Here is a 92609-nt window from a genome sequence, read left to right as displayed (position 1 = left end):
CCCCGCCGCGGGTTCAGGTGACTCGCACATCCATGTGCTCGGCCCTGCGGGCCAGCTTCGCTGTCAAACTTTGCTCCAGGCAAAGTTTTCCCGCTCCGGCCACCACTTCTCAGTTATTTGCGAACACGTTTTCAGCCTTGTAGATGGCTGGATCCGTGACTTGAACCCGCCGCGGGTTCAGGTGACTCGCACATCCATGTGCTCGGCCCTGCGGGCCAGCTTCGCTGTCAAACTTTGCTCCCGGCAAAGTTTTCCCGCTCCGGCCTCCATTTCTCAGTCTCTAGCGAACGAGCTAAATACCCTGTAGCGACGCTTTAAACCCGCTCTGGAATGCTTCGATCCAAAGCGCCAATATCTAGGAAGGGTGAGGCATCGATGTCTTTTGCATCCATCATTTCGGCAATGCGCTGGAGTGAGGCGATGATCATGCTCTGTTCCCACTCGTCCAAGCTGCGGAACTTACGCACGAAGTTGTCCTGAAGTGCCGTAGGCGCGCTGGAAAGAATCTTGCGGCCGTGGTGGGTGAGGCAGGGGTAGACTTTGCGCTTATCGGTTTCCGAGCGCACGCGCTCGATCAATTCCCGCTTCTGCAAGCGGTCCAAAATCGTAGTTACAGTGGCTTGGCTCAGGCTCATCTCTCGGGCTAGCTCGCTGATGGTCATATCGCCCTTATTGGCGACAATCTGCATCAATAGCAACTGTGGGCCCGTGACACTGGCGGTCTTAACCAGGCGTTTGGAGTGCAGGTCTGTGGCGCGAATAACACGGCGCAGGGCCACCAGGACTTCCTCGATCTTATCTGACGTACTCATAAGCTTAAATGTATTCCGATTGTGTGCAGCCTTCGATTCCAGGGTTGAGGCTTCTGCATACTCTGCCATTGCTCCTCCGGGCCAACTGGACGAATAGATATGCTTAGTGTACTATAGATAAAAGTTTAGTTCTCTATGTAATTTTTCCCGGCCGTTTTGGGGTGTTGGAGACTAAAGAGCGCGTTTTAAGCTGATTTAGACGGCATTGCGACCAAAATCAACATTTATGACGCATTATTAATGCTTAGAGATGTATAGAGAAGTGGGCAAAAACGTCATGGAAAATACTGCGCCAGATGATGGCCTGATTTTTAGAAAACCATCAGCTGAAGATGGTTACCCCCTGAACCAGCTGGTTGCCGCCAGTCCTCCCCTCGACCCGAACTCCATTTACTGCAACTTACTGCAGTGTTCGCACTTTGCGGATACAGCTGTGGCGGTAGTGGATGGCGATGAGCTGGTGGGCTTTGTCTCCGGCTACCTTTTGCCCAACAAGCCGGACACGCTGTTCGTATGGCAGGTGGTGATCTCCGAGCGGGCACGGGGTAAAGGGTTGGCCAAGCGGATGCTGAAGCATTTGTTGGCGCGCCCGGAGTGCCAGGACGTGCGCTACCTGGAGACTACCATTACGCCGGATAACGAGGCTTCCTGGGCGCTGTTTCGCAGCCTGGCCAGGGATCTTGATACCGAATTGAAAAGCCAAGTCCATTTTGAAAAGCAGGCCCATTTTGGGGGCGTGCACGATGATGAACACCTATTGATTTTAGGCAGTTTTAATCCGACTTCCCTGACTCCTACCGAGTCTTAACCTCGAACCCAAAATGCTAAGAGGCTCAAGATGAATACTATATTCAGTGAAATGGAATCCGTTGTGCAATCCTATGCGCGTTCATTCCCGGTGGTTTTCAACCGGGCGAGCGGCAGCTACCTGTACGATGAGGATGGCAATGCGTACCTGGACTTTCTCGCCGGCGCTGGATCCTTGAACTATGGCCACAATAACCCGCTGCTGAAGCGGGCCCTGCTCGATTACATTGAAAGCGACGGTATTACCCACGGTTTGGATATGCACTCCAGCGCCAAAGCGCGTTTTCTGGAAGTATTTCGCGAGCAGATTTTAAAGCCGCGTGATATGGACTACCGCATGCAGTTTACGGGCCCTACCGGGACCAATGCCGTGGAAGCCGCGATGAAGCTTGCCCGTAAAGTCACCGGCCGCACGAACATTATTTCCTTTACTAACGGTTTTCACGGTTGTTCTTTGGGTGCTGTGGCGGCGACCGGTAATCAGCACCACCGCGGCGGTGCTGGCGTTGAGCTGAACAACGTAACACGCATGCCTTTTTGCGGTTACCACGGGCGCGACACCGATACACTGAAAATGATGGACAAGCTGCTGAGCGATCCTTCCAGTGGCATTGATATGCCAGCGGCCGTGATTCTTGAAGCGGTGCAAGGGGAGGGCGGTCTGAACGTTGCCGCCAACGATTGGCTAAAAGGTTTGGAAAAACTCTGCCGCAAACACAAAATCCTGATGATTCTAGATGACATTCAGGCGGGCTGCGGACGCACCGGTACCTTCTTTAGTTTTGAAGCCAGCGGTATCAAGCCCGATATTATTACCCTTTCCAAATCCTTGGGTGGTTACGGCCTGCCGTTGGCAGTTGTGCTGATGAGCCCAGAACTGGACCAGTGGTTGCCCGGCGAGCACAACGGTACTTTCCGCGGAAACAATCACGCGTTTGTAACCGCCGCTGCGGCTGTGGAAAACTACTGGAGCGATGATGGCTTTTCCCGTGAAATCCAGCAAAAGGCTGAGCTGGTCACCAAGCGCTTCAAGAAAATTGCCGAGCAGGAGGGTATGACCGAGCTGCGTCTTAAAGGCCGCGGTTTGATGCAGGGCCTCGAATGCCGCAATGGCGATGTTGCCAGCGCCATCACCGCCGAAGCCTTTAAGCGTGGTTTGGTGATCGAAACTGCCGGTAACCATAGCCAGGTGGTCAAGTGCTTCTGCCCCCTGACCATCAGTGAGGAAGAGTTGAACAAGGGCCTCGACATCCTTGCGCAGAGTGTTGCGCAAGTATTTAAAGAGAACAAGATGAGCCGCGTGTCTTAAGACCGTGCGTGCTTCACCTGAAATGGCGGCTCATGCTTCATGGGCTGCCATTTTTATTCCCTACAACGTTAGTAATTTTGTCAGGAGTACATTATGAAAGTCAGACGCGTACAGGACGCCGATGCGGCCGGTCGAAGAATTAAATCCGAAGGTTGGGACAGCGTTCGTTTGTTGTTGAAAAACGACAATATGGGCTTTTCGTTTCACATCACTACCATTTACAGAGATGCTAATCTCCACCTTCATTATCAAAATCACCTGGAATCCGTGTACTGCATGAGCGGTCGCGGTGAAGTGGAAACCGTTGAAGATGGCAAGGTATATCCGATTGAGCCTGGCACCATTTACATTCTGGATAAGAACGACAAGCACATTTTGCGTGCCTTTGAAGAAATGAAAATGGCGTGTGTTTTCAATCCGCCGCTGCACGGCAAAGAAGTCCACAATGCCGAAGGCGCGTATCCGCTGGATGCGGAAGAAGTGAAAGACTGACGCCTATTATTCATTGAACCTGTACCAGCTTTAAGCGTCATACAATTTTTCGGGAAAAGAGGGGATTATGCCACACACCGTAGAGAAAATCGGCGGCACTTCGATGAGCGAGTACGAGGCCGTACGCGACAACGTAATACTCAGAAACGGCAGCGGTGAGGATACCTACAACCGCGTGTTCGTGGTCTCCGCCTATGGTGGCTTGACCGACCTTCTGCTGGAAAACAAGAAGAACGGGCAGCCTGGCGTCTATGGTCTTTTCTCTAGCACCAACAACGATGACCCATGGTTGGAAGCGTTCGATAAGCTGCGCGCAAAAATCAACGAAATCAACGGCGAGTTGTTTGGCAAAAGCAAGCTGCGCAAAGAAGCCGATGAGTTCATTAAAGAACGTCTGGATGATGCGGAACGCTGTTTGGCGGATCTTCAACGCCTGTGCCAACACGGGCACTTCGAGCTGGATGCGCACCTGTTTACCGTGCGCGAGATGCTCGCCAGCATTGGCGAATCCCACAGCGCCTGGAATATGAGCAAGCTGCTGCAGCGCGACGGCGTCAATGCCCGTTTTGTGGATCTTTCGGGTTGGCGGGCAGAAAGCGCTGAACCGCTGGATGATGTGATACGCAACAGCTTCGCTGGGTTGGATCTAACTAAAGAGCTCCCGATTGTGACTGGCTATGCTCACTGTAAAGAAGGGCTTATGGGCAGTTTTGATCGCGGCTACAGCGAGATGACTTTCAGCCGTATTGCTGTGATCACAGGTGCTGAAGAGGCCATTATTCATAAGGAATTCCATTTAAGCAGCGCAGACCCACGTTTGGTGGGCGCGGATAATGCGGTGCCCATTGGTCGCACCAACTACGATGTGGCCGACCAGCTGGCCAACCTCGGCATGGAGGCTATACACCCGCGCGCCGCTAAAGGGTTGCGCCAGGCTGATATTCCTCTGCGCATTAAAAACACCTTCGATCCGGATCACCAGGGTACGCTGATTACTGGCGACTATGTGAGTGACAAGCCCTGCGTCGAAATTATTGCCGGTCGTAAGCGACTGTACTCCATCGAACTGTTTGACCAGGACATGATGGGCGATATTGAGCGCTACGATTCCGGCATCTTGCATGCGATTTCACGCTTCAAGGCTCATGTGGTGAGTAAAGACATCAACGCCAACACCATCACTCACTATGTGGCGGGTAACCTGAAGACTATCAACCGGATTCGCAAAATACTGGAGGAGCAGTACCCGGACGCGGAAGTCAATGTGCGTAAAATCGCGGTGGTGTCTGCCATTGGTAGTGACATGAAAGTACCGGGCATGCTGACCAAAACTGTGTCCGCGCTTTCCTCGGCGAACATCAGTGTGCTTGCCGTGCATCAATCCATTCGTCAGGTGGATATGCAGTTCGTCATCGATGAAGACGATTACGACCTGGCTATCAAGAGCTTGCATCGGTGCCTGGTTGAGGTCCACGATCATGGGGAAGCCATATGCGCGGCGTAATCGCGCTGTTGCTATGGACCTTTACATGCTTGAGTTGGGCTCAGGCGGAGTCGGAAAACGGCTCCGCCGCTCCAGATCCCGAAACGCATCAGCGTGCAGAGCAGCGGGTGGAAGAGATTCAAGAACCGCTGTATAGCCCGTTCATTGAGCGCTATATTCTGGATGAGCTGAAACACCTGAGAGTTGATCTTGCCAATCAGCGCGCCGAGATTATCCAGCAGGTGGTAGACCGCGAGCTTTCTTCCGTGGATCGCGGTGTCGCCTACGCCACCAATACCGTCACCTATTTTTTCTACCTGATCGCGGCTGTGAGTTCAGTGCTGGTTCTCTTGGGCTGGAATTCGTTGCGCGATATCAAGGAAAAAATGGGCCTGGTGGCGGATGAAGAGGTGAACAAGCTCATCAACGCCTATGAAGTACGCCTGCGCAGCATCGAGAAACAGCTTACGCAAAAAACTCAGCGTATTGATGCCAATCGAGAAGAGATTGAGCGCACGCAAGAAATTCACGCGCTCTGGTTGCGCGCGGGCCTTGAGCATTCCGCGACCAACAAGATTGCCATTTACGATCAGATATTGACCATTAAACCGGAAGACTGCGAGGCGCTGACCTACAAAGCGGATGTGGTTCTGGAGCAGGGCGAACCTCAATGGTCCATTAACCTGTGTCAGCAGGCGTTATCCATTGATTCTGATAACGCGCATGCGTTCTATCAGTTGGCCTGTGCGCACACGGCTTTGCATCACTACGATGACGCGGTACACTTCCTCAAAGAGGCGATTGCGCGTGCGGAAAGCTACCGAGAGGAGCTTCTGTACGATCCCGCCCTGGAGCCCCTTCGGGATCTCCCCGCCGTGAAAGACTTGTTGGGAGGGCACGTGTCGCCCGACGAAAACGTTTAATGAACGGCCTGGACGAATAGCCGCATAGAATAATGGAGCGGAACCCGTGTCGACTTAACCGTCAGCCGGTCTCCCTACAATAACAACCAGGAAAGGAAATCCCGCGTTTTGAGACACGCTGTTATTAGATTCCTGACTGCTGCTCGTCGGCTTCCTGCCTCCGAGGGTCTCAAACCGCTGGGCATCCCTTCCTTCTGCCTCGACAGTAAGGAGTAACCGATGTTCGAGCGTCTTGCCCGCCTGGTCAAGCTCAGTGCCATCCCGCAAATATTCTTCATTGCCGTCGCCATAGTGGTGCTGTTTGTCGGCTTCGCGATCCCTTTCAATGATGAGTTCGCTCGTTTCTTCGACGTCTTGGGTTCGTTTACCTTCACCCGCTTGGGCTGGTTCTACATTCTTGCGGTCAGCGGCTTGTTGCTGTTTCTAATTTGGGTGGCGCTGAGTTCGTACGGAACCATTCGCTTGGGACCGGACGAAGAAGGACCCGAATACGACACTCTGACGTGGTTTTGCATGCTGTTTGCGGCTGGCATTGGTACCATTTTGATGTTCTGGGGCGTCGCTGAGCCCATGTCTCACTTTGCCAATCCGCCCTTGGCGGACGTCGAAGGCGGAACCGTTGAAGCGGCCCGGCTGGCCATGAACATTTCCCTGTATCACTACGGATTGCACACCTGGACCATCTTTACCTTGCCGGCCCTGGCTATTGGTTATTTTACTTATCGCCAGGGGCTGCCCATGCGCATCAGCAGCGTATTTTATTCCGTGCTGGGAGATCGCGTCTACGGCCCCTGGGGTTGGACCATCGATATCATCGCGCTGCTGGGCACCTTGTTTGGGGTTGCAGTGTCGGTGGGGTTGGGTACTTTGCAGATCAACAGCGGCTTGAACTATTTATTGGGCGTGCCCATTGGCAGCGTTTCACAGACTCTGATCATTGCTGTGATTATTCTGGTTGCTACCATTTCCGTGGCGCTGGGTCTTGATAAAGGCATCAAGCGTTTATCGGAATTCAATATCTCTCTGGCCTTGGTAATTTTGCTCTTTATTGCCGTGGCCGGGCCGACGTTGTTTATTATCTCCGGTGCCATTCAGAACCTTGGCATGTATATGCAGAATCTTCCCTGGATGATGTTCTGGACCGAAGCTTATTCCCAGGGTGAGTGGCAGCGCCACTGGACGGTGTTCTACTTTGCCTGGACCATTTCCTGGGCGCCCTATGTGGGTATTTTCATCGCGCGCATCTCTAAAGGTCGTACCATCCGACAATTCGTCGGTGGCGCCCTTGGAGCGCCACTGTTGTTTACCGTGGTTTGGTTTTCAGTGTTTGGTCTGGCGGCCATTGACCTGGAACTGAATCAAGGCGTGGATATTTCCGGGCAGGTGCAGGAAGACGTGGCGGTAGCGTTGTTTTCCTTCCTGGGCAACTTCCCCTTTGCCACCGTAGTGTCCGTGTTGGCGCTGGTCGTCATTGTGGTATTTCTGACAACCTCAGCGGACTCGGCGGCGTTGGTGGTGGATTTATTGTCCCGCAAGGACAGCCAGCCTTCTTTGACTCGCCAGCGAGTGTTCTGGACGCTGCTGTTGGGCTTGGTGGCGGGCACGCTGCTGTTGGGCGGTGGTTTGCCGGCGTTGCAAAATGTGATTACCTCGCTGGGTTTCCCGTTCTGTGTCCTGTTGGTGTTTATGGCAGTGTCGCTCACGCGCGCCCTTCATGCTGATAAACTGGGCTATTCCATGAAGGAGTTGGCGGCCGGTGAGGCGCCACCTCTGGATCCCATGGGGGCGTTGCCGCATGAGCGGAAGCAGGGCAGCGATCAGCCGCAGGAGAATGACGATGAGCCACCACAAAAGTTATAGGTTTCAAGAGCCCGGCGACGAGTCGGTTCTTAAGCTGGAAACTCGACCTATACCCGAGCCCCAGGCCGGAGAGGTTCGCGTACGGCATACGGCCATCGGCGTGAACTTTATTGATATCTATCACCGGACCGGTCTCTACCCATTGCCCCTGCCTAGCGGTTTGGGCTTAGAGGCGGCTGGGGTAGTGGATGCGGTAGGTGAGGGCGTGACAAGCTGTCTCCCGGGCGATCGTGTGGCGTATTGCGGTGGCCCACCCGGTGCCTACGGTGAAACCCATGTGGTCGCGGCTGATAAGCTACTGGCGCTCCCGGATGCTGTGAGCGACGAACAAGCTGCGGCAGCGCTACTGAAAGGGCTGACGGCGGCCTACCTGCTGTTTGAAACCTTCGCTGTGCGCGCTGGGCAAACCATTCTCTGGCATGCCGCGGCCGGTGGAGTTGGGTCTATTGCTTGTCAATGGGCCAAGGCTCTGGGTGTGCGGGTAATCGGCACTGCCGGCTCGGATGAGAAGCTGGAATTGGCTCGTCAAAACGGCTGTGCGGAAGTTATCGACTATCGCCAGGGGAATATAGCTGAGCGAGTCCGGGCACTGACGTCCGGGCAGGGTGTGCCCGTGGTGTACGATTCCGTGGGTCGCGCCACCTTTGAAGCTTCCCTGGATTGTCTCTCACCTCGGGGCTTGATGGTCAGTTTCGGGAACGCCTCCGGTGCCGTGCCCGATTTTAGCCCCTTGCTGCTTGCGCAAAAGGGCTCCTTGTTTCTTACCCGGCCGACCCTGGGACATTACACAAGTACCCGTGAGGAGCTCGAGTCTCTGGCGTCACGCTTGTTCGATGCCATTGGTGCCGGTGATATCCGGGTACCGGTGAATCAGCGTTACTCACTGGATCAGGCAGCTCAAGCGCATAGAGATCTGGCGCAGCGCAAGACCACCGGATCCAGCATACTCATTCCCTAGAGCGCTTTTTCGCGGCTTTTCTTCGGCTGACGGCACCCGGTTTATGGTGTATAACTGCGACTGTCGTGTGCCATTGCTTTCGGTATTTTATGTCAAGTTTAGGTAACAAGCTGGTCATCGCCATTTCCTCCCGAGCCCTCTTTAATCTGGATGAGAGTCACCAGGTTTACGTTAACGAGGGCCTGGAAGCTTACGCACGCTACCAGATCGAGCGTGAAGACGAGCCTCTTAAGCCTGGCGATGCGTTTCCAATGGTGAAGAAGCTCCTGCGCTTGAACGAACGCCTGCCGGAAGATTCCCACGTGGAAGTGATTTTGTTGTCCCGTAACAGCGCCGATACCGGCCTGCGCGTGTTCAACTCCATTGAGCATTACGGTTTGGATATTACCAGGGCAGCATTTTGCAGCGGCAGCAGCCCTTATCGCTACACCTCAGCCTTTGGTTGCCATTTGTTTTTGTCTACTGATGGTGAGGACGTTCGCCAGGCCCTGAATCAGGGAATCGCGGCGGCCACGCTGCTGGCGTCCAAGAACAAGACTGAGCACGAAGATGAATTGCGCTTTGCTTTTGATGGTGATGCGGTATTGTTTTCCGACGAAGCCGAGCAGGTATTCAAGAGTCAGGGCTTAAGTGCTTTTGCAGCCAGTGAGCGCGCAGCCGCAAAAAAACCGCTCAGCGGTGGTCCATTCAAAGCCTTCCTCGCCGCGCTGCAGCGCTTGCAGAGTCAGCTGTCGGAGACCGAATGCCCCATACGCACAGCCTTGGTCACGGCTCGCTCTGCGCCGGCTCACGAACGCGTAATTCGCACCTTGCGTGCCTGGAATGTGCGTATTGACGAATCCCTGTTCCTGGGCGGCCTTTCCAAGGGCGCCTTTCTCAAAGCTTATGGTGCCGACGTATTTTTCGACGATCAGCGGCAACACTGTGATTCCGCCAGCGAGCATGTGGCGACCGGGCACGTTCCCCATGGTGTCGCCAACAACCCGGCTTAAATGCCGTAGGATGGAAGATGCGACGCATGACCGGGATTCGGGTGGATCTGCTGGGACTTCACTCGCCTTTTTGAGATCCTGCTCTTGCACTAGCAAAACTGTCAATATAGTCTAAAGTTATAGAAACTCGTAGGGTACTGCTGTATTTGAGGCCGGACCGGAAACTGTCCCAACCGCATTTGACTCTTGACGCTGTGATCAATGATCGACTTGATCAGACGATCGACGTTATTTGAAGAATAATTGCATCCAGATTCGGGCCATCTTGGAGGGCTTATGAAGCTGCAACAACTTCGTTATATTTGGGAAGTGGCCCATCACGACTTAAACGTGTCCGCCACCGCCCAAAGTCTTTACACCTCTCAGCCGGGTATCAGCAAGCAAATCCGACTCCTGGAGGACGAGTTAGGCGTAGAGATATTCTCCCGCAGCGGTAAGCACCTCACCCGCATTACCCCCGCCGGCGAAGCAATTCTTAAAACCTCTGGCGAGATTCTGCGCAAGGTCGAAAGCATTAAACAGGTGGCGCAGGAGTTCAGTAACGAACGTAAGGGCAGTCTCTCTCTAGCCACTACCCACACCCAAGCACGCTACGCCTTGCCACCGGTTATAGAGCAGTTTATCCGGCAGTACCCGGACGTGTCCCTGCACATGCATCAGGGCACGCCTATGCAGATTTCAGAGATGGCCGCCGATGGCACTGTGGATTTTGCCATTGCCACCGAAGCCATGGAGCTGTTTAGCGACTTGATCATGCTCCCATGCTACCGCTGGAACCGCTGCATTGTGGTGCCCCAGGGGCATCCCTTAACGCAGCTTTCGGAGCTGACTTTGGAGGATGTCGCCCAGCACCCCATCGTAACCTATGTGTTCGGCTTTACCGGCCGCTCAAAGTTGGACGAAGCCTTTATTAACCGTGGCTTGGCGCCACGAGTGGTGTTTACCGCCGCGGATGCGGACGTCATTAAAACCTACGTGCGCCTCGGCCTGGGCATCGGCATCATTGCCAAAATGGCCCATGATGAAAAGCTGGATTCCGACCTGGTGGCACTGGATGCCAGCCATTTGTTTGAAAGTAGCGTGACCAAAATTGGCTTCCGCCGTGGCACCTTCCTGCGCGGTTTTATGTTCGAGTTTATAGAGCGCTTTGCCCCACACTTGACCCGCGACCTGGTGAATGAAGCCTTTAATCGCCATTCCCGCGCTGATCTGGACGAACTCTTCTCCGACATCGACCTGCCTTCCCATTAAACCCCGCACGCCAAACTCAGTAATCTACTAAAAACCGGGCTATGCCCGGTTTTTTATTGTCAAAGCAAGGCGTTAGAGTCGTTATCTCCTGTAACTTCGCAGATTTTATATTGTACAAAACCTCTTGCGCTGTATAACCTTTTGCGGTAAAACTTATACAGAACACTTACATTTGTACAAGGGTGATTCCGTGTCGACGACTTCCGCAAAAATACCCGTTGGTGTGAGCCAGTGCCTGCTGGGCGAACCGGTCCGTTACGATGGTGGACACAAGCACGACCGCTATCTGACGGAGGTGCTTAGCCAATATTTTCACTATCGGCCGGTTTGCCCAGAAGTGGCTGTTGGTCTGGGAATTCCTCGCAAACCCATTCGCCTGGTGGCGACCGACCGGGGTACACGGGTTAGAGGTATTGCTGAGGCCTCTCTGGATGTTACCGAAGCTCTGGAAGCCGAAGCGGAGCGCACGGTCAGTGCCATGCCGGAGCTCAGTGGCTACATCTTTATGCAAAACTCGCCCAGTTGCGGCGTATTTCGTATGAAGCGCTATTCCGAAGACGGCATGCCTGTGGACAGTGCGGGGCAGGGCGCCTACGCGCGGCGGTTAATAGAACGCATGCCATTGCTACCCATCGAAGAAGCCGGGCGACTTAATGACGCGGCTTTGCGGGAAAACTTTATCACGCGAGTCTTTGCGTATCACGACTGGCAACAGTGCCTGGAAAAGAACCCATCACCCGCCGCATTGGTTGATTTTTATTCCCGCTACAAATACCAGGTCATGGCCCATCACCCGGCCAGCTACCAAGCCATTGGCCGGTTGCTTGCCGACGTGGGTAAGCGTGATGCCGAGCAGGTGAACCGTGAATTCATTGCACTGTTTATGGCTGCGCTGCAGCACAAAGCGACTAGGCGTGGGAATACCAACGCCATTATGCATTTGCGAGGCTATTTGAAAGGGTTGCTGAATGCCGATGAGCAGCAGGAACTCTCCGGTTTAATAGAGCAGTACCGGGGTGGAAAGGTACCGCTGGTGGTACCCTTGACGCTGCTGAAACACTACTTGCGCAAAGTGGATAACCCCTATCTTCAAAAGCAAACCTTTTGGTGTCCGCATCCCGAAAATCTTGGGCTGCGTAACGTGTGTACGGACTGAAGAGTGGGCACACTATGAATGTAGAATTGGATCAAGGCGATCATAGTGCGGTACCGATTCGCGAGGTGGCGCGCCAAACCGGCATCAACCCTGTCACCCTGCGCGCTTGGGAGCGTCGCTATGGATTATTGAAGCCCTTGCGCACCGCCAAAGGCCACCGACTCTACCGGCCGGAAGATATCCAGCGGGTACAAGAGATTCAACGCTGGTTGAGCCGAGGGTTGGCGGTCAGCCAGGTGAAAGGATTGCTTGAAAACGGTGAAGAATCCGGTGGCGTCATTCAAGAAGGGCTCTGGAGCACGTTTATCAAGCCGCTTATGAAGGCTGTGGATACCCTCAACCAAGCGCGCTTTGATCAGCTGCTGGAGGAGGTTACGGCTCTGTATCCAGTGGGGTTGATTGTGGATCGCCTGTTAGCGCCATTGCAAGAGCATTTAGCGGCCAGTACGCGTTATGGTGCGGAAACCAGGGCGGCGTTTTTTGAAGCCGGTGTCCACGCGCATTTTTCTTCAGCCATTTATCGACAGAGAAAGAACACCCAGGGCCCCAAAATACTAGTGGTTCAGCTTCCTGGAAGTGGCAATTCCGTGCTACCTAGGGTGTTAACTTATGAGCTGATGACCAAGAGCTATCGCGCCAATTTTTTTGGGGCCTTGGCAGAAACCGAGTGGGTTTTTGCTTTAGAGCAAACAAAAAGCCGAGCTATGATAATTTATGCCGATGAAGCCCGAGACAGTGCAGGCCTGGCTCGGCTCCGTTCATTCTGGGAGCGACGAGCGAACATGCCGGTGTTCTTGGCTGGGCGAATGACAGCGCTTTTCAAAGCCGATGTTGGCCCAAGCAAAAATCGGCTGTTGGGTGAATCCCATAGTGAGATACAGGCAAACGTAAACCAGTTGGACCGGGCGCTTTCCAGCCAAGGAGGCGTAGTGTGAGTCCAAAGGAGCTACAAAGCGCGAACACGCTGGTTTGGTTTCGCAACAATTTGCGAGTAACTGATAACCCGGCACTTTATGCAGCAGCTCAGGAACCGGGACAGACACTGGCGGTTTACGTGTTGTGCGAGGAATACATCGGTCGCCACCAAACGGCACCCGCACGCGTAGATTTTATTCGCCGCAATCTGGAAGTGCTAGAAAAGGATTTGGCAAAGCTAAATATTTCTCTTGTACTCATGCGTGTTCTCAAGGCCGAGGAAATACCCCAAGCGTTGCGGGAACTCGCGAAACGGAATTCCTGCAGCCAGTTTTTCTTTAACGGCGAATACCCCGTTGATGAACTGGCTCGTGATCGGGCAGTTGTGGAGGCCATGCGCGCGGAGGATATTAGCTGTCGGCGCTACCATGATCGGGTGATACTGCCACCTGGGACCGTTTGCAATCAAAAAGGTGAAGCCTACAAAGTCTTCTCAGCTTTTCGCAGACGTTGGTGGGAGCGGGTGATCAGCTCGTCACTAGAGCCATTGGGTGCGCCATCCGCACAAGCGGCGTCAAAAATTTCCGGTACTTCAGAGACAAGCCTGAACAACTTATTCGAGGGTTTGGAGCAACGTGATTTAAGTAGTCACTGGCCCGCCGGCGAGGCGGAGGCCCATCGGCGCTTGAAAGTGTTTCTTACCGATCATGTGGAGCACTATCATCAGGAGCGGGATTTTCCAGCACATCCGGGGACTTCTCAGCTGTCTCCCTATCTGGCCGTGGGTGCCATTTCTGCGCGCCAATGTTTGCACGCGGTGCTAAAAACGCAAGGGGAAAGCGAGGGTGCCCGTACTTGGATGAGCGAGCTAATATGGCGCGACTTCTATCAACACGTTGTGGTGAGTTTTCCTCAAGTGTGTAAGCACCGAGCCATGCAAACTTATACGGAAGCGTTTCCCTGGCGTTACGATGAGGATAAACTGCAAGCCTGGCAGCGAGGAGAAACCGGAATCCCGATTATTGACGCCGCCATGCGTCAACTGTTGGAAACAGGGTGGATGCACAATCGCTTGCGCATGGTTGCCGCCATGTTCTTCAGCAAAAATTTGCAACTGGATTGGCGTGTGGGCGAAGCTTGGTTTATGTCTCAGCTGATTGATGGAGACTTTGCTGCAAACAACGGCGGTTGGCAGTGGTGTGCCTCTACCGGTACGGATGCGGTACCTTACTTTCGGGTCTTTAATCCTGTTGCACAGTCCAAACGTTATGATCCGACTGGTAAGTTTATTCGCACTTATGTCCCAGAGCTACGGCATCTGTCTGATCGGCAAATTCACGAACCCCCACCCACCAAAGGTTATCCCGCGCCAATCGTGGATCTTAAATCGAGCCGTGCCGAAACTATTGAAATATTCCGGACCCTACCGCGCTCAACGATTCCTACTCAGCAATAATTAGTTGCCAGAGAATTTCCTTCTGCGCTCTACTATCCGAAATAGAACAACGGATTCGTTGCTTCGTAAGAAAGCTCTAGGGTCGCGCAGGGTGAGTGTTCAGCAAACGTCGTAAACCTCAGTCCCTACGCGCTCCCGGCGCTTCGGGACACTCCTCACGTCCTTGGGAGTCGTCCATGGGGACTGCCTCACTGGAGCGCCGGCCGAAAGGTCTCTCTTTTGACGCTTGCTAAACACTCACCTCGCACGCACCCAGTAGCTCAAGCTATGACATTCTTAATTGGCGGTTGGGGTAGGGTTTGGCGATTTACCTCCGGGACACGCCGTAAATACGTCCCTGTAGGCTCGGCACCGACATCCATGTCGGTGACGGTCCCGGAGGTAACTCCCCAAACCCTTTGCGGACCGACTGGTGCCACTAAGCTTTTGTCGGATTTGCTAGAAGTTCACTCCGCATTGTTTAGATTGCGAACTCTCTTATCTCCTGGATTTACCAATCTTGGCACAGCGGAGAGTGGGGTAGGTGCTTCCGGACTGTCGCAGACAGGAAGTCTGCGTCAAGCCCCCAGGGATGGGTTCACGGCGTGTCCGGTAGTACCTACCCCGCTCGCAGCACTCGATCAAAGCACCGTTAATTTCCCGCCCTCGAAAAAATATCCGGGTTAAACGTCAAGAATCTGGAACCTTACCTCGCAACTGATAAGCGAAGGCAATGATATAGGCCACCGCGATGTACAATGTCTCGGGAATTTCATCGCCGAGCTCCAGCGTGACCAACAAGTCCACCAGGGCACTGTTGTCGCATAGCGGTACACCCTCGGCTTCGGCAATGGCGACGATTTCGCGCGCGATTTCACCGGTGCCTTTGGCGCTCACATAGGGTGTTTGGCTACCGTCGTAAAACAGTGCCACCGCTTTGTTGATCTCTTCCTCGGTAAAACTGTTGTCGGTCATGTTTTTACATCCACGAGCGAATAGTGAAGGTTGCGGAGTTTCGTGGGTGGTGCGCCGTGAACGCACTCCAGGTGCGTCACAGCTATGCCTTTGTCTTCCAGTTGTTGCGTTAAGTTACCGACCTTGGCTTTGACCTCCCGGAGGGTGTCCGCCTGCTCCGCCCAGAGCTTTGCGGTTACATCGTCGCCGGTCAGGGTCAGCTGAGCGTAAAAATTTCCCGCCTCGGGGAGCGGGAACGACAGCAGAACCTGCCAGCGTTTGGTTTTCTGCGCACTTTGCTCGCTATCATCTTCATCCTTGTGTCGCCACAGCCAATCTTCCTCGATGTGCAGCTGTACGGCGTGATGTTCCTGGCCATAGCGAACGGGAATCTCCAGGGTCCAGGTTTGAGGCGTCTGTGGGGCCTCTGCGCGCGCTTGCTGTTGGCTCACAGCCTGCAACTGCTGAAACTGCACGCGGGCCAGACTGTTGAGCGTCTGTTGATGCAGTAGTACCAACAATTGGGTGCGCAATGTTCGGCTGCTCAGCTCTGCCACCGGTCGTCGGGCCAATTGAGCTAAAAACTGAGGTAACTCCAGCGGGGTAGTTGGCAGCAGCGATAGCGCTGGGCCGGTTAATGGCTTGGCTGTGGTTGTTGTGCTGGTGGCGGTTGTTCCCGGCTGACCCAGTTCCGTATTGATTCGCTGTAGCGTGTGCAGCAGTGCGCCTTTCACGTCACCGGTACGCAGCCGTGAGCCTTCCTGAGCATCGAGTCGGCCAGTTTGACCCGTAGCTTTTGGCTGCAGTAGCGTCTGTGCCAGCTTCCGCTCGAAAAATACACCACTGTCTTTCATCGCAGTGTGTAGGGTGCTGGGCTGTGCCAATTGGGCTGGTGAGCGCAGTTGCTGGGCCACGGAGTGAAGGGCCTGCTGCAAACTTGGGGACAGCAGTGCTTGCCGGTGGGGAAGGGGCAGTGCCTGAATTTGCGGCAGAACCTCAAGTAGGGCGGGGCGCTCTTGGGCTGGCAGTACAGCGCGCAAAGCCTGGGCTAGCAAACTCTGAAGTTGCGAGTTGGAAGTCGTGTTTGGACGGTCCGCCAGTAAAACCAGCCGGTTCGCGTCCGTTAGGCGCACATTCACGGCCTGGCCCGGCTCTACCGGCCGATCTGTGTATGTGACGAGTGACCGTCCGTTGACCAGCAGTTTGACCAGTTTCAGCAAAGGTGAGTTAAGCAGCTGTTTTTGTTCCAGCAATTGCGCCAGTTGCTGATCCCGCTGGGTACTGGCCGGTACGCGCGCAAGCTTAACCAGTGCGTCCAGGGTGCTATTGAGCAGCGGCTGGCGCTGTTCCTGGCTGAGCGGCGCGACCTTTTGTACCAATGCACTCTCGGTTTTACCAACGCCAATAGATAGCAGTTGAACCAAGGTATTGATTCGCTCGGCGCGGGCCTCTTGTAGGCCTTGAAGCAGCGGATTGATTACGCTTGGTACTTTCATGGCGTGGCTTAGTGGTCCAGTCATAAAGTGAATTCATTCGCTATACCCCCATTGGGGGATGAAAATACCTACCCAAGCCCGCTATAATCCGCTCTGTTTGTCGAGCGGTTCCAGTCCGTCGCCCAGGATGGCAGTTGTTTTGGGTCATCGCACTTCAGTTTATCGGCCGCAGCCAGTGAAATCTGAGCCCCGGTCGATGTTCTCTACCACAGCGAGTATCAGGTATCTTGACTAAACCGCTACTGGAATTGCGTCAATTGAGCTGCGAGCGGGACGAGCGCCCCTTGTTCAGCGATTTGAATCTCAGTTGTGGGCCTGGAGAAGCGGTGCAAATTCTTGGCCCCAATGGCTCTGGCAAGACCACCTTGCTGCGTACCCTTGCCGGACTCTGCCGGGAGTACCGCGGCCAGATTCTGTGGTGCGGTGAGCCGGTAAGCCGCGTCGGCTGGGACTACCGCCACAATATTCTGTTTATCGGGCATAGGCCCGGTATCAAAACCGCATTGACGCCTCGCGAAAACCTAGCTTGGTACTCCGCCCTGACTGATCACGCCTCCCGAGATGCAATTGACACTGCGCTGGGCAGAGCGGGCTTACCCGGTTATGAGGATATTCCCTGCGCGCAACTTTCCGCCGGACAGCTCAGGCGTGTGGCTTTGGCCCGCTTGCACTTGTCCCGCGCGCGGGTGTGGATTCTGGATGAACCCTTCACCGCCATCGACAAAAGCGGCGTTGCCGAGTTGGAAGCTCTTATGGCGAGCCACACCAGCAATGGCGGACTGGTAATGCTCAGTTCGCATCAAGAATTAGCGCTGCCCGGGCTGCGACGTGTTGATCTGATGGACTATCCAGCTAAGTGGCTGGAGCCAGAGGAGCTTCACAATGCCTGATGCTCTGGCAGCACAGACGCCGCGCCCGGTGTTTGCGGCGTTTTTAGCGACGCTGCGTCGGGACTTGCTATTGGCGGTGCGCCTGCCCGGGGATATGGCCAATCCGCTGGTGTTTTACCTGATTGCCATCACGTTGATTCCATTGAGCCTTGGGCCAGAGCGGGAAGTGTTGGCGCCACTGGCACCGGGTGTGCTCTGGGTCATGGCGCTTTTGGCAACTTTGTTGTCTTTGGACGGTCTGTTTCGCAGCGACTTTGACGATGGCTCCCTGGAACAACTTCTGATCAGCCCCCAACTGCTGTATTTCAGCGTCTTGGCGAAAGTGCTGGCACACTGGCTGGTGACCGGCCTGCCGGTCACGCTGTTGGCGCCAGTGCTGGGGATGATGTTGGCGCTGCCGTCTGAAGGTTACTGGGCGCTGTGCCTGTCATTGCTGCTCGGGACCGCGTGTATGAGTTTAGTGGGTGCCATGGGCGCGGCGCTGACCGTGTCTTTGCGGCGTGGCGGGCTCTTGTTGTCATTGATTGTTATGCCCTTGTACATCCCAATACTGATTTTTGGTGCCGATGTGGTGCAAAATGCCGTTCTTGGCGACCCCATCAGGTTCCAGTTGGCGGTTCTGGGTGCCTTTGTGACTTTGGCGGTAGCGCTGGCACCGCTGGCCGTTGCTGGCGCGTTGCGAATATCCGTAGACGCCACCTGATTGAAGAGGAGAGTAAGTACACGTGAGTAACTGGCAATGGTTTCATCGCCTGGGTTCACCTCGCTGGTTTTACTACAAAACCGAGGGTTGGGTGCCGTGGTTGGCGGCTGTAAGTGGTATTTTGCTGGTGCTCGGCACCGTGTGGGGCCTGGCATTTGCGCCACCGGACTATCAGCAGGGCAATAGCTATCGGATTATATACCTGCATGTCCCGGCTGCCTTTCTGGCGCTGATTGGCTACTACGTGATGGCTGTAGCCGGCGCTGTAGGTATGATCTGGCGCATGAAGATGGCGTTCGTGGTGATGAAGTCAGCCGCGCCCATCGGCGCCGCGCTCACCTTTCTGTCGCTGGTCACGGGCGCCATTTGGGGCAAACCTACCTGGGGCACTTGGTGGGAGTGGGATGCCCGCATTACCTCCATGTTGATTCTGCTCTTTCTCTATTTAGGCATTATGGCGCTGCAAGCTGCCTTTCAAAGCCGTGATGCTGCTGACAAAGCCAGTGCCCTTCTGGCGCTGATCGGAACGGTGAACATTCCGATTATTTACAAGTCAGTAGACTGGTGGCACACCTTGCATCAACCGGCGACTTTGAAGCTCACGTCGGCTCCCACCATTCATTCGTCCATGCTTTATCCGCTGTTGACAATGATTCTGGCGTTTTACATTTTTTACGCCCTGGTGTTGATTTTGTACACCCGCGCCGAAATTTTACGACGTGAGGGGCGCACCCAGTGGGTCATTGACCTGGTAAAAGAGGAGGCGAAAAAGCCGTGAGCTTTCAGTTTGATTCCCTGCAGGATTTTATTCAGATGAGCGGCCATGGGCCTTTCGTCTGGGCGTGCTATGGCATCACCTTTGCGGTTTTGGTCTATCTGGTATTTAGCCCATTGGTGCGGCGGCGACGCCTAATTCGCCAGCATCAGGCTTGGCTTAAACAAATGGATAGGGTGCGCGAAGTCGCACGCCAAGCCTGATATACTGCGCCAGATCCGGGCGTGCGTTTATTTCAGCGTCCCGGTCGGTCTTTGTTGCCGTATCTGTTGCATCGTCCACCGATTTTTTTAGCTAGTTGGGTCGTTTTATGCATCCCGTCCGTCGTCAGCGTTTGTTCTTCATTCTCTTCATTGTTTTTTTCTCCAGTGTCGCCGTAGGGCTTATGGCCTTCGCATTGCGGGATAACATCAATCTCTTTTATCCACCGTCCATGATCGTGGCGGGGGAGGTACCCTTAGATCGACGCATTCGCGCCGGCGGCTGTGTGCGCCCGGGCAGTGTGTCTCGGGATCGGGAGACGCTCGAGACTACATTCCTGCTCACCGACGGCATTGTGGACTTTCGAGTGCACTATACGGGCATACTGCCGGATCTATTCGCCGAAGGCGAAGCGGCAGTGGTCAACGGCGAGCTGCGCGCTGATGGGGGCTTTTACGCCACTCAGGTACTCGCCAAGCACGATGAAAAATATATGCCTCCAGAGGTAGCCGAGACCATGGCGGCGGTAAGCGACGGTCACGACGAGAGCTGTGAGGTGGTTCAGTATGGTTCCTGAGATAGGTCATTTTGCGCTGGTAGTGGCGCTGGTTTTTAGTTTTGCACTCATGTGTCTGCCGTTACTCGGTGCGCAGGTCAACAACCAGATGTTGATGGCCACAGGGCGATCACTGAGCGCCGGTTTCTTTGTGTTTGTGACGGTGTCCTTCGCGTGTTTGGTTTACGCCTTTGTGGCGGACGACTTTTCAGTTTCTTACGTAGCCGGTCACTCGAACACGCTGTTGCCCGTTTACTACAAGGTCAGCGCGGTTTGGGGCGGTCACGAAGGTTCTTTGCTGCTCTGGGTCATGATGCTCGCGGGCTGGACCCTGGCCATCGCCTTGCTCAGCGGCGCCTTGCCGCGCGACCTCCAGGCCCGGGTTCTGGCGGTGATGGGGTTTATCTCGGTGGGCTTCCTGCTGTTTATCCTGCTCACGTCCAATCCCTTTGATCGCTTGCTACCCATGGCTCCGCAAGAGGGTGGAGATCTTAACCCGCTGTTGCAGGATATCGGCCTGATTTTGCACCCGCCCATTCTGTACATGGGGTATGTAGGCTTCAGTGCCACTTTTGCTTTTGCTATTGCCGCTTTGCTAACTGGCCGTTTGGATAGCGCCTGGGCGCGCTGGTGTCGCCCTTGGGCCAATCTGGCCTGGGGCTTTCTTACGGTTGGGATTGCGCTGGGCAGTTGGTGGGCCTATTACGAGCTCGGCTGGGGCGGCTGGTGGTTCTGGGATCCAGTAGAAAATGCCTCCTTCCTGCCGTGGTTGGTGGGTACCGCGCTGATTCACTCACTGGCGGTGACCGAAAAACGCGGCGCGTTTAAAAGTTGGACGCTGCTGCTGGCCATCTTCACCTTCTCCCTGTGTCTGCTGGGTACCTTCCTGGTGCGTTCCGGGGTGCTGACGTCCGTGCACGCGTTTGCCAATGATCCGGAGCGGGGCGTGTTTATTCTCATGTTCTTGCTGGTTGTGGTCGGCGGCTCACTGACCCTCTACGCTCTGCGCGCCCCGGTGGTCAAAAACCACCCAGGCTTCAGTTGGTTGTCCCGGGAAACTCTGCTGCTGGGCAACAACATTTTGCTGATGGTGATTATGGCTACCGTGTTGGTGGGTACCCTGTACCCACTGATTGCTGACGCCCTCGGCTGGGGTAAGGTGTCCGTGGGGCCACCGTACTTCAACATGTTCTTTATTCCTTTGATGGGTGTGCTGTGCCTGCTAATGGCATTGGGGCCCTCGTCCAACTGGAAGAAAACCAACCCCATGCAGCTGGTCAAGGTGTTGTGGCGGCCTTGGGTCATCAGCATGGTGATCGGTCTGCTGTTCCCGATTTTTTACGCGGAAGGGTACAGTTGGCTGGCCGCGTTGTCGGTCTTCGTGGGTAGCTGGATTTTCACCAGCCTGGCCGCGGACATGCTGCACCGCATGCGCAACGCCAAAAATTGGCGCGAGGGTCTACGCAAACTGAGTCTCAGTTATCACGGCATGATCGTGGCTCATGCCGGTATTGGTGTGACTCTGATCGGCGTGTGCCTGAACAGTATCTATGCGGATTTGCGAGATGTGGGTATGCACCCGGGGGTTGCCGTTCAAGCCGGCAACTACGAGTTCACCATGGACAGCGTGTACACGGTGCAGGGGCCCAATTATATTGCCGAGGAAGCCTTGGTGGTGGTCACTAAAGACGGCGAGTTCCTGCGCGAAATGCGTCCGCAGAAGCGTCGCTATTTGGCCGGCGGCAAGGTCATGACTCAGGTGGCGTTGGCGCCCGGCCTGCTGCGCGATCTTTATCTGGCCATGGGCGAACCTCTGGATGACGAAGGCGCCTGGGCTATGCGGGTGCATCTCAAGCCGTTTGTGCGCTGGATTTGGTTGGGCGCGCTAATGATGGCGATAGGTGCGGCTATGGCGGTAGCGGATAAGCGCTATCGCAAGCGAAAAACATCGAAGGCCCAGGGGCCGAGTTCGGGAACCAATCAAGCATGAATCGATTGAAGCTCTTTTTACCTCTGGCGGTATTTGGGGTGCTGGCCGTGCTGTTTTGGCGCGGCCTCAGTTTGGACCCGCATGCCATGCCTTCGGCCCGACTTGAGCAGCCGGTGCCGGCTTTTGAGCTGCGCACCATTCGGGACGAAGAGGGCAGAATCACCCCGGAAGTGTTCCTGGAGCACGACTATAGTCTGCTTAACATTTGGGCCACTTGGTGTGCTGCCTGTCGAGTAGAGCACCCGTTTTTTGTCGAACTGGTGGAGCGCGAAGGCGTACCTATTTACGGCATTAACTACAAAGATGACGTAGCAGCAGCGGCGCGTTGGCTGGAAGAGTTGCACGACCCTTATGTTCTGAGTGTGGTGGACCAGGACGGCCGCTTGGGGCTGGATCTGGGCGTGTTTGGCGCCCCGGAAACGTACCTAATCGATGGCCGGGGGATTATTCGGCATCGCCATGTGGGTGTGGTTAATTGGGAAATCTGGGAGCGGGATTTTCGGCCTTTGATTGAGAGGATCAAAGAGGGAGGCTAGGGGAGGGCGTTGTACTTCGTAAGGAGCCTTCGGGCCGTGCAGGGTAAGTGTTCAGCAAACGTCGTGAACCCAGTCCCTACGCGCTCCCGGCGCTTCGGGACACTCCTCGCTTCCTTGTGAGTGGTCGATCGAAAAGAATGCCGTAGTCTGACGCTACGTGGGTCGTGCAGGGTGAGTGTTCAGCAAGCCTCAAAAGAGGGACCTTTTGAGGCAGTCCCCAGGGAAGGGTTCACGACGTTTGCTGAACACTCACCCTGTGCGACCCTAGAATTTGCTTATGAAGCTATTAACTGGGATCTCCCGGAAAGCAAACCACGAAATCAGGGGTCTAGGCCGCTACGCTGAATGTGGCAGTTTGGATTCCCGCCTTCGCGGGAATGACGAGGATTTTACTTAGCTCGCTCTGAGCCGACACGCGGGTGGTTTTTCGAGAAAAAAAGCCCCAACTGTGTGGGGCTTTTTAGAATGTGGCGGACCGGACGGGAGTCACTCGGGCCATCCATGGCCCTCGCCCTGCGGGCAGCCTGACGGCTGTGCTAAATGGCTATCCTGCCATTTAGTCACTCGGGCCATCCGTGGCCCTCGCCCTGCGGGCAGCCTGACGGCTGTGCTAAATGGCTATCCTGCCATTTAGTCACTCGGGCCATCCGTGGCCCTCGCCCTGCGGGCAGCCTGGACGGCTGTGCAAATCGGCAATCCTGCCGATTTGTCGAACCCTAAGGTTCGAGCCCTGTCCGCTGGAAGCTTTGGGTGGTTTTTACCGGGCATAAAAAAAGCCCCAACCTTGTGGGGCTTTTTGAATAGTGGCGGACCGGACGGGACTCGAACCCGCGACCTCCGGCGTGACAGGCCGGCATTCTAACCAGCTGAACTACCGGTCCGCATTTTATCCTGGTGGGTGGTACAGGAGTCGAACCTGTGACCTACGCCTTGTAAGGGCGCCGCTCTACCAACTGAGCTAACCACCCCCATCAGGAAGGGCGTATTCTAACGGTAAGCGCGCTGAGGTCAATCAGTTTTGAGCAAATTCAGTGAATTTTCTGCCTTGAGCGGAATCTGGGTATAGGTCGCCATGCAAGCGAGGGGCTTGGTATACTGGCGCAGGAATTTTATTAGGGGACAACTTTGAGAATCGCGTTTTACAAACTCTGCACTGTTTTTTCGTTGTTACTGGCTTGTTCGGCCTGGGCGGCCATTGATGCCTATGAATTCGATAACGAAGTGGATCGCAAACGCTACCTAAGCTTTATCGAAGAAATGCGCTGCCCGAAATGCCAAAACCAGAACCTTTCCGGCTCCGACTCTCCCATCGCCTCCGATCTTCGTCGCGAGCTGTACCTCCTCATTCAGGACGGTCGATCCGACATGGAGATCGTCGATTTTATGGTCGATCGTTACGGCGAGTACATTCTGTACCGGCCGCGTTTGAGCAGCACCACAATACTGCTTTGGTTCGGACCGGTGGTCCTGCTGATCGGGGGTATCGTGAGCTTGATTCTGATAGTGCTCAAGCGTCGGAGCCGCAACGTCAAGGTGCAACCCGAGAGGGCTGACCTTACCCCCGCCGAGCGTGCTCGGTTGGACGCACTACTACATTCCGATTCACCTGCTGATAAGAAGTCCTAATGATGATGTATCTATGGCTCTCCATCGCGCTGCTCCTGGCGGTTGCAGCGGTATTCGTACTCTGGCCCCTTAGACACCGCGACACCGGCGGCCCTACGCGGGATGACCTAAAAGCCTACAGTGAAACCAATATCGGGTTGTACCGGGTGCACTTGGCCGAGTTGGAGGAGGCGAAAGAAGCAGGACGGCTTTCGGAGGAGGAGTTTCAGCAGCTGAAGCTGGAGCAGGAGCGTGCGCTTCTGGAAGATGAAGAGCAATTACGCAAGGCAGAGCAGAGCGTGGCTTTTGCTAACGTCGGCCCCAAGTTTTTGGGTGTCGTTTGTGTCGCCATTCTTTTAGCCAGTGTCGTGCTCTACCAGCAGCTGGGCAGCAGTCAGGATGTACGGCTTCTGAATATGCAGCACGAGAAGGCCCGGCTGGACTGGCAGGATATGCAAGCCCAGCAAGCCCCTGATCCTCAACGTGCCAAAGACCTGATCGAGGCCATGGAGGCGCGCCTGCAACAGCGTCCCAACAACCTCCAGTACCGTTTTCTGGTGGGCCGCTACTCCATGTCTTTGGGAGACTACGACCGGGCTATTGAAGCCTATGAAAAGGTCATATCGGTGGACCCGAACAGCCCGAGAGTATTAGCAGAATTGGCGCAAGCCTTATTTCTCCGGGATGATAATCAGATGACCCCACGCATCGCCGGTTTGGCTGAGTCAGCATTGGCCCAGGATCCTCAGGAAACCACCGCGCTTGGCTTGGCGGGTATCAATGCTTTTAACCAAGGGGATTACCAACAAGCCATTAACTTTTGGCGGCGCGCCATTGAGGTTATGGGCCCCCACGCGCCTAGCAGCCAATCCCTGAAAGTCGGCATTGAACGGGCTGAGCGGGAACTGGCCGGGGAGGGCGGTTCCGGTACCGGTTCTCCATTGGCTGGCGAGGAAGCAGCCGAGGCTGCTATTTCCATTCGGGTGGCACTTTCGGAGCGCGCTGAAGTGGGTCCCGATCAATGGATATTTGTCTACGCCCGGACCTGGGAAGGTTCTCCGATGCCTTTGGCGATAACGCGAATTCAGGCGTCAGATCTTCCAGCTACAATTGTTCTTGATGATACTATGGCCATGACAACATCAACCGCGCTGCGCGATACAGAGCAGGTAGAATTGGTTGCCCGGGCTTCACAAACTTCCACCGCTGCGCCGAAGCCCGGTGACTGGGAAGGCCGCTTTGGTCCCGTAAGGCCACTGGCCAATGATGGGACAATTGACCTGACAATTGATCGGGAAATTACCGATTGACCCCCTTTCGGGGCTCTCGCGCGCCAGTAGGCCAGCGAAGAGCCCCGGATGCCAAACCCTTCACGAGAGAAAGCGGAACGAGTCCCGGTTTTTGAGGGTTCTCTAGCGCTTTTTCGCGCTCTGGGCAGGTGTCAAAACGCCATGCTTCCGTGTAGAATTCCCGCCTTTATATCGCCTCATAACCCAAGCGCCCAAACCCGGGACGGAAAGGTAAAAACATAACGATCAATGGCCGCGGATCTGGCCAAAAACGAGTGACTCGCACCTATGCGCCTGAAGTGTATCAAGCTGGCTGGTTTTAAATCCTTTGTTGATCCCACCACGGTCAACTTCCCCAGCAACCTGTGCGCCGTTGTCGGCCCCAATGGCTGCGGCAAGTCCAATATTATTGACGCCGTCCGCTGGGTGATGGGCGAGTCCTCCGCCAAGAATCTGCGCGGCGAATCCATGACCGATGTCATTTTCAATGGCTCCGGCGGGCGCAAACCCGTAGGTCAGGCCTCCATTGAGCTGGTATTTGATAACAGCGATGGTTCGGTTACGGGCGAGTACGCCGCCTTCAACGAAATTTCCATCAAGCGGAAGGTCACCCGGGACAGCCAAAACAACTACTACCTCAACGGCACCAAGTGTCGCCGTCGGGACATTACCGACATCTTCCTGGGCACCGGCTTGGGTCCGCGCAGTTACTCCATTATCGAACAGGGCATGATCTCCCGCCTGATCGAAGCCAAACCTGAAGATTTGCGCGTCTACATCGAAGAAGCGGCCGGCATCTCCAAATACAAAGAGCGCCGTCGTGACACCGAAAACCGCATGCGCCGTACCCAGGAAAACCTGGAGCGCCTTACGGACATCCGCGATGAGTTGGAGCGCCAGCTTAGCCGATTGCACCGCCAGGCCCAGTCGGCGGAAAAGTACACCGAGTACAAAAAAGAAGAGCGTCTACTCAAGGCTCAGTTGCAGGGGCTTAAATACCGCCACCTGGACGATCAGTCCAAGACCAAGCAGGCGGCTATTCGGGATCTAGAGCTGCGCATGGAATCCTTTGTCACCGATCAGGTGAACAAGGATACCCAGATTGAAAAGTGTCGTACCCGCTACACGGAACTTCAGGACAAATTTAACGAAGTTCAGGGCCGATACTACGCCATTGGCGCAGACATCGCCCGCATTGAGCAGACCATTCAGCACGCCCAGGAGCGTGGCCGCCAATTGCAGGCGGACCTGGATCAAACCCAGCGGGACCGCAAAGACACCGCCGAACACCTGCAAATGGATCAGCACAAAGCCGAAGGCTGGCAAGCGGAGTTGCTGGAGCTGGAACCGGAGTTGGAGCTGATAAACGCCGCTGAAGACAGCTCCGGCGAAGCGCTGCAACAGGCCGAAGAGGCCATGCAGCGCTGGCAAAGTGAGTGGGACGCCTTTAACCAACGCGCCGCCGAACCCCGACAGCGGGCGGAAGTACAGCAGTCCCGCATCCAGCATTTGGAGCAAGTGCAACAGCGTCTGTTACAGCGCATTGAAAAATTGAAAGAAGAAAAGGCCAACCTGCAGCAGGGCGCCACCGACGATGAAATCGACGTGTTGAGCGAGCAGGTAGCTGAGCTGGACGCCGAGGTGGAAGAAAAGCGCGCCGCGGCGGAAGTTATTGGCGATCAACTGGAACAGCAGCGCAGTGACAACAATCGCCTGGCGGACGAATTGGATGCCGCACGCAGCAAGCTCCAAAGCATGCGCGGGCGTCACGCCTCTTTGGATGCGCTGCAACAGGCAGCCCTGGGTGAGAAGAACAAGGCCGTAACCCAGTGGTTGGAAGGCCGACAGCTGGCCGATCAACCCCGCGTAGCGGAAACCCTCACCGTTCAGGATGGCTGGGACAAGGCTCTGGAAACCGTCTTAGGTAATAGCCTTCAGGGTGTGTGCGTCAATGGTCTCGATGCCGTGGCCGCCAGCATAGAAGAGCTATCCCAGGGCGAACTGCTTCTCTTGGATACCCATGCGCGCGTTGATGCTCAAACGGGAAACAAAGCTGCCAGGTTGGCGGATAAGGTCAGCGCGGACTGGGATCTCAGCGGCTTGTTGCAAGGTATTTACGTCGCCGAGAACCTGACTGAAGCCTTGGCGCTGCGCTCTAGCCTGAGCGCGGACGAATCCGTGATCACCCCCGACGGCGTCTGGCTCGGTGCTCAGTGGCTCCGTGTAGCCCGCGACTCTGACGCTAGCGCCGGTGTTATTGCCCGCCGCCAGGAGCTGGAAGAACTGGGCGAGGAGATCAGCCGCACCGAAGCCCAAGTGGCCGAGTTGGACGGCCAGCGCGAAGAGGGCAGAGAGGCCCTGAAACGCCTGGAACAGGAGCGTGAACAAAAGCGCCGGGAATCCGACGAGCAAAATCGCCAAGCGGGCGAGCTGCGCTCACAACTGAGCGCGAAACGGGCACGCGTGGAACAGTTGACCATGCGCCGCGAGCGGGCCGACGCAGAACTGCGGGATGCCGACGCGCAAATGAAACAGGAATCCGAGCAGCTCTCCGAAGCACGCATGATTCTGAGTGAAGCCATCGAATTGATGGAGCAGGACACCGACAAGCGCGAAAACCTGCTCCAGCAGCGCGACACTATTCGGACTAACCTGGACCAGGTCCGTCAACGAGCGCGCCACGACAAAGACAAGGCTCACGAACTGGCCATGCGTCACCAATCTCTGAAAACCCAACTGGACGCCATCCGCTTAGGTATCGCCCGCCTGGAAGAGCAGGACCAACGCCTGCGCGAGCGGCACGAAATGCTCCTGGAATCGCTGGGTGAAAGTAGCGATCCCATGGAGGAGCACAAGTTGGAGCTGGAAGCCAATTTGGCAAAACGTCTGGCTGTGGAAGAGGATCTATCCCAGGCTCGTACCGCCCTGGAATCCGTTGAGCAGGAATTACGCGACGCCGAGCAGGCCCGCAACCGCGCTGAACAGGAAGTGCAGGCCGTGCGCTCGCACCTGGAGCAGGAGCGCCTGGCCGCGCAAACCTTCGAAGTTCAGCGGGCCGGGTTGGCCCAACAGTTGAAAGAAGACGATTTCGATCTGGATCAGCTGTTGGCCGAACTGCCTGAAGACGCCGAACTTGGCCCCATGGAAACCGAGTTGGCCAACGTTGGCGCTCGAATTTCACGTCTCGGCCCCATCAACCTGGCCGCGATCGACGAGTACAAAGTGGAGTCTGAGCGCAAGCAATACTTGGACGCCCAGGACGCAGATCTAAACGAAGCCCTGCAAACCCTGGAGAATGCCATCAAACGCATCGACCGGGAAACGCGCACGCGCTTCAAGGAAACTTTCGATACCGTCAACAAAAGCCTGCAAGAACTGTTTCCAAAGGTGTTCGGCGGCGGCCACGCCTATCTGGAGCTGACGGGCGAAGATTTACTGGATACTGGCATCACCATCATGGCGCGGCCTCCCGGTAAGCGAAACAGCACCATTCATCTGTTGTCGGGTGGTGAAAAAGCCCTTACTGCCATCGCTCTGGTGTTCTCCATCTTCCGTCTCAACCCAGCACCTTTCTGTATGCTCGATGAAGTGGACGCCCCGTTGGATGACGCCAACGTGGGCCGCTACGCGCGCTTGGTACAGGAGATGTCAGAACAGGTGCAATTCATTTATATTACGCACAATAAAATCGCCATGGAGATGGCGCATCAGCTAATGGGTGTTACCATGCACGAGCCTGGCGTCTCACGCCTGGTAACCGTGGATGTGGACGAAGCCGCGGAGCTGGCGGCGGTATAATCCGCCGGTTCGCACTGACAAGACTGAATCAGCAGACAAACGGATATTCCTATGGGTGTATGGTTAACAGGTATTATCATTTTGTTGATCGCAGGCATTCTGCTCGATGGTTGGCGGCGCATGCGTCAAGCGCGTCGAGACAGCCTCAAGATGCCACGCTCGGTCTATAAAGCCAAACCTGCCGCGCAGACGGACGAATACCCTAGCGAACTGCCTAATGGCGGCGCGCGCGTAGTGGGCTACAGACGCGCGGAAACCGAAGAGCGAACCGAGCCGAAGATTGGTGCCGAGGCGGATTTGGATTTGGACGACGAAGCGCCTGCCCCGCGTCGCGCACCGGCCCACTCGCGCCCCACCTACGAGCCCGAACCCGAGCCAGAATTTTCCTCCGCCGAGCTGGAAGCCCAGTACGAGGCCGAACAGGAAGACCAGTACGAGTCTTCTTACGAACCTGAGTACGAGTCTGCGCCAGAGCCGGAACAAGAATCCCCTCGAATTCCCCAACAGGTGACCCTCAACTTGGATGAATCCGTGCCCATGCTGATGGAATCAGTGGATGAGGACGAAACACCTGCTGAGCCAATCGTTGCACAACCCGCAGCGCCCAAAAAGCCGGCCCCGCGCACCGAAGCGCCGGCCAAGCCTGCCAATAAAGCGCCCAAAGCACCACGCATGAATGACCCAGACCCGGATGCCGACGTGATCGAGCCTGAAGAGGTGTTAATCATTAACGTCATGTCGCCTACCGGCACCTACTTTCAGGGCGAGGCACTGCAAGAAGCGATTTTCGACAACGGCTTGCGCTACGGCAGCATGAACATTTTCCATCGCTACCGGGATGCCCGTGGCGGCGGTCCCGTTCAGTTCAGTCTGGCTAACATGGTTAAGCCGGGCACGTTTGATTTGGACGCCATGGAGAGTTTTCAGACTCCCGGCGTGAGCCTGTTTATGACCCTGCCTCTGGAAGGTGACAGTGTTGCGGCTTTTGATCTGATGCTGGATACCGCCAAGACCTTGGCAGAAACATTGGGCGGCGAGCTGAAGGACGAAAACCGCAGTGTTATGACCCGGCAAACCATGGAGCACGATCGCCAGCGAGTACTGGAATTCGTGCGCCGGCAATTGTCCCGAGTGCCTGGTTGATCCGGCGTAAAACCACCGGCCCTCTGGGGCCGGCTGCATAACCGTTCGTAGGAAGTATTATGCCGACAGCCGCCGATCCTACCATTCCCGCTGACACAGTCGCCGAGGTGCAGGAACTGCGCGGCGAACTCCAGCGCCACAACTATCGTTACTACGTCCTCGACGACCCCGAAATTCCCGACGCCGAATACGATCGCTTGATGCAGCGCCTCAAAGAGCTCGAGGCAAAACATCCACAGCTGATCACCCCCGATTCTCCCACCCAGCGGGTGGGGGACACGCCCCTTAGCGCATTCGCCACCGTCGCCCATGAAATGCCCATGTTGTCGCTCGACAACGCCTTTAACGAAGACGATATGCGCGCTTTCGACCGCCGCATCCGCGAGCGCCTGCAGGACGACGCCGAGATCGAATACGCCTGCGAACCTAAGCTCGATGGCATTGCTGTGAGCCTGCTGTATCAGGACGGGCTTTTGGTACGCGCCGCGACCCGGGGGGACGGCACCCAGGGCGAAGACATTACACAGAACGTGCGCACCATTGATTCTGTGCCCCTGCGGCTGATGGGCAAGGGCTATCCAACGGTGCTGGAAGTACGCGGCGAAATTTACATGCCCCGGGCCGGTTTCGAAAAGCTTAATGAAGATGCCCGTGAAAAAGGTGAAAAGATTTTCGTTAATCCGCGCAACGCCGCCGCCGGTAGTCTTCGTCAGCTGGATGCGCGTATTACCGCGCGTCGTCCGTTGGACATCGGCGTCTATGGCGTCGGCCGGGTAGAGGGGGCACTCCCCGACGAACACATTGCCACGCTGAAAAAACTGAAAACCTGGGGCCTGCACATCAACGCTGAGATTGATGCCGTGCGCGGGCTAGAGGGCTGCCTGGAGTACTATCGCAACCTGGAAGAGCGGCGCGCGGCGCTCAGCTACGACATCGACGGCGTGGTGTTCAAAGTCAATCATCGCAACTTGCAAGAAGAGCTGGGTTTTGTGGCCCGCGCACCGCGCTGGGCCATCGCCTACAAATTTCCAGCTCAGGAAGAAATGACCCGCCTCAACGACGTGGAGTTTCAAGTGGGCCGCACCGGCGCCGTTACGCCCGTGGCGCGCCTGGAACCGGTGTTTGTGGGCGGCGCCACCGTATCCAACGCCACCTTGCACAACCGCGGCGAGATCGAACGTTTGGGCGTGAAAATTGGCGATACGGTCATTGTACGCCGGGCCGGAGATGTGATTCCCCAAGTGGTTTCAGTGGTGCAAAGCAAGCACCCGAAGGATGCGCGGGATATCCAATTTCCCGACCACTGCCCCGAGTGTGGCTCGCCAGTGGAAGTTGTTCCCGGCGAAGCGGTAGCACGCTGTGACGGTGGTCTGGTGTGTCCCGCCCAACGTAAGCAGGCGATCAAGCATTTTGCCTCTCGCAAAGCTCTGGATGTCGACGGGCTGGGTGACAAACTGGTGGATCAATTGGTCGATCGGGATCTGGTCACCGCCGTAGCGGATCTGTTTCATTTACGGCAAGAGCAGTTGCAGGGCATGGAGCGTATGGGTCCCAAGTCCGCCGAGAACTTGCTCAAGGCACTGGAGAATAGCAAGCAGACTACGCTGCCCAAATTTATCTACGCGCTGGGAATCCGGGAAGTAGGGGAGGCCACCGCCCGTAACCTGGCGCGGCATTTCGGAACCTTTGATGCCCTGGCCAATGCCGATGAAGAAGCCCTGCAGGAAGTGAGCGATGTAGGCCCTGTGGTTGCACATTTTGTGGCGGAATTTTTTCAACAGCAGGATAATCGGGATGCCGTGCAAGCGCTACGCGAGGCCGGTGTGCACTGGCAGGAGCAGCAGCCCGTGGACCGGGGCAGCCTGCCTTTGGCGGGGCTTACCTATGTGATTACCGGAAGCCTGGAAAACATGAGCCGCGACCAAGCCAAAGAAGCCCTGGAAGCGCTGGGGGCAAAAGTGGCGGGCAGCGTTTCCAAAAAAACGGATTACTTAGTGGCCGGCCCTGGCACAGGCTCCAAACTGCAAAAAGCCCAGGATCTAAACGTCGCCGTCATTGATGAAGACGCCCTGTTAGAACTGCTCGATAAACATAATTAGGAGAAGCAGTAGACGTCATGCAAACCTTTATTAGATGTTCAGCCTTGCTGGTGATATTCACCCTGGCAGGATGCACCTCGCTGCCACCGCAAAACAGTGAAAATCTGTGCGACCTGTTCGATGAGAAGCGCGGTTGGTATCAGGATGCCCGGCGCGCCGAGCGGCGCTGGGGCAGCAGCATTCCGGTGATGATGGCTATCATGTATCAGGAATCTACGTTCCGGCCTCGGGCCAAACCGCCTCGGCGTAAAATTTTGTGGGTGATTCCCGGTCCGCGTAAAAGCAGTGCTTATGGTTTTGCCCAGGTCAAAAATGAAACCTGGAGAGAGTACCAACGCGGTAGCGGCAACCACTGGAGCAGCCGTACCCACTTCGCGGACGCGGTAGATTTTGTGGGCTGGTACAATGTGCAAAGTCAGGAGCGCAGCGGGATCGCACCCAACGACGCTTACAACCTGTATTTGGCTTATCACGAAGGGCACGGTGGTTTTAATCGTAAGACCTTCAACGATAAGCCCTGGTTGCTCGATGTCGCCCGCCGAGTCGACAACCGCGCTAAACAGTTTGAAACCCAGCTCAAATCCTGTGAACGACGTTTCCGAAGCCCCTGGTGGTGGCCATTTGGATAAACCGGCGGGTTCTAACGAGCACTCATATAGTTTATAGGGTGAATTGAATTAGCTGGAAAGGATCCCCTGCGGTTTGAGACCCTCGGAGGCAGGAAGCCGACGCGGAGCGTACATGGACGACTCGCAGGGAAGCGAGGAGTGTCCCGAAGCGCCGGGAGCGCGTAGGGGCCGTAATTTACAGCGTGTCTCAAACCGCAGGGGATCCTTTCCTTACCCTTCGATAGCAAGAATCAGCGGCATTGACTGTTGGAGAGACTATGGATCAGGAATCAATTGTTTACGGATGTATCAAAGACTCGGCACCACTGCCTTCGGAGTCGCAGCGGTTGCTGGTCAACCGGGACGCTATGCTGACCTTGCCGCATGCGGACGACTGGCCGTTTTTATCGCAGGAGATGTTTTCCATTCCGCAAATTGAATATCGCCACGGTCACTACCAAACGGAAGTCATGCACTTTGGCGCTTCTTACAAAGCCGTGGAGTACGAGTGGGAATCCTGGCTGGCACAGTTTGAAGACTTATTGAGCCGCATGTTCTGGGTATCCGCCACCGTGCATTTGGAAACCGAATTGTGTGGCACCCACACCTTTACCTGGGAATCCAACGGCAGTTGCCATGTTCCTGGCTCCGGCGATATGCAAGTGCGCTGCGAATGGAGCCACGAAGGCGGCTTCCGCTATTGAGTCACCGACACAAGTGAGAGATACATGACTGACACGCGCCTGATTGGGCCAGAGTTCCGCTTCCGCCGTCTGCGCCGAACCCCCGCACTGCGCGAAATGGTTCGAGAAACCCGCCTGCACCCGAGTGATTTTATTCGGCCGATTTTTGTCGAGGAAAATATTCAGGAGCCGGTGGCTATTGCCAGTATGCCCGGCGTGGTGCGCTATCCGGAAAACCAGTTGGCCGAACAAGTACAGGCCAGCTGGAAAAAGGGCATACGCGCCGTACTGCTGTTCGGCGTTTCCAGTCACAAAGATGCCGTGGGCGCCGACACATGGAACGATGAGGGCTTAATGGCACGTATGATTCGTACGGCCAAAGCCGCGCAGCCCGACATGTGCGTTATTTGTGACAACTGCTTTTGCGAATATACGGATCATGGCCACTGCGGCGTTGTTTGTAACGATGATGTGGACAACGACCAAACCTTATTGAACTTGCAAAAACAAGTGGTGGTCGCGGCCCGCGCCGGGGCGGACATGATTGCACCCTCCGGTATGCAGGATGGTATGATCGGCTTAATCCGCGCCGCATTGGATGACGCGGGTTACGAGCAAATTCCAGTGATGTCGTACTCGACCAAATTTGCATCGGCCTTCTACGGCCCCTTTCGCGACGCCGTGGACAGCACGTTCAAAGGTAGCCGCAACACCTACCAAATGGACCCCGCCAACGCGCGCGAAGCGCTGGCTGAATCTCTGCAAGACGAGGCTGAAGGCGCTGACATACTGATGGTAAAACCGGGTATCGCGTATCTGGATGTACTCGCGCACATTCGCGCTCACTCTAGCCGCCCGCTGGCGGTCTACCAGGTCAGTGGCGAGTACGCCATGATCAAGGCCGGTGCTCAAGCCGGCGTGATTGATGAGCGGGCCGTAGCCCTTGAATCACTGCTCGCATTTAAGCGGGCGGGAGCGGATATGATTATCAGCTACTACGCCGATCAAGCTGCGGTGTGGTTAACGGAATAGGATCTTATTATGAAGTTTGTGTACGCGCTGATCGCCGTCAGTTTGGGTGTTATTGCTTTTGGTTTGTATCTGATTATGCAGGAGCAACAAAATAACCAAGTGCCGGTGACAGAACCTCCGCGCGACTTGGGACTATTGCCCGCACCGGTGCCCGATGAGGAGCGCGGCAGGCCCGCAGTCGAGCCTGAGATTGGTAGCGAAGCCTGGTGCGATATGATGATGTACAAATCCAGCGAAACCTGGACCGAGGACGAAACACGAACGTTTGCCGATCGTTGCATCTACCAGGATTAGCCATCTAGTGGGAATAGTCGAGGACATTAAGTGACCCAGTTTGACCCCGTGCTAAAACGATTGGAGCAATTACTCGATCGTGTCGAAGCCCTCGTTCCCCCTTTGCCTCCCGAAACGGATTGGCACGCCCAGGCGTTTCGCTGGCGTACAGCCGGTCGGGGCGGTTACCTGCAAGCCGTGCGTCACCCGCACCGGATAGAACTGGACGCGCTACAAAATATTGAGCCTCAAAAGGCTTCGATTGTTCGCAACACTGAACGGTTCCTGGCCGGACTGCCCGCCAACAATGTACTGTTAACCGGCGCCCGGGGCACCGGAAAATCCTCTCTGATCAAAGCCTGCTGGAATCACTTTTCCGCGACTGGACTCAAGCTGCTGGAAGTGGACAAGGCTGACCTTCTGCACCTGGGTGATATTGTTGAGCAACTGGAAGATCGCCCGGAAAAATTCCTGCTGTTTTGCGATGACCTATCTTTTGAAGAAGGGGAGGTGGGCTACAAGCTGCTTAAATCGGCTTTGGACGGTTCCATTGCAGCACCTTCCGATAACATCCTGTTTTACGCTACCTCCAACCGCCGCCATCTGCTTCCGCAGAACATGCGTGAGAACCTGGATGTCAGCTACGAAGATGGTGAGCTTCGGCCTACGGACAGCACCGAGGAGAAAGTCTCCCTGTCGGATCGTTTCGGGCTCTGGCTAAGCTTTTACCCCTTTTCTCAGGACGAGTATCTGGCCGCAGCTGAGCACTGGGTTGTGGCTTTAGGAGGCCACTGGGACTCAAAGGCGGAACGAGCGGCGCTGTTGTGGCACCGCACCCGAGGAGCCCGCAGCGGGCGGGTAGCCTGGCAGTTTTCCCGGGATTATGTGGAGAGCCAATAGCCTGCAAAAGACCGCTAAAACTCTACAAAAGATTACAGTTATCCACCCCTCGGTTTGCTACACTTTGACATTAACTGCACCAGCTTTCGTCGTTGGTGCAGATGACTACATCCATGAATAGAGCCAAAAAGCCATGAAGTCACCCTTAAAAGTATCCCGCTTGATTACCCTTTGCGCAGCCCTCTTGGGAGCCTCCTTTGCGAACGCCACCATTGTTCAGTTCCAAACTGTGAAAGGCGATTTTGAAGTGAACCTCTACGACCTGGAGACTCCGCAAACCGTCACTAATTTTCTCCGCTACGTGGAATCTGATGCTTACGAAAACACCTTCTTTCATCGTTCTGTTTCGGGTTTTATTGTTCAAGGCGGCGGTTATTTTTATGACTTGGAAGCCGATCAACCGAAGCCGATCTCTGCCAACGACCCCGTGACCAATGAGCCAAAGTTTTCTAATCGCCGCGGCACCATCGCTATGGCCAAAATTGGTAGTGATCCCAACAGTGCGACCGTACAATGGTTTATAAACCTTTCCAACAATCAGGCCAACCTGGATGTGCAGAATGGTGGCTTTACCGTGTTCGGTGAAGTTATGGGTGACGGCATGGAGGTGGTTGATGCGATTGCTAAAGTGAAGACTATGCGTTTCGGTGGTGCGTTCAGTGATTTACCTCTGCGCGGTTACTCCCAAAGTGATCTTGAAGACGAAGTACCGGTTACTGATGAGCATTTGGTGATGGTACACAATATCGTGGTTTTGGACGGGAGCCCGGACAGCGCGGCGGATCTCAATCCTGTGCCGAACACTCTAATCAGCGAGCAATCCGACAACAAAAAGTCCAGTAGCGGTAGTGCATCATGGTGGTTTATGGCTTTGCTTATGCTGGCCGGATTTGGTTTACGTAAACGCCGTTGAAATCAAGCGTTGAAAAGAACATAGTATAAAAAAAGGTGGGCCAAGTGGCCCACCTTTTTTGGTTCTGTATGTATAAAGATTCCAGTACTTACACGGCAATGGAATCGTAAACCACCACTTTGCTCCACAAGTGTGAACAGTCTGCGACGAATTTTTCGTGGATAGGGTGCACTTGATAGGCGTCCTGTCCTTCCACATCATTGAACAACAGCATCTCGGAAACCTGATAGCTGTTATCCACCACGTCGCGCTTTTCGGTGGAGGCGGGTACGCCCACATGAAGGCCGCGAACTGTTTCAATATTGGCCAGGGTTTTAATACCGGCAATCAGGGCATCTCGGTCTTCTTGGGACTCGGGGTTCTTCAACCAAAAGAAGACCTTGTGGACCAGTTTAGGGAGCGCCACTTGACCGTGATCATGGGCGTGGGCGCTGGAGGCAATCGCACTGGTTCCCAGTAGTGCGGCGCCGGACGCGGCGGCTCCGGCGAGAAATTGACGTCGGCTCGGTTTGTTCATCGTAAGATTCCATTTTCATCATTGGGTGCAAAGACCCGGGCAGCAATAGATTAAGGCTATGCCCCTTGTTGCTCAACCGATTTGAGCCCATTTTTGGAGCCTTTGCGTAACTTTACGGTAGCGCAACCATCTCGCTCGTAACCGGTGCCGAAATGGGCGATAACTGAACAGCTTTCTTGTGGGAACTTCGTGAAAAAGGCAGAATGACCCGTGATCGCCCTGGGAACTAAGCTCGCAAGCACTGTTCTCAGACAGGGTCCAAGTAGCTTTGGGTGCCGTGGGGAAACCAAAGGCCCCACCATCATTCGGCGCCGAGAGTGCTCACGAGAGGAGGGCCGGGAATGTCGGATTCCAAAAGTCAGGTCAATGCGGACAGCTTGCACGACGAGTTGACGTTACTGGTCAAACTTCATCGCGAATTGGTCGCCGATTACGAAGCCGGCGCCCGTCGACTTGAGCGCGCCGCTTACCAAAAAGTCTTCGGTGATTTTGTATCAGCTCATAACCGGAGCATTGAGACTCTGGGAGAAATACTCAAAAGATTTGATGGCGACGTCGAAACGGCCACTGCTTCGAGTGCAGAAGCTCAGAGCAATGACGCGGCCGTGTTGCGTGCCATCCAATCCAAAGAAATCCACTTGAAGCAAGAGTACGTTCGCAACCTGGGTTTGCTGTCCGGAACCGCTGGGCTAGAGACCGTATTAAAGGTTAATAAAGGCGAGGCCACTAAACGCCTGGGTTGGCTTGAGGGCGAGCTGAATATGCTCGACCATACCAAAGGATAAACTCAACGGCAGGAGGCAGCACGGATGACTGTATCGAGTCGGACCGGTAAGGAAACTTTTGAACACGAACCCCTGTGGGCGCCCATTTCTCATCAAGCCATGAACTGGCCAGGCGTGATGCTTTTGTGGTTACTGGCAGGTGTTTTGATGCTGGTGGGGTATGTGGCCGGTTTGGCGGTTCTTGTATTGGGTTGGTTGCTGTTTCCTTGGCTGCGATACCGTTATCTAAGGCAGCGTGCTCGCCATCCGGTTCAAGCCCAAACGCTGCAAGGGCAATATCAAGTCCATCAAGAAACTTCGGTTTGATTCCAGGAAGACCGTAGACTCCAATGGGGCGGAGCGAAAGTTGGCCGCCCTGCGGTGGGGAGGAGTCCCGCTTGAGCCGTAACGCAACACATGGTAGCGTACCTGTATATAAAACCAGTCGTCCTTGCCATGTCCAAATCTCCCGCATTCTCAGAGAACATCCGCCCAGCCAGCCTGGACGACCCGATGTACTACTTGCACAACTTCCAATGGGTACTGGATTGGGTCAGTGACCGGCACGGGGATCTGCTCAGCTCAGACGAACACCAGTCTGTAAGCCAATTTAAGGAATTGCCTCTGGCAAGCCGGGGCCTGATGGTGCGCATGGTCATGCGTAAAGGTGAGCTGTTCCGAGCCGACAAACTTCACTACCAAGAGCTGGGCTGTACCCGGCAGGCCGTGGAGCCCCTGCTAGCCCTGGAATGGGTTAGCAGAGAATCCAGCCTCGACTTGAAAGCCCTGTTCCGCCTCTTCACTTGGGTCGAGGTGCGCCAACTGGCCCCAGAAGCTACGGCCGGCCATCGCACCAAGGGGCAGGCCCTCGAAACGCTACTGGAAACCTCGCCCTCATTAGTAACGCCGTGCCCAAGCCCCGTTTACCGTCTGACAATCATGGCTTTGTGTGATCGCTTCCGACTGATGTTTTTTGGCAATGGTCACCAGGACTGGTCTGAGTTTGTGCTCAGCGAGTTGGGAACCTACCGCTACGAGCAAGTCCTTTTCACGCGCGAATCTCGTCCCTTTCATCGGCGCGAGGAAGTGGATACCTATTTACAGTTGCGTGCCTGCCGGGAACGCTTTTATGAGGAGCAGCCCTTAAATGAGGTCGTGGCGTCTCTGCCGACTATCGACAGCAGCAACCCCTGGTTGTGCGCCGCTCGGGATCGGCTGGTGTTTAAAATTGCCCGGGAATACGAGCGGGCAGGTGAGCTGGGCGATGCGCGAGCGCTGTATCAGAACTGCCATTATCCCGGTGCGCGGGCACGCCAGCTTCGGGTGCTGGAAAGACTCGGCGCCTGGCAAGAAGCCTTCACCCTGGCGCAAGTGGCCGCCCAGGGACCAGAAAGCGAAGCAGAACATCAACAGGTGCAGCGATTGTTGCCGCGGTTACGGAGAAACTTGGGGCTTGCCGCCACCCCTAAAATCTCGGCAATGGCTCCAGAGACTTTTGAGCTTCAACTGCCTTTCGCTCCGGTAGTGGAGCTGGCGGTAGCGAGTCACCTGGGCAGCGATGCCGCACCGGTCTACTATGTAGAGAACTCGCTTATTTCCGGCTTGTTTGGTTTGCTGTTTTGGGATGCGATTTTCGCCCCCATTCCCGGCGCATTCTTTCATCCGTTTCAGCGCTCCCCTGCGGATTTGCACTGGCCGGATTTTCGTGAGCGGCGCGCTGATCTTCTGGAGCAGGGCTTCGAGCATCTAAGGCGAGGCACTCATGGCCCGATTATACGGCGGCGATTTGCTGACAAGCATGGCCTTCAATGTGTCTTTGTCTGGTGGGAAGGGCTCAGTGAAGACCTATTGAACAACGCGCTAGACATAATCCCCGCCGAACACCTCACCTTGCACTTTCAGAGAATTCTGAGGGATATCAAATCCAACACTGCCGGGTTTCCGGATTTGATTCAATTTTGGCCGGATCAAAAGCGCTACCGAATGATTGAAGTCAAAGGGCCTGGCGACCGGCTCCAGGACAATCAAAAGCGCTGGCTGACTTACTTTGCTCAACACGACATACCCGCGTCCGTTTGCTATGTATCCTGGCAAAGCGTTAACGGCGCTAGCAATAGATCATGACCACGGCCACCACCTATACCATTGCCGTGCGTGCACTGTGCGAGTTCACCGCCAAAAGTGGGGATCTGGACTTGCGCTTTACACCTTCGCCAACGGCTCGTGAGGGCATAGCCGGGCACAGTACCGTTACCGCTAGACGCCACGACGATTACGAATCGGAAGTCAGTGTAAGTGGTGAATACCGGGAGCTCACCGTCCGGGGTAGGGCGGATGGCTATGACCCGATCAGTAATCAGCTCGAAGAGATTAAGACCTACCGCGGTGATTTGAATTTGATGCCCGACAATCACCGCACCCTGCATTGGGCGCAGGCGAAAATGTACGGCTGGCTGTTGTGCAAAGAGCGTGAACTCAAACAGATCAACATCGCCTTGGTGTACTTCGATGTCGGCAATCAACGTGAGACTGTGCTGGTTGAATCTATTAGCGCCGATGAGCTTGAACAATTTTTTAACTTGCAATGCCAGCGTTTTTTGCACTGGGCAAAGAAGGAGTTGGTTCACCGTCAAGCTCGTGATCAGGCTATGGAGGCTTTAACGTTTCCGTATACGGACTTTCGCAGTGGCCAGCGTAGCCTGGCGGAAGCCGTGTATCAAAGCGCCTTCACCGGTCGCTGCCTGCTGGTCGAAGCGCCCACGGGCATCGGAAAAACCCTGGGTACGCTCTTTCCGGTCATCAAAGCACTGCCTCGCAAGGCGCTGGATAAGGTTTTTTTCCTCAGTGCTAAAACCCCGGGTCGTGCCCTGGCGTTAAACGCGCTACAACACTTGGACATCGACAAGCTGCGTAGCCTGGAGCTGGTGGCACGAGAAAAAAGCTGTGAGTATCCGGACAGCGCCTGCCACGGAGAATCCTGCCCACTGGCGCAGGGGTTTTACGACCGCCTCCCCGCTGCGCGAGAAGAAGCCGCAAGCATACCTATGCTTGATCAGCCCAGGCTACGGGAAGTGGCCCTAAATCATCGCGTTTGCCCCTATTACCTGGGGCAGGAGATGGCCCGTTGGAGCGATGTCATTGTCGGCGATTACAATTATTACTTTGATCTTTACGCCATGCTCCACACCCTTACTCGAGCCAATCAGTGGAAGGTGAATCTGCTGGTTGACGAGGCCCATAACCTCGTGGATCGAGCCCGCAGCATGTATTCCGCGAGCCTAAACCAAATTCGGTTTCGGCGGGTTAAAAAGCACGCGCCTAAAAGGCTGAAGAGTGCCCTGGATAAGATCAATCGCGAGTGGAATCAGTTGAATCGCGCCCAAGAGGCGGAAGACTACGCGGTATTGAAATCGCTTCCCGTCGCCTTTTTAGGTTCGCTGCAAAGTGCCACAGGCGCCATCATGGATTATTTAACGGAACACCCAACGGCCACGGCACCTGATCTGATGCCGTTTTATTTCGACGCCTTGCACTTTTTGCGCATCGTCGACGTGTATCAAGACGCCAACTACATATGCGATTTCACCTGGGATACTCCACCAAGTGGTCGCAAAGGCAGCGAACTGTGCCTGCGCAATTTAATTCCCGCCGCGCAGCTCGCACCGCGTTTCGAAACAGCTCATTCGGCCACACTGTTCTCCGCCACCTTGCGTCCGGCGGATTATTACCGTGATTTGTTAGGGTTGCCAGACGATACCCAGACCATGGAAGTAGCCTCTCCGTTTGTTGCCGAACAATTACAGGTGACCATTGCCAGTAACATCTCCACCCGCTATCGGGATCGTGCGGCTTCCGTTATGCCCATAGCAGAATTGATCGCCCGCCAGTACCTGGCGCGCCCGGGCAACTACCTGGCGTTTTTCAGCAGCTATCAGTACCTGAATCAAGTGTTGGAGCAGTTGCGATCGGCTCAGCCGGAGCTACCCGTTTGGGCCCAGGCACGCAGCATGAACGAACCGGCGCGCGAAGAATTTTTGCATCGATTTCAAGAGGAAGGGCAGGGCATAGGGTTTGCCGTGCTGGGCGGGGCCTTCTCTGAAGGCATCGACTTGCCGGGGAACCGCTTGATTGGTGCCTTTGTAGCCACTCTGGGGTTGCCGCAAATGAATCCCATCAATGAACATCTTAAAGAACGCATGAACGAGCGGTTTGGTGATGGTTACAACTACGCCTATCTCTACCCCGGCTTAAGCAAAGTGGTGCAGGCGGCGGGCCGGGTAATTCGCACGGAACAGGACAAAGGCGTTATTTATTTGATCGACGACCGTTACCACCAACGCCGGGTGCGCAATCTGTTACCGCGCTGGTGGCGCTTGCAGTAAACTCCACATCTATTCCTACGCGGGCTGGAATGACGTTTTGCGCTAGGGAGGGAGCAGGCCCGTTCCAGTCTTCGCTTCAAGTTGTATGTTATTTCAGCGCATGCGTGAGCTGACCCAAAAACTGTGCGACTTCATCGGGGTTGCGTAGCCGAAAGTGGGCCAGCGAAACACGCTCGGCGTCCGCCACCACTACACCCACACCTTCGTCGATAATCGACCGAAACACATCCTCGTCGGTGACATCATCGCCGATATACAATACCCGCGCGCTCTTTCCATACAGTTGCAGATCATTCCGTTGCAGGCGCTGTAGCAGCCAGTGCACCGCCTTGCCTTTGTCCCAGTCAACTCCGGGGCGCAACTCGATGACCTTTTTGCCCGTGGTGCGTCGCAGTTCCCGATATTCCTGAGCCACTTGGTTAACGACCTGGTCAATGCGCTCCCGGTCTGGAGCGGCCACGTTACGGTAGTGAACAGCAAGGGAAAACCTTTTGCGCTCCAACTGCGCACCCTCAATGTTCCGCAGTCGTTCACGCAAGTCGGACTCCGCGGCATCAAGCGCGGGCAAAAACTCCTGCGCCGTCTGGTGTTGCAGCGGGTCTGTGTCGGAGCCGTTAATATCGAAACCATGACTGCCCACATAATAGAGCTGGGGAAGTTGCACGAGCTGGCGCACGTTATTCACGTCGCGGCCACTGACAATGGCCACCGGACAGCATCGCGCGAGCTGGACTAAACGTTCGCGCATGTCCTCAGACAGAATGGCATCCTCGGGGTCTGCGACGATTGGCGTCAAGGTGCCATCATAATCCAAAGCCACACAAACTCGCCGATTTAGTCTTTTCGCAAGGCGCGGAAATTCATCCAGCGCCAACGGCAAGTGGCGTCGAGGCAAACACTCGATGGGCAGTTGTGTCAGTTCCTCCACTACGACATCGGCACCTGCTTCACTCAAGGCCACAGGGTCGGTTTCACGGGCCACACCTACCACCAAGCCAAAACCACCCCGACGTGCGGCCTCAACCCCTGCGATAGCGTCCTCAAATACCACACATTGTTCGGGTTTTATCTGTAATCGCCGTGCTGCTTCGACAAAATAATCCGGTGCCGGCTTACCCGGTAACTTGAGTTGTTCACCCATCTCGCCATCAACGCGGGCGTCAAATAATGTCTCGATACCTGCGTTTTTAAGCACACTCTGCGCGTTTTTGCTGGAAGACACCGCCGCGGTGCGACCGCCTTTGTCCCGCACTGTGCGTAAAAACTTGATAGCCTCCGAGTAGGTGGCGACGCCATGATGCTGCATTTGCTCGTGGAATAGCTGGTTTTTACGATTGCCGAGCCCGCAAATGGTCTCCTGGTCTGGCCCGTCTTCGGATGTGCCAAGGTCCAGCACAATGCCACGGGCTGTTAAAAAATCCCGCACGCCATCAAGGCGCGGCTTGCCGTTCACGTATCGTTGGTAGTCCGCCTCCGAGAAGCCTGAATACGCCTTCTCTTTTCGCTGGCTGAGAAAATCATCGAACAGCGTTTTCCAGGCGCTGAAATGCAGATCCGCCGTTCGAGTCAGAACGCCATCCAGGTCAAAGATATAGGCTTCATAAGGCATGCAAGTGCGGTTCATTGATTTTTCCTTCGGGCTTTCCACACGGTTTGTCATCCATTGCCACGCGTTGTTGTGCCAGGCTGCGTTTATTACCATTGCTTCCGTGAAATTTGCGTCTACAAACGCCTTCACATTTAGATTCGTGTTGTTAAAGTGTTGATGATACCTTACTCAGGAGTATCCTCAGAAAAACTGCCACGCTGTGTCTGTGCCACAACAATTCTATTCCGTTCGGCCGAGCTGGCGGTCGCCGCTTAAAATGAATCGAAATGAGGTTTATTTATGACGGGTTGGTCACTGGTTTATTCGCGCTACAACCCGGAGTGCGAAGGGCTTCGCGAAGCGCTCTGTACCCTCGGTAATGGATACTTTGCCACGCGAGGCGCTGCGCCTGAAACCCGTGCCGACAAAGTGCATTATCCTGGCACATATCTGGCTGGTGGATATAACCGCCGGCGAGTAGAAGTCGATAACGAAATGGTCGAGAACGAGTCGTTGGTCAATCTGCCCAATTGGCTCAGGCTCAGTGCCCGCCCAATGGATGGGGATTGGTTGCATCCCGACCAGTTGAAACTGATCGACTTTCATCAAGTGTTGGATATTCACGCCGGCGTGTTAACCCGAGAACTACTCTATGAAGAGCCCAATGGCCGTCGCACCCGGCTTCGCGAGCGCCGGTTGGTACACATGCAACACCATCACTTGGCCGCCCTGGAATGGGAGCTAACTGCGGAAAACTGGTCCGGCGAGATTGAAATAGTGTCGGCACTGGATGGCGGGGTCATCAACGATAACGTGGCCCGCTATCAAGCGGTGGAGGGCTGCCATTTAGAGCACGGAGCGTCTGAAGCCCAGGGCAACATCCTGCGCTTGAAGGTGGAAACCACCCAATCGGAAATCCGCCTTGCGCAAACGGCGCGGCATGAATTTTACCGTCGGGGTGATCGCTTCGATCCGGAGTCCCAGACCGTATGCGACAAGGCCTATGCAGCAGCGCATTATACCTTGAATCTATCGAAGGCTGAGCCGCTACGTATTGAAAAAATTGTTTCCCTGTACAGTTCGCGGGATTTTTCCATTAGTGAAGCGGCGGGAGAAGCCGATCGAGCAATCGCTAATGCGGGTAACTTTGCATCCTTGCTAGACAGTCATACCGAGGCTTGGGCTCAACTCTGGCGCCGCTTCGATCTTCAGTTACAACACAATGATCCTCAGGAGGGTGAGCGCACCGAGATGATTCTGCGGCTGCATGTTTTCCATCTATTGCAAGTCGCGTCACCCCATGTACGAGATATGGATGTCGGTGTGCCATCCCGGGGATTACATGGCGAAGCTTATCGTGGCCATATACTTTGGGATGAGCTATTTATCTTTCCTCTGTTGAACTTACGTATTCCTGAAGTTACCCGGGCCCTATTGCACTATCGGTACCGCCGCCTGGATGAAGCTCGCTTGGCGGCGCGCGAAGCTGGCTATCGAGGAGCCATGTATCCCTGGCAAAGTGGCAGTAATGGCCGTGAAGAATCTCAGCAGCTGCACCTCAATCCCAAGTCTAATCGCTGGATTCCAGACCATTCGCATTTACAGCGGCACGTCAACAGCGCAATCGCCTATAACATTTGGCAATACTATCAAGTCACTCAAAATTGCGAGTTCATGGCCTATTATGGGGCGGAAATGCTGCTGGAAATTGCCCGCTTCTGGGCCGACAAAGCCAGCTACAATCCAGAGCACGGTCGTTACGAAATCTGTGGTGTCGTGGGGCCTGACGAATTTCACGAAAAGTATCCCAATAGCCCTGAGCCGGGGCTGAATAATAATGCCTATACCAATGTCATGGCAGTGTGGGTACTGGCTCGAGCGCTTGAATTGCCCCGCATTGTACCTGAGGAGCGTTGGCGCGAATTGTGTGAAACGCTGAACTTACACGAAAATGAATTCGCCCATTGGGACACCGTGAGCCGGGGGATGCGGATCGTCTTCCATGACGACGGCATCATTAGTCAATTTGAAGGTTACGGCCAGCTTAAAGAGTTAGATTGGGAAGGTTATCGGCAGAGTTATGGCGACATACATCGCCTCGATCGAATTCTGGAGGCGGAGGGCGATAAAGCCGATCGATATAAAGCATCCAAGCAAGCGGATGTGCTGATGTTATTCTATCTATTCAGCACTGAAGAGCTACAGGCATTGTTTGAACGACTGGACTACCCCTTTGATCCACAAATCATTCCGCGCAACATTGACTATTATCTACAACGCACTTCCCATGGCTCGACACTAAGCCGGGTTGTGCATTCACGCGTGCTGGCACGCTCCGATCGCCGCCATGCCTGGCACTTGTTCTCCGAAGCTTTGGCGAGTGATGTAGCGGATATTCAAGGGGGCACCACTCAGGAAGGAATTCATCTGGGAGCGATGGCCGGCACGGTGGATCTGGTTCAGAGGGCCTTTACCGGGTTAGAGGTGCGGGAGGACGCGCTGTGGCTCAACCCCTTGTTGCCGGAGACTTTGCAGCATCTGCGATTCGCTATCCGCTACCGAGGCCACTCGCTGCGTCTCGCCATTAATCACGAGCGAATGTCCATTACCAGCCTTACCGCCAACGTTGCGCCGATCTGCATCGGTTTTCAGAATGAGCGCCATTCCTTGCAGGGTCAAAGCGAGTTGACTTTTACCTACCACCGGTAGGGACCGACAAGATACCGACCGCTACCACCAACGCCGGGTGCGTAACCTGTTGCCGTGCTGGTGGCACTTGCAGTAATTTCTAGCTTATTGAGTCCAAAAAAAACAAAGGTATATGAGGCAAGCTTCATCTAGATTGGAGAATAAGCCAATCAATGTGTGCGCCAGTCCCTCGCCCCTTGGCGTCAAATCGCTTATGGTTTGATTCATTCTTCGACTCTCTGGTCAGGTTCCCCATGCTCAAAGCGAAGTACCCCCTCATTGTGATGCTCTTCGCTCTACCAATGAGTTCACAAGCTCTGACTCAGAGCGGCTGCTTCGCTATGGCAGGCACCTATTACGAGCAGGTGTATTGCGAGCTTCAGGCTCGCGGCGATAGCCATGGCCTGCCCCCCATGTACGAATTCCGGCGCAACGATACCACCACCCAGGCATTGCTGTTGCGCCGCCCGGCGCAACGGGCGGGCATTGATGTGCCCATGCCAGGCGCCAGGGAGCGGCACCCGAGCCAGCCCCGCCGCGAAGCGAATATTCCAGAACCGGCAGAACCCCAGCCGTCCCATGACAGTACCAAAACGGCCAGTTCCACCCACTCGCTGGCTGGTTGCCATATGGACGGTACCCGCATCGACTGTGACGGGCGGCAGTACCAACTGCTGGGCAACCAGAATAACAACCAACTTGAACCCGGAGCGCTGGAACCGGACAACGCCCTGAATTTGCCGGTATTTCAGGGCAACTTGAATGATAAGGCCGCCGTAAATGCGTATTTGCATCGGGCGTACCAGCGCTATGTGGAGCAAATGATCGCCATTGGCCTGGGTGGAGTAACCATGACGTACGGTCGTTTTGCATTTTTGTTTGAGGATGTACAAGAAAAAGGCTTGGATTTTGGCGACCGATTTGAAACCATGTACGGCTTTTTAAAGCAGGATAAACGCCGCTCGGCGGTCAGCGAACAGCTCAACCCCGACCCGCAACTGCGTATCGAGCACTGCGACCGCCTGAGCGACCAGCTGTTGGTGTGCAGCCGGGGAGGGCGGAACCGGGTGTTTCGCGCCCGGTGACGAGCGCCTTCGCTTAGCTCGACGCGCCTGCCAATAGCCGTACAGGGACCCAATGCTCTATCTTTTCACGATTTTTGTCAGTGCTTTTCTACTGTTTCAGGTTCAGCCACTGATCGCCAAACTGATACTGCCATTGTTTGGTGGCGGCGCAGCGGTGTGGACCTCCTGCCTGCTGTTCTTCCAGGGGCTGTTGCTGGCCGGTTACTTTTACGCTCACTGCCTAACGCAACTAAAAAACATTCGCGCTCAAGTAGCCGTGCACGGCGCTTTGCTGGCTGCCAGCGTTGCTTTTCTTCCTATTGGTATCCCAGAAACCGCCACCGCTCTGGCAGGCGGGTCGCCTTTGGCAGGCATACTAATGCTACTGATGGTCTCGGTGGGCCTGCCGTATTTGTTGTTGTCAGCCACCGGGCCCCTGGTGCAACGCTGGTTGAGTTACGAAAACGTCAACAAATTGCCCTACAAACTTTATTCGCTCTCCAACGTGGGTTCGCTACTGGCGCTGCTGAGTTACCCATTTTTGTTTGAACCTTTGTACAGTCTCGCCGCCCAAACGGCGTATTGGTCCCTAGCCTATGGTGTGTTTGTGCTGGCCATCGGCACGCTGTGCGTGCGCTTGTACAGGCATCACCCCAATCTAACCTCCGGCCCCAAATCCCTGGCTAGTCAAGTGGTGGTCAACAGCAAGAGCCAAACCGCGCTCTGGTTATTGCTCTCGGCCACCGGCGTAGTACTTTTGGTGGCCACCACCAATGCCATGACTCAGGATGTACCACCTGTGCCGTTTCTGTGGGTGCTGCCCCTGAGTCTTTACTTGCTCACATTCATCATCAGTTTTCACAGCCCACGCTGGTACGTGCGCTGGTATTGGTTCGCGCTATTTTTTATCAGTGCCCTGGCGGCGGTGTTGATGTTCTTTATTGGGACCTTGTTCGATATTTTTTCCCAGGTGGGGATCTACTCGGTGATTCTGTTCTCCGCGTGTATGATCTGTCACGGAGAGCTGGCGCGCCTGAAACCGGAGGTGGAACGACTCACGCTTTTCTACCTGATGATTTCCCTGGGCGGCTTTTTGGGTACGGCGTTGGTGGCTTTTGTGGCAACCAAACTATTTACTAGCTTTCTGGAATTCCCGCTGGCGGTATTTGCGGTGTTTGCGCTATTCAGCGCCAGCATATACTGGCACCGGCATTCCGCCCATGAACCTGTCGAGCCTCACAGTCAACGGCTGTCCCATTTCAGCGTGGGTTCATTGGTCGTGATTGCAGGTCTGTTCTTCTATATGAACTCCCTGTTTGTGGAGAGCGACGTGGCCGCCACCCGTAATTTTTACGGCATCCTGAGCGTAAAAGACGTGGAAGTACAAGGCCGACGCGAACGCCGACTGGTGGACGGACACACCTCCCACGGCGCACAGTCACTGGAGCATGATGACCAACACATTCCCATGAGCTACTACCGGGAAAACACCGGCGCAGCCCTGGCCCTGGAGTACAGCTTCCCCGACACCTCGATTAGCGTCGGGCTCGTCGGCCTCGGCGCGGGAACTCTAGCCGCTTACGGCGAGACCGGGGACTACTACCATTTTTACGAAATCAATCCGGCTGTCATACGCTACGCCCAACGCTACTTCACTTATCTGGAAAACAGCCGAGCTGAAGTCGACATTACCCTGGGGGACGCACGCGTATCCCTCGCGCGGGAACTGGAAGAGCAGGGCAGTCAGCAATACCACGTGCTGGTCGTGGACGCCTTTTCCGGTGATTCCATCCCCGCGCACCTGCTTACTCAGGAAGCCCTAGCTCTGTACCGCGACCACCTGGCTCCGGACGGGCTGATCGCCTTGCACATTTCCAACAGTCATTTGGATTTGACCCCGTTGGTGCGCGGGCTGGCCCAAACTCTCAACAAACAAGCTGTGTACTTCGAAACCTCAGCCACCGGTCATGCCATCGACGATGCCAAGTGGGCCATCATTACCAACAACCGGAAGTGGCTAAACCATCCTCAAGTTTTACACCACATAACTCCCTGGCCCGCCCGTGCGGACGATCCCATAGTTTGGACGGATGACTACAGCAATCTGCTTTCGGTCTTGAAATAGAATAGGTACGAGGGCACACCAATGGGCATGGAGTGCATATTGTTTGAGAGGGTTGGGGCGGTTACGCCCTTTTTATTCTGTCCTTACCTCGAGCCGGAGGCAGCTTATCCGGCTGAGACTCTTTGGCTAGAATATATTGGAGTTCAGTCCAACAATGATTAAATTATTAGATATTAATGATCTCAAAAAAGAAGATATCTATCAGATATGGGAGGCTGTATCTCGAGGGCCAAGCAACCGGTTTGTAGGTAATGTCGCTTGGTCTTTTGAGGGCAACGGGATACGCACTCGAACGACCTTTCTTCAAGCCTTTCAGCGGCTTGGACTGCCTTATGTGGAGCTGCCCAACTTCCTGAAGACGGGTGAGTCGGTGGAAGACCTGGCGGGTTACATGGACTCGTTTTACTCCCTGTACGTGATCAGGGAGGATAATCACGATAGGCTGGCGGAGTTTGCAGCAGCCAGTTCACGACCTGTGATCAATGCGATGTCCAGCGAGGCGCATCCATGCGAAGTGCTAACTGATTCATTTCACTTGTACTCGAAGTATGAGTCCTTGCAAAAGCTCCGAATACTGTTGTGGGGTCCACCCACTAATGTCTTCAAGTCATGGCATTCGCTTTCTCGGGTCCTAGGTCTTAACGTCACACAATACTGTCCCGCTCATTATCACAACTCTGAAGAGGGTGTTGTGTATTCTGATCGCCTCGAGGGACGGTTCGATATAGTGATCACGGATGCTTGGCCTACCCATTTCTCGGACAAATGCTACTCACTTTCCCAAGAGATACTTGAAAATCTCGGCGATCCAGAGCTCCTGCCAACGCCACCTGTCACCGTCGGTAAAGAGCTGCTTTTTGCTCCCATTAAATATGGAAATTTCTCCGGGTATAGTCAAAAGGCGTTACTTTTGCCGGTACAAGAGTCTATTATTGCACACGTAATTGAGGAAGATAGCTCGCAACGAGAAAAGTAAGAACAGCGCAAATTGCATCGATAGGCAGAAGGTAGTAAGCGTGGCAACTATAGGCGGCAAGATCGCCATTCTGACCCCGGTTAGCCTGGTAGTAAATCGGAATTAACATTTTCAATATGCTATGCAACGGAGAAAGACAATGAAAAAAATAATAGCGCTTGGTGCAATCGTGATTTTCATGACCGCATGTTCAATAAAGCAGACACTTGAGCCCGCTCAGTTAGCCTCTGATGCCGATGTCTGTGTAGTAAACAATCCTAAGGTTAGGGACGGGGTTCTGTCGGCAATGAGTGATGTTTTGGCCGAAAAAGGTGTGGCGTATCGTATCGTAGAAAGTGACGAGTCTGCCGCTTCCTGCGATTGGAGAATTAAATACACAGCCAACTGGCATTGGGATCTGGCAGTGTATATGACATATGTACGAATAGATGTCTATTACAAAGAATCCTTGGAGGGGTTTGCCGAATACGATTCTAGAAGAGGTGGCGGCCGCTTAGACAAATTCATTGATGCTGACGCTAAAATTCGAGAGCTGGTTGAGGAGCTTATTCAAAGGGAATATGCGTTTCTTCTTAATAGGTCCTATGGTTAAAACAGCCAAGCTCATTGGTGGGTGATCTCTTGGCTGAGGGTCCACCCGCCTATTTGTGACGTCCTCACCTATTAGCCTGGTGGAGTCTGTGCGTGGATTTAATCGACGAATATACAGCCCAACAACGCTGGCGAAATTGGGAGCGGTATCTTCAGTACCTTCCTGTTCGTGACGGAGGCCATGTGATTGATTTGGGTTGCTCGGTGGGTGGAGTCACCGATTTGCTTTCTTCCAGGGTAGGGTGGGTGACGGGTGTTGATCTCAATAATGAATTTATTAAGTTTTGCGAGAAGAAGCGTCGCCCGAACCAATCCTTCACCTGTGATTCTTTCGAGAGCGTGGATTATGAGGCAATTGGTCCCATATCCGGAGTGTGGGCAAGCTTTTCTCTTTCGTACCTCGAAAATCCTCAGAATTTTTTGACGCGCATACATGATGCGCTGGAGCCGGGTGGTTGGGTTGCACTGGTAGATGTGTCGTGCTTTTTGTCTGGCAATATGGCTCGGGATGCCCGGCATCATGACTCAGTAAGAGAGTTTGAATTGAACTCTTGGAAGTCCGGTCACTATGACTTTGATTTTGGCTCTAAGATGGAGTCTATGTTGAAGCTGGCGGGTTTCAACGTTATTCACTACGACGACAACGTCACCGATGCCGAGCTGAATGACTCCGGGCCAGCGAGTAGAGAGGTGATAAATAACTGGCGGGCTCGGCTGGAGCGTCTGGATGGATTGCGCAATGCTTTTCCAGTCGCCTATGAGGAAGTGTGCAGTGAAATTTTGTCTTTTATCAGTTCCCCACCGCGGACTAAAAGAAACAACGTAAAATTTGCAGTTGGTAGAATTACCTAACCAGAGCTCGCGCTTAGGGGGTATGTACAGCAAGTTGTTATATGTTGTTTTTATTTTCCGAGGAACACTAGTTGGGCGGCGCTCCTGGTGCGAAGCCTGGCGGGGTGGCCGGGGGTAAGCCCGGCCTAGTTGGTTCCCGCTCAGAGTTAATAGAGAAACAGGGCGCCATCTCGGTAACCGCTGCTGTCCTCCTGATCACCACCAATCCCCGAGGCGCTGCTGTTGTGATGACGTGCAGTAATGGCCAGGGTTTCTCCATCTGATGTTAGCGCAAGGCTCTCGCCAAAGTAGATGGAGGTTTGTGGGTTATAGGGCGGCTTAACAAACGAGTGGTACTGCCACTGTTCGCCATCGTGTTCGAACAGGTGCACGGCGCCGTTGTTGCCCACGCCCGATTCCTCGGGGTCACCGCCAATCCATTCGGCTGCGCTGCTGTCATTACGTGAGCCAATGGCCAAGTGGTTGCCGTCGCCCGATAGTGCTACCGCATAGCCGACTTGGACATGGGCTAAGATCGGGTCAGCCTTGACCTTTTGGGCGAATTGCCAAGCGCTACTTGAATCTCCGCGGTTATAGAGATAAACCGCACCGGAATTGGTCCCTTCTTCATCGTCACCTGTCGCACCCACAGCCAGCGTGAGACCGTCATGGGCGAGGGAAATGCTGGTACCGAAACGGTCACCTAGCTCCACATCAGACGGTTTCAACTGTTGCGCGAGCGACCAGCTGCCGTTGTGGGTGAACACATAAACGGCACCGCTGTTTTCGTCGGGATCCGGGCCCGGACTGCCGTAGGGCTGCATACTGGCACCTACCAGGAGCATGCTGCCGTCGACAGACATTGCCAGGTTTTCTCCAAAGTTGTCGTTCTCCCGGCCGTCATCAGCGGTCAGTCGCTGAACCTTGCTCCAGTTGTCGCCACTGCGGTTGTAGATGTACACACTTTCTTCGGTGAAACTGTGGTTGGCACTGACCGCTAGAGTGTCGCCATCACCGGCGATGGCGATACCCGTGGAGAACCAGTCGTTCTCCTGGTCGCCGTCCAGATCCGCATTGGTGGTAAAGCTGGCCTGCTCGACCCAGGTGTTGCCCATCCGCTCGAACACGTAAGCGCGTCCTTCGTGATTGCTGCCACCATTTGCGCCCACGGCGATGGTTGAGCCGTCGGCTGACAAGGCTAGGGCTCTACCAAAGCTGATGGACTCGGTCGGGTCATCGGGCCAGAAATGAGCTAGCTCCGCCCATTCGTCATTGGCATCGCGCTCAAAAACAATCACCGATCCCCGAACGTCGCCTTCTCCCTGGAGTGCGCTCACGGCCATCACTTGACCGTCTGCGGAGAAGGCCACGTCGGTGCCAAACTCCATTTCTTCAATATTGTTTGAGGGCTTTACAAAACCCACAGCCACAGCCAACTCGTCGCTGTCCACGGCCAATTCCTCGGATTCGACACACCCGCCACTGGTGCAGGCTTCTAACTTATAGCGGGCTGTCAAACGCTTGGGTAGGTACACCTCGTGATCGTAGGCGGTTTCACCACCGACAATGGTGGCCACTTGTTGATAGTCTACCTCCGGATCAGGTTGCTCCAAAAGGCTATACTCGGTAGCGCCGCTGCCGCCGTTCCAGGTGAAGGCGAGAGTTTTGATCGGCTCTGGCGTTAGAGTGAAACCCGTTACTGCATCGGGCTCATCATCAGCGGGCAGGTCACTGTGATAGGCAAGGCTAATGGCGGGGATCAATGGCTCACGGCAGTTATTGCCGGTTTCCAGGCAGAAGCTCTTCGCCAGCTCGCCTTGTTCCGGTTCTATAATATAGCTGGAGGTAATGACCACCTGTAAGTGCGTGCGACCCTGGGCGAGGGCGGTGGCGATCATTTCACTGGCATCGAAGGCCCACCAGGGCTGTTCCATGCCTCCGCCCATTATCTCGACAACCTCGTAGCCCTGTGTATCATTGCCCACAAAAGTGCTATCGGCTGGCTCACCTTCCCATTCCGTCATGACGGCCCGAACAATATTGTTCTGGTGGCCTTCGCCAGCAATTTGATGGCTGTGCCAACGCGCCGCCAATAAACCACCATTAACCACTTCCTGAGGCAGATCCGATAGATCGTAACTCAAGGCGATCTCATACTGGGTCCAATGGTCCCCGTCGCGGTTAGTCCCGAGCAGGGCGACGTCCACCGCCTCAGGCTCCAACAGCTGGCTGTCTGACGTTCCGCCCAGCTGGTGGCCGGACGTTCGCGCCCAATTCTCAACCGCCACACCAAAGTCCATGCCCAGGCTGGCATAGGCGGCAAATAGCCGCGGAGCGACCGGCTCGTCGTTGGCGGCGCGACTCATCACATGCTCGAAGGTAACCACATCACAGGCCACGTTGGCATAGTAAAATTGGGCGCTGGCGTCCTCTGCCGAGTTGCCACTTAAGAGCAGGGCTCCGTTAGATTCAAAGCCTCCGCCAACACATTCACTGGTCTCCAGGTAAGCACTTTCCCCAAGCTGCAATATAGCTCCCAGGTCCGGATGGAAGCTGATGGCATCGATTTGTGGCTGCTCCGTTGAGAGCGAGTAATTGTGCACCACCCAATAGCGATAAGTAGTTTCCGTCGCTTCGTGTGTTAGATCGACGGCGATATGCAGGTTGTCCATCGCGGCGTCCAGCCCGATAGCACCACTCAAGAGGAAGACTTCATCCCGCCAGAACAGGTCGACGCTAGTCAGCTCAATTACATAATCAAACGGCGTCCCGTCACTGGTATGCCAATCGATTTGCCCGCCAAAATCAATTACGCTGTTATCGGCATTGGACACTTGTACGCAGTCACTAACGGACTGGGAAGGTGCCTGTGCGCTGCGCCCTTCGCCTGTCGTACAGTCGCGCACATCGAGAAACGCCAACAAGTCATCCGGTGCATGACCTTGCGCTTGCAGGACATCGTTGGAGATGACATACGGCACAACCATCACCGCATTGCCCAACTGAGCGGAGTCCACTAGGCGTACATGCTGCGTGCCCGCTGCACTGGGAGCGGCCCAGTCTGTTTCGCCATCGTATCTTTCGGGGTACGCCAGATCTTCGGCGGCATTAAAAATACTGGCCGGGCCATCAGTTGGGGACGTGGGTTCCTCATCGCCATTGCCGTTAGCTGTATCACCGTTATCAATATCCGTTTGATCGCCAGTGGGCGGTGGTTCTCCGCCGTCTCCGCTACTAGATCCGCCGCAACCCACAAACAACAACGGAATAAAAATTAGGATTCGATATAACCAAGCGCGGCAATGATTAGGCAGCATGGAGTATTTCTCCTTGTTGACGTTATTTATTGACGTTCCCGCTGTAGTGTAACGCGCCAAAAAAAGGTTTTCAAAAATTCGGTATGTAGTGGTTGTAAATGAAGCGGGACGAACTGGAAGTGATGTCCTTTTATCATTGTCTGCGCTTTATGCTGACTTCTAGGTTGCGCCAAATATTCACTAAGTCGGCTATTCTGGCGGCGCAAATGCATGGCAAATTGGAATGTATGCGTTGCAAAACGCATGTTATCGTTCAGTGCACATCACGGAACCATGCCGTAGAGAGTGTATCCCAGAGCTGCATTCAATTTGAAAAAGACTGCTCGGGATGGCAGCGGGTGTTGATCTCACTATTTAACTTCGGGAAGTCAGGGAGTTATGACTTTGATCTAGGTTCTAAGATGGAGTCTATGTTAAAAACGACAGGCTTCATTATTCACTACGAAGACAACGTTGCCGAAGCAAAGCTGAACGACTCCGGGCCAGCGAGTAGGGAGGTGATGGAAAACTGGTGCGTTAGAATGACGCGGCTGCAGGGGTTGCGCGATGAATTTCCAGAGGTCTAATAAGAAATATGCGAGGAAGTTCTAGCCTATCTCAGGTCAACTTCTCGGACTAAAAAAAACAATGTTAAGTTCGCTATGGGTAGAAAAATCTAATTCAAGTTTGCCTCCATTATAGCCTTCCTGCTGGTCAACGTTCTGTCCCCGATGCGGGTATTGCATAAGCCCGAGTTGAGAAGCCTAAACCGGGACGCGATAGCGCGACCTCTGTGGACCGCGAACCGCTAGTGTTCCAGCCGCAGGGGGTTTATTCAACTGTCCGCCTTCCCTTGAGCCAGGACAGTAAAAGCGGCAGTTATACCCAATATTGAGTATGTCGTTTCACCGTGCTGGTGTTATATTCAGCGCCATATCCTTCCTGCACGAGTGCATTCCTATGATCAGTATTCTTTTCCGTACCCGCAGTGCGTGGGTGACTAGTGTATTGGTGTTATTGCTGTCCGCTTGCGGCGGGGGTGGCGGAGGAGGTAAGGACGGAGGTGGCAATCTGCCGCCAGGTGGGGGAACGGACACAAGCTACCAAGTAACTCTATCGGCTTCGCCTGTAGCGGGCGGGTTGACCTTCGGGGGCGGCTCCTACCTGTCAGGAGCCAGCGCCACGGCCATGGCCACGCCAGCCTCCGGTTACACCTTCTCCCATTGGAGTGAAGGGGGTAACCAGGTTTCCACCAGCGCGTCCTATGCTTTTTCAGTGACCAGCGCGCGCACCCTGGTTGCGCATTTTAACAATGGAACCGGTGGCGGCGGGGCGAGCGGCTACACCGTGGGTGGCAACGTGTCCGGCCTTACCGGGTCGGTGATGCTGCAGAACAATGGTGGAGATACGCTAACGGTCTCCGCCAACGGCAACTTTGCTTTTAGTACGCCCATTGCCGAAGGCGGCAGTTATGAGGTGAGCATCTTCAGTCAGCCCTCTGGGCAGAGCTGTACGCTGAGCCAAGGTAGCGGATCCGTGGGTACCTCTAATGTAACCAACGTGAGTTTGGTGTGCTCAACGGCCGTGGTTAAAAGCTGTGCGGACTATGATTCTTCCGGACAGTCTCCAGTGGTGCAAAGCGAAGCCTACGCCACCTTATACAACTTCACCTACGACTCGTCCGTATGGGTGAATAGCCCCACGGGCCGGCGGCCTGAAAATACCCTGGTTGAAGGTCCGGACGGCAACTTCTACGGCGTGACGTACTACGGTGGTGAAAACAGCACCGGTTACAACGCCAACGGGGTGATCTTCCGCATGACGCCAGCGGGTGATGTCTCCGTCATGCATACGTTCTACTTCATGCCGGAAGCTGGGCTGCATGGCATCAACCCCTACGCTGGTCTGACGCTGGGAAGCGATTGCCATCTTTACGGTACAACCCGTTCCGCCTATGGTGGCGACCCATCGCCCTCAGGTGCGGTGTTCCGCATGAGCCTGGAGGGGGATTTAACCTACTTGGCACCATTGAATATTGTCGAGACGGGCTCTGATCAGAGCTATCCGCTCACGCTTGGTAGCGACGGGAACTTCTATGGAGTCATGAGTCGCGGTGGAGCCTACAATAGTCAGCGTACGCACACCGGCACCGTTTTTAAAATGACGCACGCTGGTGAGATTACGCTGCTGCATTCTTTTGACCAGACCAATGGTGGAACACCCAACGGCCCGTTGGTCGAGGGCGAGGATGGCAATTTTTACGGAGTTACCCGAAGCGGTGGCGCGCACAGTAATGGCACCGTGTTCCGTATTACACCGCAGGGAGAGCACACAGTGCTCAAGGCTTTTGATCAAGCTTCCGGCTACTGGGCCGAGGGCGGGTTGGTTGTGGGGCCGGAAGGTCATTTGTACGGTACCGCCATGTACAGTGGTCCCAATAACGCGGGCACCGTGTTCAAAATCACGCCTGCGGGCGAGTTTAGTCTCGTGCATTCCTTTAAAGTGGTTGAAGATGGCATGGTTTGTAACTGCGGTTTGAGTACCCCTTCGGGGGCGCTCGTCTTGGCGGACGATGGTCATTTCTACGGTATAGCCTGGGGTGGCAGTAGTGGTCCTTACATGCATTTCGGGGGCGCGGTGTTTAAAATGTCTGTCGAGGGTGAAGTTTCGGTGGTGACTTACTTTCCCGCAGGCGGAGCTTCAAGTTCATATGGAATCATTCAGGGTAGTGATGGCCATTTTTACGGCACATCGTATAGTGGGGGAACGGATTCCGTAGGTACTTTGTTTAGAATATTGAAGCCTTAGGAAATTGGGCGAGGTGGAGCCACCTCGCCCAATTTTTACGCTCCCGTACAGGCGGGAATCCATGAGGAAAGATAATCGCGGACGGCAGATTTATCTTGGAGTTTGATACCGCTGTTTCCATTCCTCGTAGGGCATTTTGTAAATCTGCTCCCGGGCCGCTTCTTTGGAAATGTCGACGCCTCGCTGTTGAGCTTCTTCCATGTACCAGCGGCCCAAGCAGTTGCGGCAGAAGCCGGCCAGTTCCATTAAGTCGATGTTCTGAACGTCCTTGCGACTATCCAGGTGATCCACCAGGCGTCGGAAGGCGGCGGCTTCAATTTCGGTTTGCGTTTGTTCATTCATAGTGAATTGGTCCCTTTGCCTGAACTAGGAAGTAAGGCGTTCCAAAGCCCACTCTCGACTCGCGTCATACTCTTTTGGCAACGGTAGCGTACGCAACCATTGGGCAATGACTTTTGGGTCCGGGTGTTGCAGGTTAATATGGCCCATTTTACGGCCCGGCTGACACACTTTGTTGTACCAGTACAAACGAGCGCCCGGAACTGTGAGCCATTCTTTTTGATGCTCCATACCCAGCAAATTCACCATGGCGGTGGTGCCGCGCTCATGGGGTTTCGGCATGGGCCAGCCCAGCAGCGCCCGCAGGTGCAATTCAAACTGACAAATGGCCGCGCCATCCTGAGTCCAGTGGCCAGAGTTGTGCACACGTGGCGCCAGTTCGTTAATGAGCAGTTGATCGCCCACCAAAAAACATTCCATAGCCATAACACCCACGTAATCCAGGTGCGTCATAAGTTTGGTGAGCATGGCCTCGGCAGCCGGTTGCAGCGCGGCGAAACGTTCCGGCTGATTGAGGCTGACGGTGAGTACGCCTTGGCGATGGTAGTTTTCAGTCAAATGATAAAACACGCATTGACCATCGCGCCCACGTGCGCCCACCAGGGAAACTTCGGTATCGAAGGCAATAGCGGACTCAGCAATGGCCTCGTTTTTCCAACCGGGCAGGGCGGTATTCTCTGCCGCCTTAACACGCAGTTGGCCACGCCCATCGTAACCGCCGCGGTCAGTTTTGAGCAGAAAGTCTGGGCCGAGGGTGTTGTGCACATCCTCGGCGCTGTCGGAAACTTTAGGTCGGCACCAGGGCGCGGTGGGCAGTTGCAGTTCGTCCAGCAGCGTCTTTTGAAGTATTCGGCTCGGCAGCGTATCCAGGGTTTTGGCGTTCTGCCACCCGGGGTGCTGACGCAGGGCGCGAGTACCCTCGTTGTCCGGCCAATGTTCGCTCTCTACCGTAATCAGTGTGTCCGGGGCGGGTTGCTCCGGAGCCTGAGGGTCCAGCAATTGTACGTTGGCGCCAATACGGTCACCGGCGCGGCGCAGCATCCAGCCGAGCTGGCCACGGCCGAGGATGGCTATGGGTTGAGTCATATCGGAAGATCCAGGGAACTGTTGTCGAGCACGGCGTTGGTTTGGTTTTTGCGCCAGCTTTGAAAGCGCTCGCGCAGGTCGGCGTCGTGCAGGGCCAATACCTGCGCCGCCAGCAAACCGGCATTGGCGGCACCGGCTTCACCAATGGCCAAGGTGCCTACGGCGATGCCTTTGGGCATTTGCACAATAGACAGCAGACTGTCCATGCCATTTAACGCTTTGCTTTGTACCGGAACACCAAAGACCGGCAGGGTCGTGATGGCCGCAATCATGCCTGGCAGATGCGCTGCACCGCCGGCGCCAGCCACGATCACCTGATAGCCCTGCTCTTGAGCGGATTCGGCAAAGTCGTACAGCTTTTGGGGTGTGCGGTGCGCGGAGACGACTTCCGCGTGCCAGCTTACGCCCAACTCGGTCAAAAGCTCCGCGGCTTTGCTCATGACCGGCCAATCGGACCGCGAGCCCATCACAATGGCAACATCTGCCGTCATCTGTGTTCTCCTTATTGCGTTAGTAACACCACCCACTGCTGGTACAGGGGTATGCCGATCAATACGTTGATCGGGAAGGTAACGCCCAGTGCGGCCAACATGGCCAGGCCTATATCGGCCTCAGGCACGGCGGCGCGAATTGCGGCCGGGGCGGCTATGTAGGAAGCACTCGCCGTGAGCGCCGCCAGTACCAGCAGGCTTCCCGGGGGCAAGCCCAACCAGAGTCCCACGCCCAAACCGACCCAAGCCAGCGCAAAGGGCGCGAGGGAGGCGAATAATAACAGGCGCCAGTGCTGTAAGGGGAGGGGAAAGCAGGCTCTGGCCGTACAAATTCCCATTTCCAGCAGAAAAAGTGCCAAAAAGGTGGTAAATCCGCCCATTAGCGTCGGGGTAATAGGTGCCAAACCCTCGGGGCCGTAGATCCAACCAATGATTACGCCGCCGACCAAAAGCAACACGCTACGACTGGTAAGAGCCTCGTGCCAGACTTTGGCCGAAGTGCTTCCCGCGCCTTTCTGGCGCTGATACCACCAGAGCATAATCACCAGAGCGGGCACTTCCAACAATACCAAATAGAGGGTGGTCTCTGGAGCCAGCTCCATGCCCGCGCTTTGAGCCAGCGCCAGCGCCACCGCGAAGGTACCCGCGCTTACTGAACCGTAGTGAGCGGCGATACTTACGGCATTGGCGTTGTCCAGGCGTACCAAGCGAGTCAATAAAGGAAAGAGAACGACGGGGATGATCAACCCCAAAGAGCCGATCAGCAGCAGATCCCAGAGGGCTGAGCCCTGCGCCTGCCCGTGCAGTGCCAGGCCGCCTTTCAGACCAAGGGTAAGCATTAGCAGGATGGAAAGTGTTTCGTAAACGGCGTGGGGAACCTTGAGGTCCGATTTTAGCAACCCAGCCACCAGGCCCAGGGCGAAAAATGCGATCACGATATCCGGCATAGTATCCTCTTGGAAGTAGTGTCCTCTCGAAAGCTCCGTACCTCGGCCTAGACAGATTTGCGGCCAGGCTCCGGCGGGTGGCGATTATCCCGACAGAAGGCTATTATGGATAATAAAATTTATGCTTGTCTTAAATAGATTATTATCTATGGCCTGCTTGTGTGGCCAGTTGAAGGAAGTGATATGGATCTGCGGCACTTAAGTTTCCGCTTGTTACAGGTGTACTTACAGGTGGTGCGTACCGGCAGCATCTCTGAGGCGGCGCGCAGCTTGCACTTGACCCAGCCCACAGTTTCCCTGCAGATGAAAAAGCTTACCGAAACTGTAGGCGAACCTCTACTGGAGATGCAAGACGGCAAGCTGGCCATGACTGCGGTGGGCAGTGAGTTCTATCGCGCCACCTGCGATGTGATGGGCCGCTTTGAGGATTTTGGCCATACCCTTGAGGAAGCGCGGCAGGGGCAGTGGGGCCATGTAAAACTGGGTGTGGTGACAACCGCCAAGTATGTGATTCCTCGTATTTTGGGCGGTTTTTATCAGCACAGGCCAAAGGTGGATATCACGCTGAACATTGGCAACCGGGCGCGGATTTTAGAGCGGTTCTCCAATCAGGAGGACGATCTCTACCTGTTCAGCCATCCGCCCAGCGGCCAACACGTGCGCGCTACCGCCATCATTCGCAATCCCTTGCAGTTGATCGCGCCCAAAGGGCATTGGGCGGCAGAGCGGGAGGCAGTGGATTTCAGCGAGCTAAAGGGCGAGCGCTTTTTAATGCGCGAGCCCGGCTCCGCTACGCGTATGGCGTTCGACACCTGGCTGAGCGCCCGAGGGCTGGAGCTGAACAACACCCAGCAAATCGAGAGCAATGAAGTCATTCGGCTGTCGGTGGCGTCGGGTTTGGGACTGGCGGTACTGTCCGCTCACACGCTGGACGAGGGCCGGGAAAAGCTAGTGCAATTGCCCGTGCAAGGTTTCCCACTGGAGAGCAACTGGTACTTGGTGAGCCGGAGGGACCGCCGCTTGTCACAAGCCGCACAAGCATTGGTGGAGTATATGGCCACCGATCTTACCAGGTGCATTGAGCCAGCTTGGGTTTCAGAAGACTTGAGGAAGCTTTTAGGCCCGGGATAAGCTGATCGTTAAAGGAGGGTTGAGCCAATTATCATATTTAAACCCAGTGCTGTATGTGAAATATCCCGCTTCCTGCGCTATCCTCTCCTATTTTAATCAAGCGTTTCATCCACGGACCGAGAGAAAACTCCATGATAATAACTTTCGAGCATCACCTTCGGACGCGCCAATGGCTTGGGCGGCTACTGGCATGCCTTACCCTGGGCCTGCTGGCTGCCTGCCAATCCAATACCACACCGAAAGACGAGGTCGCCCTGGCTGACGCTCAACCGTTGGAGTTGTGGTACGCAGAGCCTGCTGACGACTGGCACGCCGCGCTACCGGTGGGCAACGGCCGTTTGGGTGCCATGGTGTACGGTGGAGTGGAGCGAGAAAGACTACAGCTGAACGATGATACCGTGTGGGCTGGTGGCCCTCAGAATAACGTCACGCCATCAATCAAACCGCACCTGGAACGCATTACCGAGCTGGTGTTTGCCAATCGCCACGAAGAGGCTCAAGCCCTGGCAAATGAGCACGTACAGTCCACTAACGATGGCATGCCCTATCAAACAGTGGGTGAGCTGATCATCGATAACAGGCACTCTGGCACCGCGGAAGACTACCGGCGCTCTTTGGATATCGGCCAAGCCATCTCCACCGTTCGTTATACAGTAGGGGATGTGACTTACAAGCGGGAGGTGTTTTCAGCCCTGTCCGCACCTGTGCTGGTCACGCGCCTCAGTGCCAGCGAAGGTGGCCAACTGGACCTGGATTTAGGGTTCACCAGCCCTATGGACCACCAAGTGAGCGTGGATCAAGATCGCCTGCGCCTGGACGGCCGCGGAACTGATCACGAAGGCGTTGAGGGCAAGATCCGCTACACGGCTTTGGTTAATCCGGTATTGGAAGGTGGCACCCTGGAATCCACAGACGATGGTTTGCGTATTCGTGGCGCTGATAGTGTGACTCTTTACACGGCCATTGCCACCAACCATGTGAGTTACAACGATGTATCCGCCGATCCAGGTGCGCGCGTAGAAGCGCATTTAAAAGAAGCGCTGGCTCAGCCCTACGAACAGATTCGAGCCGCGCACATCGCCGCTTACCGGGAGCAATTCGATCGCGTGCAACTGGATTTGGGCGCGCCGCTGGATCAACCTACCGACCGGCGCATCGATCAATTCAACCATCAAGATGACCCGCATCTGGCCGCGCTGTATTTTCAGTTTGGTCGTTACCTGTTGATCAGCAGCTCCCAGCCCGGTACGCAGCCTGCGAATTTGCAGGGCATTTGGAATCGGGATCTCACACCACCGTGGGACAGTAAATACACTCTAAACATTAACGCGGAAATGAATTACTGGCCCGCCGAGCCAACGAATTTGTCCGAGCTGCATGACCCGTTCTTCGCCATGCTGAAAGATTTGCGCATCACCGGGCAGGAAAGTGCGCGCGAACTGTACGACGCCGACGGTTGGATGGTGCACCACAATACCGACATCTGGCGCATCACCGGCCAAGTGGATGGTGCTTATTTGTGGGGCCAGTGGTTGGGCGCGCCCGCCTGGTTAACTCAACACATCGGTTACCGTTATCACCACACGGGTGATCGGGACTTTTTGGCGGAATACTATCCGGTACTGCGTGACGCCGCTCGCTTTTACGTTTCCATTCTGCGTGAGCATCCAGAGCATGGTTGGCTGGTTGTGGTGCCCAGTAATTCACCGGAGAACGACTACTTGCACCGGGACGATGGTGTTGAAGCTTCCATTGATGCCGGTACCACCATGGATAATCAACTGGTATTTGATTTGTTTTCCTTGGTCATGGAAGCGTCCGACGTGCTCAATAAAGATAAGGATTTCGCACTCGAGCTGGCGGCGTTGCGCGAGCAATTACCGCCCATGCAAATTGGTCAGTACGGGCAATTGCAGGAATGGTTGCAGGACTGGGACAGCCCGGACGACAAACACCGCCACGTGTCTCATCTGTACGGAATACATCCGAGTAACCAAATTTCCCCTTACCGGCACCCAGAGTTATTCAGCGCCGTGCGTACCAGTATGGAGCATCGTGGTGATGTCTCCACCGGCTGGGCCATGGGTTGGAAAATCAATATCTGGGCGCGTTTGCAGGATGGCAACCGTGCCTATCGCTTACTGGATAATCAAATCAAATTGATACACGGCGACGGTGGTTTCGAAGCCGGGGGTACTTACGTCAATATGTTTGCAGCACACCCCCCCTATCAAATTGATGGCAACTTTGGGGTAACCGCCGGCATTGCGGAAATGTTGTTGCAAAGCCATGACGGCGCCATTCATTTGCTACCGGCGTTGCCGGATGCGTGGCCGGAAGGGCGGGTGAGTGGCTTGGTCACACGCGGTGGGTTTGTGATTGATATGAGTTGGCAGGAGGGCAAAGTAAGCGAGCTAACCGTTCATTCCCGTCTAGGTGGGCCCGCGCGTTTGCGCTTGCACTCTGATTTGAAACCGCAAAGTCGAGTGCGCCTGAAGCCGGTTGCCGAAGGTACGGTGCCGGCCAACCCATTGATGCAAATCCCGGTCATTGCCGAACCGCTTATTCACAACCCCGACGCCGTCGAGCCCGTGGACATCAAGCCCAGCCAGTTGGTTGAGTTTGATACTCAGGCCGGGCGCAGTTACCGCTTCACTTTCTAAGGGACAACGGGCCGCAGGGACGCGACCAACTGACACATACAGGGTCAATCCGCGTGAGTCTGTGGCGCGTAGCGGTAATGCCCGTCGATAGGATAAGCAAACAGAATATTCTCCAACTCTGGTCCGCGCCCCATGTTGTGAACAATCAACGGGGCGCCCGTGGCCGGATCGAGCTCATCCACCACAATGCCAATGTGCGGCAAATTGCCGGGTAGCATCCACGTGACCAGGTCACCGGCTTGATAATTGTCGGGATTGTTGGACACAGGCAGGGAGGCGCCCTGGCGCTCGAAGTATCGCCGCAAATTCGGCACTCGGCGGTGATCAATATTGGTGTCCGGGCGCTGTAAGCCCCAAATGCGGCGGGAAGGATAGTCATCAAAATTAGCCGCCATATCCTCATGGACCCGCAGTTGTAGATCTTCCCCCAGGGCGCGGTAGGCCCGAATCACCACATCCGTACACACGCCGATATCGGCCGGCACATCACCATTGGGGTAATCGATCGAGAAATACGATGGGTCGTAGCGCACGTTTTGTTGGGTCTGCAGGTGGGCGGCTTGGACCAAGTCGTCCTGAAAGGCGGCGACATTCACCGCAAGTAGTAAAAGTGTGAGTAAAAGCGGGGCTTTCATGGCATCGCTTCCTTCGAGTCAGTTTGTTATTGGGCCAATGGTACACAAATGGGGCCGGTGGAGTCTGCACCGCCTTGACGCTTTACCGAATATACGAAATACCGTATATTCGTTTTATCGTATATCTATGGTAAACCAGTCATGTCTACGAGCATTAGCCCGGTCGAGCTTTTCAAGTGTCTTGCCGATGAAACCCGCACAAAAATGGCTCTGCTCATCGAGAGCGAAGGGGAATTGTGCGTGTGCGAGTTGACCTGCGCTTTGGATGAACCTCAGCCTAAAATCTCCCGCCATCTGGCATTGCTGCGCAATGCCGGCTTATTGGCGGACCGACGCCAGGGGCAATGGGTGTATTACCGGCTGCATCCGAGTTTAGACACGTGGGTGCTGGAGGTTTTAGCTGTTACAAGAAAGAGCAATGCCCAATGGCTAAAGGAACAAGTTAAACGGTTGCAGGATATGGACGGGCGACCGCAAAGGGCGGCGGTTTGTTGTTAACGCATTAACGCCTTCATCATTCCCGCTGTTTTTACCACGCAGTCTTCATTGTCGAGGCGAGTGCAATTTTTCCATCCAAATTTAGGAATCAATTATGGCCATAAAAGTAGGTATCAACGGTTTCGGCCGTATCGGGCGTTTAACCATGCGCGCGGCTTGGGATATGCCAGAGCTGGAGATCGTACATATCAACGATCCGGCGGCGGATGCAGCGACCTACGCCCATTTATTGAATTTTGATTCAGTACACGGGCGCTGGCAGCACGAAGCTCAGGCAGAAGGCGAAACGATTGTTATCGATGGCGCTCGCGTGTCCGTCACACAAAATAGAGCCATTGCCGATACCGACTGGTCCGGCTGTGATGTAGTGATTGAAGCCAGTGGCAAGATGCGCAAGACCGAGCTGCTCAATGCCTACCTGGATCAAGGCGTAAAACGTGTTGTAGTCAGCGCGCCGGTCAAAGAGCCGGAGGTACTGAACGTGGTGATGGGTGTGAACGACCAGCTGTTTGATCCCGCCAAGCACCGAATTGTTACGGCGGCATCCTGCACGACTAACTGTTTGGCGCCGGTGGTTAAAGTCATTCATGAGAAACTTGGCATTCGCCACGGCTCCATTACCACCATTCACGATTTGACCAACACCCAAAGTATTCTGGACCAGCCTCATGCTGATCTGCGTCGAGCCCGTGCCAGTGGCATGAGTCTGATACCGACCACCACCGGCTCGGCGACTGCCATTACAGAAATATTTCCCGAGCTCAAAGGCCGCCTGAATGGCCACGCGGTACGCGTGCCTTTGGCCAACGCCTCCTTGACCGATTGCGTGTTCGAAGTGGAGCGCGCGACCACCGCTGAAGAGGTCAATCAGTTCCTAAAGGAAGCCGCCGACAATGAGCTTAAAGACATTCTCGGCTATGAAGAGCGGCCACTGGTTTCCATCGACTACAAGACCGACCCACGTTCTTCCATTGTTGATGCCTTGTCCACCATGGTGATCAATGATACTCAGGTGAAAATCTATGCCTGGTACGACAATGAGTGGGGTTATTCCTGCCGCACCGCCGAACTGACGCGCAAGGTTGGGCTGGCGTAAGGAGCTTACTATGCTGTCGCTCGCAACACTGTCGCCACAGATTCGCCAGTACATGGTGGTTACGGGCAACTATTGGGCGTTCACGCTTACGGACGGCGCCTTGCGCATGTTGGTGGTGTTGCATTTTCATAGCCTAGGCTACACGCCGCTGCAGATCGCCTCGCTGTTTTTGTTTTACGAAATCTTCGGGGTAATCACCAATTTAGTGGGTGGCTACTTGGGCGCTCGACTGGGCTTGAATCGCACCATGAACATAGGCTTGGCTCTGCAGGTAATCGCCTTGCTTATGCTAACGGTGCCCACAGCGTGGCTGACGGTGGTGTGGGTCATGGCGGCGCAAGCAATGTCCGGAATCGCCAAAGACCTCAATAAGATGAGCGCCAAGAGCGCCATTAAATTGCTGGTGCCCAATGAACAACAAGGCACTTTGTACAAATGGGTGGCGATTTTAACCGGCTCAAAAAACGCTTTGAAAGGTGTTGGCTTTTTCCTGGGCGGTGCGCTGCTGGCTTTGTTGGCGTTTCGCGGCGCGGTGCTGGTCATGGCGATCGCTCTCGCGATGGTTTGGCTGGCGAGTCTGTTTCTGCTGAAACAGGACTTGGGAAAAGCCAAGGCCAAGCCAAAGTTTAAAGAGCTGCTATCCAAAAGCCGGGCAATTAACGTTCTTTCTGCAGCTCGGTTGTTCTTATTCGGAGCGCGCGACGTTTGGTTCGTGATTGCCTTGCCGGTCTATCTGAGCACAGTATTCGGTTGGGATCACTGGATGGTGGGTGGGTTTCTCGCCTTGTGGGTAATTGGTTACGGAGTGGTACAGGCCTTTGCACCCATGATTACCGGTAAGAGCTCCAGCGCACCGGGCCGCGGCGCGGCCTTCGGCTGGACCGCGGTGCTGGCACTGCTGCCCGCGATTATCGCTTTCGGTTTGGGGCTTGGTTTTTCGCCGCAACCGGTTCTAATCGGTGGCCTACTGCTGTTTGGCGCTGTGTTCGCGGTCAATTCCAGCTTGCACAGTTACCTGATCGTCTCCTACGCCAAAGAAGATGGCGTATCGCTGGACGTCGGTTTTTACTATATGTCCAACGCCATGGGGCGCTTGATTGGCACTTTGCTGTCAGGATGGGTTTTTCAGGCCTATGGCCTGGAAGCGTGTCTGTGGGTCTCCGCAGCGTTTGTGGCACTTGCCGCCGCTATTTCTCTTGCTCTGCCGTCACACCAAGAGGTTGAAACAGCTTCCCCAGAATAGCTGAGGTGAGCGTTACTACCCTGTTCGGCGAGCTTGCCCATTGGCCCCGGGCGTTCGCCCCCTCCAAACCCAAGGTATCCTTTTCACGTAGTTCAATAGTAACCTTAGCTTCTTTCGTCTGAATTCAGTGGGCCGTAGGTAAAGGAGTGGGATGAAACGAAAATCTAATACCAGCTCCTTGCTGCCTCCACAGCAATGGTTGCGCCAGTATGATCGCCGCCAGTTTTTAGAAGACTTGCTGGCCGGGTGCATCACGGCTGCACTATTGATTCCCCAAGGCTTAGCTTACGCCATACTGGCGGGCTTACCTCCACAGGTAGGGCTTTACGCGAGCATTCTTCCGCCCCTGATCTACGCGCTACTGGGTACCAGCCGCACTTTGTCTGTGGGGCCGGTGTCTGTGGCGGCGCTTTTGGTGGCTAACGCCATCGGTGGTGCCCCAGAACAACAATACCTAGCCGACGCCTTACTACTGGCTTTTTTGAGCGGTGCTGTACTGTTGTTTTTGGCATTGCTGCGTTTGGACGTCTTAGTCAATTTCATCAGCCATCCCGCTCTTTCCGGATTTATCAGTGCCGCCGCTGTACTGATCATCCTCAGCCAGCTAGGCAATCTTTTAGGCATTGCCGTTCCGGCGGGGGCGGGTTATGAAATGCTTATGGCGGTTGCAGGGCAGGTAGGTGACGTGCATGTTTTGACGGCTGCCCTAGGCCTGTTTGGGATCTTGGCCATCGCCTTGTTTAATGCGCCTGTGGTTCGGTTATTGGTTAGCGCTGGCGTTGATGAATCGCACGCAAAAGTGATTTCGCGCATCGGCCCCCTGGCCCTTGTTGTAGCGCTCACGGCAATTGCCGCTGGTCTGAATTTGGATCAGCGTGGGCTGGCGGTTATTGGCTCTGTGCCCTCCGGGCTGCCTCAAGTAGGCTGGGACTTCCTTCAATATGAGCGCGCTTTGCAGCTGCTGCCATCGGCAATTCTCATCAGCATTATCAGTTACGTGGAAAGCGTGTCCATTGCCAAAGCCTTTGCGCACCGAAGGCGTCAAAAAATCAACAACAATCAAGAGTTGGTCGCCCTTGGGGCATCCAACATTGCGGCCTCTTTTACAGGCGGTATGCCCGTAGCCGGAAGTTTTGGCCGCTCCAGCGTCAACTTTACTGCCGGGGCACAAACCCAGATTGCGGGTGTGATCGCCGCGCTATGGGTAGCGCTGGTGGCTCTATTTTTCACCCATTGGTTTTATTATCTTCCCAAGATGGCATTGGCCGCGGTAATCATCCTGGCGGTGGTGAGGCTCTTTGATTGGCGGGCGTTTGTTAATGCCTATCGTTTTGATAGGGCGGATGGTTTAACGTTATTGGCAACGTTCTTTGGCGTCCTGGGGCTTGGCATAGAGCTGGGGCTGTTACTCGGTGTGATTGTCGCTCTGGCGGCGTTTTTGTGGCGCAGCAGCCGGCCCCATGTTGTTATAGTAGGGCGGGTCCCCGGCACTAGTCATTTTCGCAATCAGGATCGTCACCGTGCTGAGACCTGGCCACACTTGCTGTTATTACGAGTTGACAGAAGCCTGTTCTTTGCCAATATGAACTACGTGGAGGATCTGGTGGCGGAACGCGCCGCTGAAGAACCGGAATTGGAACATCTAGTACTCATTTGCAGCGCCGTAAACAGTATCGACTACAGCGCGTTGGAAATCCTCGAGCAGCTTACGTCGAATCTCCGTGACGCGGGTATAACTGTTCACTTGGCGGAAGTTAAGGGCCCCATTCTTGATCGCTTGCAGCGACATGGTATGGAAGAGTGGTTCGCGCCTGGGAAGATCTTTTTTAGTACCGAGGAAGCGGTTGAGTACCTCACCGGCGCCTCTCGACCTGTGTAACAGGAGACTAAAATTATGACGGAATTTACACCCATCTCTGGATTAATCGGCGGCATTCTCATTGGTGTTGCCAGTGTGCTGATGTTGTGGGGCACCGGTCGCATTACTGGAATTAGCGGCATCTTTGGCGGGTTGCTCACGCCAGCGCGGGGCGACGTTTCCTGGCGCGCGGCGTTTATTGCGGGGCTGGTACTGGGCGGGTTGTTGTGGCCCCTGATCACGGGCACGTCGCTACCGGTTGATCTGCAGGTGTCCTGGCCCTGGATGTTAGTGGCCGGGTTGTTGGTCGGTTTTGGCACACGCTTGGGGGGTGGCTGCACCAGCGGCCACGGCGTATGCGGAATAGGGCGGCGCTCCATGCGTTCTGTGGTGGCTGTCGTCACCTTTATGATTTCGGCGGTCGTGACCACTTATGTGGTACGGCACCTGTTGGGGGCGTAAAAATGACGAAACAAACACCGGCATTGCTCATCGCCTTCGGCAGCGGGATTTTGTTCTCCATAGGGTTGATCGTGTCTCAAATGGTAAATCCCGCCAAAGTATTAAACTTCCTGGACGTCGCCGGCACCTGGGACCCAACACTGGCTTTTGTTATGGGCGGCGCGGTCGCCGTGACCTTGCCATTGTTCGCGTGGGTACTTAAGCGACCCCATCCTTTGTTTGCCAAACAATTTTACGTACCCACACGCAAAGATGTTGATGGTCGTTTGATTGGAGGCTCGATCATCTTCGGCATCGGATGGGGCATAGCCGGGCTATGCCCCGGCCCCGCGATTACCGCCGCGGCGACGGGCCTGCTGCCGGTACTTGGATTTTTGGCCGCCATGGCCGCGGGTGCGCTCCTGCAGAATTGGCTTTTTACGCGCTTGGGTAAGTAGCTCTATTAAACTCGTCATTTCCGCTTAGGCGGCAATAGATGGAACCGCTGGTCCATGGATCCCCGATCGAGTCGGGGATGACGGTATCGTGGGATTCGTTCTCGCAAGAACGGGCATCAGTCATTCGTTTATAAACGACCGAAGATGACAGTTTCACGCTCGTCATTCCCGCGCAAGCGGGAATCCAGCAATACGTGCGCTCAACACAAATACTTTTCACTTGAGGAGTCCGGCCATGATATTTCGTCAGCTGATCGAACCCATCTCCAACACTTACACCTACTTGCTGGGCTGTGAAGAAACCGGTCAGGCTGTCTTGGTAGACCCGGTGATCAACTCCATCGATCGTGACCTGGGTGAAATCGCACGCCTGGGCATGAAACTCGCTTACACCATTGATACGCACATTCACGCGGACCACATTACCTCCGCCCTGGAGTTGAAAAAGCGCGTGGGCAGCCGTATAGCCGCACCAGCCATAGACAATCTGGAATGTGCGGATGTCGGCATAGAAGAAGGCAAGCCTTTTCAGGTGGGGGGTATAAACATCGACCCGCTGCACACCCCGGGGCATACCGATGGCCACTTTGCTTACGTGTGGCAAGACCGGATTTTTTCAGGCGATGCATTACTGATCGAAGGTTGCGGCAGAACCGACTTCCAAAACGGTGATGCGGATACTTTGTATCGAAGCGTCACTGAAAAGCTGTTTACCTTGCCAGAAGATTACCTGGTTTACCCGGCACACGATTACAAACAACGCCGAGTCTCCACCATTGGCCAGGAAAAGGACCGCAATGAGCGCTTGGGTCAGCAGAAGACCCTGGAGGAGTTCAGGGAAATCATGGCGAACTTAAACCTTCCTTACCCGAAATTCATCGATTACGCCGTTCCTGGTAATCGAAAGTGCGGTGTCTGCCCACAGAACTTGCCCGACGCGCTCAAGGAATACTGCGAACAAATGACACAAAGTCTGCAAGGGTAGGGCAGAAATGGCCTTGGATCCCCGATCAAGTCGGGGATGACGATTTTGTGGCCGTCATTCCCGCGAAAGCGGGAATCCAGTCTTTGGGGGTACTAATCGGCTCGGGAATACCGGGTTCTGTAATCAATGCCTTAACCGAAGGAAAATGTCTCGCATGAAACTGACTCAGCAAGATCTTGATACCATTTCACAGGACGCCATCAAGAAGAAACATATTTTCGGTTTTGTCATGCACGTGAGGCGTGGAGAAGACGTTTTCACCACGGCCGCTGGCGATTTGGAGGCTTCCTCACGATTCTTCGCGGCCAGCGTCACCAAACTGTTTGTCACCGCCACCATCCTGCAGCTTGAAGCTGAAAAACGGCTAAGTCTCACCGACAAAATATCCAAATATCTACCTGCGGATGTGATTACTGGGCTGCACAACAAAAACGGCGTCGACCGCTCCGGCGAGATTGAAATGGTGCACTTGCTCTCGAATACCTCAGGTATTCCCGATTACTTTCAAGGCGATACCGTAAACCGACTGATTGCGGGGGAAGATGAGCCATGGGGGTTTTGGCCTGTTATCAAAGCAGCCAAACAACGGCAGCCTAAGTTTTTACCCGGCAAGGGCGCGCAATACTCTGACACCAACTTCCAGCTTCTGGGTGCGATCATTGAAGCTATCACTAAATTGACGTTAGACGCGGTGTTCGATGAGCGAATCATCGGGCCATTAAGCCTAAAAAATACCTATATATACCGCGGCGAACCGGACCCACAACTTGTGCCTATGTACTACAAGGGGCGAACACTGGAACTACCTCGCTATATGAGCTCCATTGGTCCAGAAGGCGGGCTTGTATCAACGGCGGAGGAACTAGGGTTATTCACTGAGGCGTTCTTCAATGGACAACTGTTTAACAAAGATCGGCTGAATGATCTGTACCGCTGGCGTCTGTTGTTTTCACCCGGCGTCTTTTTTTATGGAATCGGGGTATCCAGACAACCCACTTCTATACTCCACCTCAGTAAAGGCCTCTACGGCCACTGGGGCCACTCTGGCGCTTTTGCCTTCTTTGATCCAAAAACCGCAACCTGTTTATCCGGCACCGTAAATCAATTCTTCGGGCACAATGTGGCCGCCCGGGCCATGATCAAGGTGTTGCGTTCGGCATAGCATTGTTTCGCCACGAGATTTTTTGACGCTAAAACGCACTCGGCTTATGCCTTCCTAATGCATACGCGACGGCGGAGTCTTCGGAACTCTGCGGGCTTGCGTCTCACTAAGCTAATGATCAGTCATCACCACCGGCGGATGGCGCGCGAACACGGAATGAGGATTCGTAATTGAATGCCGAAGGAGGGCGAATGAATACCACGCAGTTTTTACGAGGCTTGGGGATGAAGCGTTTGCTAGCGGTTGGACTGTTTGTCGCTGTGGTTGTAACTGTGTATGCCCTCGGGTTGGACGACTATTTCACCTTGTCGAAACTGCGTGCTGAAAGGGGTGACTTTATACGATTCCATGATCTAAACCCTATCCTCGCGCCGTTCCTGTTCCTGGTTGCTTATATCCTTGTCACGTTCTTTTCGATTCCCGGCACTGTTACCATTATGGCGGTAGCCGCTGGTGTCCTTTTCGACCTTTGGTTCGGGATTGTCATGATCTCTTTAGGTGCCACGTTGGGCGCCATGCTGACCTTCGTTTTGGGGCGCCGCTTGTTTCGAAGCCAAGTGCAACAAAAGTTTCGCGACCAGCTCTATATGATCAATGAAGGAATCAAGCGCGAGGGCGCGTTCTTCCTGTTTAGCCTCAGGTTGATTCCACTATCGCCGTTTATTGTTGTCAACCTTTTGATGGCGCTCACACCCATGCGCGGATGGACGTTTTTCTGGGTCACCTTTATTGGCATGCTTCCTGGCACGGTGCTTTTTGTAAATGCCGGCACGCATTTGGCAACTGTGAGGCGCATCTCCGACATAATGTCGCCCGCACTCATTCTGTCTTTACTGGCGCTCGCCTTATTTCCCTGGTTCGCTAAAGGCGTATTAATGGTGTATAGGCGCTTGTGACGAGAGGGCTCGTCTCCTTCTCAGGCAATTAGGCGCCCGTGTTGCCCCACGTCAAGCATTCGTTCAATTGCCTCTGAAAAGCCTCCTCAACAGCCGTTATAAACTCCTTTCCGTCTTCGCTCAGGGGCAGGGGATCTCCGATGGCTACATCGCAATTGAACGGCACCAGGATTGGGTCACCTTTGGGTAGTGCTCGACCAAGGCCGTGCATAACGACCGGGATAACGGGCACGTCCGGTTCGGCGGATGCCAAATGGAACAAACCACGCTTTAAGGGTTGCATCTGTTCGGCTTTGCCGCGGCTGCCCTCCGGAAACAGAATCAGTATGTCGCCATTGGCAAGCGCGCTACGGCAGCCTTCGAACAAGGTTTCTCTATCCATTCGGCCCCGGCGGGCGAGGGGAATGATGCCAATCGCATTAAGAGAAAACCACGCCCGCCAGCGGTTTTTCAAAAAATAATCCGCTGCCGCCACCGGACGAACCTTGTGCAGTACCCGCAGCGGCATCAAGGACATCAATACCATTGTGTCCAAGTGGCTGTTGTGATTCGCGGCGATAATCGCCGGCCCTTGGGTGGGCAACTTATTCCGGTTGACAATATTCAAGCCCAGAACAATAAGCACCAGAGGACGAACCAGTAGTACAAAGAACAGGAGTTTAAGCGGGCGGGAAACACGGCTCATACATCAGCCTCAATACTTCAGATAGTACAAATAATGGAAGAAGAGCGGAGAGGCGTAAATCAGACTATCAAGCCGATCCAGGATGCCTCCATGCCCCGGAATTAACTGGCTGGTGTCTTTGATTTTCAAATCCCGTTTTACGGCAGACATGGTCAAATCCCCGATGAACCCGGCGGGCGCGATAATGGCGCCAGCAATGAGCCCTTCCAACCAATTGAGCGGAGTGAGGTGTTCGGCTAACAAAGCAGCGGCGACCATGGTAGTAAACAAGCCGCCCAGGAATCCACCCCAGGTTTTATTGGGGCTAATTAACGGCGCGATCTTCCGTTTGCCCAGGGTTTTACCCCAAATGTACTGCGCCACATCATTGAACTGCGTTAAGAAGAGCAGATAGAGAACCAAGCCGATGGCACCGCCAGCAGGATTAACCGACGCTGGCAGCACCAGAAGGTAAGCAATATGACTCAGACAAAAAACCGTCGTCATGGCCGCCCAGTGATAACTGGCGGCTGAGCGGATAAAGCCATCCGTCTCGCCCACCAACAGCATGCGCGTGGGGATAAAAAGAAACAGATACACGGGAATAAAAATAATGAACATGCCGTACCACTCGGCGTAGACCCAGTAGTAATGGATTGGTATCGCCAGGTACAGCCAGAGTAACACCCGCCGGTCCGTCAAACGCGTGGGCACAATAGATAGAAATTCCTTCAGCGCTAAAAAGCTCAAGAAAGCAAAGAACACCGTGGAGGCACCTTTACCCATCAGCAGCGCCGCGAAAACCAGCGCGATCATCAACCACCAGGACCGAACCCGCTGACGCAGTTCCAGGTAGTTTTTGTCTGGTCGCATTTGCTTTAGAGTAATACTCACAGCGGAAGCAATCACCAGCAGCGCAAAGACCCCGCCCAACGCGCTAATTGCACTGGTGGGCAAATCGTTCCAAATCATCGGCTTATCCTTCCGTGGCCCGGGCGTTCAAAAACCGGTAAAGCGTTCGGGTGCGCCGCCACACTGTGAGCGCCGCCCCAAACACCACGAGAACCAGCGCGGCAGTCAGAACCGACCCAGCCGGCAACACCCAGAATTCCGCCAGGGACAACACGCAAGCCACCGTGATCAACGCCATGCGATGCTGTTTCGCCATGGGCCCACCAAAATCCGCCGGCGCGTCGAGGGACACACCCAGTACTCGAATATAAGCCGTCAATACCGCGAGCAAGGCCGCCAACCACCCAAGCAGCGGTGCATAGCCCATTGCGGCCGCCGCGTAACCAGCGCCGATCAAAATCAACGGATCGGCGATGCGGTCCGGAATATCGTTGAACATCTCCCCAGCCGGCGTCGTCTTACCGCCTTCAACCGCCACCATGCCATCGAACAAATTACACAAAAGCCGCCCCTGAATGCACACCGCCGCCAGCACAAGCGCAGCCGCTGCCCAACCATCCGGTAGCTGCAAACGAGCCAGAAGTAGGGCGCCCGCCACCCCGGCAAACACAACACTGGCCACGGAAATCTGGTTGGGCGTCACATCTCGAGACGCCAGCCAGCTGGCAATTCGGTTTGCCCAACCCGTGTCACGAGCCGCAATCGGACGGCGCTGGGGAAGGTCATTGGGGGATGTATCGGTCATGGAAAGTCCCTGTTGTTTACTCTTTTTGCACACAGCGCATAAGCAGCGCCGGGCGGATGCTAGGAGCCTAGCGGATTTTGGCGCCTGGGCCAAGTGGGACGTGGGCTGCGCTTGGCTGGACGAGGCCTTGAGCAATCGCCAAGCAACATCGATAAATACCATTGAAATCAATAGAATAGGAGATCATTTTGAACCAAAATAGCAAACAGTGAACGCACCCTAGTGCAACAGTTTGGGGAAATGGGGGATACTATTCCACCCATTGAGATTCCATAAAATTTTGAACAAGAGGCAAGGCATGAGGGGATTGGGTTGTTGCTTATTATTACTGGTGGCAGCTCCGCTGATTTGCGCTGCCGAAACAGTGGTGGAGGTAGAAGGTGAACAAATTATCTACCGCGGCGGCCTAACCCAAGAGGCTAATGACAGGGCTTTTGAGCTTTTTGATCGTCAGGAAATCAAGCCAGCCACACTCACCATCACAAGTCCGGGTGGCGCCATTCATTTGGGGCTTGAGCTCGGTGAGTGGGTGCATCGGAACGGCTTGGACGTGAAGGTTTACGAATTGTGTTTCTCTTCTTGTGCGAACTACGTCTTTCCGGCGGGCCGCAGAAAATTACTGGGTGAAAATGCTATTGTCGGCTTCCACGGCGGCGCAACCAGTGACAGATTCGACATGTCGTCGTTAGTAGCGATACTAGAGGCTGCGCCGGAGAGTGAGCGCGAACGGATCCAGAAAGAAGTTCAAGAGTCATTAGAGTCCTACATAAAGACCAATGAAAAACGAGAGGCAGAGTTTTACCAGCGGTTGGGTATCTCGCCAAAGCTCAATGTTCTTGGGCAATCGGAGTCATTAAAGGAAGTTCGAAAAGGTTGCGATGGCTGGGTGTACACAGTCGAGGACATGAAAACGCTGGGGCTAGCGAACGTTGAAATTATCAACGACCCTCGACCCTCTGAACTGGATCCGAAACCCAAAGTATTCACGGTTAAACTGGCTCCAGAGTCAACGTTAATGGAACCCGTAGGGCTTCCAGTGTATGACGAGCAAAGTCACGCCTCTAAGTGCATCCCCAATTGACATCCGCACGAAGTTGATAGGCAAGAGTAGTTAGGCAATGATTATTCAGTTCCCGCGTCTTCCGTGACGACTACTGTCTAGTGTTAAACGGTGGATGACAGTAAACGCGCTAAATTTGCTTTGTCGCTGATTTTAAGTCGATCATAGATGTTCGCTATATGATTGCGCACCGTAGCGGGGGCGACACCTAGCTCGCAGGACACCTCTTTATGGGAAAGTCCCTGAGCGAAGAGTACCGCCACCTGGGTTTCTCTGGGAGTAAGCCTTTCTTCCGGGCGGAGAAGGTGAGCCTTCAGTAGAAAGTTATCGCCGATAGGTTCAATATCAATCAGCACTGCACGTCCACGCCATCGGCGGCTCTGTCCGCGTCCAGGTAAAATCGAAGCAGGAACCCCCTTCTGCCAAGGACCCCACTCTTCATGCAGCAGTGCGTCAATCGATTGTCGGCTCAATAGCACCTGTCCCACACAGTTTATCACCGCTACGCTTTCGTCAGGTGCAGGACGGCAATCAATCGCCGCTTCCCGGTTCATCCGCAAGGCACCGGACAGGTGGGGCATCAGCAACTGCTTCAGATACCGGTGCTTTGCGGTAAAGTTGTTGCTGGAGTCGGAATTGCAGAGGCCAAGAAAGGAGACATAGCCATCAGCGGGCTCAGGCGTAATCGTGGCAATCATATTCCTCGCGTCGAATTGGCGCCAGTGTTCGTTGTAAGCAATTGAACGGCGAAAGCCTTTCACATCGTTGAATGCGACCGTTTTGTTTAGGAATTTGAGCGCAAGATCGCAATAGGTATCGCTAGAAGCCACCGACTCCCATGCCTGAAATAAGTCAGCCGACTGATCAAGTATCGCCACATCGGTGACCATTCGGTCAACCGCTGTGCCGCCCCCCCAGGCACCAAAGTCAAATGGCAACAACTTGCGTAAGTTTTGCAATGTCCGGCGTCGAAACAAGCTTGGGTGATGGTCACGAGCGGAGCCATAAAGTTCCACCAGAAACGCGTTGAAAGCCTTCAATTCCAAGTCAGTTAGCATGGCATTTATTCTGGATTAAATTCTGACACGTCAAGGCAACGTACCATAATTGGGAAACTTGCGCCATTCGCACTAGTGCATTTGCACTATGGCCCGCTGGCGATAAAAACAACATGATACTGATTGACACCCAAATTCACTCAGGCCGGGATGATCAATCATGAGCAGCCAAAAGCAACCCATCCGATTATTGGCCATGTCGCCATTACTGGTGGCCATGGTTTTCTTATCCGCTTGCGGAGGCGGGGGAGGTGGTGACCCCGGCGGCAATGTCGACAACGACAACGGTAGCGGTAACGGGCAGGTGGAGACTTCCAGCGCCTGGGACGAGATGGAGTGGGACGAAGGCCAGTGGCAGTAAGGCTGCATGGTAATAAGAGTAGATAGGGGAATTTCAATTATGAAGCGCACACAGTTTTTAGCAGGCATGTCGGCAGTTGTATTATCGCTGACTTTTTCAGCGGCTTGGGCCGATAAAGTAGCCAACGGCGATCTGATAGAGTTTTCGGGTGGTACGACAGCCCTAGCTACCGAGGTTAACAGCAACTTTTCTATATTGCGCTCGGCTATTAATAGCACGGATGCACAGGTCCAGACGCTGGAATCCGATATTTCTGATATCAACACCGAGTTGTCCGGCTTGCAACCACTCATTTCGGATGATTGTCCGGCCGGTGAATCTGTAACCGGCATAAAAGCCGACGGCACGCTCGGTTGCGCTAAAACCGTACCCGTCGATACCCGCGTGATCAGCATGTCCGCTCAGGGCCTCAGTATTAATTCGAATCGAGAGGGCGATGTATTTCAGCGTGTCTCCCGGGGCCTAAGGTGGGAGCCGGTTTTCTCCAGCTCGGCAGTTTGGGCAACGCCGAAGCCCACGGACTATGACGGAGGCGACGTCACATTCAGCGTATGGTTCAGCACCACAACCGAAAAGTCCGGCTACGCCTCGTTTTTCATACGCCCGATGTCCTTGAGCCATGGCGAGCTAGTCCCCTTTGACTCGGCTAGCATCTCCAGTGACCACGTTCCTGTTTCCGGGACGACTACGCTTTATGAGCAATCCTTCACCATCCCCGCTTCCATATTGCAAGGGGATTTGTGGGAAATAATACTGCAGCGTACAGGCGCCGATTCCAGTTCGAACCCTGAAACATATGATAAGCCGGTAACGCTGCGGGCTGTCGCGATAGAGTATTCAGTGGTGGATCAATAAATAACAGGATTCCGCCCGATTTGTCGCCCGGCGGCGTCGCCCGCCGGGTTGGGGTGTGGTAATCCGCGAAGCCCACCTGGCGTGTACCAGGTGGGAAACCGCTCAGAGAAAACCCCTGACATGGGATTCCGATGGCTGCAACTGGAACAAGCAGGAGCCATTGCGAAATAGGAAAAATTCGCTTTCGACAAGAGAGAAGGGTTGCTCCAGATCCACAGTGGCCTCATCGCTTTTGCAACCGAAGCGGCGGACTTGACCGATAAACTGCCATTGCTCGTTGCGCCACTGCCAGGCCGGAGCTTGGTGCATGTAAGGCCGGCTGGTCGTGGTCACGCGATAGCGGTTGTTCCGATGCTCAATATCCCCCAGCACGCAGTGAGCCTGTCCGCTCAGGCAATTCTGCTGTTCTGGATCCAACCCCTCAAGAAATTCATCGCTGAGCTCCGTACCGGGTAACAGCTGAAATTGCGCTCTGCGCCATTCAATGTCGTTTTGCTGTGCTGGTACCTGCCGACGCCACCGGGTGGTGGCTGTAAGTGCGTTATCGATGTTTTCTTTAAGTTCAGTGTTATCCGCAACCCATTCATCCGCCTGCAAAGACCTTAAGGCATTGGTACCGTAGGCTCCCAGATTGAAGCGCAAATAAAGCGCATCAAAATCTTCAGGGTTAGTGGTGCCGCTCTCTAAGCGCGCAACCTGGCTCTGTGCGGACCACTTATGGAGGTCCAATACCGGCGTATGGATCAGAATCAGTACCAGCGCTAAAGCCCCTCCTACTAGAATGTTCCAGCGACGGAAGCGAGAGAGGACCAGCCCTCGGTCAAGCAGTATCAGGGCCGCGTAGCCGAAGCTGAACAGGCCGACAAACAACAGGACAAGCCCGCCCCGAAGTCGGCCAAGGGTAATCCCGTATTGATCAATGCGCAGGCCCAAAGACCAGCCCGCCAGCAGCACGGTAATGGGTAGCAAGAGCAGGGCAACAATGAGCAGTCTGCGCAGGTAAGGAGACTTACCGAAAGGCTGCTCGTGCTCTGCGGTCACCGCATTAAAAAAATAAAGCAAAATGGCTGCAAGCCAGAGCATCAGAGCCGCTGAAAACCCCGTATCCCACAAAGGCGTGAGGCCGGTAAAGGGCAGGGCGGCCAGAAACAGTATCAGGATCAGCGCCACCAGTGGCAGGAGAGCTCGGGTAAGGGCTTCGCATAAATTACGCACGGTGGCGATTAAGCTCTCGCGCCCGCGAATCAGCCCCAGCCCCCAACCGACCACCAAGCCGGTGACGGGATAGATAAACTCCGGCTCTATAAACAGGTCGATAAAAAACTCGATGCCGATTACACCAAACAGCATTGCCCACAAGAACAACAGCAGCCAAAACACCAGAATGAACAGCGCGAGAAAGGCAAGAGTCAGGGCGTTACGCCAGGAGTTTTCCAGCAGGCCCGAATATTCCAACCGGCCGTGCTCGCGCCAGGTGCGGAAGAAAAAAGCCAGAATAAACAGAGCGACGAACAGGCCGCAGCTTAGGGAATAGGTACCCCCATGATAGCGGTAATTGGTATCTTCCAGCAGCGGTGCACTCAGCCAACCGGCGTGCCACCCTAGCCAGAACAGCACTCCCCCCAAAATCACGGCGGTAATGCCGTTTGCCTTCTCCTTCCAATGCGTTGCGCCAAGATACAAAAACAACGGTAAACCAATCGCAACGGTATACAGCGCGTAAAGCCATTGGGGTGAAGTCGCGGGCCAAACGGTGTGATTGATGGATTTATGCAGCAGAAGCAACAGAATTGACTGAACGATGGCGAGAATAATCAGTGCCAGCCGGTTTTCCTTGGACAGGGAGTTAATCATATATTGATCCGTGTGTTCTTATTTATTATCAAAACTACACACCTGGCTGCGCACATGCGTTGGAGCTCACAAACTCCAATGCATTGCGTCACCGCTCTCGATTGTAGTCGACTTAGATGCAATCGAACAAACACAGATGCTGTCCGGTGAGAGTGACTTTGAAACCCAGTCCTCAATACCAGATAAGTCCAAATATGGACTTAATAGCTATTAAAGTCTACAATTGGACATAAGGATCAGTTTAGACAAACGCGAGGAAACCATGGCGCAAGCGAAGCTAAAGCAGCAGGCCGACAAAGCCCGCATGGCGGGAGCCGGCTTGGCCGCCGCCTTCAACATTCTGGAGAAGTGGGGCTGTGACAATGACCAGCAGCAGGCCATTCTGAGCCTGCCCCGCGCCACCTTCTACAAATACCGCGACAACCCGGCGAGCGCGCGACTCAGCGCTGATCAACTGGAGCGGATAAGCTATCTGCTCAACATGCACGCCAGCCTGGGCATGGTGTTTGAAAACCCCGAAAACCGGTACGGCTTCATGTCCATGAAGAACCACAATCCGTTCTTCAACGGCGCTGCGCCGCTGGATATCATCAGTACCGGCTCCTTTGCGGCCCTGTACGAAACCTTCAAGCGGATTGACGGGCTCAGAGGAGGGCAGTGGTGAAGCTGCCGAAAATCACCATCGACCAACCTAAGGCCTACCGCCTGGTCAGCTCGCGCTACCCGCCCATTGACCTGTTCGAGGATGTCGCCAGCGCCGAGGACTTCGACGCACTGTACCAACTGCAAGCCCGCACCAATCCCCGCCTGCTAACCCAGGCGGGGGATCTAAACCTGATTCCGCGTACCGACATCCCCTGGGGCATTAGCGGCTGCTCCTACGCCGTGGCGCCATTCACCCACGTTAACCCGGAAGGCAGCCGCTTCAGCGACGGCCAGTTCGGCGTACTCTATCTGGCGGAATCCATGGAAACGGCCATCAAAGAAGTGCGCTATCACCAGGGGCGCTATCTCGCCGGGGTAGAGGGGCTGAAGTACGACCGCTTGGTATTTCGCGGCTTGCGCTGTTCATTTGCGGCTACCCCTATGACTGATGCGACAAAGCTGTCCCTCGACCACCCTATCTACGATCCCGAGGACTATACCGAAAGCCGTACTCTGGGCACCAAACTCAAAAAAGCGGGAGACCAAGGCCTGGCCTACCGATCTGTACGGGACCCGGGGGCCACATGCTGGGGACTGTTCACACCGAGTGGCGTCCGCCGCGTAGTCCAGGCTGCTCACTATGAGTTCATCTGGAATGGCAGCTCCATTTCCAGTGCCAGCAAGATTACACTGCAAGAGAGCTAGCGAACTGTGACCCGGAAGCTGATGTATGAAAGACTCCCAGATATGCCCCTGCGGCAGCCAAAAAACCTATGAACGCTGCTGCGGCCGTTACCATGCGGGAGAACCGGCACCCACACCGGAAGCGCTGATGCGCTCCCGGTTTAGCGCCTTTGTACAAAACCGGGCAGATTACCTGACAGCCACCTGGCATTCGTCGACTCGGCCCAAAGCCCTGGATTTGACCGACAGCCCAGACTGGGTGGGGCTGTCGATACTCGCCAGTGACGCTATCGGTGACCAAGGCCATGTCCATTTCAGAGCGTATTACCGCGCTGGCAACCAATGGCGCTTTCTGGAAGAACGCTCAACGTTTGTACGAGAGTCCGAGCGCTGGTTCTATGTCAGCGGCGAAACCCAGGACGAAAGCATCAAACCGGCGCGGAACGATAGCTGCCTGTGTGGCAGTGGGCGTAAGTTCAAGCGGTGTTGTGGGTGAGGGTGATCCTCCAGGTACTGGCCCAGGAACCATAGTCTTGCCATCAAGAATCCCTTCCCGGTCCTCGAGGCCCGATAGATCCGCAATTGCCGGAATAAGTCTCCATGTGACCAAATACCCCGATAAACATGATATCTGGCACCAGATAATGCATAATCGGGCCTCCATTTTTTGCGGGGGTATCACCTCAGCGTAGATATTCTCCAGAGCTCGAAAGAACTCAGTGAAATCCATAATTATCAATAAGATATGATCGAATTTTAAAGTAAATAATAAGCTGGGAGCCTTCGCATCTCCTGGCCCCGGGGACAAGCAGTAATGGCCAAGAAAGCTACCAAGACCAAAGAATCGAAAAACACCAAAGGCTTTGAAGAAACCCTCTGGGATACCGCCAACAAACTGCGCGGTACCGTTGAATCCTCCGAATACAAGCACGTGGTGCTGAGCCTGATCTTCCTCAAGTTCGCCAGCGACAAGTTCGAGGCGCGGAAGCAGGAGCTGATCGACGAGGGCAAGGGCAAGTACACGAATAAGGTTGAATTCTACGCCATGCGCAACGTCTTCTACCTTCCAGAGGATGCCCGCTGGTCCACCCTGGTACAGCACGCCAAGCAAGACGATATCGCCCTGCGGGTGGATACCGCGCTCAGCACGGTGGAGAAGAACAACAAACAGCTCAAAGGCGCCTTGCCGGACAACTACTTCTCCCGCCTGGGACTGGACCCCAGCAAACTGTCCGCGCTGATCGACACCATCAACAACATCGAGACTATCGATAACAGCGGCACTGGGGCCGACGCCCAGACGGACGTGGTGGGCCGCGTCTACGAATACTTCCTGGGTAAATTCGCAGCCGCCGAAGGCAAGGGCGGGGGCGAATTTTATACGCCCAAATGCATCGTTAACTTGATTGCGGAAATGATTGAGCCCTACAAAGGCAAAATTTATGACCCTTGCTGTGGCAGCGGCGGCATGTTCGTTCAGTCGGTTAAGTTTGTGGAAAACCACTCCGGCAATCAGAAAGACATCTCCATCTACGGTCAGGAATACACCGGCACCACCTACAAGCTGGCCAAAATGAACCTGGCCATTCGCGGCATTGCCGGCAATCTGGGTGAAGTCCCGGCGGATACCTTCTTTAAGGACCAACACCAGGACTTGAAGGCGGACTTCATCATGGCCAATCCGCCCTTCAATCAAAAACAGTGGCGGGCCGATAACGAACTCACCGATGACGCCCGCTGGGCCGGTTACGACGTTCCACCCACCGGCAATGCCAACTACGCCTGGATACTGCACATGGTGTCCAAGCTCAGCGAGAACGGCATCGCCGGTTTTGTACTGGCCAACGGCTCCATGTCCTCCAACACCAGCGGCGAAGGTAAGATTCGTCAGAAGATTATAGAGAACGACCTGGTGGACTGCATGATCGCGCTCCCGGGCCAGTTGTTCTACACCACCCAAATTCCCGTGTGCCTTTGGTTCCTCACCAAAAACAAAAAAGCACAAACCTTCACCGACGGCCGCAAACACTTCCGCGACCGCGAGGGCGAAACTCTATTCATCGACGCCCGCAACATGGGCAGCATGATCAGCCGCGTTCACAAAGAATTAACACCCGAAGACATCGCCACCATCGCCAACACCTACCACGCCTGGCGCGGCGAGCCGGTCCAAGCTCCTCGTCATTCCCGCGACTCCTCCCGTCATTCCCGCGAAAGCGGGAATCCAGAAAACTACGAAGACATCCCCGGCTTCTGCAAAGCCACCACACTGGACGACATCAAAGCCAACGACTACGTCCTCACACCCGGCCGCTACGTCGGCGCCGCCGAAGCCGAAAACGACGGCATTCCTTTTGAAACCAAGATGGCCGAACTGACCAAAACTCTGTACCAGCAGATGGAAGAATCGCAGAAACTAGATGCGGTGATTCGGGAGAACTTAGAGGTGTTGGGTTATGGGGGGTGAATGGACATTAAGACCGCTAAAAGATTGTGCTACTTGGTATTCAGGCGGAACTCCCAGAAAAAGCAGGCCCGAGTTCTGGGGCGGTGATATTCCATGGATTAGTGCTAAAAGTTTACATGACTTTTATATAAATGACTCAGAAGATAAAGTGACAGAACTAGCGCTGGGAAACGGGACTAGACTTGCGCCTACGGGAGCTATAATGTTCGTGGTTCGAGGAATGAGTCTTAAAAGCGAGTTCCGGCTAGGAATTACTACTCGCCCAGTATCGTTCAACCAGGATGTGAAAGCGTTAGTTGCTAAACCAGATATTGACCCTAGTTTTTTGGTTTATGCATTGAAAGCGAAAAGTTCAGAGATATTGGCGCTCGTGGAGGAAGCCGGACACGGGACAGGGGTTCTACCAACTTCTGTGGTCCAGGCATTAGAAATTCCTGTTCCATCACTCAGTGAGCAAAAGCGAGTAACTGAACTCTTCAGCGCTCTGAATACCAAAATTTTTCTCAACCGCCAAACCAACCAAACCCTCGAATCGATGGCCAAGGCGCTCTTCAAAAGCTGGTTCGTGGACTTCGACCCGGTGATCGACAACGCCCTGGCCGCAGGCAATAAAATACCGGAACCCCTGGCCGCGAAAGCCGCCGCCCGCTGCGCACTGCGGGAGCAGGGCGCTAGCAATAGCAAACTGCCCCACACACTCCCTGACAACATCCGTCAACTTTTCCCCAGCCGTTTTCAGTTCACCGAGGAATTGGGGTGGATTCCGGAGGGGTGGAGCGTGGAGCCCTTTGGCAGCGTCGCCCCGCATGTAAGAGAAAACGTAGCTGCATCAGAGATTGGCTCGAAAGAAACTTATGTTGGACTTGAACATATTGGTCGGAAACGCTTATTTCTCGAGAGAAGTGGAATTGGGTCAGATGTCGAAAGTAATAAGTCAAAATTTAAAAGCGGAGACTTGCTGTTTGGAAAGTTGAGGCCCTACTTCCACAAGGTTGTTTTGGCGGGCTCAAGCGGTATCTGCTCTACGGATATTCTTGTTTTTAGAGCCAAGGATTCTGCTTATCGATCTTTTATGGCCCTGACAGCGTATAGAGAAGATTTTATTGCACATGCGAATTCCTGTTCCACAGGTACTAGAATGCCGCGAGCTAGCGCCAAAGATATGCTTGCTTATGAAATCGCGAAGCCTCCACGTAACGTGGCAGAACAATTCGAAGCTGCGGTATCCCCGATGTGGAAGAAAGGGTATTCAGGTGTAGCAGAGTGCAAAAAGTTAGCTGGTACTCGGGATGCTCTTCTTCCCAAAATCCTCTCCGGCGAACTCCGCATACCCACAGCTGAAAAGGAGCTGTTAGACGCTATGGCGTAGCTAGGGGGTGGAAAAACCGAACTTATGTGCCAAACTAGGCAAACAGGATGTATAAGGACTAAGAGTAGTGGCTTTTAACGAGGAAAAGCTGGAGCAAGCCATCATCGACCTGCTGGGCCAGCAGGGCTATCCCTATGTGCCGGGCGCAACCATTGAGCGCGCGCCCGAAGATGTATTGATCCGGGAAGACCTGGAAACCTACCTCCGCAAGCGCTATACCCCCGACGGCATCACCGCTGGCGAAATCCGCTCGATCACCCAAAAGCTCAACAACTATTCCGCCGCTGACCTCTACGACAGCAACAAAGCCATTATGAAGCTGGTGAGCGACGGCTTTGTGCTGAAAAGGGAAGACCACAAGAAAAAAGACCTCTATATACAGCTAGTCGACTACAGCCAACTACCCGAAGTACGGCAGCCGCCGGATGAGGAATTGGAGAGCGTCGATGCCTCGGTCCGCGAACCCAAAGCGGGCTATAAGAGCAGCGGTAATATCATCAAGGTCGTCAACCAACTGGAGATCGTCGGCACCGAGAAGCGCATCCCCGATGCCATTCTTTATATCAACGGCCTGCCGCTGGTGGTGTTCGAATTCAAGAGCGCTACACGGGAAGAGGTAAACGTTCACGAGGCCTACGTTCAGCTCACCACTCGCTATAAGCGGGATATTCCTGAGCTATTCAAATACAACGCCTTCTGCGTGATCAGCGACGGCGCTAACAGCAAAATGGGCTCCTTCTTCGCGCCCTATGAGTTCTACTACGCTTGGCGTCGTATCGAAAAGCATGAGAACGCCGAAGTCAAAGGCATCGATTCGCTCCACACCTTGCTGCAAGGGCTGTTTGACCCGCATCGCCTGCTGGAAGTCATCCGGCACTTTATCCACTTTCCGGACAAGTCCCACAGAGAGGAGAAAATCCTCTGTCGCTACCCCCAGTATTACGCTGCCACCAGGCTCTACGACAATATTATCCAGCATCGTCGCCCGGAAGGGGACGGCAAGGGCGGCACTTACTTTGGTGCGACCGGCTGTGGTAAAAGCTACACCATGCTGTTCCTCACCCGCCTTCTCATGCGCAGCGTGGCACTGGAAAGCCCAACCATTGTGGTGATCACCGACCGCACGGACTTGGATAGCCAGCTTTCCGAACAGTTTGTAATCGCCAAGCGCTACATTGGTGATCAGCATGTTATGAGCGTGCAAAGCCGTGAGCACCTGCGGGAGCTGTTACAGGGGCGCAAAAGCGGCGGGGTATTCCTGACCACCATCCATAAATTCACCGAAGATACGGAGCTGCTCACCGAGCGTTCCAACGTGATCTGCATTTCCGATGAAGCTCACCGCAGCCAGGTGAACCTGGACCAGAAAGTCACCTGGAGTGAAAAGCACGGCGTGCGCCGCACCTACGGCTTTGCCAAATACCTACACGACTCCTTACCCAATGCCACCTACGTAGGTTTCACCGGCACGCCCATCGATGCCACCCTGGATGTATTCGGTGATGTGGTAGACAGCTACACTATGACCGAATCCGTAAAGGACGAAATTACCGTTCCCATCGTGTACGAGGGCAGGGCCGCCAAAGTAGCGCTGGACAACAGCAAGCTCAAAGAAATCGAGGAGTACTACGAGCAGTGCGCGGAAGAGGGCGCCAGCGAGTACGCCATCGAGGAGAGCAAAAAAGCCAGCGCCAATATGGGCATGATCCTCGGCGACCCGGACCGCATTCGTGCCGTGGCCGAAGACTTTGTGCAGCACTATGAAACCCGCGTAAGCGAAGGCTCCACACTGTGCGGAAAAGCCATGTTCGTGTGCGCCAACCGGCAGATTGCCTGGCAGCTTTATCAGGAAGTGGCCGCACTAAAGCCGGAATGGACGGAAATCAAAGCCTGCGAGGAGGGCAGTGCGCTCACCGACCAGGAACAGAAAGAAATCAAACCCATGGCCCGAATGAACCTGGTGGCAACTCGCGGAAAGGATGACGACGACGCGTTGTACAATCTACTGGGCACTAAGGAATACCGAAAGGAACTGGACCGCCAGTACAAAAAGCCGAAATCCAACTTCAAAATCGCCATAGTGGTCGATATGTGGCTAACCGGCTTCGACGTACCCATGCTGGACACCATGTACATCGACAAACCCATCCAGCGCCACAACTTGATTCAGACCATTTCTCGCGTTAATCGCAAGTTGGAGGGTAAAACCAAGGGCTTGGTGGTGGATTACATCGGCATCAAGAAGCAGATGAACCTGGCCCTGGCTCACTACAATAAGGCGGACAGCCAAAACTTTGAAGAAATCGAACAATCCGCCATCGTAGTCAAAGACCACCTGGACTTGCTCCATAAGCTCTTCCACAAATTTGATTCCAAACCCTTTTTCACCGGTACACCCGTTGAGCAACTGCACTGCCTCAACATGGCCTCCGAGTTCGTCCAGCTTACTCAAGAGCTGGAAAAGCGCTTTATGCACTTAGTTAAGCGCATGAAAGCGGCCTACGACATATGCAGCGGCAGCGAACTGCTAACCAACTCCGAGCGCGACTATGTGCACTTCTACCTGGCCGTACGCTCCATAGTGGCCAAACTCACCAAGGGCGACGCACCCGATACCGCCCAAATGAACGCTCGCGTGCGCGAAATGATTACCGAAGCCCTAAAAGCCGACGGGGTAGAGGAGATCATTAAAATGGGGGAGGGCGGCGATGGGGAAGTGGACCTGTTCGATGACGACTATCTGTCCCGCATCGAAAAGATCAAACTGCCCAACACCAAAATCAAGCTATTACAGCAGCTACTCACCAAAGCAATATCCGACTTCCGCAAAGTCAACCGAGCCAAAGGCATCGACTTTTCCAAACAGCTTCAATCCCTGGTGGAAAAGTACAACGAACGCGACGATGCCAACATTTACCGAGGCGAAGTTGCCGACGACTTTGTCGATAACATTATCGACCGCTACATGGACCTGATCCAACAACTCAAAACCGAAATCGGTTCCTACGCTGACCTCGATATCGACCTGGAAGAAAAAGCCTTCTACGACATCCTCAACAGCCTAATGCACAAATATGACTTCAGCTACCCCGATGAAAAGCTCAAAGACCTGGCCAAAGCCGTAAAAGCCGTGGTGGACGACAAAGCCAAATATATGGACTGGAGCAAGCGGGACGACATCAAGTACGAGCTAAAAGCCGACTTAATCGTCCTGCTGGACGAATACGGCTATCCGCCGATTGATCGGGATGAGGTGTATAAGGAAATATTTGAGCAGGCGGAGAATTTTAAGGCGTACAGAGGTATAAAAGTAGAGTAGTAAATGAAGAAAGTTCATACCCAGAAAAATCCAGAAATCGACTTAGACTCAGCCCGTATAAAGGGCCTCTTATTCCCCCCACTTTTTGATTTCTATTCGGTTAGAATTTTTCCCTCGCTTCCTGGTCGAGCTAATTGGCAGATTTGATCTAAAAACATACATAAGAGAGCAGATATGGATGATACACAATTGGCAAAAGCTGCCCAGATTGCCGAACAACTTCATGAGAGATGGCATGATTTAATTAACGCTATATCTACTACTGAAGCAAACGACGGGTCTAAGTTCGATACAACGTCGCCAGTCCCCGAACTGAACATATCAATCGATGATCTAAATGTATATGTCAAAGTTCTATACGCCAGAGTATCCGAACTTACAAAGATTTCTACCAAGTCCTTATTGCTTGCGCCCCCCATGACTATCCGCCGGCTAATTGACTCGATAGACAAGAGTGCTACTGCCGTTGGGGAACTGGTAGAGCTTGTACGTAAACCGATGCGTACACTCGACTCTGACACTTTTCAGGGCACCCTCCATAATCCACAACAGGCGAGCCGACAGCGGCCGATTAACTTTGTAGAAAAATTCGTGGTGGTTGCGCGTCACCTTGATGAGGCATTCACAAGGAGCTCCCAACTTCAAGAGGTCTCTGGTTCGAAGGCGCAATCTGTTGACCTTGACGCCTTGATTAGCGGCATACAAAGCGCTGAAAACCATTCCCGGGAATACCTGAAAAGCGTTGAGATTCATGAGGCTAGCATACAAGAATCTTTAGATCGCGCTGAAAACTCTAGCAAGAAAACTCAGGGGTTTGAGGAAGAGTTATCTAAGCTATATCAGTCTTGCATTGAGGTACGAAAGCATTTTACAGACGAGAAAGAGTCATTATCTGAAGCGGCACAAGAAATTAGATCCACTTGTTCTACTGCGCGCGGATTAGAGCAAGAGGTAAGCTCTTTTCAAGAGAAATTCGAAGAGTTTCGTTCAAATATTGAAGCCCACCAAAAAAGCCTTCGCACAGGACAAGCCGAGCAAGAAAGAATTCTGAAAGAAATCTCTTTAATTGAGGAGCAGATAACCGATAAAAATACCCAAGCGTCAAGCATGTTGGCCAACGCAACAGTGGCCGGCCTAGCCGCTTCCTTTGGAGCCACCAGGGACAAATTGAATATAGAGCTAACTGAAGCTCGGCGAGTTTTCTATATATCGATTGTAGCGTTGTTCCTACTTTCAATACCTATGATCTTGTACATAATACCAGGAGTAACGTTTGGTGGGTCGGTATACGAGAGTGAGTCAAATGGCTTTGGAAGCATAGTTGGTCAGTTAGTTGCTAGAGCCTCGATCTTACTCCCAGGGATTTTGTTTGTAGCGTTCGCAAGCCGCCGCCATGCATCGTTATTTCGTTTACGAGAGCATTATGTCTATAAGTACAACATGGCAGCGTCAGTCGAAGGTTTCAAGCAACAGGCCCCAGAGATGTCAGGGGCTATTGCCGGGACTACATTCTACGAGCTGCTAACACGTAATCCGGCTGACGCGATGGATGGAGGAAAGCACGGTAAGAATGTAGATAGCAGAGAGGACGGGTCGTTGCCGATGAAAATTAAAGAGGCGCTTGCGGGAAGGAAGGCCTCTGAAGAGTAAGCGGCCCACCAACACAATTTAACATAATATACATTATGCGCAGTCTGGTTTAATGGTCTGATTGGGTTGGGCGTCCGTTTTACGCGGGTATTCAATCTTTTGTGGTTCTTCACGCGCCCCTGCCGGTTGAGCTCCAGGGCGCGTATAGCAATAAAATGGAACCACCTCGCGGATGTATCACAGCCAAGTCTCGATCACCGAGATCTACACTTACGTGACGATCCACAAGCTCAAGGAAAACCAAGAAGACGATCAGGATTAAACCGGCTATAATTTAGGTTCGCAAAGAACCTCGGAGAACCTCGATGCCCTTAAAAGCAACCTCTGTCAGACTCGACGATGAGACTTTGAGTCGAATTGGCCAGATGGCTGACGCTATGGATCGCCCCCGCGCTTGGCTGATGGCCGAGGCCATCAAGCAGTACGTAGAGCGGGAAGAATGGTTCATCCGCGAGGTGGAGAAAGGCGTGAAAGCGGCAGATGAAGGTCGGTTACTGGATCATGAGGATGTGAAGGCCAAGTGGGAGGCTAAGCGTGCAGCTCAAATGGACTGATCTGGCCGGCGCCGAC

Annotated in this window: 81 protein-coding genes and 2 tRNA genes (1 of these 83 only partly in view); 65 read left to right on the top strand and 18 right to left on the bottom strand. The window is 54.5% G+C overall.

The features are described from left to right. Nucleotides 1-314: 314 nt before the first annotated feature. Complete coding sequence (locus RBH33_RS14205) at nucleotides 315-812, bottom strand: MarR family winged helix-turn-helix transcriptional regulator (protein WP_306732873.1); 498 nt, start codon at nucleotides 810-812, stop codon at nucleotides 315-317. Nucleotides 813-1089: 277 nt separating this feature from the next. Between RBH33_RS14205 and ectA the strand changes: the two genes are divergently transcribed. The 12 genes from ectA (at nucleotide 1090) to phrB (ending at nucleotide 14414) form a co-directional block, all read left to right on the top strand. Continuing rightward, nucleotides 1090-1620 carry a diaminobutyrate acetyltransferase gene (ectA, locus tag RBH33_RS14200; protein WP_306732872.1) on the top strand — a complete coding sequence of 177 codons (531 nt, stop codon included), beginning with the start codon at nucleotides 1090-1092 and terminating at the stop codon, nucleotides 1618-1620. Nucleotides 1621-1650: 30 nt separating this feature from the next. Then, nucleotides 1651-2928 carry a diaminobutyrate--2-oxoglutarate transaminase gene (gene ectB, locus RBH33_RS14195; RefSeq protein WP_306732871.1) on the top strand — a complete coding sequence of 426 codons (1278 nt, stop codon included), beginning with the start codon at nucleotides 1651-1653 and terminating at the stop codon, nucleotides 2926-2928. A gap of 93 nt (nucleotides 2929-3021) precedes the next feature. Next, nucleotides 3022-3420 carry an ectoine synthase gene (locus tag RBH33_RS14190; RefSeq protein WP_306732870.1) on the top strand — a complete coding sequence of 133 codons (399 nt, stop codon included), beginning with the start codon at nucleotides 3022-3024 and terminating at the stop codon, nucleotides 3418-3420. Between the two features lie 67 nt (nucleotides 3421-3487). After that, nucleotides 3488-4924, top strand: a complete 1437-nt coding sequence (locus RBH33_RS14185) for an aspartate kinase (RefSeq protein WP_306732869.1) — start codon at nucleotides 3488-3490, stop codon at nucleotides 4922-4924. Then, a complete protein-coding gene (locus tag RBH33_RS14180; RefSeq protein ID WP_306732868.1) occupies nucleotides 4912-5826 on the top strand; it encodes a TPR end-of-group domain-containing protein in 915 nt (304 codons plus the stop codon). The genes RBH33_RS14185 and RBH33_RS14180 overlap by 13 nt, the downstream gene beginning before the upstream one ends. Nucleotides 5827-6045: 219 nt before the next feature. After that, entirely contained in the window at nucleotides 6046-7686 is a 1641-nt protein-coding gene (locus RBH33_RS14175) for a BCCT family transporter (protein WP_306732867.1), read from the top strand. Further along, nucleotides 7664-8644, top strand: coding sequence for a quinone oxidoreductase family protein (locus RBH33_RS14170; protein WP_306732866.1), 981 nt, complete (start codon nucleotides 7664-7666; stop codon nucleotides 8642-8644). The genes RBH33_RS14175 and RBH33_RS14170 overlap by 23 nt, the downstream gene beginning before the upstream one ends. Before the next feature lie 89 nt (nucleotides 8645-8733). Continuing rightward, the gene (locus RBH33_RS14165) at nucleotides 8734-9636 is read left to right on the top strand and encodes a 5'-nucleotidase (protein ID WP_306732865.1); all 903 of its coding nucleotides are present in this window, start codon (nucleotides 8734-8736) and stop codon (nucleotides 9634-9636) included. A 276-nt stretch (nucleotides 9637-9912) separates the two neighbouring features. Continuing rightward, nucleotides 9913-10887, top strand: a complete 975-nt coding sequence (gene cysB, locus RBH33_RS14160) for an HTH-type transcriptional regulator CysB (protein ID WP_306732864.1) — start codon at nucleotides 9913-9915, stop codon at nucleotides 10885-10887. Nucleotides 10888-11077: 190 nt separating this feature from the next. After that, the gene (locus RBH33_RS14155; RefSeq protein ID WP_306732863.1) at nucleotides 11078-12043 is read left to right on the top strand and encodes a YbgA family protein; all 966 of its coding nucleotides are present in this window, start codon (nucleotides 11078-11080) and stop codon (nucleotides 12041-12043) included. 14 nt (nucleotides 12044-12057) lie between these two features. Beyond that, nucleotides 12058-12978, top strand: a complete 921-nt coding sequence (locus RBH33_RS14150; protein WP_306732862.1) for a MerR family transcriptional regulator — start codon at nucleotides 12058-12060, stop codon at nucleotides 12976-12978. Continuing rightward, nucleotides 12975-14414, top strand: a complete 1440-nt coding sequence (phrB, locus tag RBH33_RS14145; RefSeq protein WP_306732861.1) for a deoxyribodipyrimidine photo-lyase — start codon at nucleotides 12975-12977, stop codon at nucleotides 14412-14414. Before RBH33_RS14150 ends, phrB begins: the two co-directional genes overlap by 4 nt. 669 nt (nucleotides 14415-15083) lie before the next feature. Here phrB and RBH33_RS14140 read toward each other — a convergent pair. Next, nucleotides 15084-15368 (bottom strand): EscU/YscU/HrcU family type III secretion system export apparatus switch protein, encoded by a 285-nt coding sequence (locus tag RBH33_RS14140; protein WP_306732860.1) that lies wholly within the window; start codon nucleotides 15366-15368, stop codon nucleotides 15084-15086. Beyond that, nucleotides 15365-16843: a flagellar hook-length control protein FliK gene (gene fliK, locus RBH33_RS14135; protein ID WP_306732859.1), complete on the bottom strand. Its 1479-nt coding sequence runs from the start codon at nucleotides 16841-16843 to the stop codon at nucleotides 15365-15367. Before fliK ends, RBH33_RS14140 begins: the two co-directional genes overlap by 4 nt. 227 nt (nucleotides 16844-17070) lie before the next feature. Between fliK and ccmA the strand changes: the two genes are divergently transcribed. From ccmA to RBH33_RS14100, 7 genes are all read left to right on the top strand, one after another. After that, nucleotides 17071-17733, top strand: coding sequence for a cytochrome c biogenesis heme-transporting ATPase CcmA (ccmA, locus tag RBH33_RS14130; RefSeq protein WP_306732858.1), 663 nt, complete (start codon nucleotides 17071-17073; stop codon nucleotides 17731-17733). Further along, nucleotides 17726-18436, top strand: a complete 711-nt coding sequence (gene ccmB / locus RBH33_RS14125; protein ID WP_306732857.1) for a heme exporter protein CcmB — start codon at nucleotides 17726-17728, stop codon at nucleotides 18434-18436. Before ccmA ends, ccmB begins: the two co-directional genes overlap by 8 nt. 22 nt (nucleotides 18437-18458) lie before the next feature. Further along, complete coding sequence (locus RBH33_RS14120; RefSeq protein WP_306732856.1) at nucleotides 18459-19214, top strand: heme ABC transporter permease; 756 nt, start codon at nucleotides 18459-18461, stop codon at nucleotides 19212-19214. Beyond that, nucleotides 19211-19414 carry a heme exporter protein CcmD gene (ccmD, locus tag RBH33_RS14115; RefSeq protein WP_306732855.1) on the top strand — a complete coding sequence of 68 codons (204 nt, stop codon included), beginning with the start codon at nucleotides 19211-19213 and terminating at the stop codon, nucleotides 19412-19414. The genes RBH33_RS14120 and ccmD overlap by 4 nt, the downstream gene beginning before the upstream one ends. A 107-nt stretch (nucleotides 19415-19521) precedes the next feature. Then, nucleotides 19522-19989 (top strand): cytochrome c maturation protein CcmE, encoded by a 468-nt coding sequence (locus RBH33_RS14110; protein ID WP_306732854.1) that lies wholly within the window; start codon nucleotides 19522-19524, stop codon nucleotides 19987-19989. Continuing rightward, nucleotides 19979-21958: a heme lyase CcmF/NrfE family subunit gene (locus RBH33_RS14105; RefSeq protein WP_306732853.1), complete on the top strand. Its 1980-nt coding sequence runs from the start codon at nucleotides 19979-19981 to the stop codon at nucleotides 21956-21958. Before RBH33_RS14110 ends, RBH33_RS14105 begins: the two co-directional genes overlap by 11 nt. After that, nucleotides 21955-22494: a DsbE family thiol:disulfide interchange protein gene (locus RBH33_RS14100; RefSeq protein ID WP_306732852.1), complete on the top strand. Its 540-nt coding sequence runs from the start codon at nucleotides 21955-21957 to the stop codon at nucleotides 22492-22494. Before RBH33_RS14105 ends, RBH33_RS14100 begins: the two co-directional genes overlap by 4 nt. Nucleotides 22495-23298: 804 nt before the next feature. Here RBH33_RS14100 and RBH33_RS14095 read toward each other — a convergent pair. Beyond that, a tRNA-Asp gene (locus tag RBH33_RS14095) sits at nucleotides 23299-23375 on the bottom strand. 11 nt (nucleotides 23376-23386) lie between these two features. Next, a tRNA-Val gene (locus RBH33_RS14090) sits at nucleotides 23387-23462 on the bottom strand. A gap of 157 nt (nucleotides 23463-23619) precedes the next feature. On the opposite strand from RBH33_RS14090, the gene RBH33_RS14085 reads away from it, so the two are divergent. From RBH33_RS14085 to RBH33_RS14035, 11 genes are all read left to right on the top strand, one after another. After that, complete coding sequence (locus RBH33_RS14085) at nucleotides 23620-24120, top strand: cytochrome c-type biogenesis protein (RefSeq protein WP_306732851.1); 501 nt, start codon at nucleotides 23620-23622, stop codon at nucleotides 24118-24120. Continuing rightward, nucleotides 24120-25409, top strand: coding sequence for a c-type cytochrome biogenesis protein CcmI (gene ccmI, locus RBH33_RS14080; protein WP_306732850.1), 1290 nt, complete (start codon nucleotides 24120-24122; stop codon nucleotides 25407-25409). The genes RBH33_RS14085 and ccmI overlap by 1 nt, the downstream gene beginning before the upstream one ends. A 267-nt stretch (nucleotides 25410-25676) precedes the next feature. Continuing rightward, on the top strand, nucleotides 25677-29186 hold the full coding sequence (smc, locus tag RBH33_RS14075; protein ID WP_306732849.1) for a chromosome segregation protein SMC: 3510 nt from the start codon (nucleotides 25677-25679) through the stop codon (nucleotides 29184-29186). A 51-nt stretch (nucleotides 29187-29237) separates the two neighbouring features. After that, nucleotides 29238-30329 carry a cell division protein ZipA gene (gene zipA, locus RBH33_RS14070; RefSeq protein ID WP_306732848.1) on the top strand — a complete coding sequence of 364 codons (1092 nt, stop codon included), beginning with the start codon at nucleotides 29238-29240 and terminating at the stop codon, nucleotides 30327-30329. A gap of 59 nt (nucleotides 30330-30388) precedes the next feature. Beyond that, nucleotides 30389-32428 carry an NAD-dependent DNA ligase LigA gene (ligA, locus tag RBH33_RS14065; RefSeq protein ID WP_306732847.1) on the top strand — a complete coding sequence of 680 codons (2040 nt, stop codon included), beginning with the start codon at nucleotides 30389-30391 and terminating at the stop codon, nucleotides 32426-32428. Nucleotides 32429-32445: 17 nt separating this feature from the next. Further along, nucleotides 32446-33057: a transglycosylase SLT domain-containing protein gene (locus RBH33_RS14060; protein WP_306732846.1), complete on the top strand. Its 612-nt coding sequence runs from the start codon at nucleotides 32446-32448 to the stop codon at nucleotides 33055-33057. 257 nt (nucleotides 33058-33314) lie between these two features. Beyond that, nucleotides 33315-33740, top strand: a complete 426-nt coding sequence (locus RBH33_RS14055) for a hypothetical protein (protein ID WP_306732845.1) — start codon at nucleotides 33315-33317, stop codon at nucleotides 33738-33740. 24 nt (nucleotides 33741-33764) lie between these two features. Beyond that, on the top strand, nucleotides 33765-34751 hold the full coding sequence (hemB, locus tag RBH33_RS14050) for a porphobilinogen synthase (RefSeq protein WP_306732844.1): 987 nt from the start codon (nucleotides 33765-33767) through the stop codon (nucleotides 34749-34751). Nucleotides 34752-34760: 9 nt separating this feature from the next. Beyond that, entirely contained in the window at nucleotides 34761-35045 is a 285-nt protein-coding gene (locus RBH33_RS14045; RefSeq protein ID WP_306732843.1) for a DUF3012 domain-containing protein, read from the top strand. 30 nt (nucleotides 35046-35075) lie between these two features. Continuing rightward, complete coding sequence (locus tag RBH33_RS14040) at nucleotides 35076-35924, top strand: ATP-binding protein (RefSeq protein WP_306732842.1); 849 nt, start codon at nucleotides 35076-35078, stop codon at nucleotides 35922-35924. Between the two features lie 133 nt (nucleotides 35925-36057). Further along, the gene (locus RBH33_RS14035; RefSeq protein ID WP_306732841.1) at nucleotides 36058-36837 is read left to right on the top strand and encodes a peptidylprolyl isomerase; all 780 of its coding nucleotides are present in this window, start codon (nucleotides 36058-36060) and stop codon (nucleotides 36835-36837) included. 88 nt (nucleotides 36838-36925) lie between these two features. Here RBH33_RS14035 and RBH33_RS14030 read toward each other — a convergent pair whose 3' ends face one another. Continuing rightward, the gene (locus RBH33_RS14030) at nucleotides 36926-37354 is read right to left on the bottom strand and encodes a Dabb family protein (RefSeq protein ID WP_306732840.1); all 429 of its coding nucleotides are present in this window, start codon (nucleotides 37352-37354) and stop codon (nucleotides 36926-36928) included. A 341-nt stretch (nucleotides 37355-37695) separates the two neighbouring features. On the opposite strand from RBH33_RS14030, the gene RBH33_RS14025 reads away from it, so the two are divergent. The 4 genes from RBH33_RS14025 to RBH33_RS14010 all read left to right on the top strand — a co-directional run bounded on the left by RBH33_RS14025 (nucleotide 37696) and on the right by RBH33_RS14010 (nucleotide 42500). After that, a complete protein-coding gene (locus RBH33_RS14025) occupies nucleotides 37696-38139 on the top strand; it encodes a hypothetical protein (RefSeq protein ID WP_306732839.1) in 444 nt (147 codons plus the stop codon). Between the two features lie 24 nt (nucleotides 38140-38163). Continuing rightward, entirely contained in the window at nucleotides 38164-38445 is a 282-nt protein-coding gene (locus RBH33_RS14020; RefSeq protein WP_306732838.1) for a hypothetical protein, read from the top strand. A gap of 129 nt (nucleotides 38446-38574) precedes the next feature. After that, nucleotides 38575-40242, top strand: a complete 1668-nt coding sequence (locus RBH33_RS14015) for a VRR-NUC domain-containing protein (protein WP_306732837.1) — start codon at nucleotides 38575-38577, stop codon at nucleotides 40240-40242. Next, nucleotides 40239-42500 carry an ATP-dependent DNA helicase gene (locus tag RBH33_RS14010; protein WP_306732836.1) on the top strand — a complete coding sequence of 754 codons (2262 nt, stop codon included), beginning with the start codon at nucleotides 40239-40241 and terminating at the stop codon, nucleotides 42498-42500. Before RBH33_RS14015 ends, RBH33_RS14010 begins: the two co-directional genes overlap by 4 nt. An 88-nt stretch (nucleotides 42501-42588) precedes the next feature. Here RBH33_RS14010 and otsB read toward each other — a convergent pair whose 3' ends face one another. Beyond that, nucleotides 42589-44124: a trehalose-phosphatase gene (gene otsB, locus RBH33_RS14005; protein ID WP_306732835.1), complete on the bottom strand. Its 1536-nt coding sequence runs from the start codon at nucleotides 44122-44124 to the stop codon at nucleotides 42589-42591. A 264-nt stretch (nucleotides 44125-44388) separates the two neighbouring features. Here otsB and RBH33_RS14000 point away from each other — a divergent pair, with 264 nt between their 5' ends. The 6 genes from RBH33_RS14000 (at nucleotide 44389) to RBH33_RS13975 (ending at nucleotide 52384) form a co-directional block, all read left to right on the top strand. Further along, nucleotides 44389-46797 carry a glycoside hydrolase family 65 protein gene (locus tag RBH33_RS14000; protein WP_306732834.1) on the top strand — a complete coding sequence of 803 codons (2409 nt, stop codon included), beginning with the start codon at nucleotides 44389-44391 and terminating at the stop codon, nucleotides 46795-46797. Nucleotides 46798-47078: 281 nt separating this feature from the next. Then, nucleotides 47079-47861: a hypothetical protein gene (locus tag RBH33_RS13995; protein WP_306732833.1), complete on the top strand. Its 783-nt coding sequence runs from the start codon at nucleotides 47079-47081 to the stop codon at nucleotides 47859-47861. Nucleotides 47862-47913: 52 nt separating this feature from the next. Beyond that, on the top strand, nucleotides 47914-49965 hold the full coding sequence (locus RBH33_RS13990; protein WP_306732832.1) for a fused MFS/spermidine synthase: 2052 nt from the start codon (nucleotides 47914-47916) through the stop codon (nucleotides 49963-49965). A 154-nt stretch (nucleotides 49966-50119) separates the two neighbouring features. Continuing rightward, complete coding sequence (locus RBH33_RS13985; protein WP_306732831.1) at nucleotides 50120-50941, top strand: hypothetical protein; 822 nt, start codon at nucleotides 50120-50122, stop codon at nucleotides 50939-50941. 139 nt (nucleotides 50942-51080) lie between these two features. Beyond that, nucleotides 51081-51533 (top strand): Sbal_3080 family lipoprotein, encoded by a 453-nt coding sequence (locus tag RBH33_RS13980; RefSeq protein WP_306732830.1) that lies wholly within the window; start codon nucleotides 51081-51083, stop codon nucleotides 51531-51533. A 92-nt stretch (nucleotides 51534-51625) separates the two neighbouring features. Then, complete coding sequence (locus RBH33_RS13975) at nucleotides 51626-52384, top strand: class I SAM-dependent methyltransferase (RefSeq protein ID WP_306732829.1); 759 nt, start codon at nucleotides 51626-51628, stop codon at nucleotides 52382-52384. Nucleotides 52385-52530: 146 nt separating this feature from the next. Here the strand turns inward: RBH33_RS13975 and RBH33_RS13970 are convergent, their stop codons facing one another. Beyond that, nucleotides 52531-55680 carry an FG-GAP repeat protein gene (locus tag RBH33_RS13970; protein ID WP_306732828.1) on the bottom strand — a complete coding sequence of 1050 codons (3150 nt, stop codon included), beginning with the start codon at nucleotides 55678-55680 and terminating at the stop codon, nucleotides 52531-52533. A 410-nt stretch (nucleotides 55681-56090) separates the two neighbouring features. Between RBH33_RS13970 and RBH33_RS13965 the strand changes: the two genes are divergently transcribed. Both RBH33_RS13965 and RBH33_RS13960 read left to right on the top strand, forming a co-directional pair. Then, nucleotides 56091-56246: a hypothetical protein gene (locus tag RBH33_RS13965; RefSeq protein ID WP_306732827.1), complete on the top strand. Its 156-nt coding sequence runs from the start codon at nucleotides 56091-56093 to the stop codon at nucleotides 56244-56246. Between the two features lie 373 nt (nucleotides 56247-56619). Then, complete coding sequence (locus tag RBH33_RS13960) at nucleotides 56620-58467, top strand: choice-of-anchor tandem repeat GloVer-containing protein (RefSeq protein WP_306732826.1); 1848 nt, start codon at nucleotides 56620-56622, stop codon at nucleotides 58465-58467. A gap of 90 nt (nucleotides 58468-58557) precedes the next feature. On the opposite strand, the gene RBH33_RS13955 is transcribed toward RBH33_RS13960, so the two are convergent. From RBH33_RS13955 to RBH33_RS13940, 4 genes are read right to left on the bottom strand one after another with little or no spacing between them, the layout of a single operon-like run. Then, complete coding sequence (locus RBH33_RS13955) at nucleotides 58558-58809, bottom strand: DUF1244 domain-containing protein (protein WP_306732825.1); 252 nt, start codon at nucleotides 58807-58809, stop codon at nucleotides 58558-58560. A 24-nt stretch (nucleotides 58810-58833) separates the two neighbouring features. After that, the gene (locus tag RBH33_RS13950) at nucleotides 58834-59892 is read right to left on the bottom strand and encodes an ATP-grasp domain-containing protein (protein WP_306732824.1); all 1059 of its coding nucleotides are present in this window, start codon (nucleotides 59890-59892) and stop codon (nucleotides 58834-58836) included. Continuing rightward, complete coding sequence (gene purE / locus RBH33_RS13945; protein ID WP_306732823.1) at nucleotides 59889-60383, bottom strand: 5-(carboxyamino)imidazole ribonucleotide mutase; 495 nt, start codon at nucleotides 60381-60383, stop codon at nucleotides 59889-59891. Before purE ends, RBH33_RS13950 begins: the two co-directional genes overlap by 4 nt. Nucleotides 60384-60394: 11 nt before the next feature. Then, a complete protein-coding gene (locus RBH33_RS13940) occupies nucleotides 60395-61330 on the bottom strand; it encodes a sodium-dependent bicarbonate transport family permease (protein ID WP_306732822.1) in 936 nt (311 codons plus the stop codon). A 183-nt stretch (nucleotides 61331-61513) separates the two neighbouring features. Between RBH33_RS13940 and RBH33_RS13935 the strand changes: the two genes are divergently transcribed. Further along, complete coding sequence (locus RBH33_RS13935; RefSeq protein ID WP_306732821.1) at nucleotides 61514-62461, top strand: LysR family transcriptional regulator; 948 nt, start codon at nucleotides 61514-61516, stop codon at nucleotides 62459-62461. 131 nt (nucleotides 62462-62592) lie between these two features. After that, the gene (locus RBH33_RS13930; protein ID WP_306732820.1) at nucleotides 62593-65124 is read left to right on the top strand and encodes a glycoside hydrolase family 95 protein; all 2532 of its coding nucleotides are present in this window, start codon (nucleotides 62593-62595) and stop codon (nucleotides 65122-65124) included. A gap of 44 nt (nucleotides 65125-65168) precedes the next feature. Here RBH33_RS13930 and RBH33_RS13925 read toward each other — a convergent pair whose 3' ends face one another. Then, nucleotides 65169-65759 carry a DUF1287 domain-containing protein gene (locus RBH33_RS13925; RefSeq protein ID WP_306732819.1) on the bottom strand — a complete coding sequence of 197 codons (591 nt, stop codon included), beginning with the start codon at nucleotides 65757-65759 and terminating at the stop codon, nucleotides 65169-65171. Between the two features lie 141 nt (nucleotides 65760-65900). On the opposite strand from RBH33_RS13925, the gene RBH33_RS13920 reads away from it, so the two are divergent. The 9 genes from RBH33_RS13920 to RBH33_RS13880 all read left to right on the top strand — a co-directional run bounded on the left by RBH33_RS13920 (nucleotide 65901) and on the right by RBH33_RS13880 (nucleotide 74396). Next, complete coding sequence (locus RBH33_RS13920; RefSeq protein ID WP_306732818.1) at nucleotides 65901-66257, top strand: metalloregulator ArsR/SmtB family transcription factor; 357 nt, start codon at nucleotides 65901-65903, stop codon at nucleotides 66255-66257. 94 nt (nucleotides 66258-66351) lie between these two features. Then, nucleotides 66352-67353, top strand: coding sequence for an ArsJ-associated glyceraldehyde-3-phosphate dehydrogenase (locus RBH33_RS13915; RefSeq protein WP_306732817.1), 1002 nt, complete (start codon nucleotides 66352-66354; stop codon nucleotides 67351-67353). A 10-nt stretch (nucleotides 67354-67363) separates the two neighbouring features. After that, nucleotides 67364-68596, top strand: a complete 1233-nt coding sequence (gene arsJ, locus RBH33_RS13910; RefSeq protein ID WP_306732816.1) for an organoarsenical effux MFS transporter ArsJ — start codon at nucleotides 67364-67366, stop codon at nucleotides 68594-68596. 151 nt (nucleotides 68597-68747) lie between these two features. Beyond that, nucleotides 68748-70475 carry a SulP family inorganic anion transporter gene (locus RBH33_RS13905; RefSeq protein WP_306732815.1) on the top strand — a complete coding sequence of 576 codons (1728 nt, stop codon included), beginning with the start codon at nucleotides 68748-68750 and terminating at the stop codon, nucleotides 70473-70475. 15 nt (nucleotides 70476-70490) lie between these two features. Further along, nucleotides 70491-70916 (top strand): YeeE/YedE family protein, encoded by a 426-nt coding sequence (locus RBH33_RS13900; RefSeq protein WP_306732814.1) that lies wholly within the window; start codon nucleotides 70491-70493, stop codon nucleotides 70914-70916. A 2-nt stretch (nucleotides 70917-70918) separates the two neighbouring features. Then, entirely contained in the window at nucleotides 70919-71353 is a 435-nt protein-coding gene (locus tag RBH33_RS13895) for a DUF6691 family protein (protein WP_306732813.1), read from the top strand. 235 nt (nucleotides 71354-71588) lie between these two features. Next, nucleotides 71589-72338: an MBL fold metallo-hydrolase gene (locus RBH33_RS13890; RefSeq protein ID WP_306732812.1), complete on the top strand. Its 750-nt coding sequence runs from the start codon at nucleotides 71589-71591 to the stop codon at nucleotides 72336-72338. Between the two features lie 154 nt (nucleotides 72339-72492). Continuing rightward, nucleotides 72493-73500: a serine hydrolase domain-containing protein gene (locus tag RBH33_RS13885; RefSeq protein ID WP_306732811.1), complete on the top strand. Its 1008-nt coding sequence runs from the start codon at nucleotides 72493-72495 to the stop codon at nucleotides 73498-73500. 170 nt (nucleotides 73501-73670) lie between these two features. Continuing rightward, nucleotides 73671-74396 carry a TVP38/TMEM64 family protein gene (locus tag RBH33_RS13880; protein WP_306732810.1) on the top strand — a complete coding sequence of 242 codons (726 nt, stop codon included), beginning with the start codon at nucleotides 73671-73673 and terminating at the stop codon, nucleotides 74394-74396. 28 nt (nucleotides 74397-74424) lie between these two features. On the opposite strand, the gene RBH33_RS13875 is transcribed toward RBH33_RS13880, so the two are convergent. The 3 genes from RBH33_RS13875 to RBH33_RS13865 are packed head-to-tail and all read right to left on the bottom strand — an operon-like array spanning nucleotide 74425 to nucleotide 76717. Further along, complete coding sequence (locus tag RBH33_RS13875; RefSeq protein WP_306732809.1) at nucleotides 74425-75081, bottom strand: lysophospholipid acyltransferase family protein; 657 nt, start codon at nucleotides 75079-75081, stop codon at nucleotides 74425-74427. Nucleotides 75082-75090: 9 nt separating this feature from the next. Next, entirely contained in the window at nucleotides 75091-76032 is a 942-nt protein-coding gene (locus RBH33_RS13870) for a phosphatidate cytidylyltransferase (RefSeq protein WP_306732808.1), read from the bottom strand. 4 nt (nucleotides 76033-76036) lie between these two features. Further along, nucleotides 76037-76717, bottom strand: coding sequence for a CDP-alcohol phosphatidyltransferase family protein (locus RBH33_RS13865; RefSeq protein WP_306732807.1), 681 nt, complete (start codon nucleotides 76715-76717; stop codon nucleotides 76037-76039). Nucleotides 76718-77015: 298 nt separating this feature from the next. Between RBH33_RS13865 and RBH33_RS13860 the strand changes: the two genes are divergently transcribed. Further along, complete coding sequence (locus tag RBH33_RS13860) at nucleotides 77016-77798, top strand: hypothetical protein (protein ID WP_306732806.1); 783 nt, start codon at nucleotides 77016-77018, stop codon at nucleotides 77796-77798. 83 nt (nucleotides 77799-77881) lie between these two features. On the opposite strand, the gene RBH33_RS13855 is transcribed toward RBH33_RS13860, so the two are convergent. Next, nucleotides 77882-78835, bottom strand: coding sequence for a response regulator transcription factor (locus tag RBH33_RS13855; RefSeq protein WP_306732805.1), 954 nt, complete (start codon nucleotides 78833-78835; stop codon nucleotides 77882-77884). A gap of 160 nt (nucleotides 78836-78995) precedes the next feature. On the opposite strand from RBH33_RS13855, the gene RBH33_RS13850 reads away from it, so the two are divergent. Both RBH33_RS13850 and RBH33_RS13845 read left to right on the top strand, forming a co-directional pair. After that, nucleotides 78996-79196 (top strand): hypothetical protein, encoded by a 201-nt coding sequence (locus RBH33_RS13850; protein ID WP_306732804.1) that lies wholly within the window; start codon nucleotides 78996-78998, stop codon nucleotides 79194-79196. A gap of 39 nt (nucleotides 79197-79235) precedes the next feature. After that, nucleotides 79236-80051 (top strand): hypothetical protein, encoded by an 816-nt coding sequence (locus RBH33_RS13845; protein WP_306732803.1) that lies wholly within the window; start codon nucleotides 79236-79238, stop codon nucleotides 80049-80051. 102 nt (nucleotides 80052-80153) lie between these two features. On the opposite strand, the gene RBH33_RS13840 is transcribed toward RBH33_RS13845, so the two are convergent. Continuing rightward, entirely contained in the window at nucleotides 80154-81905 is a 1752-nt protein-coding gene (locus RBH33_RS13840) for a DUF4153 domain-containing protein (protein WP_306732802.1), read from the bottom strand. 262 nt (nucleotides 81906-82167) lie between these two features. Here RBH33_RS13840 and RBH33_RS13835 point away from each other — a divergent pair, with 262 nt between their 5' ends. The 9 genes from RBH33_RS13835 to RBH33_RS13795 form a co-directional block, all read left to right on the top strand. Next, nucleotides 82168-82569 (top strand): antitoxin Xre-like helix-turn-helix domain-containing protein, encoded by a 402-nt coding sequence (locus tag RBH33_RS13835; RefSeq protein WP_306732801.1) that lies wholly within the window; start codon nucleotides 82168-82170, stop codon nucleotides 82567-82569. After that, nucleotides 82566-83255: an RES family NAD+ phosphorylase gene (locus RBH33_RS13830; RefSeq protein WP_306732800.1), complete on the top strand. Its 690-nt coding sequence runs from the start codon at nucleotides 82566-82568 to the stop codon at nucleotides 83253-83255. The genes RBH33_RS13835 and RBH33_RS13830 overlap by 4 nt, the downstream gene beginning before the upstream one ends. A gap of 25 nt (nucleotides 83256-83280) precedes the next feature. Further along, a complete protein-coding gene (locus RBH33_RS13825) occupies nucleotides 83281-83730 on the top strand; it encodes a YchJ family protein (protein WP_306732799.1) in 450 nt (149 codons plus the stop codon). A 318-nt stretch (nucleotides 83731-84048) separates the two neighbouring features. Then, nucleotides 84049-85701 (top strand): type I restriction-modification system subunit M, encoded by a 1653-nt coding sequence (locus RBH33_RS13820; protein WP_306732798.1) that lies wholly within the window; start codon nucleotides 84049-84051, stop codon nucleotides 85699-85701. Continuing rightward, nucleotides 85691-87070, top strand: coding sequence for a restriction endonuclease subunit S (locus RBH33_RS13815; RefSeq protein WP_306732797.1), 1380 nt, complete (start codon nucleotides 85691-85693; stop codon nucleotides 87068-87070). The genes RBH33_RS13820 and RBH33_RS13815 overlap by 11 nt, the downstream gene beginning before the upstream one ends. Before the next feature lie 67 nt (nucleotides 87071-87137). Further along, on the top strand, nucleotides 87138-90389 hold the full coding sequence (locus RBH33_RS13810) for a type I restriction endonuclease subunit R (protein WP_306732796.1): 3252 nt from the start codon (nucleotides 87138-87140) through the stop codon (nucleotides 90387-90389). Nucleotides 90390-90563: 174 nt separating this feature from the next. After that, entirely contained in the window at nucleotides 90564-92039 is a 1476-nt protein-coding gene (locus tag RBH33_RS13805) for a hypothetical protein (protein ID WP_306732795.1), read from the top strand. 305 nt (nucleotides 92040-92344) lie between these two features. Beyond that, nucleotides 92345-92593: a CopG family ribbon-helix-helix protein gene (locus tag RBH33_RS13800; RefSeq protein ID WP_306732794.1), complete on the top strand. Its 249-nt coding sequence runs from the start codon at nucleotides 92345-92347 to the stop codon at nucleotides 92591-92593. Next, nucleotides 92574-92609, top strand: partial view of a type II toxin-antitoxin system RelE/ParE family toxin gene (locus RBH33_RS13795; protein ID WP_306732793.1) — the 5' portion only. The gene runs 261 nt beyond the window's last position; the window shows 36 of its 297 coding nt (coding positions 1-36); it begins with the start codon at nucleotides 92574-92576; its stop codon lies off the right edge, out of view. Before RBH33_RS13800 ends, RBH33_RS13795 begins: the two co-directional genes overlap by 20 nt.

It is taken from the genome of Marinimicrobium hydrolyticum (assembly GCF_030848505.1).
GTDB lineage: Bacteria > Pseudomonadota > Gammaproteobacteria > Pseudomonadales > Cellvibrionaceae > JAVDDU01.
This window is presented reverse-complemented; position numbering and strand designations above follow the sequence as displayed.

Coding starts and splice junctions, on each gene's coding strand:
- RBH33_RS14205 (WP_306732873.1), bottom strand. CDS start 812: ATGAGTACGTCAGATAAGATCGAGGAAGTCCTGGTGGCCCTGCGCCGT.
- ectA (WP_306732872.1), top strand. CDS start 1,090: ATGGAAAATACTGCGCCAGATGATGGCCTGATTTTTAGAAAACCATCA.
- ectB (WP_306732871.1), top strand. CDS start 1,651: ATGAATACTATATTCAGTGAAATGGAATCCGTTGTGCAATCCTATGCG.
- RBH33_RS14190 (WP_306732870.1), top strand. CDS start 3,022: ATGAAAGTCAGACGCGTACAGGACGCCGATGCGGCCGGTCGAAGAATT.
- RBH33_RS14185 (WP_306732869.1), top strand. CDS start 3,488: ATGCCACACACCGTAGAGAAAATCGGCGGCACTTCGATGAGCGAGTAC.
- RBH33_RS14180 (WP_306732868.1), top strand. CDS start 4,912: ATGCGCGGCGTAATCGCGCTGTTGCTATGGACCTTTACATGCTTGAGT.
- RBH33_RS14175 (WP_306732867.1), top strand. CDS start 6,046: ATGTTCGAGCGTCTTGCCCGCCTGGTCAAGCTCAGTGCCATCCCGCAA.
- RBH33_RS14170 (WP_306732866.1), top strand. CDS start 7,664: ATGAGCCACCACAAAAGTTATAGGTTTCAAGAGCCCGGCGACGAGTCG.
- RBH33_RS14165 (WP_306732865.1), top strand. CDS start 8,734: ATGTCAAGTTTAGGTAACAAGCTGGTCATCGCCATTTCCTCCCGAGCC.
- cysB (WP_306732864.1), top strand. CDS start 9,913: ATGAAGCTGCAACAACTTCGTTATATTTGGGAAGTGGCCCATCACGAC.
- RBH33_RS14150 (WP_306732862.1), top strand. CDS start 12,058: ATGAATGTAGAATTGGATCAAGGCGATCATAGTGCGGTACCGATTCGC.
- RBH33_RS14140 (WP_306732860.1), bottom strand. CDS start 15,368: ATGACCGACAACAGTTTTACCGAGGAAGAGATCAACAAAGCGGTGGCA.
- fliK (WP_306732859.1), bottom strand. CDS start 16,843: ATGAAAGTACCAAGCGTAATCAATCCGCTGCTTCAAGGCCTACAAGAG.
- ccmB (WP_306732857.1), top strand. CDS start 17,726: ATGCCTGATGCTCTGGCAGCACAGACGCCGCGCCCGGTGTTTGCGGCG.
- RBH33_RS14110 (WP_306732854.1), top strand. CDS start 19,522: ATGCATCCCGTCCGTCGTCAGCGTTTGTTCTTCATTCTCTTCATTGTT.
- RBH33_RS14105 (WP_306732853.1), top strand. CDS start 19,979: ATGGTTCCTGAGATAGGTCATTTTGCGCTGGTAGTGGCGCTGGTTTTT.
- RBH33_RS14100 (WP_306732852.1), top strand. CDS start 21,955: ATGAATCGATTGAAGCTCTTTTTACCTCTGGCGGTATTTGGGGTGCTG.
- ccmI (WP_306732850.1), top strand. CDS start 24,120: ATGATGATGTATCTATGGCTCTCCATCGCGCTGCTCCTGGCGGTTGCA.
- smc (WP_306732849.1), top strand. CDS start 25,677: ATGCGCCTGAAGTGTATCAAGCTGGCTGGTTTTAAATCCTTTGTTGAT.
- zipA (WP_306732848.1), top strand. CDS start 29,238: ATGGGTGTATGGTTAACAGGTATTATCATTTTGTTGATCGCAGGCATT.
- ligA (WP_306732847.1), top strand. CDS start 30,389: ATGCCGACAGCCGCCGATCCTACCATTCCCGCTGACACAGTCGCCGAG.
- RBH33_RS14060 (WP_306732846.1), top strand. CDS start 32,446: ATGCAAACCTTTATTAGATGTTCAGCCTTGCTGGTGATATTCACCCTG.
- RBH33_RS14055 (WP_306732845.1), top strand. CDS start 33,315: ATGGATCAGGAATCAATTGTTTACGGATGTATCAAAGACTCGGCACCA.
- hemB (WP_306732844.1), top strand. CDS start 33,765: ATGACTGACACGCGCCTGATTGGGCCAGAGTTCCGCTTCCGCCGTCTG.
- RBH33_RS14045 (WP_306732843.1), top strand. CDS start 34,761: ATGAAGTTTGTGTACGCGCTGATCGCCGTCAGTTTGGGTGTTATTGCT.
- RBH33_RS14035 (WP_306732841.1), top strand. CDS start 36,058: ATGAAGTCACCCTTAAAAGTATCCCGCTTGATTACCCTTTGCGCAGCC.
- RBH33_RS14030 (WP_306732840.1), bottom strand. CDS start 37,354: ATGAACAAACCGAGCCGACGTCAATTTCTCGCCGGAGCCGCCGCGTCC.
- RBH33_RS14025 (WP_306732839.1), top strand. CDS start 37,696: ATGTCGGATTCCAAAAGTCAGGTCAATGCGGACAGCTTGCACGACGAG.
- RBH33_RS14020 (WP_306732838.1), top strand. CDS start 38,164: ATGACTGTATCGAGTCGGACCGGTAAGGAAACTTTTGAACACGAACCC.
- RBH33_RS14015 (WP_306732837.1), top strand. CDS start 38,575: ATGTCCAAATCTCCCGCATTCTCAGAGAACATCCGCCCAGCCAGCCTG.
- RBH33_RS14010 (WP_306732836.1), top strand. CDS start 40,239: ATGACCACGGCCACCACCTATACCATTGCCGTGCGTGCACTGTGCGAG.
- otsB (WP_306732835.1), bottom strand. CDS start 44,124: ATGAACCGCACTTGCATGCCTTATGAAGCCTATATCTTTGACCTGGAT.
- RBH33_RS14000 (WP_306732834.1), top strand. CDS start 44,389: ATGACGGGTTGGTCACTGGTTTATTCGCGCTACAACCCGGAGTGCGAA.
- RBH33_RS13995 (WP_306732833.1), top strand. CDS start 47,079: ATGAGTTCACAAGCTCTGACTCAGAGCGGCTGCTTCGCTATGGCAGGC.
- RBH33_RS13990 (WP_306732832.1), top strand. CDS start 47,914: ATGCTCTATCTTTTCACGATTTTTGTCAGTGCTTTTCTACTGTTTCAG.
- RBH33_RS13985 (WP_306732831.1), top strand. CDS start 50,120: ATGATTAAATTATTAGATATTAATGATCTCAAAAAAGAAGATATCTAT.
- RBH33_RS13980 (WP_306732830.1), top strand. CDS start 51,081: ATGAAAAAAATAATAGCGCTTGGTGCAATCGTGATTTTCATGACCGCA.
- RBH33_RS13970 (WP_306732828.1), bottom strand. CDS start 55,680: ATGCTGCCTAATCATTGCCGCGCTTGGTTATATCGAATCCTAATTTTT.
- RBH33_RS13965 (WP_306732827.1), top strand. CDS start 56,091: ATGTTAAAAACGACAGGCTTCATTATTCACTACGAAGACAACGTTGCC.
- RBH33_RS13960 (WP_306732826.1), top strand. CDS start 56,620: ATGATCAGTATTCTTTTCCGTACCCGCAGTGCGTGGGTGACTAGTGTA.
- RBH33_RS13955 (WP_306732825.1), bottom strand. CDS start 58,809: ATGAATGAACAAACGCAAACCGAAATTGAAGCCGCCGCCTTCCGACGC.
- RBH33_RS13950 (WP_306732824.1), bottom strand. CDS start 59,892: ATGACTCAACCCATAGCCATCCTCGGCCGTGGCCAGCTCGGCTGGATG.
- purE (WP_306732823.1), bottom strand. CDS start 60,383: ATGACGGCAGATGTTGCCATTGTGATGGGCTCGCGGTCCGATTGGCCG.
- RBH33_RS13940 (WP_306732822.1), bottom strand. CDS start 61,330: ATGCCGGATATCGTGATCGCATTTTTCGCCCTGGGCCTGGTGGCTGGG.
- RBH33_RS13935 (WP_306732821.1), top strand. CDS start 61,514: ATGGATCTGCGGCACTTAAGTTTCCGCTTGTTACAGGTGTACTTACAG.
- RBH33_RS13930 (WP_306732820.1), top strand. CDS start 62,593: ATGATAATAACTTTCGAGCATCACCTTCGGACGCGCCAATGGCTTGGG.
- RBH33_RS13925 (WP_306732819.1), bottom strand. CDS start 65,759: ATGAAAGCCCCGCTTTTACTCACACTTTTACTACTTGCGGTGAATGTC.
- RBH33_RS13920 (WP_306732818.1), top strand. CDS start 65,901: ATGTCTACGAGCATTAGCCCGGTCGAGCTTTTCAAGTGTCTTGCCGAT.
- RBH33_RS13915 (WP_306732817.1), top strand. CDS start 66,352: ATGGCCATAAAAGTAGGTATCAACGGTTTCGGCCGTATCGGGCGTTTA.
- arsJ (WP_306732816.1), top strand. CDS start 67,364: ATGCTGTCGCTCGCAACACTGTCGCCACAGATTCGCCAGTACATGGTG.
- RBH33_RS13905 (WP_306732815.1), top strand. CDS start 68,748: ATGAAACGAAAATCTAATACCAGCTCCTTGCTGCCTCCACAGCAATGG.
- RBH33_RS13900 (WP_306732814.1), top strand. CDS start 70,491: ATGACGGAATTTACACCCATCTCTGGATTAATCGGCGGCATTCTCATT.
- RBH33_RS13895 (WP_306732813.1), top strand. CDS start 70,919: ATGACGAAACAAACACCGGCATTGCTCATCGCCTTCGGCAGCGGGATT.
- RBH33_RS13890 (WP_306732812.1), top strand. CDS start 71,589: ATGATATTTCGTCAGCTGATCGAACCCATCTCCAACACTTACACCTAC.
- RBH33_RS13885 (WP_306732811.1), top strand. CDS start 72,493: ATGAAACTGACTCAGCAAGATCTTGATACCATTTCACAGGACGCCATC.
- RBH33_RS13875 (WP_306732809.1), bottom strand. CDS start 75,081: ATGAGCCGTGTTTCCCGCCCGCTTAAACTCCTGTTCTTTGTACTACTG.
- RBH33_RS13870 (WP_306732808.1), bottom strand. CDS start 76,032: ATGATTTGGAACGATTTGCCCACCAGTGCAATTAGCGCGTTGGGCGGG.
- RBH33_RS13865 (WP_306732807.1), bottom strand. CDS start 76,717: ATGACCGATACATCCCCCAATGACCTTCCCCAGCGCCGTCCGATTGCG.
- RBH33_RS13860 (WP_306732806.1), top strand. CDS start 77,016: ATGAGGGGATTGGGTTGTTGCTTATTATTACTGGTGGCAGCTCCGCTG.
- RBH33_RS13855 (WP_306732805.1), bottom strand. CDS start 78,835: ATGCTAACTGACTTGGAATTGAAGGCTTTCAACGCGTTTCTGGTGGAA.
- RBH33_RS13850 (WP_306732804.1), top strand. CDS start 78,996: ATGAGCAGCCAAAAGCAACCCATCCGATTATTGGCCATGTCGCCATTA.
- RBH33_RS13845 (WP_306732803.1), top strand. CDS start 79,236: ATGAAGCGCACACAGTTTTTAGCAGGCATGTCGGCAGTTGTATTATCG.
- RBH33_RS13840 (WP_306732802.1), bottom strand. CDS start 81,905: ATGATTAACTCCCTGTCCAAGGAAAACCGGCTGGCACTGATTATTCTC.
- RBH33_RS13835 (WP_306732801.1), top strand. CDS start 82,168: ATGGCGCAAGCGAAGCTAAAGCAGCAGGCCGACAAAGCCCGCATGGCG.
- RBH33_RS13825 (WP_306732799.1), top strand. CDS start 83,281: ATGAAAGACTCCCAGATATGCCCCTGCGGCAGCCAAAAAACCTATGAA.
- RBH33_RS13820 (WP_306732798.1), top strand. CDS start 84,049: ATGGCCAAGAAAGCTACCAAGACCAAAGAATCGAAAAACACCAAAGGC.
- RBH33_RS13815 (WP_306732797.1), top strand. CDS start 85,691: ATGGGGGGTGAATGGACATTAAGACCGCTAAAAGATTGTGCTACTTGG.
- RBH33_RS13805 (WP_306732795.1), top strand. CDS start 90,564: ATGGATGATACACAATTGGCAAAAGCTGCCCAGATTGCCGAACAACTT.
- RBH33_RS13800 (WP_306732794.1), top strand. CDS start 92,345: ATGCCCTTAAAAGCAACCTCTGTCAGACTCGACGATGAGACTTTGAGT.